The 115343-nt window shown below is 70.1% G+C and carries 84 protein-coding genes and 9 pseudogenes (1 of these 93 cut by a window edge); 44 read left to right on the top strand and 49 right to left on the bottom strand.

Annotation, left to right across the window (positions count from 1 at the left end; translation table 11 throughout):
* Positions 1-1134: the 5' end (the start) of an AAA family ATPase gene (locus OG747_RS33770; RefSeq protein WP_405883144.1), read on the bottom strand. It extends 1179 nt beyond the left edge of the window; 1134 of the gene's 2313 nt are visible here — the first part of the coding sequence; the start codon lies at positions 1132-1134; the stop codon falls past the left edge of the window.
* A gap of 365 nt (positions 1135-1499) precedes the next feature.
* On the opposite strand from OG747_RS33770, the gene OG747_RS33765 reads away from it, so the two are divergent.
* Both OG747_RS33765 and OG747_RS33760 read left to right on the top strand, forming a co-directional pair.
* The gene (locus OG747_RS33765) at positions 1500-2225 is read left to right on the top strand and encodes a response regulator transcription factor (RefSeq protein ID WP_405883143.1); all 726 of its coding nucleotides are present in this window, start codon (positions 1500-1502) and stop codon (positions 2223-2225) included.
* Positions 2226-2451: 226 nt separating this feature from the next.
* Complete coding sequence (locus OG747_RS33760) at positions 2452-2796, top strand: YbaB/EbfC family nucleoid-associated protein (RefSeq protein ID WP_405883142.1); 345 nt, start codon at positions 2452-2454, stop codon at positions 2794-2796.
* A 99-nt stretch (positions 2797-2895) separates the two neighbouring features.
* Here the strand turns inward: OG747_RS33760 and eccCa are convergent, their stop codons facing one another.
* From eccCa to OG747_RS33735, 5 genes are all read right to left on the bottom strand, one after another.
* Positions 2896-7008, bottom strand: coding sequence for a type VII secretion protein EccCa (eccCa, locus tag OG747_RS33755; protein WP_405883141.1), 4113 nt, complete (start codon positions 7006-7008; stop codon positions 2896-2898).
* 61 nt (positions 7009-7069) lie between these two features.
* A complete protein-coding gene (locus OG747_RS33750) occupies positions 7070-9796 on the bottom strand; it encodes a right-handed parallel beta-helix repeat-containing protein (RefSeq protein ID WP_405883140.1) in 2727 nt (908 codons plus the stop codon).
* A 58-nt stretch (positions 9797-9854) separates the two neighbouring features.
* Entirely contained in the window at positions 9855-11231 is a 1377-nt protein-coding gene (locus tag OG747_RS33745; protein WP_405883139.1) for an EsaB/YukD family protein, read from the bottom strand.
* 281 nt (positions 11232-11512) lie between these two features.
* Complete coding sequence (locus OG747_RS33740; RefSeq protein WP_405883138.1) at positions 11513-25174, bottom strand: hypothetical protein; 13662 nt, start codon at positions 25172-25174, stop codon at positions 11513-11515.
* Between the two features lie 12 nt (positions 25175-25186).
* Positions 25187-25645: a WXG100 family type VII secretion target gene (locus OG747_RS33735; protein WP_405883137.1), complete on the bottom strand. Its 459-nt coding sequence runs from the start codon at positions 25643-25645 to the stop codon at positions 25187-25189.
* 321 nt (positions 25646-25966) lie between these two features.
* Here OG747_RS33735 and OG747_RS33730 point away from each other — a divergent pair, with 321 nt between their 5' ends.
* Entirely contained in the window at positions 25967-26506 is a 540-nt protein-coding gene (locus tag OG747_RS33730) for a hypothetical protein (protein WP_405883136.1), read from the top strand.
* A gap of 57 nt (positions 26507-26563) precedes the next feature.
* Here OG747_RS33730 and OG747_RS33725 read toward each other — a convergent pair whose 3' ends face one another.
* Positions 26564-27076 (bottom strand): WXG100 family type VII secretion target, encoded by a 513-nt coding sequence (locus OG747_RS33725; RefSeq protein WP_405883135.1) that lies wholly within the window; start codon positions 27074-27076, stop codon positions 26564-26566.
* A gap of 335 nt (positions 27077-27411) precedes the next feature.
* Here OG747_RS33725 and OG747_RS33720 point away from each other — a divergent pair, with 335 nt between their 5' ends.
* Complete coding sequence (locus OG747_RS33720; RefSeq protein WP_405883134.1) at positions 27412-28272, top strand: ricin-type beta-trefoil lectin domain protein; 861 nt, start codon at positions 27412-27414, stop codon at positions 28270-28272.
* On the opposite strand, the gene OG747_RS33715 is transcribed toward OG747_RS33720, so the two are convergent.
* Both OG747_RS33715 and OG747_RS33710 read right to left on the bottom strand, forming a co-directional pair.
* Complete coding sequence (locus tag OG747_RS33715; protein ID WP_405883133.1) at positions 28263-28439, bottom strand: GTP cyclohydrolase I; 177 nt, start codon at positions 28437-28439, stop codon at positions 28263-28265. The genes OG747_RS33720 and OG747_RS33715 overlap by 10 nt on opposite strands.
* Positions 28440-29726: 1287 nt before the next feature.
* A pseudogene (locus OG747_RS33710) lies at positions 29727-30834 on the bottom strand (IS701 family transposase); the annotation flags it as partial.
* Positions 30835-30976: 142 nt separating this feature from the next.
* Here OG747_RS33710 and OG747_RS33705 point away from each other — a divergent pair.
* Positions 30977-31980: pseudogene (locus tag OG747_RS33705) on the top strand (IS5 family transposase).
* A 19-nt stretch (positions 31981-31999) separates the two neighbouring features.
* On the opposite strand, the gene OG747_RS33700 reads toward OG747_RS33705, so the two are convergent.
* Together OG747_RS33700 and OG747_RS33695 are read right to left on the bottom strand one after the other, a co-directional pair.
* Positions 32000-32311, bottom strand: coding sequence for a WXG100 family type VII secretion target (locus OG747_RS33700; RefSeq protein ID WP_405883132.1), 312 nt, complete (start codon positions 32309-32311; stop codon positions 32000-32002).
* 59 nt (positions 32312-32370) lie between these two features.
* Positions 32371-32697: a WXG100 family type VII secretion target gene (locus OG747_RS33695; RefSeq protein ID WP_405883131.1), complete on the bottom strand. Its 327-nt coding sequence runs from the start codon at positions 32695-32697 to the stop codon at positions 32371-32373.
* A 781-nt stretch (positions 32698-33478) separates the two neighbouring features.
* On the opposite strand from OG747_RS33695, the gene OG747_RS33690 reads away from it, so the two are divergent.
* Positions 33479-33742 carry an IS3 family transposase gene (locus OG747_RS33690; protein ID WP_405883130.1) on the top strand — a complete coding sequence of 88 codons (264 nt, stop codon included), beginning with the start codon at positions 33479-33481 and terminating at the stop codon, positions 33740-33742.
* A gap of 220 nt (positions 33743-33962) precedes the next feature.
* Here OG747_RS33690 and OG747_RS33685 read toward each other — a convergent pair whose 3' ends face one another.
* Complete coding sequence (locus tag OG747_RS33685; protein ID WP_405883129.1) at positions 33963-35429, bottom strand: aldehyde dehydrogenase family protein; 1467 nt, start codon at positions 35427-35429, stop codon at positions 33963-33965.
* A gap of 61 nt (positions 35430-35490) precedes the next feature.
* A pseudogene (locus OG747_RS33680) lies at positions 35491-35661 on the bottom strand (ester cyclase); the annotation flags it as partial.
* Positions 35662-36320: 659 nt separating this feature from the next.
* On the opposite strand from OG747_RS33680, the gene OG747_RS33675 reads away from it, so the two are divergent.
* Positions 36321-37142 carry an alpha/beta fold hydrolase gene (locus OG747_RS33675; protein WP_405883128.1) on the top strand — a complete coding sequence of 274 codons (822 nt, stop codon included), beginning with the start codon at positions 36321-36323 and terminating at the stop codon, positions 37140-37142.
* 102 nt (positions 37143-37244) lie between these two features.
* On the opposite strand, the gene OG747_RS33670 is transcribed toward OG747_RS33675, so the two are convergent.
* Positions 37245-37514 carry a hypothetical protein gene (locus OG747_RS33670; protein ID WP_405883127.1) on the bottom strand — a complete coding sequence of 90 codons (270 nt, stop codon included), beginning with the start codon at positions 37512-37514 and terminating at the stop codon, positions 37245-37247.
* Positions 37515-37873: 359 nt separating this feature from the next.
* Between OG747_RS33670 and OG747_RS33665 the strand changes: the two genes are divergently transcribed.
* Complete coding sequence (locus OG747_RS33665; protein WP_405883126.1) at positions 37874-38149, top strand: hypothetical protein; 276 nt, start codon at positions 37874-37876, stop codon at positions 38147-38149.
* Between the two features lie 126 nt (positions 38150-38275).
* Here the strand turns inward: OG747_RS33665 and OG747_RS33660 are convergent, their stop codons facing one another.
* The gene (locus OG747_RS33660; RefSeq protein ID WP_405883125.1) at positions 38276-39241 is read right to left on the bottom strand and encodes an NADP-dependent oxidoreductase; all 966 of its coding nucleotides are present in this window, start codon (positions 39239-39241) and stop codon (positions 38276-38278) included.
* Between the two features lie 859 nt (positions 39242-40100).
* Between OG747_RS33660 and OG747_RS33655 the strand changes: the two genes are divergently transcribed.
* The 6 genes and pseudogenes from OG747_RS33655 to OG747_RS33630 all read left to right on the top strand — a co-directional run.
* Complete coding sequence (locus OG747_RS33655) at positions 40101-40508, top strand: nuclear transport factor 2 family protein (RefSeq protein ID WP_405883124.1); 408 nt, start codon at positions 40101-40103, stop codon at positions 40506-40508.
* Between the two features lie 91 nt (positions 40509-40599).
* Positions 40600-41934 carry an NAD(P)/FAD-dependent oxidoreductase gene (locus tag OG747_RS33650; protein ID WP_405883123.1) on the top strand — a complete coding sequence of 445 codons (1335 nt, stop codon included), beginning with the start codon at positions 40600-40602 and terminating at the stop codon, positions 41932-41934.
* A gap of 243 nt (positions 41935-42177) precedes the next feature.
* Positions 42178-43413 carry an IS256 family transposase gene (locus OG747_RS33645; protein ID WP_405883122.1) on the top strand — a complete coding sequence of 412 codons (1236 nt, stop codon included), beginning with the start codon at positions 42178-42180 and terminating at the stop codon, positions 43411-43413.
* Between the two features lie 35 nt (positions 43414-43448).
* Complete coding sequence (locus OG747_RS33640) at positions 43449-43880, top strand: carboxymuconolactone decarboxylase family protein (protein WP_405883120.1); 432 nt, start codon at positions 43449-43451, stop codon at positions 43878-43880.
* 294 nt (positions 43881-44174) lie between these two features.
* Complete coding sequence (locus tag OG747_RS33635; RefSeq protein ID WP_405883119.1) at positions 44175-44762, top strand: NADPH-dependent FMN reductase; 588 nt, start codon at positions 44175-44177, stop codon at positions 44760-44762.
* A gap of 515 nt (positions 44763-45277) precedes the next feature.
* Positions 45278-45466 (top strand): annotated as a pseudogene (locus tag OG747_RS33630) (hypothetical protein); the annotation flags it as partial.
* Positions 45467-45642: 176 nt separating this feature from the next.
* On the opposite strand, the pseudogene OG747_RS33625 reads toward OG747_RS33630, so the two are convergent.
* The 3 genes and pseudogenes from OG747_RS33625 to OG747_RS33615 all read right to left on the bottom strand — a co-directional run.
* Positions 45643-46026 (bottom strand): annotated as a pseudogene (locus OG747_RS33625) (transposase); the annotation flags it as partial.
* A gap of 263 nt (positions 46027-46289) precedes the next feature.
* Positions 46290-49004: an aconitate hydratase AcnA gene (gene acnA, locus OG747_RS33620; protein WP_405883117.1), complete on the bottom strand. Its 2715-nt coding sequence runs from the start codon at positions 49002-49004 to the stop codon at positions 46290-46292.
* A gap of 265 nt (positions 49005-49269) precedes the next feature.
* The gene (locus tag OG747_RS33615; protein WP_405883116.1) at positions 49270-49977 is read right to left on the bottom strand and encodes an SDR family NAD(P)-dependent oxidoreductase; all 708 of its coding nucleotides are present in this window, start codon (positions 49975-49977) and stop codon (positions 49270-49272) included.
* Positions 49978-50078: 101 nt separating this feature from the next.
* Between OG747_RS33615 and OG747_RS33610 the strand changes: the two genes are divergently transcribed.
* Both OG747_RS33610 and OG747_RS33605 read left to right on the top strand, forming a co-directional pair.
* A complete protein-coding gene (locus OG747_RS33610) occupies positions 50079-50966 on the top strand; it encodes a helix-turn-helix transcriptional regulator (RefSeq protein ID WP_405883115.1) in 888 nt (295 codons plus the stop codon).
* Positions 50967-51199: 233 nt separating this feature from the next.
* Entirely contained in the window at positions 51200-52729 is a 1530-nt protein-coding gene (locus tag OG747_RS33605) for a helix-turn-helix domain-containing protein (protein ID WP_405883114.1), read from the top strand.
* Positions 52730-52780: 51 nt separating this feature from the next.
* Here the strand turns inward: OG747_RS33605 and OG747_RS33600 are convergent, their stop codons facing one another.
* On the bottom strand, positions 52781-53227 hold the full coding sequence (locus OG747_RS33600) for a DUF6299 family protein (protein WP_405883113.1): 447 nt from the start codon (positions 53225-53227) through the stop codon (positions 52781-52783).
* A 257-nt stretch (positions 53228-53484) separates the two neighbouring features.
* Here OG747_RS33600 and OG747_RS33595 point away from each other — a divergent pair, with 257 nt between their 5' ends.
* Positions 53485-53679: a DUF5999 family protein gene (locus tag OG747_RS33595; RefSeq protein ID WP_405883112.1), complete on the top strand. Its 195-nt coding sequence runs from the start codon at positions 53485-53487 to the stop codon at positions 53677-53679.
* 55 nt (positions 53680-53734) lie between these two features.
* Here the strand turns inward: OG747_RS33595 and OG747_RS33590 are convergent, their stop codons facing one another.
* Entirely contained in the window at positions 53735-54133 is a 399-nt protein-coding gene (locus OG747_RS33590; protein WP_405883111.1) for a RidA family protein, read from the bottom strand.
* 25 nt (positions 54134-54158) lie between these two features.
* On the bottom strand, positions 54159-55397 hold the full coding sequence (locus OG747_RS33585) for an acyl-CoA dehydrogenase family protein (protein ID WP_405883110.1): 1239 nt from the start codon (positions 55395-55397) through the stop codon (positions 54159-54161).
* A gap of 161 nt (positions 55398-55558) precedes the next feature.
* Here OG747_RS33585 and OG747_RS33580 point away from each other — a divergent pair, with 161 nt between their 5' ends.
* The 3 genes and pseudogenes from OG747_RS33580 to OG747_RS33570 all read left to right on the top strand — a co-directional run.
* A complete protein-coding gene (locus OG747_RS33580; RefSeq protein WP_405883109.1) occupies positions 55559-57244 on the top strand; it encodes an AMP-binding protein in 1686 nt (561 codons plus the stop codon).
* Positions 57245-57259: 15 nt separating this feature from the next.
* Positions 57260-58081 carry a PaaX family transcriptional regulator C-terminal domain-containing protein gene (locus tag OG747_RS33575; RefSeq protein ID WP_405883108.1) on the top strand — a complete coding sequence of 274 codons (822 nt, stop codon included), beginning with the start codon at positions 57260-57262 and terminating at the stop codon, positions 58079-58081.
* 60 nt (positions 58082-58141) lie between these two features.
* Positions 58142-58466 (top strand): annotated as a pseudogene (locus tag OG747_RS33570) (elongation factor 1-alpha C-terminal domain-related protein); the annotation flags it as partial.
* A gap of 69 nt (positions 58467-58535) precedes the next feature.
* Here OG747_RS33570 and OG747_RS33565 read toward each other — a convergent pair.
* On the bottom strand, positions 58536-60809 hold the full coding sequence (locus OG747_RS33565) for a bifunctional salicylyl-CoA 5-hydroxylase/oxidoreductase (RefSeq protein WP_405883107.1): 2274 nt from the start codon (positions 60807-60809) through the stop codon (positions 58536-58538).
* Positions 60810-60823: 14 nt separating this feature from the next.
* Positions 60824-61651 (bottom strand): enoyl-CoA hydratase family protein, encoded by an 828-nt coding sequence (locus OG747_RS33560; protein ID WP_405883106.1) that lies wholly within the window; start codon positions 61649-61651, stop codon positions 60824-60826.
* Positions 61652-61994: 343 nt separating this feature from the next.
* Between OG747_RS33560 and OG747_RS33555 the strand changes: the two genes are divergently transcribed.
* Positions 61995-62447 (top strand): ATP-binding protein, encoded by a 453-nt coding sequence (locus tag OG747_RS33555; protein ID WP_405883105.1) that lies wholly within the window; start codon positions 61995-61997, stop codon positions 62445-62447.
* Positions 62448-62610: 163 nt separating this feature from the next.
* Here the strand turns inward: OG747_RS33555 and argF are convergent, their stop codons facing one another.
* From argF to OG747_RS33535, 4 genes are all read right to left on the bottom strand, one after another.
* The gene (gene argF, locus OG747_RS33550) at positions 62611-63618 is read right to left on the bottom strand and encodes an ornithine carbamoyltransferase (protein WP_405883104.1); all 1008 of its coding nucleotides are present in this window, start codon (positions 63616-63618) and stop codon (positions 62611-62613) included.
* A 100-nt stretch (positions 63619-63718) separates the two neighbouring features.
* Positions 63719-64948 carry an arginine deiminase gene (locus tag OG747_RS33545; RefSeq protein ID WP_405883103.1) on the bottom strand — a complete coding sequence of 410 codons (1230 nt, stop codon included), beginning with the start codon at positions 64946-64948 and terminating at the stop codon, positions 63719-63721.
* 265 nt (positions 64949-65213) lie between these two features.
* Entirely contained in the window at positions 65214-67763 is a 2550-nt protein-coding gene (locus OG747_RS33540) for a polynucleotide kinase-phosphatase (protein ID WP_405883102.1), read from the bottom strand.
* On the bottom strand, positions 67760-69235 hold the full coding sequence (locus OG747_RS33535; protein WP_405883101.1) for a 3' terminal RNA ribose 2'-O-methyltransferase Hen1: 1476 nt from the start codon (positions 69233-69235) through the stop codon (positions 67760-67762). The genes OG747_RS33540 and OG747_RS33535 overlap by 4 nt, the downstream gene beginning before the upstream one ends.
* Positions 69236-69550: 315 nt before the next feature.
* Here OG747_RS33535 and OG747_RS33530 point away from each other — a divergent pair, with 315 nt between their 5' ends.
* Positions 69551-70051, top strand: coding sequence for a GNAT family N-acetyltransferase (locus OG747_RS33530; protein WP_405883100.1), 501 nt, complete (start codon positions 69551-69553; stop codon positions 70049-70051).
* Between the two features lie 254 nt (positions 70052-70305).
* Here OG747_RS33530 and OG747_RS33525 read toward each other — a convergent pair whose 3' ends face one another.
* Complete coding sequence (locus tag OG747_RS33525) at positions 70306-71172, bottom strand: helix-turn-helix transcriptional regulator (RefSeq protein ID WP_405883099.1); 867 nt, start codon at positions 71170-71172, stop codon at positions 70306-70308.
* A 178-nt stretch (positions 71173-71350) separates the two neighbouring features.
* Between OG747_RS33525 and OG747_RS33520 the strand changes: the two genes are divergently transcribed.
* The 4 genes from OG747_RS33520 to OG747_RS33505 all read left to right on the top strand — a co-directional run bounded on the left by OG747_RS33520 (position 71351) and on the right by OG747_RS33505 (position 74047).
* Entirely contained in the window at positions 71351-71566 is a 216-nt protein-coding gene (locus OG747_RS33520; protein ID WP_405883098.1) for a 4-oxalocrotonate tautomerase family protein, read from the top strand.
* An 80-nt stretch (positions 71567-71646) separates the two neighbouring features.
* Positions 71647-72570, top strand: coding sequence for an LLM class F420-dependent oxidoreductase (locus tag OG747_RS33515; protein ID WP_405883097.1), 924 nt, complete (start codon positions 71647-71649; stop codon positions 72568-72570).
* Positions 72571-72856: 286 nt separating this feature from the next.
* Positions 72857-73159, top strand: a complete 303-nt coding sequence (locus OG747_RS33510; RefSeq protein WP_405883096.1) for a hypothetical protein — start codon at positions 72857-72859, stop codon at positions 73157-73159.
* A 258-nt stretch (positions 73160-73417) separates the two neighbouring features.
* The gene (locus OG747_RS33505; RefSeq protein ID WP_405883095.1) at positions 73418-74047 is read left to right on the top strand and encodes a class I SAM-dependent methyltransferase; all 630 of its coding nucleotides are present in this window, start codon (positions 73418-73420) and stop codon (positions 74045-74047) included.
* Positions 74048-74139: 92 nt separating this feature from the next.
* Here OG747_RS33505 and OG747_RS33500 read toward each other — a convergent pair whose 3' ends face one another.
* Together OG747_RS33500 and OG747_RS33495 are read right to left on the bottom strand one after the other, a co-directional pair.
* The gene (locus OG747_RS33500) at positions 74140-74991 is read right to left on the bottom strand and encodes a helix-turn-helix domain-containing protein (RefSeq protein ID WP_405883094.1); all 852 of its coding nucleotides are present in this window, start codon (positions 74989-74991) and stop codon (positions 74140-74142) included.
* Between the two features lie 19 nt (positions 74992-75010).
* Positions 75011-75754, bottom strand: coding sequence for a DUF6879 family protein (locus tag OG747_RS33495; protein ID WP_405883093.1), 744 nt, complete (start codon positions 75752-75754; stop codon positions 75011-75013).
* 176 nt (positions 75755-75930) lie between these two features.
* Here OG747_RS33495 and OG747_RS33490 point away from each other — a divergent pair, with 176 nt between their 5' ends.
* Positions 75931-76134: a hypothetical protein gene (locus OG747_RS33490; RefSeq protein WP_405883092.1), complete on the top strand. Its 204-nt coding sequence runs from the start codon at positions 75931-75933 to the stop codon at positions 76132-76134.
* A 419-nt stretch (positions 76135-76553) separates the two neighbouring features.
* On the opposite strand, the gene OG747_RS33485 is transcribed toward OG747_RS33490, so the two are convergent.
* The 4 genes from OG747_RS33485 to OG747_RS33470 form a co-directional block, all read right to left on the bottom strand.
* Positions 76554-77030, bottom strand: a complete 477-nt coding sequence (locus tag OG747_RS33485; protein ID WP_405883091.1) for a DUF6099 family protein — start codon at positions 77028-77030, stop codon at positions 76554-76556.
* 214 nt (positions 77031-77244) lie between these two features.
* Positions 77245-77583, bottom strand: a complete 339-nt coding sequence (locus OG747_RS33480) for a nucleotide pyrophosphohydrolase (protein ID WP_405883090.1) — start codon at positions 77581-77583, stop codon at positions 77245-77247.
* Positions 77580-78749 carry an AAA family ATPase gene (locus tag OG747_RS33475; protein ID WP_405883089.1) on the bottom strand — a complete coding sequence of 390 codons (1170 nt, stop codon included), beginning with the start codon at positions 78747-78749 and terminating at the stop codon, positions 77580-77582. Before OG747_RS33475 ends, OG747_RS33480 begins: the two co-directional genes overlap by 4 nt.
* Positions 78750-78918: 169 nt before the next feature.
* Complete coding sequence (locus OG747_RS33470) at positions 78919-79308, bottom strand: cell division protein SepF (RefSeq protein WP_405883088.1); 390 nt, start codon at positions 79306-79308, stop codon at positions 78919-78921.
* 193 nt (positions 79309-79501) lie between these two features.
* Between OG747_RS33470 and OG747_RS33465 the strand changes: the two genes are divergently transcribed.
* The 4 genes from OG747_RS33465 (at position 79502) to OG747_RS33450 (ending at position 88369) form a co-directional block, all read left to right on the top strand.
* The gene (locus tag OG747_RS33465; RefSeq protein ID WP_405883087.1) at positions 79502-83575 is read left to right on the top strand and encodes a molybdopterin-dependent oxidoreductase; all 4074 of its coding nucleotides are present in this window, start codon (positions 79502-79504) and stop codon (positions 83573-83575) included.
* 112 nt (positions 83576-83687) lie between these two features.
* Complete coding sequence (locus tag OG747_RS33460; RefSeq protein WP_405883086.1) at positions 83688-84107, top strand: molybdopterin-binding protein; 420 nt, start codon at positions 83688-83690, stop codon at positions 84105-84107.
* Positions 84108-84255: 148 nt separating this feature from the next.
* Positions 84256-85968: a hypothetical protein gene (locus OG747_RS33455; RefSeq protein WP_405885824.1), complete on the top strand. Its 1713-nt coding sequence runs from the start codon at positions 84256-84258 to the stop codon at positions 85966-85968.
* Positions 85969-86155: 187 nt separating this feature from the next.
* Positions 86156-88369, top strand: coding sequence for an MMPL family transporter (locus OG747_RS33450; RefSeq protein ID WP_405883085.1), 2214 nt, complete (start codon positions 86156-86158; stop codon positions 88367-88369).
* A 236-nt stretch (positions 88370-88605) separates the two neighbouring features.
* On the opposite strand, the pseudogene OG747_RS33445 reads toward OG747_RS33450, so the two are convergent.
* Positions 88606-88833: pseudogene (locus tag OG747_RS33445) on the bottom strand (hypothetical protein); the annotation flags it as partial.
* 111 nt (positions 88834-88944) lie between these two features.
* Between OG747_RS33445 and OG747_RS33440 the strand changes: the two are divergent.
* Positions 88945-90321 carry a diacylglycerol/lipid kinase family protein gene (locus OG747_RS33440; RefSeq protein ID WP_405883084.1) on the top strand — a complete coding sequence of 459 codons (1377 nt, stop codon included), beginning with the start codon at positions 88945-88947 and terminating at the stop codon, positions 90319-90321.
* A gap of 252 nt (positions 90322-90573) precedes the next feature.
* Here OG747_RS33440 and OG747_RS33435 read toward each other — a convergent pair whose 3' ends face one another.
* The 3 genes from OG747_RS33435 to OG747_RS33425 all read right to left on the bottom strand — a co-directional run bounded on the left by OG747_RS33435 (position 90574) and on the right by OG747_RS33425 (position 92689).
* Positions 90574-91047, bottom strand: a complete 474-nt coding sequence (locus OG747_RS33435) for a DsrE/DsrF/DrsH-like family protein (protein ID WP_326719085.1) — start codon at positions 91045-91047, stop codon at positions 90574-90576.
* 64 nt (positions 91048-91111) lie between these two features.
* Complete coding sequence (locus OG747_RS33430; protein WP_405883083.1) at positions 91112-91429, bottom strand: TusE/DsrC/DsvC family sulfur relay protein; 318 nt, start codon at positions 91427-91429, stop codon at positions 91112-91114.
* 18 nt (positions 91430-91447) lie between these two features.
* Entirely contained in the window at positions 91448-92689 is a 1242-nt protein-coding gene (locus OG747_RS33425; protein ID WP_405883082.1) for an NAD(P)/FAD-dependent oxidoreductase, read from the bottom strand.
* Positions 92690-92965: 276 nt separating this feature from the next.
* On the opposite strand from OG747_RS33425, the gene OG747_RS33420 reads away from it, so the two are divergent.
* On the top strand, positions 92966-93418 hold the full coding sequence (locus OG747_RS33420) for an OsmC family protein (RefSeq protein WP_405883081.1): 453 nt from the start codon (positions 92966-92968) through the stop codon (positions 93416-93418).
* Positions 93419-93595: 177 nt separating this feature from the next.
* On the opposite strand, the pseudogene OG747_RS33415 reads toward OG747_RS33420, so the two are convergent.
* Positions 93596-93724 (bottom strand): annotated as a pseudogene (locus tag OG747_RS33415) (transcriptional regulator); the annotation flags it as partial.
* A 221-nt stretch (positions 93725-93945) separates the two neighbouring features.
* Here OG747_RS33415 and OG747_RS33410 point away from each other — a divergent pair.
* The 8 genes from OG747_RS33410 to OG747_RS33375 all read left to right on the top strand — a co-directional run bounded on the left by OG747_RS33410 (position 93946) and on the right by OG747_RS33375 (position 103446).
* Positions 93946-94965 (top strand): AraC family transcriptional regulator ligand-binding domain-containing protein, encoded by a 1020-nt coding sequence (locus OG747_RS33410; RefSeq protein ID WP_405883079.1) that lies wholly within the window; start codon positions 93946-93948, stop codon positions 94963-94965.
* Between the two features lie 346 nt (positions 94966-95311).
* Positions 95312-96364 carry a 3-keto-5-aminohexanoate cleavage protein gene (locus tag OG747_RS33405; protein ID WP_405883078.1) on the top strand — a complete coding sequence of 351 codons (1053 nt, stop codon included), beginning with the start codon at positions 95312-95314 and terminating at the stop codon, positions 96362-96364.
* Between the two features lie 168 nt (positions 96365-96532).
* A complete protein-coding gene (locus OG747_RS33400) occupies positions 96533-97507 on the top strand; it encodes a quinone oxidoreductase family protein (RefSeq protein WP_405883077.1) in 975 nt (324 codons plus the stop codon).
* A gap of 49 nt (positions 97508-97556) precedes the next feature.
* Complete coding sequence (locus OG747_RS33395; RefSeq protein WP_405883076.1) at positions 97557-98471, top strand: TauD/TfdA dioxygenase family protein; 915 nt, start codon at positions 97557-97559, stop codon at positions 98469-98471.
* Positions 98472-98504: 33 nt separating this feature from the next.
* Positions 98505-99854, top strand: a complete 1350-nt coding sequence (locus OG747_RS33390; protein ID WP_405883075.1) for an MFS transporter — start codon at positions 98505-98507, stop codon at positions 99852-99854.
* Positions 99851-100441 (top strand): RBBP9/YdeN family alpha/beta hydrolase, encoded by a 591-nt coding sequence (locus tag OG747_RS33385; protein WP_405883074.1) that lies wholly within the window; start codon positions 99851-99853, stop codon positions 100439-100441. Before OG747_RS33390 ends, OG747_RS33385 begins: the two co-directional genes overlap by 4 nt.
* A gap of 35 nt (positions 100442-100476) precedes the next feature.
* On the top strand, positions 100477-102465 hold the full coding sequence (locus tag OG747_RS33380; protein WP_405883073.1) for an acetoacetate--CoA ligase: 1989 nt from the start codon (positions 100477-100479) through the stop codon (positions 102463-102465).
* A 441-nt stretch (positions 102466-102906) separates the two neighbouring features.
* Positions 102907-103446, top strand: a complete 540-nt coding sequence (locus OG747_RS33375) for a transposase (protein WP_405885822.1) — start codon at positions 102907-102909, stop codon at positions 103444-103446.
* Between the two features lie 439 nt (positions 103447-103885).
* Here OG747_RS33375 and OG747_RS33370 read toward each other — a convergent pair whose 3' ends face one another.
* Together OG747_RS33370 and OG747_RS33365 are read right to left on the bottom strand one after the other, a co-directional pair.
* Positions 103886-105235, bottom strand: coding sequence for an ISL3 family transposase (locus OG747_RS33370; protein ID WP_405883072.1), 1350 nt, complete (start codon positions 105233-105235; stop codon positions 103886-103888).
* A 257-nt stretch (positions 105236-105492) separates the two neighbouring features.
* Positions 105493-105819, bottom strand: coding sequence for a hypothetical protein (locus tag OG747_RS33365; RefSeq protein ID WP_405883071.1), 327 nt, complete (start codon positions 105817-105819; stop codon positions 105493-105495).
* Between the two features lie 187 nt (positions 105820-106006).
* Here OG747_RS33365 and OG747_RS33360 point away from each other — a divergent pair, with 187 nt between their 5' ends.
* Positions 106007-107395, top strand: coding sequence for an IS1380 family transposase (locus OG747_RS33360; RefSeq protein ID WP_331743605.1), 1389 nt, complete (start codon positions 106007-106009; stop codon positions 107393-107395).
* Between the two features lie 364 nt (positions 107396-107759).
* Here the strand turns inward: OG747_RS33360 and OG747_RS33355 are convergent, their stop codons facing one another.
* The 7 genes from OG747_RS33355 to OG747_RS33325 form a co-directional block, all read right to left on the bottom strand.
* Positions 107760-107993: a hypothetical protein gene (locus OG747_RS33355; RefSeq protein WP_405883070.1), complete on the bottom strand. Its 234-nt coding sequence runs from the start codon at positions 107991-107993 to the stop codon at positions 107760-107762.
* Positions 107994-108170: 177 nt separating this feature from the next.
* Positions 108171-108641 (bottom strand): DUF5959 family protein, encoded by a 471-nt coding sequence (locus OG747_RS33350; protein WP_405883069.1) that lies wholly within the window; start codon positions 108639-108641, stop codon positions 108171-108173.
* Positions 108642-108732: 91 nt separating this feature from the next.
* Positions 108733-109248: a transposase gene (locus OG747_RS33345; protein WP_405885820.1), complete on the bottom strand. Its 516-nt coding sequence runs from the start codon at positions 109246-109248 to the stop codon at positions 108733-108735.
* Positions 109249-109289: 41 nt separating this feature from the next.
* On the bottom strand, positions 109290-109784 hold the full coding sequence (locus OG747_RS33340; RefSeq protein ID WP_405883068.1) for a winged helix-turn-helix domain-containing protein: 495 nt from the start codon (positions 109782-109784) through the stop codon (positions 109290-109292).
* A 139-nt stretch (positions 109785-109923) separates the two neighbouring features.
* A complete protein-coding gene (locus tag OG747_RS33335; RefSeq protein WP_405883067.1) occupies positions 109924-110211 on the bottom strand; it encodes a hypothetical protein in 288 nt (95 codons plus the stop codon).
* Positions 110204-110542, bottom strand: coding sequence for a hypothetical protein (locus OG747_RS33330; protein ID WP_405885818.1), 339 nt, complete (start codon positions 110540-110542; stop codon positions 110204-110206). The genes OG747_RS33335 and OG747_RS33330 overlap by 8 nt, the downstream gene beginning before the upstream one ends.
* 157 nt (positions 110543-110699) lie before the next feature.
* The gene (locus tag OG747_RS33325; protein WP_405883066.1) at positions 110700-111947 is read right to left on the bottom strand and encodes a helix-turn-helix domain-containing protein; all 1248 of its coding nucleotides are present in this window, start codon (positions 111945-111947) and stop codon (positions 110700-110702) included.
* Positions 111948-112613: 666 nt separating this feature from the next.
* Here OG747_RS33325 and OG747_RS33320 point away from each other — a divergent pair.
* Together OG747_RS33320 and OG747_RS33315 are read left to right on the top strand one after the other, a co-directional pair.
* Positions 112614-112763, top strand: a pseudogene (locus tag OG747_RS33320) (helix-turn-helix domain-containing protein); the annotation flags it as partial.
* 199 nt (positions 112764-112962) lie between these two features.
* The gene (locus OG747_RS33315; protein ID WP_405883065.1) at positions 112963-114006 is read left to right on the top strand and encodes an IS110 family transposase; all 1044 of its coding nucleotides are present in this window, start codon (positions 112963-112965) and stop codon (positions 114004-114006) included.
* Between the two features lie 490 nt (positions 114007-114496).
* On the opposite strand, the gene OG747_RS33310 is transcribed toward OG747_RS33315, so the two are convergent.
* Complete coding sequence (locus tag OG747_RS33310) at positions 114497-114883, bottom strand: DUF5958 family protein (protein ID WP_405883064.1); 387 nt, start codon at positions 114881-114883, stop codon at positions 114497-114499.
* Positions 114884-115343: the final 460 nt, after the last annotated feature.

Below are 115343 nucleotides of genomic sequence, written 5' to 3'. Positions count from 1 at the left end.
CGCGCCCCGGGCCAGCAGGTCGCCAGTGGTCGCGTCCAGGAGATCCGCCGCCTCGCCGTTGGGACCGCTCTCGGCCTGTGCCCGGTGCCAGGCGCGCCGGTAAGGATCCGCCAGGACATCCGCGAGGGCCCGGTGCGCGCACTGCCGTCGCGCCGGCGACTCGCCTCGAAGGAGCCCAGAACGCACCAACGGATGAGTGAACTCCACCCAGGTGTCCAACACACGCAGCAGCCGCCCTTCCACTGCGCTCGTCAGGACCGACTCGTCGACCTCACGGCCGATCAGGCGGGCGGCCGCGTCCAGAACCTCCCGCAGATCGCCGGAATCGTCCACTGCCGCCACCAGCAGGATGTCTCGTACGGGCCTGGGCAGGTCGGCCGCCACAAGGCCGAACATCCCCTCCAGCCTCGACACGGGCGAGTCGTCTCCCCGGTCCGCGGGCATGGGTTGCCGTGAGGAGAGTTCCAGCAACGCCAGCGGGTGGCCGGCTGCCTCGCGAAGCAGGGTGCGACGCCGCGCCGAGGACAGCGTGGGCGCGTGCTGCCGAAGGAGCCGTTCCGCGTCGTGCGCCGACAGCCGCCCCACCGTGATCTCCGGCCAGCGGCCCCGCTCAAGGGGGCGCGGATACCTGGTGCCCATGGCACACACCAGATCCACCGGTAGCTCCCGCGCCCGCTCGGCGATGAAGGCAACGGCCTCCAGCGTCTGTGCATCCAGCCATTGGGCGTCGTCCACCACAAGCAACACCCGGCGCTGCCTGCTCGCTCGGCTCAGCAGCCTTGCGACACTGCGGTGGACCAATGCCTGCTCCGGGAAGGAGCGCGCCAGCTCGAACGCTGACAGCAGCGCCCTCCTTTCAGGCGGGTCAAGCCCCGGCAGGCCCTGCAAGAGCGGCCGTAGCAGTTCCTCCAGACAGGCGAAGGGCGGCCGAGCGGCAACCTCCACTCCACCCGTGCGGAGCACCAAAGCGCCGTAGGCCCGGGCCAGGCGCTCTGCCACGGAGAGCAGCGCTGTCTTCCCTGTTCCCGGCTCCCCACGGACGGCGAGGACCTGCCCGGGAGGTCCGTCACCAGCCCATATACGGGCCAACACCCGCACTTCATCGTCTCGTCCGTAGAGATTCACCGAAACCATCCGTGGTCCATGTGCGGGTGGGCACGCCACCGACCCGCCAGATGCTATGCAGCGGACTGCGCATCCGCTTGAGTCAACCGACTGTCATGGCTGCCAAATCCCACGGAACCGCTGTCGGCCACCGACCGGCGGCTGCTCGCCTTGCTGGTGGCCGGGTGACCGACAAGGCGATCGCGACCCAGGGGGGCCTGAGCCGACTCAAGCACCCCCGGGAACCCGGACAGCCTTTTCCCGAAGGGAGGTTGAACTACTCAAGCGCGGAGGGCAGTTGAATGACTCAAGCGCGCAGGACGAGGGCAGATCTACGTTCGGTTCGAGCGCTGGGCAGCATACGGTCGGCCGGGCGCGGAACCATGGAGGTGAGTGTGCAATCCGTCGCGTCGCATCAGCGTCCTGTCCACGCAGAGGCTCATCAGGTCCATGCTGGGCAACCAAGGCGGCACCCCGAGGAGAGGGATCCGGCGGCCCGGGAGCAGACCGAGACGGCCCCGCTCGACCTCGCGATCCTGGCGGACGACCACATCACCGAGCAGAGTGTCGCCGCGTATCTGCGTAACTGCCCACGTATCCGCCTGCGCTCGCGGGACTTGGCCGCCGCCTGCGACGTGTTGCTCATCCTGACCGACGAGATCGACGCAACGGCGCTCGAAACGCTGCATGCGGCCCGTGAGGAAGGCTACAAGGCCGCCACACGTGTCGTGGTCGTCACCGATCGGGTGAACCTGTCGGTCCTGCCGAGCGCCCTGGACCTGGGCGTCGTCACCGTCCTTCTGCGCCGGGAGAGCGACATGGAGCAGGTGGTGAAGGCGGTGCTGGAGCCCGACGCCGGTCAACCGAGGCTGCCCAGTTCGGTGGTGCGCTCGCTGGTGGACCGCCTGAGAGCGATGCAGCCCTCCGTCGAAGTCCCCGGCAGCAGGGAGATCGAGGTCCTCAGGCTGCTGGCCGAGGGGCTGGACACGGCGGAGATCGCCACCGAACTCCACTACTCGGAGCGGACCATCAAGCACATAGTGCAGACGATGTGCAAGCGCCTGGGGCTGCGCAACCGGGCCCACGCCGTGGCGTACGGATTCCGGTCCGGCCTGCTGTGAGCGCACCGCCGGCCGCCCGGTCCGTACCGCTTTCTCGGCGTCTGCGGCGCCGAGGAAGCGGCGCACGAGGTGCGGGTTCCGGGACGACCGGACCCGCCGGCGATCGCGGGGACGAGCGCGGACCCGACTGCCGGACCGTGTCCGACAAATGGCGTCTCCGCCCGCGGGGCAGGCCGCATTTGTCGGACACGGTCCGACACCGACACCGACATGAGGAGACATGGACGTGACCGACAACAGCCCGACGGACCTGACCGGGCTGATCCAGCGCGCACGCGAGATGCAGAGCAACCTCACCCTCGCCAAGGGAGACCTGCTGGCCACCGAGGCCAAGGGAAGCAGCGGCAACGGCGCGGTGGAAGCGACCGTGTCCGGTGAGGGGCTGCTGACCGATCTGGTCATCGACCCCTCGATCATCGACCCCGGGGACGCCCACGGCTTGGCCCAGTTGATTCTGCAGGCGGTCAACGAGGCCAATCGGGAACTCGGGGCGCAGCGTACAGCCGTGCTGTCAGCGATCACCGGAGGCTTCCAGGAGATGCTCGCCAACATCCGGCGCCCGCAGGGGTGAGGCCCCACTCACCGCGGGTGCGACCCGGCCACAAGAGGGCCGGGGCCGCACCCGTTCATCGGGGCCGCACCCGCATGCGGGGGGCGACCGGCCCGGCGGTCACCCGGCGCTCCGGTCACCGTCCGCGTCGTCCGGTTCCTCGTCGCTCACGGCGACCTGAATCAGGGTCTCGCCCGCCCGGCGCTGCACCAGGACACCGCGCCCGGGCGGGAGTTCGGCCGCGCGGCGGGTTCCCATGATGACTCCCTCGCGCGGGTCCGAGGACAGAATCAGCCCCGCCGCGCCCAACTCCTTGACACGGGCGACCAGGGGGTCACTCACCAGTGCCCTGCTGATCGCTCCGGACCTGCGGGCGAGCACGATGTGGAAGCCGATCTCCCGGCTCTGCACGGCGAGGTCGAGCAGCGGTTGGAGCGGGGTGGTGCGCCCGCCCCCGACCAGGTCGTGGTCGTCCACCACGAGATACAGGTCGGGGCCGGTCCACCAGTCGCGCCGCCGCAACCGCCGCGCGTCGATGTCGGGTCCCGGCAGCCGCTCGGTGAGGACCTCCGCCAGTTGCGCCGCGTAGGCCTCCGTCTGGCGGGCCTCGGCAGCGTACGCGCCCATGTACGCGGCGGGGACGACGCCCGCCAGCGCACGGCGGTAGTCCACGACCATGAAACGCAGCTCCTCCGGAGGACGGTGGGCGGCCATCTGACGCATCCAGGTCCGCAGGAAGGTCGACTTGCCCGAGCCCGCGTCGCCGACCACCAGCAGGTGCTGGTCGCCGCCTGCCAGGTCCAGGTGAACCGGCTCCAGGTCAGCAGCGTCCAGCCCGATCACGGCGCCGGGTGCCGGGCCGTCGCCGGCCGGTTCCGGCAGCTCGCCGACGCGGATCAGGTCGGGCAGCGTGCGCACCCGCGGCGCGGGGCGGCCCTTCCACGCGGCCGCCACCTTGGCGATCATCTTCTCCTGGGCCTCGGCCAGGCCGTCGGCGCTCTCCCGTCCGTCCATGCGGGGCAGGGCCGCCTGGAAGAAGTGTCCCGGTGCCACGGCGCCACGTCCCGGCACGCCGGCCGGAACGAGCTTGGAGAGCCGACGGTCCACCTCGGACTCAGCGCTGTCGTTGAGACGCAGTTCGAGACGGGCGCTGATGGAGTCACGCAGGTTCATGCGCACGTCGCCCCACCGGTTGGCGGTGATCAGCAGGTGCACTCCGGCGCCCGGTCCTCGCCCCGCGATATCCAGGACCAGGGCGTCGGCATTGTCGATCTCGCCGCGCACGGCTCCCCAGTTGTCGATGACGACGATCAAGTCGGCGGTGCGCAGCGCCGCATCGAAGTCGCCCTTGCGGCTCCTGGCCCGGAACTCGGCGACAGAACCGACGGCGTGCTCGCGGATGAAGTGCTCCCGCTCGCCGATGAGCCGACGGGCGTCGTCGAGGACGCGTCGCACCATCGCCGGTTCGTGCCGACCGGCGACCGCGGAGACGTGGGGTGCGCCGGCCAGGGCGTAAAGGGAGCCGCCGCCGAAGTCCACACAGGCGAACTGGAGCTCATCGGGGGTGTGGGTGAGCATCGCGCTGAGCAGTGTGGTGCGCAGCAGGGTGCTCTTGCCCGACTGCGGCGCGCCGACGAGCGCCAGGTGCGGGTGACGCTGCCCGAAGTCGAGCACCAACGGTTCCTGGCGCTGGGAGAGCGGCACGTCGACGACCCCGACGGGAACCCGCAGGCTGCCCGAATCGGGCCACAGCACGGCCTGACGGCCCCGGCCGACCTGTACGGCGGTAGCACCGATCAGTGCGTCGAGCGGGACGGCCGGTGGCAGGGGCGGCAGCCAGATCTGGTGCACCGCGTTCCCGAATTGGCGCAGCCGTCCGACGACGACCTCCATCTGGGTGGGTCCGGGCAGGCCCTTGGGGGTCGCCTCGCGGCCGGTCGTCCGGTCGGGCTCGGGCGTGGCGAGGGGGACGGGGGCCCGGCGAAGGGTGGCGAGTTCGACCGGTACGGCCTTCTGGAGCTCCTCCCCAGGGCCGTCAGCGGGGTTCTCATAGGGCGCCGACACGTGGGCCACCCGGAAGCGGGTGTAGACGGACTCGCCCACCTTCAGGTAGGCGGAGCCGGGGATGGACGGCAGGTGATAGGCGTCGGTGGTGCCGATCACCGCCCGGGACTCCGCGGCGGAGAAGGTGCGCAGGCAGATCCGGTACGACAGGTGGGACTCCAGCCCTCGCAGCCGGCCCTCCTCCAGGCGCTGGGTGGCCAGCAGCAGGTGCATGCCGAGGCTGCGGCCGACCCGGCCGATCTGCACGAAGAGGTTGATGAAGTCAGCCCGTGCGGAAAGGAGTTCACCGAACTCGTCGACGACTACCAGCAGGTAGGGCAGCGGCTGGAGGGGACGGCCGTGGATGTCGGTGCCGCCCGCGGCCTGGCGGATGTGGTACTCCCGCAGCGAGTCCACGTTGCCCGCGTCGCGCAGCATCTGCTGGCGCCGCTGCTGCTCACCGATGAGGGCGTCGCGGACCCGGTCGACCAGTCCGAGGTCGTCGGCCAGGTTGGTGATCAGGCCCGCGACGTGGGGCAGTTGGGTGAAGCCCGCGAAGCTGGCGCCGCCCTTGAAGTCGACAAGTACGAAGCTGAGGTGCTCCGGTGAGTGGGTGGTGGTGAGGCCGGTGACGAGGGTGCGCAGCAGCTCCGACTTGCCCGATCCGGTCGCCCCGACAACCAGGCCGTGCGGCCCCATGCCGTTCTGGGCGGCCTCCTTGAGGTCGAGGACGAGGTCGTGCCCGCCGGCGTCGGTGCCCAGGGGCACCCGCAGCATCGCCTCGTCGCTGGGCTCCGCCCACAGGCCGGTGGGGTCGAGCCCGGCGAGGTCCGTGATGCCGAGGAGTTCGCTGAGCGGCACGGTGCGCGCGAGGACCTGCTGTTCGTCCTCGGTGAGGAGCAGGGGCGTCAGGGCGCGCGCGGTGGCCTCGCTGAGGGCCGGGTCGGGCTGGTCCGCGACGGCGTCGTCCACGTCCGTGGTCAGGGCCGAGTCACGGGACTCCAGGGTGAGGGAGCCCGAGCCGTCGATGTGTACCCGTACGTCGACGCGGGACGGTTCGTCCGCTTCTCGGGCCACGAGGGCGACGAGGGTGATGCCCAGCGCCGGACCGGCGCTCTCCACGAGTTGGCGGCCGAGTGCGCTGCGGCCCCAGGCGGAGGCGGGGTCGTATCCGTCGATCACGAGGAGGAGACGGCGGGAGGGGCCGGTGCCGCGGCCGGGGCCCGTCAGGGCGGTGGGGCGTGCGGCGGTCTCGGTACGGGCCCTGGCCAGTTCCCGCTCCAGGACGTCGGCAAGGCCGTCGAAGGAGTCTGCGACGAGGGGAGCGGGTTCGCCGTCCTCGGCCTCCGGCTGCTCCGGCTCGGCGCCGGCCGATCCCGTTGCGGTGCTGTCACGGGTGTGGGGCAGCCACGCGGTCCAGGCCCACTGCGCGCTCTGGCCCGATGTGCAGACGGCGAGCGTCACGTCCTCGGGGGCGTGCAGTACGGCGAGCTGGGTGACGAGGGCGCGGGCGGCGGCCCGGGCCCGGTCCGCGGGGCCGAGAATGCTCACCACCCCGGCCCGGCCCACGTCGACCAGCGCCGGCTGGTGCGCGACGGTGCCAAGGGCGGAGCGGACCCGTTCGGCGGCCGCCATGGACGTGGGCTCGTACTCGACCGTGGGATCGGTGCGGGCGGACATCTGAAGCGGCGTCACCAAGGCGCCCCGGCCCGTGCCGAGGCGCAGGCGGAGGAAGTCCGGGTCCCCGGGGCGGCGTTCCCAGACGCGGCGGCGGCGGGCCGCGATCGCCCACAGCCGCTCCGGACCGGGGTGCTGCCACAGGGACACCTCCCGCTGCATCGCAGCCACCTCGCGACCGGCCTCCTTGACCTCGGCCAGGTGCTCCAGGTAACGCCCGCGGTGCTTGTCCAGGGTGCGCTGCTGGTGGGCGCGGGCCTGCTGCCGAGCGCCCACGACGAGGACCACCGACAGCACCACGATGACGATGGCGAGGACGGTGGTGAGAGTGTGCCGGTAGGTCACCATGTAGGCCGCGATGCTGATGCTGGAGAGCAGCGGCAGGAGCAGCGTCATCCAGGTCGACATCGACGAGGAGTTCTGCACCTGCGGCGGGGCGGCGAGGGTGAGCCTGCTGTCGGGGAGCTGCGGGGGGTGGACCCGGGCGGGCCGGTGCCAGGCGATCCGACTCATGGACTTCGGCCTTGTCTGGAAGGTGGTGGGCAGGTGGTGGGCAGGGGTGTGCCGCGGGTCACTACGCCGGGGCGGCGGGAACGTCCTGCGGCAGGACGGTGACGAGGTCGTGGGTCGAGGGCGACTCCAGATCCGAGACGCGCCGCCCCTGGCTTTCCGTCATGGACTGGAAGACCTGGCGGGCGGTACGGCCGTTGCCGAAGCCCTCTCCCCGCGCGATGGCACGGAAGTAGTGCAGCAGCGCGGTGCGGGTGGCGTCCTGCAGGGTGTACTCGTGCTGGGCCGATTGCTGGTCGACGATCCGTACGAGTTCGTCCGCGCTGTAGTCCTGGAAGGTGAGGGTGCGGGTGAAGCGTGAGGCGAGACCAGGGTTGGCGGCCACGAAGCGCGCCATGTCACCGGGGTAGCCGGCGACGATGACGACAACCTCGTCCCGGTGGTCCTCCATGAGTTTGACGAGGGTGGCGATGGCCTCCTGGCCGAAGTCGTTGCCCTGTCCGTGAGGTACCAGGGCGTACGCCTCGTCGATGAAGAGCACCCCCCCGAGCGCGCGGCGGAACACCGCGGTGGTCTTGGGCGCGGTGTGGCCGACGTACTCGCCGACGAGGTCACCGCGGCCGGTCTCCACGAGGTGGCCACGGGCGAGCAGTCCGAGTGCCGCGAGGAGACGCCCGTAGAGGCGGGCGACGGTCGTCTTGCCGGTTCCGGGGTTGCCCGCGAAGACGAGGTGACGGTTGAGGGGCGGAGCGGCCAGGCCCGCCTCCTTGCGCCGCTGCACCGTCTGCATGAGCTTGACGAGGGAGCCGACGTCCTCCTTGACGCCGTCGAGGCCGATCAGACTGTCCAGCTTCCCGCGCAGGGACTCCAGGGTCTCCCCCTCGTCCGCGGCGGCGGCCCCGGACGCCGTACGGGGCCGCGGCTCGACGGCTTTTCCGGTGGCTCCGGTGGCCACCGCGCGTCGTCCGCCGCTTCCCGCGGGCAGCGTGGACTCCTTGACGTCCGCGGTCTCGCACTCCTCGAAGACGGGTGCGGCGGTGGGTACGAGGCTGAGGTCCTCGTCGGTGTCGTGCACGAGGCAGCGCCGGAACACGGGGGCGGCGTCGGCACCCACGTGCAGGGCCGGATAGGCAGCCTGCGAGATGTCGCAGTCCTCGAAGACTCCGGTGCCTCCGTCGCCGACGAAGACGGCGTTCTTGGCGCTGCCGTGGACAGCGGTGGCCCGCACGGCGGGCTGGGCGCCGCGCCACACCACGATGCCGCTTCCCCCGGTGTCGGCCACGGTGCAGCCGTGCAGCACCGCGCTGCTGCGCGCGTCGAGGAAGATACCCGCGGTGCCCGTACCGTGGACGTGCGTGTCCTCGATGAGGGCCTGAGCGTCCTCCCCGATCTCGATGCCGGTGCGCTTACTGCCGGTGACCTCGCAGCGGTACAGGCGCGGGCGGTGCGCGGAGCCGGCGAGGGCGATGCCGATGTCGTTCCCGCTGACGCGGCAGTCGGTCAACTCCGCGTCGCCGTGCTCGTCGACGGTCAGCCCGGCCAGGTCGGTGGTGTGCACGGCGGTGTGCCGCGCGGTGAGTACCGCGTGACCGGTGACGCGTATGCCGTACTCGGGGGTGCCGTGCACCTCGCAGGCACTCAGCACCACGCGGGAGGTACCGGTCAGGTGGACGGCGGTATACCCGCTGCCGGTGATCCGGGTCTCGTCCAGACGCAGGTACGCCTCCTCGGCGGCGTAGACGCCGTTGGCGGTGGACCGGGTCAGCTCGCCGCCGGTCACCGTGGCCTTGGCGGCGCCGAAGACGGCGAGGGCGGTCGCCGCGGTGTCGAGGACGCTGGTCCCCTCCATGGCCAGTTCGGCCTGGCCCGAGGCGACGACTCCGGCCGCGCGTGCCTCGGTGACCCGGCAGTCGCGCAGCACCGCCCGGGAGCCACCGGCGGCACTCAGGCCCGCTCCCCCGGTTCGGAAGACCTCGCACCGCTCCAGCAGCACGGTGCCGTCGCGGTCGTGGCCCGCGGCCGCCGAGTCGTCGGCGGCGGTCCCGCGGGGCCTCCGCCCCGCCCGGTCGCCGTCGGCCGGTGCCACGGTGACCGCGCTGATCAGTCGCACCCCGTCCGCCCCGGTGTCGTACACGCGGCAGTCGCGCAGGACGGGAGCGGCGACGCCTTCGACAAGCACCCCCGCGCGGCCCGTGGTGGACAGGTCGCAGTGCTCGAAGGTTCCGCGCGCCTCGCCGCGGAGGGCGCAGCCGTGCCCGCTCAGGCGCCGTGCCGTCAGTCCGGTCACGGTGGGCCGGGCGGCGCCCTCGACGGCGAGTCCGTCGCCCTCGACGTCCCGCACCGTCAGGTTCCGCAGAACGGGGGTGCTGCGCCCGCTCACCCGTACGCCGACGACGGAGGTCTGGGAGACCACGCAGCTGAGGAGGGTCGGGGCCGCGTCCCCCGACACCTCGACGTGGCCACCGGAGATCTCCAGCGCCTCCAGAACAGGCGCGCCTGCGTTGACGACGAGCGCTGCCTCACCACGGTGTGCGCGCAGCGTCAGTCCCCGCACGGTGGCCGAGGGGGCGAGCAGCGTGAGGGCGGCCCCGTGGGCGGAGACCACCTCCACGGTCCCGCCACCGGGCGTGGCGACCAGGGTCACCTCTCGGTCGATGACGAGGCTCTCACGGTAGACGCCGGGCTGCACCGTCACCGTCGCCCCGTCCGCGGCGGCCCGCAAGGCACCGGTGATGGTGCGGTGCGTGCCCCATCCCCGGGCTGCGACCCGCTCCACGATGTGCGTGCTCATGAGCTCCCTTCCTGGGACGCGCCGGGTGCGGAGACCGGGCACGGCCCTGACGGCCGTGTCACAGGTGGGCGAGGTGGGTGTAGACCCCGAACGCGCCGACGGCGAGAGCCAGGGCGGCGGTGGAGCAGAGGAATTCCAGGGTTCCGTGCCAGGCCGGCCGGGTCCGGTCGGGCAGCGGGCCGCGGGCGGTGCCGCCGAGGCCGCCCAGCAGCAGGACGAGTCCGGTCAGCGCCGTCGCCAGCAGACCGCACCACCAGGGGGTGTGCAGGCGTGCGGGGAGTTCGAAGAGCAGGGTGAACAGTCCGGTGCCCGCGGCCGTCACCGCCGGGAGTGCCTCCGTGACCAGGCGGAACCCGCCTGCGCGCAGCAGCAGGGCGACGGAGACGCAGCTGCTGAGGCCGAGGGCGTACGGGTCCTGCGCGCGGCCGAGCACGACGAGGCAGCCGACTGTCAGCGCGCACAGGAACGCGCTCGCCCCAAGCGTCAGGCGGTGCGAGCGGCGCACCAGGAACTCCACGGTGGAGGCGTCGGCGCTCTCCAGCCGCGACCTGCTCGTGGAGTGGACGACCACGCGGTCGGCGGCCCATGGGGTGATGAGGTACAGCGCGAGGCAGAGCACGGCCACGAAGCCCGCGGCGCGCACCGCGTCGGCGTGCAGCGCGCGGAGGACGGCGGTGGTGAGGAACGCCAGGGTCCCGGTGGCGCAGAGCGCGCCGGTGGTCAGGCCGGGGAGGGCGAGGAAGACCAGGACGCCGCCCGCCGCAGCCCCGAGTACGGCGTTCGGGAGGGCCGCCCCGGACTGGTGCTGGAGGCTGCCGAGGCGTTCCCCCGCGACACACAGGGCCGGAACGGCCAGGAGGGCGCTGACGTGGCGGAGCGGCGAGGGCACGGGCCAGTCGCGCACCCGGGCGGCCCAGGCCAGGGCGATACCGATGAGGGCCACTGCGGCGGCCAGGGCGCACACCGGTACGGAGTCGCCCAAGGGGGCGGCGACTCCGCCCGCGATCAGCGCGGCGGTGAGCCAGGCAGCGCCGGTCACCGCGCCGGCCATGGCGCGGTGGCGGCGGTTCCAGGGACGGTCACTGAACCGGGCGGCGGCCGCGGCAACCTCTTCCTCAAGGTCGAGAACGACCGGTTCGTCGGCCTCGCCGGCCAGGACATCGCGCAGGTGGAGGACGGTCCCGTCGGCGACTCCGGCGTCCGCCAGGCTCTCCGACAACGGCAGCGGGCGCTGTCCGGCGATCGCCATCGACCAGGCGGGAGGCAGCAGTTCGTCCTCGCTCTCCCCGAGGAGGGCGCCTACCGCCGCCATGTACTCGGCAAGCGGGGTGCGCGCGGGGAGGGCCAGATCGGCCCTGCGGTGGCGGCCGACGACTGTGACCCGGCAGCGCAGGTCGCCGCCGACGAGGGCACGTGTGGCGTCGGTACTGGTCATTCAGGTCCGCTCCCTGGCAGGTATGCGAGAGGCCGCGACCGCCTCCGGTCTCGCCCGGCGGCGGGCAGGCGCGAGAACCGCCACCGGCCTGCATGGCGGGTCCTCCCGAAGTCGGCACGCACCCCTCATCGGAGTCGCGGCGAGGAGGCGTGCTTGTGGTCGTGCTGGTGTTGTGCCGCGGGGGCCCTCCCCCGGTCCGGCTGCCTCATGCTGACACGGCGGCAGGGGCGTCATCAGCGTCGACCGGGCTCCTTCGCGACGCAATGAACGAGCGGGCAGAATCAGAGGCCGTTCGGACACACCTGCAAGGGTTCCGTGCGGGGACTGAGAGTGAGAAGGACGCGGTGGCGCAGCGTGTCTGCGATCTTCTGGGTGAGCGCCGTCGCGGCGGGGACGAAGGCCAGGTCCCCTTCCAGCCCCATGACGATCGTCGCCTGCCTCAACTCCTCTTCACCGCCCACGCTTCGTGCCACTGTCTCGGCGGCGCCGCGGCCGACCGCCTCGAACTCCGCACCGGCAGCGCTCGCCTGAGCCGGGTCGCCGCTGACCCACGTGTTGTAGGTGTGCGTCAGCCGTGGCACGGCCTGATCGTCGCCGAGGGTCTCGCGGACGAGTTGCTCCAGCACGAAGCGCTGCTCGGCACCCGCGACGGGCGCGAAGGGCAGCAGGCCGACGGGGCGTAGGCCGAGGGCGGCTCGCGCACGCTTGTAGAGATCAAGCGCCAGACTCTCCAAGCGCCCGTATTCGGCTTCCAGGCCCTCCACGGTGAACACGCGCTCGCCATAGGTTCGAAGTTCCAGCAGGACGAGGCCAGGGTCGATCCTGGGGGTGCCGGACTGGTCCGGATTCCGGTCCAGGGACTGGTAGTGGGTCCGTACGCCCAGGGCGTCGTTCTGGGTCAGGGGGCGCGCGGGCGTCTCCATCAGCGCGTTGTCGAGGTAATCGCCGATCGTCGGTGCCCCCTGCCCGTCGTCGGCCGCCGACCGCCCCGGGACAAACCGGTCCAGGACTCCGCTGACCGATGTTTCTCCGATGTGGTCGCGGAAGCGTTCCGTGAACTGCCGCCGGATCGCGTGGGCGTTCGCGTCGAGGTAGGCACGGGCGGTGGGGCCGAGGTCCGCCCTGATGCCGCCCAGTGACATCCGGGAGGTCACGGCGGCGAAATTCTTCGTCAGGGCGATGTTGGACGCCGTGTACTGCGCCACGGCGGCGATCTGGGCATAGGTGAGGGCCATGAAGCCCTCCAGCGCGGTCCGCTCGTACTCGGTCGCGCGCGGTGCCGGTTGCGGGCGCGCCGCCGCCCACCGCGGAAGGTCGCTCGCGACCTCGCTGCCGAAGACGAGGGCGTCCCTCAGGTGTTCCGAGGACGCCTTCATAACGCCGCCGTGGGCGCGGGCGTGCTCCAGGACATGGGTGAGGAACTCCGTCAGTCCGCCAGTGGGCACACCAACGGTGTAGTGCAGGTTCATGCCTTTTGGCCGCATCATCGTGGTCTGCCGGCCGCCGAAGCGTACGTCCGGCTCCGCATCCGCGTGGACGGTGTATCCCGCCGTACTGGGAAAGAGCGCGGTGAGCGGGGCGTTGGGGCGCGCGGCGCCCAAGCGCGTGAGGACGTCCTCCAGGGCGGCGAAGACGGTGCTCCGATCGGCGCGCCCGTCGTAGGCGGAGCCCGGCAGCACCCGTATGGGGGAGCTCACGAACTCCAGGACCGGGTAGCCGGTCGAGTCGAGGCACAGTTCAAAGCCGTCGCCGGTGACCACGGTGCCGATGTCCTCTGATGTCATGCCCCTCGGGATGATCATGCCGTAGTCAGGCAGTTCGGCCTCGAAGCCGGCGGCCCCGGCGAACCCCTGCACGACAGGGGGCGTGGCGGGCCCCGGTAGCGGCCGCGCCAACCGTGCCGACACACTCGGCGCGGCCGACCGCGTGCGTTCCAGTTCGGAGCGGAGGCGCCGCTCCAGCCGTTGCACTTGCTCCCACCGCGCGCTCCGGCCGTTCTTCGACGCCTGCCAGGCGGCGATCGCGTCGAGGACCCGGGCCAGCCCGGCGCCGGAGTCGGGGCCGGCCGACAGTTCCTCGACCGCCTGGCCGACGGCTTGCAAGAGGGGGGAACGGCGGCGCGGACCCGAGGCCGATATCTCCCGCCAGAGGTCCTCGACGGACCAAACGCCGCCGTCGACGCGGCCCGCGACGGCCGCGGTCCGAAACCGCGTGGGCTCGGGCGCGGCCGTCGACACGGAAGCGGCCTCGGATCCGGCCGTCGCCTCAAAGGTCCCGGCACTCTGCCGCGGAGCCAGGTCCTCAGGACGCGGCTCGGGACCGAAATAGGCGGTACGGAGCTTCGGCGGGGCAGTCGGCCGTGGCCGGACGACCGTGGCGGCGGTCTCCGCAGAGGCTGCCGGACGGGCATCCAAGGTCTGCGGAGGCGTGGCTTTGAAGCCGGCGGCGGAAGGCACCGCGGCGCTGCTCTCCCGGTTGCGCAACCCTTCGGCCCGCTCGTGGGGCAGCGGAGGCTGCGGCAACTCCGGCTCCGCCGCCGCGGACCGGGCCTCGACCGGAGCATCCCCGGCCTCCGCCGACGCGTCCGCAGGGAGACCGAGCGCCGGAGCCCCGGCAACCAGCCCGCCGAAACGACCGCTCCACGCCTCCTCGAAGCGCAGGCGGTACGCGAGCGCCTCGTCCGGGTCGTAACCCCAGGCGTTCAACGTGACCCGGGCAGCCGCTTCCGCGTTCCCCGCCCGTTCAAGCGCCTCCTCGGCCACCCACCACGACGGGTCGGACAGCGACCCCGACGAGAACGACATCAACCGCGCAGCGGCCTGCGCGCTGTCAGCCCGCGCCCGCGCGAGCGCCACCTGCGCGTCCTGCCACAGCCCCCACGCCTGCTCCGCCGACACCGCGTCCCCCCGCGGCTCCGGCAACTTGCCCTGGACCACGCTGATGTCTTCGGCCCCGAACAGGCACCACCAAGCAGCCTCCTTCGCCTCCGGTCCCGGACTCGCCCCGTCCCAACCCGCCAACCACTGCGTGTACGTGGCGAACCTGACCGCGAACCCCTCCGCGGCCCCGCGACTCCCCTCACCGACCGCACCGGCCGGCTCGACCGTTGCGGCGAACCCGGCGCCGGTCAGACTTGGGTCGGACGAGGAGAAGTGATCGAGCGCGTCGTAGAACTCCTCCATACCCTCGTCCTCTTCGAGCGAGGAGAACGAGGTGGGACTCGAGAGCGAGGAGAAGTGATCGAGCGCGTCGTAGAACTCCTCCATACCCTCGTCCTCCCCCACCTCCGCGTCCCGCTCCGCGCCGTCGGCGAGCTGCCCCGTCTCTGAGCCGCCATGGGACTGGAGGTGGCCGAGGGACTCGGGGGCCGTGCCGCCGTCTTCGGCGCCCGCGGTGTCCTGGGCTGCGGTGTCTTCGGGCGCGCGCAGTGCCGCCTCGATGTCCAGGCCGACGGGCAGGCTGACAGTCATGGCGTGGGGTACGGGAACGACGAGGGTGTGGCCGGACCCCCGCATGGCGAGCACCAGCCGGCCGTCGACGGCGTACACCTGGTCTGTCCGCTCGGCGACGACGTTCGTCTCATCGGTGACCTTCACCTCGGAGGAGGACTTCCGCCCCTCGTCGGTGTCGGCACCCAGACCGATGTCGCCGAGGCCCCGGTCCCCGTCCAGGGTGCCCCCGCCGACAAGTCCGCCGCTGCGCTTGACGACGGACTTCCAGGTCTTCTCGTGCCTGGGCGCGGAGGACTCCTGAGCGTACTTGCGCTCCTTGACCTTCATCGTGGCGCCGGGAACCGGGCGGAGTCCGTCCACGTGGAAGTGCGCCAGGACCTCCTGGCCGGCGACGGGAACGGGGAGCGCGTCGCGCAGGAGGGCGTCCACACGGGGCAGCCACTGCGAAACTGAGGTCGCGGTCTCGTAGCGCAGCACGTCCTCGGGGCTCAGCACGACCCCGGAACCGGCCATGGGCTCACCCGCCTCCAGGGGTGCGCCCGGGACGGGGCCGCCCGCCGCCGCGACGAGCGCGTAGTCCCTGGCCAGGTGGGCCACCTTCATGTCCCAGGGCAGGAGTTCCTCCACGAGGTGCTCCCACGCCTCACCGGAGTGCCTCGGGAGCGGCGGCTCCCACTGGGGGTGGACCGGCGGCGCCTCGTCGGCCCGGGGCGGCGTGTCGGACAGGAACGCCTCGGGTACGAGGAGACGCACACGCAGGTTGGGCGCCGCCACCGCCTCGCCGCGACGGTCGTCCAGCGGTGCGCCCGGCAGGATCCGGTCGGCCCACGCCGTGGCACCGGCGGCCCCCGCCAACGCTCGTGCCGCCGCGGCTGCCGCCTCTCCCGTGCGCGCCACTGCTGTGTGCGCCACGGTCTCGATGTCGACGTGCACGGTGAGGGCGATCTCCTTGTCGAAGACCCACAGCGGCGAGGCGGGGTCCGCGCGCACGATGTCGAGCCGCTCGGCGGTCACGGCGTGGCTGGACCCTGCCTGACGCTCCCACTCGGCGCCGCCCGCCAGGCCGCCGTGACCCGAGTGGGTGCCGGCGTAGCCGTGGACACCGCCGCCGCCCGTACGGCCGGTTCCGTGGGAGACCTCCTCCTCGGCGCTGGTGACCGCCTGATTGCGGAACGTCGCTTTCATACGGGCGCGCGGGGCACCGGGCGGGTTGGCCCCGGGGTCCGTGACGACCGTGCCGGTCACGACCACCGTCACCCTCTTCGACCGCCCCCGCGCGTCCTCGGCGAGGAAGGTCAGCCTGAGCCGTTCCCCGCGCAGGAACGGGAAGCGTGTCAGCACGCCTTCGGCCGCGAACGAGGACTGCAGCGCAAGATAGAGGGAACTGGGGTGGTACCAGCGGGGCGCGTCCGGGGCGGCCGACAGCGGGATCGAGCGCAGCAGCGACGGGTCGGCCACGGCGATGGACCGCAGTACCTGGTCGAACAGCGCGTCGCCGCCGCGCAGGGACTCCACGTGCGCGGCACCGGGGAAGGCGGTCGCGTCGTAGTACTTCGTGGCCGGACGGGCCTCCCCCGAGACATCCGCGGCGGAGGTCAGGAACTCGCCGGCACGCTGCTCGGGTACGAGCAGCTGCACTCCGTCCTCGTAGCGCACTCGGAGCACCGACGGGGTGCGCACCTCCTCGCCCCGGGTGGCGGAGAGCCAGAACTCCAGGACCAGGTCGCCGATGTGGTGGTACGGCGTTCCCCGGTACGTGGCCCGGGTCATACGGATGCTGCCGACGCCCTGCGTCCGGCCGTGCCCGTGGGTGACGCCGCGGCCCACTTGAGCGTCAGCCGCCAGCCGGCCGATCGGGGCAGGGCGGTTGTGGCGGCCGAACTCCGGGCCGTCACCGCCCTCGGCCGCGAACTCCGGCCCGCGGGGGGCCAGCGGGCCGGCCTGGACGTCGGAGACCGCGCGTTCGGGTCCGGTGGTCCCCTGCGAGCGCTCGTACTCGTCCGGCCGCTGGTGCTCCGGGGTTTCCTTTCCGCCGCTGTGGGACGCGGCGCCCAGCCGTAGCTGGACCGCCGGCTTGAAACTCGCGGAGTAATTCGTCTCGCTGGCCTGCTGGCTGCTCAGCAGGTTCCGGGACGCGGCGTACTGCTCCAGTTCGACCTCGTCGGCGGTGCGCCCCAGGCCGTGGTCGCGCGGCAGGACTCGGGCACGCACCGTGAGGGACTGCTGCCAGCCGCCGACCGCCGGCAGGTGGACGGTGGTGCCGCCGGACCCGGTGAGCTGGGCGAACCGGGCGTTGAGGAACCGGTTGCTGAGCACGGTCCAGAACTGCTGCGGCCACAGTGCCTGATTGTCCGGCTCCGCCCACCGCGCATCGAGCCCGTTGAAGGCCCCGTAGTGGCCGGCCAGGACTGCGGGCAGGTCGGCGAAGGCGGCGAAGGCGGCGTAGACGCCACCGGAGCGCCCCTCTCCCAGGGGCAGCGAATCGGGCAGCCCGGCCGCCTCAGCCTCGGAGAGCACGGTGCCCCGCGCCGCCACCTCGCGCACGACGGGGCCCCGCTCGTGCGGCAGGTGGGCATGGGGCACGGCGAACTGGGCGCGCATGCCGTCTTCGGGCAGGAGGCGGTAATGGGCCATGGGGCGCAACGGCCCGTCCACCCGGGTGATGTCCACCGTCCACGTCGCGGCCCGGGTCACCACCGTCGCCTCGCCGTCGGTCTCAGTACGACGGTAGGCGGTGGCGGCACTGGTGCTGGTGAGTGACTGGACGCTCTCGCCACGGCGGGCGGCCTGGCCCAGCGCCTGGAAACGCAGCAGGTGCATCGGATCGAACCGCACACCGCCGCCCAGGCCCACCGCCGTCTCACTGCCGCGCTCCGCGGACGAGGCGGTCGCGTCGCTGGTCAGCGCGCGGTTGTTGACGGTCAGACTGGGCACCGATTCGGTATCCAGCGTCTCGCCGAGCTCCAGCGTGGCACGCACCCGGTACAGCCGCCCGCCGACACGGAGGTGCTCCACCAGGCCGACCAGGGCGCCGTCGTGCAGGGCTCCCGGCGAGAAGGTCAGGCTCAGCTGCCGCTCGACCGCCTGCCAGTCGACGGACGGGTCGGCGCGGTGAGCCTCCCACAAGCGCCCGAACACACTGCTCTCGATCAGCTCGGCGCCCGGAAACGCCGTCACCACGGCGAAGCCGAACCCGGACCGCGGTCGCGGGGTCGGGGCGCCCGAGTCGATCACGGGGCGCGGGCCGGGAATGGCCGGCTCTGTTCTGCGCGGGGAGTTCAGGTGGCGGATGAACGCCTCCGAGGTGCCGGGACGGTCCGGCATCCCGATCTCCAGCGGCGCGAGCGCCCGCACCTCGACCGGCTGCCCCCGGTCGGCGACGACCCGGACGGTGACCTCGGCCCGCGCGCTGAGCCGGAGATACCCGCCGGTCTCGTTCAGCACGGCATGGCCGAGGACCTGCTGCTGGTACTTGGCACCGTGGGCACCCTTGACCTCATACGATCCGGCAAGGCCGGGCGCCATACCGGTGACCATTTTGCCGAGGTGATGATGGCTGATCGCGTCCAGCGCCACGCCGACGAGATTGATCACCGTCCCGTACCTGCCGGAACTGGCGAACTTGGCTCCGAGCCCCTTGGCGGCCCCGCCACCGAGGTCCTGGCGGATCTTGGCGGTCTCTACCCGCGCCCGGCGGTGCACCGTGCCGGGCACCAGGCGGACCGTGACCCGCAGGTGGGCGCTGAGTCCGGGGACAGCGATGGTTCCGGAGACGTCGACGCCGTTCATCATCCACAGCGCGCGGTTGTCGAGGATCTTCGGTGTGAGCAGTTGCTGTTGGGCGGACTCCACGAACTCCTTGACGGCAGCCGCCGCCAACCCCCGCAGGAGCAGCGCGTGTTGCAGGCTCTCCACCACCTCGCCGATGTCGGCGGCGGTGACGACGAGCGGCAACTGGCGTACGGGGGCCGGTGTCGCCCCTTCCGCAAGCGGCGCGACGTCGGGTACGGGCACGGACTGCCCGAGCGTGCACGGCACGTGGAGGCGGATGTCCCGGTTGAGCCACAACATCTCGCCGCTCGCGCCGAGGCGCCGACCTCCGAACACCACCTCCACGCCCACGCCCACGCGGTAGCGCTCGGTGCCTTGGACGAACAGTTTCTGCCCGTAGATGACGGAGGCGCTCCACTTGTCGGTACGGCCCCAGCCCCTCTGCACGTCCAGCGCCCCGGGTGCGAACAGCATCGAGGCGTGCCCGGAGCCGGAGGCGATCGCGTTGCCGATGATGCCGAGGCCGCTGAGCCGGCCGCCGGACTTGCCGGTCGCCGAGAGCTCGCCCTCTCCGGTGGTCCCGGCGAACGAGACCGCGTAGCGGCTGGGCTGTCCCGGCACCTTGGGGGCTGGATCCGCCTGAAACCCGCGGAGCACGGGGCGCAGCCACACAAGGTCCCCGCCCACGACGAGCGTCAGTCCGCGGCCGAGGAAGGTGTCCCACTCCTTGCGCATCTCCTCCTCACGCTGTTCGCGGGCGCGGCGCGTCTCCGTCACGCCGCGGACCGGCTGGTGCGCCGTCAGCAGCCGGTGCAGCTCCTCCTCCACCGCGTCGGCGACGTCCTCGCCGTCCGCCCGCGCCTGAATGCCCGCCAACGCCTCGGTGGCGATGGACACGGTCTCCGCAGCGGCCCGGCGCAGCTGGGCGCCGGGCCCCGCGTACCGCTCCCGGTCCCTGTGTACGGCCCCGACCAGCCACCGGCGGTCCTGGGGCGACAGCACCCGTGCGGTGGGCGGCACGTCCTCGCGTGGCACCAGCTCGTCGAAGACCGACTCGCCATGGACGCCCGGGACGAGCCACAGGGCGTCCCGGTTGCCGACGGGCTCCGACAGTTCCCGCACGGCACGCGGTTCCAGGTGCTGGGCCTCGGCCGGGTGGGGACCGGCAGACAGGGCGGTGTCCTGCCGCCCCGTCTGCGCCGGGCCCTCGGGGTTCTCTCCGGTGCTGCGGGGCACGGCCTCCTCTGCGGAGCCGGCCTCCTCCGCCCGGTCCTCGCGACCGGCGTTCGCCAGGGCCTCGAAGTAGTCGACGAGTCGGCGCACCCTGGTGCCGCCGGTCGCGCCGGAGGGCCCGGTGTCGCTCGCGCTCGCCCCGGCCGGCTGCGTCGCCTGGTCCGCGGGCCGCGCAAGCCCGATCTCCAGGTCGGCCGGGGCCTGGTGCGCGCCGCCGGGCCGTCCGGTCCACGGCTGGGCTCCCCTGGCTTCGCCTAGCCGCTTCGCATGGCTGCGAGCCGCCTCCGCACCGGACCGCATGAGGACTTCCAGCACCGACGCCGCGTGCGCGTGATGCTCCGCGCGCGCCATGAGATCCTCGGGATCGCTGCCGATGACGACCGGGAAGTGGTCCCAGCGCTGCACCAGTTGGCGCGCCTGGTCCCATTGTTCGGCGGTGGCGAACGCGATGTCCGTGGCCGGGGGGAGGCTGGCGCTGAGGCCCGGTGAGCGCGTCGCACCTTCGAGGGCGCGCTCGGCGGACGAGGAGGCACCGGCTGCGGCTCCCTTCCGCCTCGGTACGCCGTCGTGCTGCGTGGTTCTCTCCTGCCGCAGCCCTGGCCCGTCGCTGCTCTGCGAGCCCTCGAGGCTCTGCCAGTCCGTCGCCGTTGCCAGCACGCTCGGGTGGTAGTAGGCCGCCGCTGCGTACACGACGGCCGCGCCGCGGACGTCCCCCGGGCTGCTGACGAGGTAGTGCGCGATCCGGGCAACCGCTTGATCGTTGAAACCCATGGCATCGAAGGAGCGCGAGAAAGACCCGCCGGGGCGCATCCTCGTCACCTCCGCGACGACCTGCCTGGCGGTGTCCACGGCCTGCTCGAAACCGGGGTCATGGCGCGCCTCCTCCCAGGAGAGCGCGAACCGGTGGGCGGGCTCCAGCGCGTCGGCGAGACGGCGGTGGGCGCCGGCACCGAGGCGTTCGGCGAAGTTCTGCGCCGCCTGCTCACCGTGGCTGTGCAGCTCGTAGGCCACGTGGACCTCGGCCAGTTTGCGGTAGTCCGCGAACAACCTGGTGAGGTGCCGCTGTTGCGGTGTCAGGGACGACCCGAGCACAGGGATGTGCGCGCCGGTGAGCACCAGCCCGCGAGCCTCGGACATGATGCCGGCCAGTTCCTGCGGCGGGAGTTGGCCTAGTATCTCCGCCTGCGCGTGCGCAAGGGGGTCCTGGCGCACCACTGTGTCCCATGTGACCTGGTGCGTCGGGCCCGTCTGCCCGCTCGCCCCCGCGTGGTCGACGCCGGGCTGCCCGGTGCTCAGCTCGATGATGTCGGTGTCGTCCTCGCCTGCGTGTGCGTCGGCCCCACCGTGCGTGGCGTGAGCGTCGGCCGTGCCGTCCACGACGTGCGCTTCCGTGACGCCGCCGACACCACCGACGCCGTGAGCGTCGGCCGTGCCGTCCACGTGTGTATCGGCCGTGCCGTCCAACCCATGCGCGCCCGTTGTGTCATCAACTCCCGTGTGTACGCCGGCGGTACGGGTCGGATCACCGCTCCCGCGCGACTGCGGCTCCCGATACTGCCGGGCACCGGACATCGTGCGGTCGAACTTCGGAACCGCAGAAGGCGGGGCGCTCTCCTGGAGCACCTGCCCACTGCCGGCGTCCTCCCGCGTGGCGCCCTCGCCGCGACCGCGGGGTGAGCCACCGTCCTGCCCGGCCAAGCCGTCATCGGAACGTCCGCCGGCATCGGTCGGCGCCGAGTCGGCAGGGGCATCCGTCCCCTCCGCCGTATCACGGCGACCGTCGGGCAGATACCCGGCGTCTTCCCGCCCGGGAGCCGGCCGCTCCAAGGGGCGGTCGCGCAGGGCTTCCGCCTTGGTCTCGAAATGCCGCTCGTGCTCTGCCTCGTGGTCCAGCCACGCTGCCGTGTCGTGGTCCGCGCGCTCCTCGTGCAGCAGCTCCCGGCGCGCCTCGACGGTCTCGGTGCGGTAGTCGGCACCCACCTTGCGCAGCGTGTCGGGGGCGACCTCGTAGTGGTGTGTGATGCTGTCCGGGTGGCCCACCACCCGGTGGAAGTCCTCTGCCGCTCCCCGCACCGCGTGGGCGAGGTCGGCCTCCAGGTCGAGACGTCCCGGCAGTGAGGACCGAAGCCCGTCCTCGTACCGTGCCCAGTCCCGAGGCGCCGTCGCCCCACCGGCCTCGGCGTCGGGGGAAAACTCACGGATCCCGCGGAACCCGAGACCGTGGTGCGTGTCCCAGTAGTCGTCGACGGCCCGCTCCACCGCCTTCTCCCAGTCCGCGGAGACGCGCTCCCGCGCCTCGGAGTCGAACACTGCGGTCGGGTCGTGGGCCTCGCGCCGATCGATCAGCTCCGTGAGCTGTTGCCGAGCGCGGCGTACCTGCGTGTCGCGGAACTCGGCATGGGCGAAACGGTCGTCCAGCGAGTCGAGCACCGAAGCGTAGTGAGAGTCCCAGCTGGAGGGCGCGGCGGCCGTCCCCTCGGTTCCGGGCTTCGGAAAGTGCTCCTCGTACGCGGTGCGGATGTCGTCCTGGAACTCCCTGCGCACCAGGGCGAGGCTCTCCCCGTCCAGGGCGATGTCGCGGCCACGGCCCGACGCGCCCGCGGACGAGTACGGCAGGTCGGACCAGGAGTCCCCCACGACATCATCAAAGTGGCGGGCGGCGTGGACGACTTGGCGCTCGCGGTCGTGGTAGTGGGCGAGGTGCTCGGGAAGTTGCTCACGGAAGGTCTGGACGGCGGAGTCGACGGCGGCGCGGCGGGTGGCCGCCGTCGACTCCGCCGTACTGTGCCAGGCTTCGCTCACGGCGTCCGTGAGCCGGTCCTGCTGCTCGTGGAAAAACCGGTCGAGGGGCGTCGCGTCGGGTGACAGGACTTCGCGGAAGATCCCGCTGGACGGGTCCTCCTCGAAGGTCGGCGTCCCACGCTCGCCGAGGTAGTTGCCGCGCAGGAGGTCCTGCTGCCGGAATGTCTCCAGGTCCCCGGGGAAGCGATCGCGGAAGGCGTTACTCTGGCGCATCTGCTCGCTCAGGTGGGCGAAGTCGTCGGCGAGCGCCGACTGGTGCTCGGGGCGCAGGCCCTCGTAGTGCCGGGACCAGCCACTCGCCCCGCTTTCGTCCCAGTGGGTGTCGAGGTCCGACTTCAGGCGTTCGCGGTAGTTCTCCGCGACATGCTCCCTCGCCCCGCTGACGTGCTCCAGGCGGGCGGCGCCGTCGGGGTCCCCTTCGGCGAACCGCTGCCAGCCGCGTTCGACGTCGATCTCCATGGCTGAGGCGTGCCGGTCGAGCGTCTCCTCCATCGGCAGCCGCTGGTGGTACCGATGGTCCCTGTCCCGCGTGAAGGCGTCCCAGTGTTCCTGGCGCGAGGGCTCCGGACGGGACGGCGGCAGGTGACCGGGGTCTCGGTCTCCACCGTGTCCTTCGCCGGGGCCGGCATGACGGTCCGCGCCCTCCCGCTGCTCCTGCGACAACGGCACGTCGTCGTGGGAGCCGTGCCCCGCACCGCCGGCCTCGTCGGGACGGCCGACGCCGAGGCGGTCGAGTTCGGCCGGACGGGTACCACCGGACTCCGCCCCGGGGCCCGCGTGCGGAAGGTCGCTGGCGCTCAGTGGGCCGTGGTCGGAGGTCGGGCCGGAGTCACGGCTGTGGAGCGAAGCGTAGCCGTCGTCGGGGCCGGTGCCGTCGAGGTGGCTCTCGCCGTCCGTCCGGCGCGGCCAGGTGGTGGCGCGGTCCGGGGACGCGGGGCCCGCGGTACGGCGCCCCCGCGCCGGGTCGTCGGCACGGGGCAGTGGCTCCCGGCCCGCGGCGGGGTCGCCCGGAGGGGTGCGAGAGGTCTCGGGCACCGTACCGCGCTCCGGGCGGGGCGACGGTTCGCCGGCATGCGGGACACCCGTTGCCTCTCCGTCCGGCAGTCGACCGGCCTGCGGGGACCTCGACGGTTCCGGGGTGGCCAGGCGGGACCCGGAGGACATCCCCGCGCTCTCTTCGCTCCGCATCGGTCCGCCATGTCCCGACGGCTCCGCGACGTGCTGCGGCCGCCCGCTGCCAGGGAGGGCCTCGGCCGGATCCTCCCCGGCACGCGTGCCGCTCGCTCGGGAGACGGCCCCCGCATCCGCTCGGCCGTTTCCGCCGTCACTGCGCTCCGTCGGTGCGGTGGCATTCTCCTGGTGCGGGGTACGCGGCACCGGGTCGGCCGCGCCGGCTCCGGTGGAGCGGGACGGAGCGGGGCCGCCGTCCACGCCGACGGGACCGCCCGGTGAGGTCTCCACCGCATGGGTGTCCCCATATGCCGGGGTCGACGGGCGCGAGGTGGGCGGTTCGTGGCCGCCGTCCGCCACGCCCGCACGTCCCACTGGCCCCTCCGCCGTCCCCGGTGCCATCGGGCGCGAACCCGCCGGACCGACCTCGCCATCCACCACGCCCGCACGGCCCACCGAGCCGTCCGTCTGGGACTCGGGAACGGGGCGTCCGCCGCTGGTGGAAAAAGTAGAGGGACGGCTGCCCACGATGTCGGGACGACCGTCGAAGCTCCTTCCGGGCTGGCCGGCGCCGTCGGCCTCAGGAGTGCTGGACCGGCTGGTGCCCGTGTACGCGAACCCTGCGGACGGCTCGCTGTAGCCGCTGCTGTGGGAAACGTCCGAAACCGAAAGACTGTCTTTGTACTCCCAGCCGTCGGCCTTGCTGGACCCGTACCCGGAGTACTCGTGCGGGGTGTTGAAGTCGGCGTTCCCCAAGCCCGGGAAGTCGGGCAGCTTCACGTTCCCGTTCACGCCCGCGCCGGCAAAGCCGGGGTCACCGGACTTGGGCGGGTCGACCTTGGGGACGTTGCCGTGCCAGGCGTCGGGGATGATCCCCTTGAGGCCCTTCCCGATTCCCCCGAACGGGATGCTCTTCGCGCCGAAGCCCAGACCGAAGGCTCCGGCGACGCCGAGGTTGATGCCCTCCTGCCTCCAGTCCGTGTGGAAGGGGAGGTTCGCGATCTTGTCGGCGAAGTAGGTCGACAGCTCGTCGACGCCGAGCTGGAGTCCGGTCATGATGACCGGGTTGACCACGAAGTCCAGGATGAACTCAGTGACCGCCTCGCCCACGACGGCCACCACGCTCTCCAGCGAGTCGATGAGTGCGGTGAGACCGGCTCCGAGAACTCCCATGATCGGGAAGAGCAGGATCCCGAAGATGCTGGAGAAGATGCCCATGAGGGCCTGCGCGAGTTCGAACTTCCTGACCTTCTTCTCGTACTCCTCCGCCTGATCGGCGTAGTTCGAGAGGGCTTGGGCGATCTCCTGGGCAGGATCGACGAGCTTGTCCAGGATGCCGTGCACGGCTTCCCAGCCGGCGGAGAACTCGTTGTACCCGGCACCGCTCCATGCCACGCCGGAAGCCGCGCTCTCCATCTCGGCGAAGCCGCTGGACAGGGCGTCGGCCATGGCCTGCCACTGTGCTGCGAGGGCCCGGACCCCGGAGGCGTCGAATGCACCGGAGTGATCTGCCATGTCTGTCGCCCGTCAGAAGGTCTCGGTGATGGCCGTGACCACGTCGTCAGGGCTCGCGTTGGTGACGGACGTAGGCGCAGCGTTCGTGGAGTCCGTCCCGCCGAGCACCTTGAATCCGCTGAAGATCTTGATGGCGAAGTCCTCGGCCGCCTCGTAGTTGGCCGTGGCGGTGGCCAGGCCCTTGACCACGCGCTGCAGCACACCGTCGGGCTTCTGCTTCGACCCGATCAGTTCCTCGGTCGCGCTGTGCCAGCGATCGATGAAGTCCTGTGCCTCCGTGGCCGAGTCGCCGGCCCATCCCGTGAGGTCCTTGACCTGCGTGAGCACATCCTCAAGCTTGTCGATCACGTCGGCGACGAGCCCGCCCGGCTCATAAGGGTCGCCGCCGATCAGCGCCTTGACGGCGTCGGAGACCACTGCGGGGTCCATCTTGATGTCGGCCGTGTCGTAGTTGGGGAGCACGGAGGCCATGACGAACCCGCCCTTTACGGATCGAAAACCGGACAAGCAAGGCCAACAGGCCGGGATAGCGACGGATAAGCGGTACGCCACCTGGGCGAACGGCCACGGCGTCGCGCGTCGGTCCCCACCCTGCCAGCTCGACCGGCGCGACGGGCCGCCGCGCTGCCGCGATGAACGTAAGGGCTGAACCACTGGCCCGCAGGACAAAATCTGCCGTGCGTCCTTCGGGCCGCCGCGGCCGAACGCATCATGGGATCCAATCCAGGCCGGGCGCGCCGCCGACCGGAGCCCGCGTACGACACCCACCCATCACACGAAAGGGAGTTTCAGGTGGCCGACTCCGCCCTTCCCGAACTCTCCATGTACTGGACCTCCCCCCCGAACTTCCTGCCGTTCAACAAGGGTTCCTCGCAGAGCGGCAGCACCCAGGACCCGCTGCCGCCGCACGGCGCGTTCCACATCGGTCTCGGTTCGCTGCGCGCGATGGAGGAGACCCTGATCACTTCGGCTTCCGCCATCGTCAACCAGTACACGACGCTCAAGACGCTCTTCCTCGCCGACAAGGACTGGGTGTACGGGCAGACGGCGACGGTGCAGGGTCCGACGAACGGTTCGGTCCCGGACCCCACCAGCAAGAACGGTTCGCCGCAGCTCCAGTACGGCACGTCCAATGACCCCATCCACGACGTGGCCATAGCGTTCGCGAACGGCGACGGCAGCCACCCAGGCATCAACGAGCTCCAGCAGCAGACCCTGCTGTCGATCGCCAACGGGATGGGCATGCTGGGGGAGTTCATCGCCGCCGTCAACAACGCCGGCCAGGCCTATGCGAGCGCCGACTTCAACTCCATCGTCCCAGGCCCGAAGTGAGCGCTCGGGGGGTGGCTCCGGTGGACGGCCGTCCACCGGAGCCACCCCCCGACTTCTTCACTCGGGCTTCGTCGGCGTGACCGCCCCCGACTCGAGTCCGCCCGCCACGGCCGCCTTCTGGGCGACGAGACCGCCCGCGCCGGCGTGGCCCGTCCCCGTCTTGGTGGCCTTCCCAGCGCTGTGCTGAGCGCCGCCATGCCCGCCGCCGCCGTGGCCGCCGAACTGATGGCCGCCTCCATGCTGCGAACTGTCCAGGGCGGTACGCACGCGGATGTGGTTGTCCCTGTTCTTGTGCTCGGACTCGGCGTAGTTGTGGTACGTGTCCCGCAGCCGCACCACCAGGTCCTCCAGCACCTTCACCAAGTCGTCCGTGGCTTTCCGGAGCGCCTTCTCGAGCTCGGCGAAGGTCTCACCGGCCGGGCTCTGCCACACTCCCCCGACGGTGCTGAACTGGGCGTGGATACTGGCCAGATCGGACCTGATCGTATCGGCGTCCGACGCCACGGCCGTCGTGGCGCGGGAGAACTGCTGGAGATCGACCCGGTACTTGTCCCCGGAATGGCCGGGCATGACTGCTCCTCTCCCCGGCCGCAGCGCGGGCGCTGTCGGCCTTCTGTCCTGTCGTGCGATCGTGCAGGCGAGCTGCTGACGCCGCGCCCAGGTGGCACACCCGACCGATCGAGCGGGCCGGGGGAGCATGCGGGGCAGCGCCCTTGTTCCATGGGGCCATCCGCGGTCCGTCGCGGTCACCACATCCTCCTGGTGGCGGCACGTTGGGGCAGTACTCCTGCCCCAACAGCCCAGAAGTGCATTCCTGCCCCCAGGGAACCGGGGGCCCGCCCAGGCGTCGGGCACCATGAAGCCGTCGGCACCCGCCGCCATCAGGATCGGGATGGAAGCAGTACATGGCAGAGCAACCTGACGAGACTCCGACGACCCGGTTCCGGTCCGTGCGCCAGGACTTCCTGCACGCGATGGGCGGAGGGACCGACCGGCCGGAGGGCCACCCGAAGTGGCGCACCCGGCTCGTGACCGCGCTGGCCTTCGTGGTGGTGGCCTCCGGGGCGGCCATCGGTATCGGCGCCCTCGCCCATAAGAAATCGGGCCCGGCGAAGGGGCTTACGGACGCCGCCGCCAGCGCGTCCCAGAGCCCGGGCCACGGAGCGACGTCCGCAGCCCCCAGCACCGGTCCGCGCCATAGGGACGCATCCACCCAGGCCGCTCCGGCACCCGCTGCCACGGGGGCGAGGTCCGGCGGCACTTCTTGGACGACGAACGCCCCCCACAGCACGACGACGACCGCCCCCGCGGCCAGAGCTGCCCGGCAGACCACCATCGACTCCACCGCACGCAGGGCGCAGCCCACGCCCGCGCCGGGCGGCCGGGAGATCAAGCAGATCGCCTCGAAGCTGTGTGTGCAGCCCACCGGTGGATCGGGAGCGCGCCTGGCACTGGCCCAGTGCACCAGCTCAGTTTCCCAGCTGTGGACCTACCCGAGCGACGGTACGGTGCGCGTCAACGGACTGTGCATGGATGCGGCCGGCTCGTCGGTCGGCTCCGCCGTCGTCGTACGCGACTGCAGCGGCTCGCGCAGCCAGCACTTCGTGCTGGACAACTCCGGCTCCCACGATCTGACCGCAAACGGCCTGCAGAGCATCATGTGCGTACAAGTCTCGTCAGGCGGCGACCAGGTCGGTGACACTCTCAGTGTCCACTGGTGCAGCGGTGCCATCGTGCAGAAGTGGGAGAAGGGCCCTTACACCTGACCGGCGGATTCATCCCGGCCGCTGGCGACGGTCTCGAACACCATGTCCACGTCGTCGGCGTGGTAGCCGACGAACTCCCGCCACCGCTGGGCGTGGCGGCGGGGAGTGTCGACCAGTCCTTCGCGGTCGGGGTCCTCGCCGATCGCGATCAGCAGGTGGCGTGCCAACGCCGCCAGAGGGTCGCCGGTCTGCGGGTGTCCCCGTTCGGGGTCCGGTCAGCGGCGTCGACCGGACCCCGCGGACCAAGCCCATTTCTCGCATACGCGCTCGCCGATGTCCGGCGTCACTCGGAGCGGACTCCAACACCGAGTTGACCCATGCGCCTCGCCCGGAGGAGAGCCTTTCCTCCTGCGCCGTACGGGCGATGCAGGCACTGCGGCTCGTTCCTTGTGGATGTCCGCGACCTGGATGTCCTCGTCCAGCGCCCCCGCCCGGACGTTCCCCGCGTTGTTGACTAGCACATCGAGCCCGCCCAGCGCCTTGACCGCCTGCTCGACCACCCGCTCCGGCCCCCCTCCACGCCCAGATCGGCCGTGACGACGTGCGCCGCGCCGGATCCTTTTCCGCCGTGATTTCACCGCGCACCTTGGCGCGCTCCAGCGCTGTCGCGATGGTCGATTCGACGAGCCGGAGAGTGGTCGAGACTTGTTCCCCAGTGCCCGGGGTGGCAGCTCACTCCGTGGCGGCCTTGACCAGCATGCAGCCTCGTTCGGGGTCGCACAGATCGGATTCGGCCGTAGCGGTCAGGGTTACTCGCAAGCGGGGCGCACTTCGTCGGCCAACTCCAGCAGCTGTCGGCAAACGAGTCCGGGCCGCCGGAGTGGACCCTTGACGCCCTGGCCGCCGAGGCCAGGCAACTGGGCATCGAGATTGGCCGCAGCCAGGTCCGCCGGATCCTGCTGGCCGAGGGAGTGCGCTGGCGCCGCACCTGGTCCTGGAGCCGGTCGAGAGGCGCGGACTTTGGGGGAAAAGGACCAGGATCATCGAGCTCTACACTTGCCCGCCCGAGGGCGCGACAGTCGTCCTCGCCGACGAGCTCGGACCGGTGATCCCCCGCACGTTCCCGCCGGCGCCGGGCTGGTCGCCGGGACAGCCGCCGCATCAAGTCCGAGGTCGACTCCGGTCGCGGGCCGGAGAAGACCTGGGTCTACGGCGCTCTGCGGGTGCGGGACGGACACGAGGACACCATGACCGCGTCCTCCCGCAACAGCGCCTTCTACAGCCGTTTCTTCAGAAGCTCGAGGCAGCCGCACCACCAACTCGCTTACTCCGGCGCCGATATGTGTACACCGTTTGAGGAATCCAGGGGAAGCACACGGCGTCCTGCCAGATGTGTAGCTGCTGGCAGAGTGGCCCGCCGGTGACAGCAAGCCGACCCGGTTCTGGCTGTCCGACCTGTCCAACGACATCCCGATCGCCGACCTGGTCCGCCTGGCAAAGATCCGCTGACACATCTCGATCCGCCAGCGGAGCTTGGCCAGCCGCACGAGCGTGGCCAGCGGGGTGTCGTCGGGCAGGTTGGAGAGCCAGAACTGCACCGGCTCCGCCTCGGTGGCGGGCCACTCGGCCAGCAGCCAGCACGCGGGCAGTTCCGGGCCGTCGACGGCCTTGCGGATCTCGCGTCCAGCGGGCCGGATCCGCAGCGCCACGAACCGCGAGTACATGCGCTTGAACCCGCTGCGGCCGGTGCTCGGGCGGGAGCCCTCCCGCCACTGCACGGGCCGTGCCGCCTGCTTCCCGGCGGCGATGACCAGCTCCTTCACGCTCTTCGCCGCCTCGGGGTAAGCAGGCTGGGGCGGGCGGCCGCGGCCGCTGTGGGGCAGGGTGTGCGGCGTCGCGTCGTGCGGGTGGGCAGTGAGGGTGGTCGAGCTGCCCACGACGTAGTGCAGCCCGCGTGTCTCCAGGCCGAGCCGGAAGGCCGCGGTGTCTCCGTAACCGCCGTCGGCCACGGCGAGGGGGACATCGAGGCCCCAGGACCGGGTCTCGTCGATCATGTCCAGGGCCAGTTGCCACTTCTCGACATGGCCCACGTCCGGCGGGATGCCGCAGCGTTCGCGGCAGAGCCACCTTGGCGGGCTCGGCCTGCGGCGAGGCGGGATCCCAGCTCCTGGGGAGGAACAAGCGCCAGTCGATCGCCGCCGAGGCGGTGTCCGAAGCCAGGTGCAAGAACACGCCCGCCTGGCAGTTGGTCACCTTGCCGGCGGCGCCGGTGTACTGCCGCGACACACACGCCGACGCATCGCCGTCCTTGAGGAAGCCCGTGTCATCGATGATCAGCACGGTCGGCTTGATCGCCGCGGCCATCTTCCATGCCAGCCGGGCCCTCGCATGCGCCGGATCCCACGGGCTGGTGGTGATGAAATGGGCCAGGGCCTGGCGGTTGCCGTCCTCACCCAGCCGGGCGGCCATCGGCTCCACCGACTTGCGCCGCCCGTCCAGCAGCAGTCCCCGCAGGTACACCCCGCCCCACCGACGCTGATCCGCCCGCGCGAACGGCTCGAACACATCCGCCGCGAAGTCCTCCAGACGGCACCGGACCTCATCCAACTCCCCAGGTGTCACACACCGGTCAACGACACAGCCCCTCAACCGCACACGCCACCAGCGAATGCACCTGACCAAGCCCTACTAGGGCGCGTATCTGGTTTCGATCAATCTGCCGGATCTGGCCCCGTGGTGGGGTGGATCCGGTAGATCGTCGTGTATGACGCGTGCGCAACTGACTGATGCCGAGTGGGCGTTGATCGAGCCGTACCTGCCGGTCGGCGAGCGCGGTCCGTACCCGGAGCGGCTGCGGCAGCAGTTCGAGGGAGTGATCTGGCGGTTCAGGGCGGGTGCGCAGTGGCGTGAGGTGCCGAGTGAGTTCGGCGCCTGGACGACTGTGTCCAACCGGTTCCGGCAGTGGCGGGACGCCGGGGTCTTCGAGGCGCTTCTGGAGGGGATGATCGCGGAGGCCGCGAAGCGGGGTGAGGTGGACTTGTCCCTGGTCAGTGTGGATTCCACCACCGCCCGGGCTCACCACGACGCTGCCGGGATGCACCTCGGCCAAGAGGTCATGGCCGCCCTGGAGAAGGCGGCCGCCGAGGAGGAGAATGCCCGCCAAAAGGGGGCAGTCCGGAAGGACAAGACGGGCAGGGTGCTTTAGCTGATCCCGAGCGGGAGGAACGGCGACGTATCCGGCGCCGGCACAAGGCCCGCCTGAAAGCAGCCCTGCTCGGACGCTCGAGGGGCGGGCAGACCAGCAAGATCCACGTCGCCGCCGACCGCAAGTGCCGCCCGCTGGTCTTCGTCCTGACCGCCGGCCAGGCGGCGGACAGCCCGCAGTTCATCCCGGTACTCAAGAAAGTCCGGGTGCCCGGGCCGGTCGGCCGCCCCCGGACCCGGCCCGACGCTGCTGCCGGCGACAAGGCCTACTCGTCCCGCGGCAATCGCTCCTACCTGCGCAAACGACGCATCAAGGCGGTCATCCCGGAGAAGAAGGACCAGGCCGCCAACCGCAAGAAGAAGGGCAGCCGGGGCGGCCGGCCCGTCAGCCACGACACCGCGCTCTACAAAGAGCGGAACACAGTCGAGCGTCTGATCAACAAGCTCAAGGCGTGGAGAGGCATCGCCACCCGCTACGACAAGACACCCAAGAGCTACCTCGCCGGAGTCCACCTGCGCGGCTCGATGATCTGGATCAAGGAGCTCGCGCGGGCCACCCCTTGATCAAAACCAGATACGCGCCCTAGTGCTTCCATGTCGCGGAGTTGGCGGCCTCGGAATCGGCGTAGTTGCCCCAGGTGACATGCATGGCCGACGCGATCTGCCCCAGCACGCCCTCCGGCGCGAACAGACCCGCAGCGGCCGTGTTCCATTCCTGCTGCAGTCCGTCGTAGTACGCGTGGGCCTGGCCCATCCAGGTCGCTTCGAGAGGCTGCAGCTTGCTCCAGAGCGCATGCAGCTCTTCGGTGATCGTCTGCGCCTTCGCGTTGATCGTGGCGCCTGCAGCCTCAAGATCAAGCGGCACCTTGATCGGCGTTCCCTCGATTCCGGACATGTCCCTCTCCTCTGCGCGATGTGTCGGTGAAGCAGCGGTTGCGGTCGTTGGGTGACCAGTCACCGGAAATGAGCGCCCGGGATCGTGCCGTGCACGCTGGTGAGGCCCCTGATGTTTGCGTCCTCGGCATCGGTGTAGTTGACGTAGTTGCCGCGCAGGCCGCTGCCGATGTCGCGGAGCGCGTTCTCAAGCATGGTCGAGAAGATGTCGTAGTCAGTCATGAGGGCCGCGAAGGTCTGGGAGGCGATGCCATTCCACTCGGCCTCCAGCCCCTGTACGTAGGACTTGAGTTCCTGAAGCTGCGCCTGGACCTCGTTGGCGGTGGCGTCGCAGGAGGTCGCGGCGTCCTGGACATCCTGCGGGAGTACTCGGAAGTCGTCTGCCATCGTCTTTCCCCCAGGGGATGTAGGAATGCCGGGCAGGATGCCTCCTGCCGCGTCGGCTGGTGCGCTCCCCGGAGGGCGTGGGTCGCCGCCTGGTCTCCGACAGAGCGTCCCGGCAGTCTCACAGAAAGCGGCGCCGAGCCTCCTCGGTGCTGCCTAACCAGGGCCGATCGGCCGGGCTCCGTGTCCCTTGGGACATCCGAACGGCTCCCCTTCGGGCACCCGCCGGCCCTGCCCAAGCTCCGGCCCCGCCTCGCCGGATGCGACTTCTTCGTCGCCGAGATCACCTGGGCGGCGGTAGGCGGAAGCTGAGCACCCTCGTCGCCATCACCGGAGTCCTGACGTTGGTTGTCTACGCCATCCCGGGCGTGGTGCTGGTATCGCTGCGCGATCACCTGACCGGCTATTCCCGCCTGCGGCGCGACGTCCAGCCTCCCGGCGCTGTCCGGCTCGGCCACATCCAGTCAGACGAACCGAGCGCTTCCCGTCTTGACCAGCGCGTCGATCCCGGGCGACGAACCACCATGCGTACCGCATCCACTGCTTCTTGTGCTTGCGTTCGTGGCGTATGCGGCTCCGGGACGTGTAGCGGTTGCTACTGGTGAAGTATGTGGTGCCGAGCGTGGTGCCGCCTCGTGCGTGGAGGCCGATGCCTCCGGTGCAGACACGCGTACCGTAGCGGTAGCGGCATCTGTAGCTCAGGTAGCGGGTCCCGATCTGCACGAGCCCGAGCTCACCTGGTCCAGGGCGCAAGCCCCGCCGACCGCCGCGGCCGGGTCGTGCCGTGCACACCGAGTCGGACGGCACCTACGGAGTCCCGCGCATCACCGCCGAACTCCGCGAGGACGGCGAGCGCGTGAACCACAAGCGCGTCGCCCGCGTCATGCGGACCATCGGGCTCGTCGGCCTGCGCCTGCGCAAGAAGCACCGCACCACGATCCCGGACCCGGCCGCCAGCTCCGAAGCGGTGATCCACATCGCCTCGATCGACAACCTCACCAAGCGCATAACGGACGAGACCACACCCACCTGGCGAGGCACCAACTAGGATGTAAAGGGCAATCCGCCTAGATCAAACGCCCTCTGAGAGTCGGTGACGGCCGTGGTCAGGGGGCGGCTCCTTGCCCTCCAGCCATTCGGCTGAAGCCGGTGCCGACGGCCCCGAAGCACCCACGACCGCCGGAGCGGGGAACGGCGGGACCGAGCGGGACGGCCGGTGGGCACCTTCGGCTTCACCGCCGTCCCGCCGACCTCGCTCCGGGCGGCGTTCAGAACACCAACGGACGCGGCTTGTGCTGGATGCTGATCCAGTGGTGGGTGGTGAAGTCATCGGCGACCCATCTGCCGCCGAAGCGACCGACACCCGACGCTTTCTCGCCTCCGAAGGCGGCGTGTACGTCGTCATGGACGGTGGTGTCGTTGATATGGGTCATTCCCGCCTCCACCTGCTGGGCGAACCGCATGCCGCGTTCCACGTCGCGCGTGAAGACGCCGCTGGACAGGCCGTATTCCGTGTCGTTGGCGATGCGCAGGGCGTCCGCCTCGCCGTCCGCGCGGATCAGCGTAGCCACGGGTCCGAAGACCTCCCGGGCAGCAGTGGCGACGTAATTGTCACCCAGAAGTACATGGGGCGGCAGAACACGACCGGTCGGGCCCGTCGGTTCGCCGGACAGCAGCAGCCGCGCCCCGCCCGCCACCGCCTCGGCCACCTTGTCGCGGATGCCGTTGAGCTGCTTGTCATTGATGACCGGGCCGAGCTGGGTGGCTGCCTCCCGCGGGTCGCCGGTCCGTAGCGCGCGGGCGAGCTCGACGAAACGATCTACGAAATCGCTGTACACGGATGTGTCCACGATGACCCTGTTCGTGGCCATGCAGATCTGTCCCTGGTGGTAGTAGCTGCCGAACACCGCGCACTCCGCCGCCCGTTCGAGGTCCGCGTCGTCCAACACCACGAGCGGTCCGTTGCCACCGAGCTCCAACGCGAGCTTCTTCACTCCCGCCTTGGCGGCGATGCCCCGGCCGACGGGGGTGGAGCCGGTGAACGAGACGACCCTGGGAATCTCGTGCTGCACCATGTAGTCGCCGACATCATGGCCCTTGCCGATGACGACATTGAGGAGGCCCGAGGGTAGCCCGGCCTCCTCGTACACTTTGGCGAGCAGCAGGCCTCCCGTCACCGGGGAATCCTCGGCCGGTTTGAGTACGACGGCGTTGCCCAGCGCCAGAGCGGGGGCGACGGAACGATTGGACAGGTACATCGGGAAGTTCCAGGGACTGATGACCGTGACCACCCCGGCGGGCTTGCGGTAGACCCGGTTCTCCTTGTCGGGGACATCCGTACCGACTGTGTCGACGACGTCGGCAGTGTGTCCGACCGCGGCGGCGGTGACGGCTGCCACGATGGCGACCTCCACGGCGGCCCGGTCGCGGGTGGCTCCGATCTCGCGGGTCAGCCAGTCCGCGAGCTCGTCGGCACGCTTCATGACAATGTCCGCCGCCCGCTGGAAGACCGCTGCCCGCTGTTCGGGGGCGGTGCGCGCCCAGGCCCGCTGTGCCTCCCGTGCGGCGTCGTAGGCGAGATCCACATCGCCGGTACCCGCCAGCGGGATCTCGGTGAGCACTTCTCCGCTGTAGGGATCGCTGTCGGTGAGTAGGCGACCGGCGCTGCCGGGGCGCCATTGGCCGGCCAGCGGCATCAGATCGAATCCGGTGTAGGGGTCGGTGATGTCGGACATGGCAGTTCCTCCTGGTGAGGTCGCTCAGGGAAGGGAGGGCCGGGTTGAGCCACAGGACCTCTCACCGCTTGGCGGCGGGGACCTGGGCGGGGAGTAGATGGGACGGCAGGGCGCCGAGTTGCTGGAACTGCCCGAACTGGTCGATCACGATCCAGTTCTCGACCACCTTGCCGTCGCGGAAGTGGAAGAGGGCCAGGGCCTGGACAACTACTCGCCTGTCCGCGGGCGGAACGCTGCTGTATCGCGATCCCGACGCGACGAGCGTACGTACGTCCCGGGGGCGTGGCTTGAGTCATGCGACTGCCGCCCTCGGCAGGTCGTTCGACATCAGCCTCGCGAACCTGACGGCCTACGTCGTCACCCTGCCGGCGGCTCGTGGTCGCCGCGGGCCCTGGGAGACCGCTATGACGGGGCGGATCCTCCTGATCGGCCGTCGTCTGGTTCGCGGTGGCTTCCACACTCTGCGCCGTTGTGCCTGGCCCGGACGCCTCACCTTGGCACGCGTGTTGCGCGGGAACGGATGCGTGCCGCCACTATGATCCGCAATCCCCCGCGCCGCTGGGGCAACGGATCAGCACGCGCGGCTGCACCGCGCGAAAGACGCTCCGCCGTCGTCCGGGGTCCTGCACCATCCGCCGCACGCCGCCGGCATCACCGAATCCTGAATCCCACAACTCGCGGGTCCGCGTCGCGCTGATGGGACGAATTTCCGTACACGGCGGAGGAGGGGACAGTCACATGACGGAAGTCCGTGATACGCCGCCCCACTTACCGTCTGGGTATCGGCGCGATGAATTCGCCGCTGTTCCGGCCCAGTTGTGCAAGTGGGCTCCTCACTCCGGGAAAGGGAAAGCCATGCCCGTTCGCCTTCGCCCCCTCAGGCGACGCTGGATGTACCCCGTTCTGACCTTCAGCGCGGCCCTCACCGTGTTCCTGCCGAACGCGGTCGGCGCGGCTGCCACCGAGGGCAGCATCTCCGAGAACACCACCAAGCCCACGATCGTCTTCGTGCACGGGGCTTTCGCCGACTCCAGCGGGTGGAACACCGACATCGCGGATCTGCAGCGCCTCGGCTACCCGGTTGTCGCGGCGCCGAACCCGCTGCGCGGTCTCACCAGCGACGCCGACTACGTGCGCTCGATTCTGCGGACGATCAGCGGACCGATCGTGCTGGTCGGGCACTCCTACGGCGGCGCGGTCATCACCAACGCGGCCCGTGGAGTCGACAACGTGAAGGCACTGGTGTATGTGGGGGCATTCGTACCCGACAAGGGGGAGAGCCTTGCGACCGTACTCGATCCGCACCAGTACCCCGGTTCCCTGCTCGGTCCCGACACGACCCTCACGCGCCCTGCTCCGAACCCGTCCGCACCGGCCGGCCAAGACGCGGACATCTACATCAAGCCCGAGGACTTCCGGAAGGTGTTCGCCGCCGACGTGTCCGCCACCGAGTCCTCGGTGATGGCCGCCACGCAGCGGCCGCTGTCCTACACCGCGGAAACCGAGATGTCCGGCGATCCGGCGTGGAAGACCATCCCGTCCTGGGACCTCGTCACGCTGAACGACAAGGCCATTCCGCCCGCAGGTCAGCAGTTCATGGCCGAGCGCGCGCATGCCCACGTCGAGTACGTGGACTCCTCGCACGCCGTCATGGTGTCCCACCCGCAGGCGGTCCTGCGTATCGTGCTCGACGCCGTACGCCACGACGGCTGACGCCGCTTCCCTCCCCGGGCGGTGTCGCCGCGGCACGAGTAGGCAAGAAGGTGCACAAGACGGCCGTGGGGCCACCGGGTTGCCGGCGGCCCCACGGCCGTCTCATGCGCCTGTAGTCGTTGGCGTCAGCATGATCGCGTCGGCCCACTCCAGGTCGTCGAGAATCGCGACGGGCACGTGCTGGGTGGCGGCCTGGTGGTCGGACCAGCCCTGACTGGCGGCGATGGCTCCCGCCGGCGCCAGTTCCTCGACCTTGCGCAGCCGCACCTCGGCCCCCGCCTTTTCCGCGGCTGTCGCCGCGGCCTTGGCGAGTTCGAAGACGGTTCCGGTGGATGAGTAGTAGATGACGGCCACGTTTACCGCATAGTCCATGACGACTCCGTGGGGCTCGGACCAATTCGAGGTCGAGAACAGCCTCGCGGTTTCCGAATCTCCGGGCATCGGTCATCCGACTGAGGTCGCGCTTCGACGCGGCGTACCGGCGGCGCGGCAGCTGCGCGGTGAGTTCGTCCGTCGCGGGGCAGAAGCCGGCTGTGACGTTCTCCAAAAGGTCGCCTCCGGGTCCGGACCCGGTATCTCACCGGAATTCACGTGAATGTGCAGTCGTTTGACGGAAGCCTGGGGCGACGCGAAGGCGGTGCGATGGCGGGAGTTCCGGTACCCGGCAACGGGCACCCGGTGCGCCCCTCTCGAACAGGCGATGTCCTTCAGGTGCCGTGGAAGGAATGCTCATGACCGTCCAGGAGAACCGCACAACACGACAGGGAACCCAGTGCTGCTCGTGCGTGCCGGACGTCGCGTGCGCCTGCGCCGGCTTCATCGAATGCCACGCGATCGGTGACCTGGTCACTCTTCTGAACCGTGCCGCTACCCAGAGCGGGCTGGCTCCGCAGGATCTGCTGGAGAACATAGGCGACGAGGCGCTCGCCGCTCTGTATCTCAGTTGCGCAGTGGATGTCCGCGCACGCGCCGCGACGGCGCTGCGCAACGTGCCTGGCGCTCGGTGACGGATGTGCCGACCCGGCCGTGGACCCTCCGCTGGTGTGGCACGGGCACACGCGGCCCTGACCGCCGTGACGGGCACAACGAAACGGTCACCGGGGCTGCCGACCCGGTGACCGACGACCTTCCGATCAGCCGATGCCGTTGTCCCCGTTCACACGGATCACGACTTTCCCGCGGGGATGCTGCGTCTGCAGGGCCTCATAAGCGGTACGCGTCTCGGACAGGGGGACGACACGGTCCACGACCGGAGTGAGGCGGCCGTCGTCGATCAGCCGGGCGACGGCCTCCAGAGCGGTGCGGTCCGGTTCGACGACGAAGAACACCCCGCGTGCTCCGTGCGAGCCGGCGTCGTCCGGATCGGGGGGCTGCACGATGCTGACCAAGGTCCCGCCAGGCCGCAGCACCGCCCACGAGCGGGCCTGTGTGTCGCCGCCGACCGTGTCCAGCACGACGTCGGCCCCGCTCACGTGGTCCTCGAAGCGGTCGTCGGCGTAGTCGAAGACCTGGTCCGCGCCGAGCCGTGCGACGAATTCCAGGTCTCGTGCGGAAGCGGTTGCCGTGACTCGCGCGCCGAGCGCTGCGGCGATCTGCACGGCGAAGGAGCCGACGCCTCCGGCCCCGCCATGGACCAGGACGTGCTGTCCGGCTGCCACCGAGCCATGGCCGACCAGCGCCTGCCAGGCCGTGAGCGCCGCCAGCGGGACGGCCGCCGCGTCGGCGTGGTCCAGCCGGGACGGCTTCGCTGCCAGTGCCTCCGCGGGAACGGTGACGTACTCGGCAGCGGCTCCGTCACGTGTGAACGGGATCAACCCGTACACCTCGTCTCCGACAGCGAGGCCCGTCACCGTCGAACCGAGCTCGGCCACGACCCCGCTGACCTCGTGGGAGGGGACGACCGGTGTCCGGTCACGGCCGGTCCCGTCGAAGCTGTCGGTCCAGGTGGCGTCCCAGGAGAGCTCCCCGGTGGTGATGGAGGCGGCGTGGACGGCGACGAGTACCTCGCCCGCACCTGGTTCGGGACGCGGCGCGGTCTCGTACACCAGTTGCTCCGAACCGCCCCGCTTGTGGGCTCGAACAGCACGCATGGTGCTCATCAGTCAATCACTCCTTGCGCTGAGGGCGGTGTTGCGACCGGCCCTGGCCCCGAGTCAACGGCTGGACTCGCTGCGGGCGTATCGTTCCTGTTCAGGATGCGGATGGTCAGGAAAAGCCGTCTCCGTCATATGACTGAAACCCCCGGCGGTGGCCTGCGCATGATCGCCTCGCGGGTCGCCTCGGGCAGTCCGCCCGGATGCCTTACCGTTCCCGATGGGTCAGCGCGTACCGTCGGCAAGAGCCCCGCACAGATTGTCGTCGATGCGTCCGATGTGGTCTCCGCCCCCGTTGATCGCAGGGCCGAGGGCTTTGGACGGCACAGGAACGAAGTCCGGCAGCTCTGTCCCTGTCGTCGAATCGGGGGTTCCGGACAGCATCCCTCCCGTCAGGGAGGAGGCGGCTGGCACGGAACCCGCCAGGGCCGCTCTCGTCAGGAACATACGGCGCGCTGTTGTCCCGCACCACGCGTGCATGGAGTTGGTCACGGCGTTCCCCTCTGGAGTGGACGCCCCCCGGAAGCGGCTGCGGTCCGTGGTGCCTCCCGTGCGCGCCAAGTGATTGCCTCAGACAGGGCCTCCGGGCAGCGGAGCTGCATGAGCCATCCAACTGCGCCCCGAGGCGGGGCATTCGGGCCGATGGGCAGGCCATCGCTACCACAGCAGTGTCACAGAACCAGTGCCCTGGGTGCCCTGGTTCGGTGCACGGTCATGTGCCGCTGAAGGTGTCCGCGCCTCATGCGGCCCCAGTTCAACGGCGCGTCCCGCATCGCCCGTCGCAGTCAGATGACTGAAGCGAGGACGCCCGTCGCGCACGGACTCTGTGTACAGCAGTGCCGACACCGGCTGAAGGAGCCCTTCCGTGGCCGAGCCTCTGACCGACGAGTCGCAGGACGACCTCGCCGTGGTCCGTGCCGTTTACGACTTCATCAACGGGACGAACCCGGACGGAGCTTCCCTGGCGGACCCGGACATCACCGTCTACCAGACGGAGGAGCTGCCGTGGGGCGGCTCGTACACCGGTCTCGCCGGATTCCAGAAGTTCTACCAAGCCGTATCGAACGCCATCCACAGTGAGGTCGAGACCGAGGCGCTCTACCAGGCAGGGGACCGGGTCGTCCAGACCGGCCGGACCCGTGGCGCCGCCCGCGCCACCGGCAAGCCTTTCGATGCCAGGGAGGTGCACATCTGGCAGGTGCGCAACGGCCGCATCGTGAGTCTCGAAATCTATGTGGACACATCCGTCCTGCTGGAAGCCGTCAAGCCGTAGTCGTTCGCCCACATATGACCGAAGCAGGCAGCCGTGTCACCACGACGGTGGTTGGCGCCGAAATACGTCCTGGCAGGAGATGGTGGAGGAAATGGGTCAGCCGACTCGCGTCGTGATCGTCGGCGGCGGGTTCGCCGGATATCAGGCGGCTCGTTCGCTGGTACGTGCGTTGCCAAAGCGTGGCAGCGACATCGAGATCGTCCTGTTGAACCGGACGGATTATTTTCTCTACCTCCCGCTGTTGCCCGAGGTGGCCGCGGCCGCGGTGGACCCGCGGCGCGTGACCGTATCGCTGCCGGCGACGTTGCCCGGGGTCCGCCTGGTGCTCGGCACCGTGGATTCCGTGTCGCTGGAGCAGCGGCAGGTCCTCTACACGGACCCCGAAGGCGCCAGGCGGACTCTCGGATACGACCGGCTGATCCTCGCGGTCGGCAGCGTGAACAAGCTGCTCCCCGTTCCCGGCGTCGCGGAGTACGCCCACGGCTTTCGTGGCGTCGCCGAAGCCCTCTACCTGCGGGACCACGTCATCAGGCAGATGGAACTCGCCGCCGCCAGCAGCGACGTCGCCGAACGCGATGCCCGATGCACCTTCGTCGTGGTCGGTGCCGGGTACACCGGTACCGAAATCGCCGCCCAGGGACCACTGTTTACCCGAGCGATCGCCGTTCGGCAGCGCGAACTGAGGGGCCAGAAGGTCCGCTGGATACTCCTGGACCTGGCACCGAAGGTGCTGCCCGAACTGGATCCGCGCCTGTCCCGGGCGGCGGACCGGGTACTGCGGCGTCGCGGTGTCGAGGTGCGCATGCACACCTCCGTGCGGGAGGCCACTCCTGAGGGCGTTCACCTGACCGACGGGGAGTTCGTTCCGACGAAGTCGATCGTCTGGTGTGTGGGCGTCCGTCCCGACCCCCTCCTGCAGGGAACCGGTCTTCAGGTGAACAGGGGCAGGCTCGTGGTGAGCCCGACCCTCGAGGTGCCCGGTCACCCCGAGGTGTTTGCCTGCGGTGATGCCGCCGCCGTGCCTGATCTGACCCGCCCTGGTGAGGTGACAGGGATGACAGCGCAGCATGCCAGTCGTCAGGGGGTGCTCGCCGGGCGCAATGTCGCGGCATCGCTCGGTTACGGACGCCGGCGCCCGTACAAGCACCACGATCTCGGCTTCGTGGTCGACCTCGGTGGCGCGCAGGCGGCGGCCAACCCGTTCCACATCCCGTTGTCCGGATGGCCTGCGAAGGCCGTCACCCGCGCCTACCACCTGATGGCGATGCCGGGCAACCGACTCCGCACGGCAACCGACTGGTTCCTCGACGCGATCCTGGGCCGCCAGACCGTACAACTCGGCCTGGTGCGCTCCGCCGCCGTCCCCCTGGACACCGCAGCGCCCGACCAGCACGTTCCGCCGATCGGTGAAGGCGCACGCAAGTGAGGTGCGCCGTCGGGAAGCCGGGCAGCGCGCAGAGTTCGAAGCCGAATGTGAATCAGTCGACGGAGGTCGAACATCATGGGTGAGCGGATGAAGTTGATGGTGTCCCGCTGGTTGGTGCAGCCGATCTTGGTCAGGGCGTGCGCCCGGGGGCGCATGCGCGCGTAGGCTCCGCTCCCTGCTCATCAGACGGGCCACCGTGCAATTCTCCCTGGTAAACGGCGTGTTCAGCCCGGGAGGTGCACGATGGCCCTGACCCAGCATGACTTACTCCGCCTGCTTGAGTCACTACGTTCAGCGGACGGCCTCGAACTGGTCCGCTCAGTGGCCGAGCGGATGCTGCAGGAGCTGATCGAGGCCGAGGCGAGTGCGAAGATCGGCGCGGAGTGGAACGAGCACGCCGATACCCGCACCGCCTACCGCAGTGGCCACCGCGAGCGGACGCTGACCAGCCAGGCCGGCGACCTGGACCTGGCCATCCCCAAGCTGCGGTCGGGCAGCTTCTTCCCGAGCCTGCTGGAGCGGCGGCGCCGGATCGACCAGGCCCTGTACGCGGTCATCATGGAGGCGTACGTGCACGGCGTGTCCACCCGGTCGGTCGACGACCTGGTCAAGGCCCTCGGCGCGGACACCGGGATCTCCAAGAGCGAGGTCTCCCGGATCTGCGGCGACCTGGACGTCCAGCTGACCGCGTTCCGCAACCGGCCTCTGGACCACGTGCGCTTCCCGTACATGTACCTGGACGCGACCTACTGCAAGGCCAGGGTCGAGCACCAGATCGTGTCCCGGGCCGTGGTGATCGCCACCGGGATCACCGAGGACGGCGGCCGCGAGGTGCTGGGGGTGATGGTCGGCGACAGCGAGACCGAGGTGTTCTGGACCCAGTTCCTGCGTTCCCTGCGCGAACGCGGCCTGAGCGGGGTCCGGCTCGTGATCGGCGACCATCATTCGGGACTGGTCAAGGCCATCCGGAAGGTCATGCTCGGGGCCGCCTACCAGCGTTGTCGTGTTCACTTCCTGCGCAATGTCTTCGGCGTGATCAGCAAGGAGTCGGCCGAGATGGTCGCCGCGACGATCCGCACGATCTTCGCCCAGCCCACCGGCGAGACGGTCCGTGCCCAACTCGACACCGTTGCCGACATGCTCGGCGGCCAGTTCCCCAAGGTCAAGGCGATGCTCCTGGAAGCGAAGGAGGACCTGACCGCGTTCGCGGTCTTCCCCGAACGCCACTGGAAGAAGATTCAGTCCACCAATCCACTGGAGCGGGTCAACCGCGAGGTCAAGCGCCGCGTCGACGTCGTCCAGGTCTTCCCCAACGACGACGCGCTCCTGCGACTGGTCACCGCCGTCCTGTTCAAACTGCACGACGAATGGATCGCCTTCCCCCGCCGCTACCTGCCCGAGGGAAGCATGGATCAGCTTTACCCCGCCGAGCTCCCCGACAGCGCCCCCGCGCTACCGAACACCACCAACACGCCCTGACCAAGATCGGCTGCACCAACCAGCGGGACGCCATCATGAAGTTGGGACAGGTGGCGCGTGAGGGCTACCGGACAGTGCTGGAAATGGAGCGGTACGTCCGGTCGAATGTCGACAACAAGCTGCTGTTCCTGATCCAACTGCGAGCGTCGGTCCTGAACGGGTGCGCGTACTGTGTCGACTCACACAGCCACGACCTGTTCGAAGCGGGAGAGAACGTTCAGCGCGTCCTGGGAGTGACGGTATGGCCTGAGTTCCCGTATTTCACGCCGCAGGAACGGGCCGCTCTCGCCCTGACCGACGCCGTGACACGGCTGGACGAGGACGGTGTGCCGGACGAGGTGTGGGCCGGTGCAGAGGAGTTCTTCACGGAGAAGGAGATCGCCGACCTCATCCTGGCCATCGGCACGATCAACGTGTGGAACCGTATCGGCGTCAGTACGAGAATGCGCCCCCCGCTGAGGAAGTGACGAGCGACCGGCGGGCCGCTCGCCGTACACACCGGACGCCGCTTCCGTGCCCCTCGAGTGGACTGGCCCGCCGTGGATTTGGAGCCACTCATTCTGCTCCGCGATCACCCGCACCCCCGTCAGGGGCCGCATCGGTGTTCGCGTCTCAACAGCCTTGCCGCCGCCCTCGAACCCTACGTCCACCGATGCCGAGAGTGGCGCCGGCCTGGTGAACTCGCTCGTCCAAGGCGGCGGTGGCACGCGCCGAGGCATTCCGGAAAGACATGGACGCACGCCAACCAAGGAGGCGTACGGATGACCAACCTCAAGATCATCGTGGCCAGCACCCGGCCGGGCCGGGTGGGGCTGTCCGTCGGACTCTGGGTCGAAACGGAGGCCACGGCGCACGGTGGCTTCTCGACGGTCGAGTTGATCGATCTCCGAGAGGTCAACCTCCCTTTCATGAACGAGCCCAACCATCCCCGACTTGGCCAGTACACGCATCAGCACACTCGTAACTGGAGCGCCAAAGTGGATGACGGTGACGCCTTTGTGTTCGTGATGCCCGAATACAATCACGGGTACAACGCGGAATTGAAGAACGCGATCGACTATCTGTACCGGGAATGGCGATACAAGCCGGTCGGCCTCGCCAGTTACGGCGGTGTCGCGGCAGGCACCCGGGCAGCCCAAATGGTCAAGCAGGTCGTCACGGCGCTCAAGATGGCCCCGGTTGCTGAGGCGGTCGCTCTGCCGTTCGTCGGCCAGTTCCTCGATGAGGACGGCAACGTCGCACCCAGTGACGCGATGACCGCCTCGGCCAAGAACATGTTCGACGAGCTGATCCGAGTGAGCCAGGCTCTGGAACCGCTACGCGCGGCCCGGCCGACGCCGCACGGCTGACCGTCGGCGGCCGCCGACGGCGCTGGAAACCGACCAGCGAGGTCACCCACCGCACCCAGCGGTCCCTGCGCGCCGCCGAACTGGCCGTCGAACGCGCCCGCTACCAAGCCGACCGTGCCGAACGCGCCCATTCCATCTGCGAGCCGGAGAACCGCCTGGTCGCCCGCACCCTGGAGAGCCGCTGGGAGACGCGCCTGGCCGAACTGGCCGAGGCCGAGCAGGCTCTGGCTGAACTCCGCGCCGCCCAACCCGAGCTGCCCGAACCCGCCGCACTGAAACAACTCCTCGGTGACGTCCAGACCCTGTGGCACGCATCGACCACCACCGACCGCGACCGCAAACGCCTGCTGCGGACCCTGATCGCCGACGTCACCGTGCTGCCCGAGTCCGACCCGCAGTGCATCCGGATCGGCGTGCGGTGGCACACCGGCGCCACCGACGAGTTCACCGTCGCGACCCGCGAACCGCGCACTGAACTACCCGCAGTGCAGATCATCCGCGAGCACGGCACCCGCATGCCGGACACGGAGCTGGTCGCCCTGCTCAACAGCCGTGGCCTGACCACGGCCCGCGGCAAGCCCTTCACCATCGCCTCGATGCGCTGGACCCGACAGAACCACCACCTCCCCGCGCCCAGCACCCCACGCCCGGACGAGCTCACCGTGTCGCAAGCAGCACGACGACTCGGCATCAACGCCAGCGCGGTCTACCGCTGGATCATCCGCGGCAAGCTCGCCGCCCGCCATACCCCCGTCGGACGCCTCTGCGTCCCCTGGGACCTGCAGACCGAGGCCGCCTGCCGATCTCTGATCGCAGCATCAGCGCAGATCAAGTCCAAGCCATCGCCTATCACTTCAGGAGGGGGGTATGAAGGCAGCATCTCGGTGCGGCCAGCGGTTCCGGAGTACTGCCGTTGCACGCCGGCCGAACGGATGCCCTTCTTCAGAAACCCGGTGTCATCGACGATCAGGACGGCATCCCGGTCTCCGAGGTGTTCCACCACGTAGTCGCGTACGTCGTCCAGGACCTCGTCGGCGTCCCACTCGATCCGGTTCAGCAACCGGTGGATGCGGTCCGGCCCGGCATGGCCGGCCTCCTCCGCCAGTGTCCCGCCGTTCTTCCGCTCCAGCGGCGCAACCAGCCCCCTCATATAGGCCAGCGCCGACTGACGCGGCTCCTCGCGGTTGAACCGGTGCACGAACCGCTCATGCAGTACGCCCAGCTCTCCGGCCCACAACCTGACTTCAGCAAGGTCCCCACCCATAACCACACCAACGAACGAGCTGGCCAGCAGTCACGGCAAGCACCGTTGCAGTACTAGCGGCGCTCGTTCGCCACACGCTCGCAAGGACAGAAGAACCCCGCACCTGGTGCCAGGTGCGGGGTTCTTCGTCGTCGTAGGATGCGCAGCTCCGCTCCGGGAACAGATCGCGTGCGATCATGGTGGCAGGCGCGTCTTCCGCCCCGTCGAGCGCGAGTGCCCCGCTCCCCGCGAGATGCAGGGGCAGGGCGCTCATTCACGTCAGGTCAAGAACCGACAAGTTGGCGAAGCACGTACTGCATGATGCCGCCGTTGCGGTAGTAGTCCGCCTCGCCGGGGGTGTCGATGCGGACGACCGCGTCGAACTCGACGCCGGTGTCGGTGGTGACCTTCACTGTGCGCGGGGTGGTGCCGTTGTTGAGCTCCTCGACGCCGGTGAAGGAGAAGGTCTCCTCGCCGGTGAGGCCGAGGGACTCGGCGGTGGCGCCCTCCGGGAACTGGAGCGGCAGGACGCCCATGCCGATGAGGTTCGAGCGGTGGATGCGCTCGTAGGACTCGGCGATGACGGCCTTGACACCGAGCAGCGCGGTGCCCTTGGCGGCCCAGTCGCGGGAGGAGCCGGAGCCGTACTCCTTGCCGGCCAGGATGACCAGCGGGACGCCCTGCTCGATGTAGTTGCGCGAGGCGTCGTAGATGAACGCGACAGGCGCGCCCTCGACGGTGAAGTCGCGGGTGAAGCCGCCCTCGGTGCCCGGCGCGATCTGGTTGCGCAGGCGGATGTTGGCGAACGTGCCGCGGATCATGACCTCGTGGTTGCCTCGGCGCGAGCCGTAGGAGTTGAAGTCACGACGCTCCACACCGTGCTCGGTGAGGTACTTGCCGGCCGGGGTGTCGGCCTTGATGGCGCCGGCCGGGGAGATGTGGTCGGTGGTGACCGAGTCGCCCAGCTTGGCGAGAACGCGGGCGCCCGCGATGTCCGAGACCGGGGACGGCTCGTGCGCCATGCCCTCGAAGTACGGGGGCTTGCGGACGTAGGTGGACTGAGGGTCCCACTCGAAGGTGTTGCCGGTCGGGATCGGCAGCGCCTGCCACTGGGCATCGCCCGCGAAGACGTCCTGGTAGGACTTGTTGAACATGTCCTCGCCGATGGCGTTCGCCACGACCTCGTTGACCTCGGCCTCGGAGGGCCAGATGTCGGCCAGGTAGACCGGCTTGCCGTCCTGGTCGGTGCCCAGCGCGTCCTTGGTGATGTCCACCTTCATGGAACCCGCGAGGGCGTACGCGACGACCAGCGGCGGGGAGGCCAGGTAGTTCATCTTGACGTCGGGGTTGATGCGGCCCTCGAAGTTCCGGTTGCCGGAGAGGACCGAGGTGACGGCGAGGTCGTGGTCGTTGACGGCCTTGGAGACCTCCTCCGGCAGCGGGCCGGAGTTGCCGATGCAGGTGGTGCAGCCGTAGCCGACGAGGTTGAAGCCGACCTTGTCGAGGTAGGGGGTAAGGCCCGCCTTGTCGAAGTAGTCGGTGACGACCTTGGAGCCCGGGGCGAGGGTGGTCTTGACCCACGGCTTGCGGGTCAGACCCTTCTCGACCGCCTTCTTGGCCACCAGCGCGGCGGCGACCATGACGTACGGGTTCGAGGTGTTGGTGCAGGAGGTGATGGCCGCGACCGTCACCGCGCCGTGGTCGATCTCGTAGGTCGAGCCGTCGGGGGCGGTGACTGTGGTCGGACGGGTCGGTACGCCGTTGGTGGTGGCCGGGGAGTCGGAGGCCGGGAAGGACTCCTTGCCCGCCTCGTCGTCCTCGTCGACGTAGTTGCGCACGTCCCGCGCGAACTGCTGCGCGGCGTTCGCGAGGACGATGCGGTCCTGCGGGCGCTTCGGGCCGGCGATCGAGGGGACGACCGTGGAGAGGTCGAGCTCCAGCTTCTCGGAGAAGTCGGGCTCGGCGGCCGGGTCGAGCCAGAGGCCCTGCTCCTTGGCGTACGCCTCGACGAGCGCGAGCTGCTGCGCGGAGCGGCCGGTCAGCTTCAGGTACTTGATGGTCTCGTCGTCGATCGGGAAGATCGCGGCGGTCGAGCCGAACTCCGGCGACATGTTGCCGATGGTGGCGCGGTTCGCGAGGGAGGTCGCGGCGACACCCTCGCCGTAGAACTCGACGAACTTGCCGACGACGCCGTGCTTGCGCAGCATCTCGGTGATCGTGAGCACCAGGTCGGTGGCGGTGGTGCCGGGCGTGAGCTCACCGGTGAGCTTGAAGCCGACGACGCGCGGGATGAGCATGGAGACCGGCTGGCCGAGCATGGCGGCCTCGGCCTCGATGCCGCCGACGCCCCAGCCGAGCACACCGAGGCCGTTGACCATGGTGGTGTGCGAGTCGGTGCCGACGAGGGTGTCGGGGTACGCCTGGCCACCCCGGACCATGACCGTGCGCGCCAGGTGCTCGATGTTCACCTGGTGGACGATGCCGGTGCCCGGCGGGACGACCTTGAACTCGTCGAAGGCGGTCTGGCCCCAGCGCAGGAACTGGTAGCGCTCCTTGTTGCGGCCGTACTCCAGCTCGACGTTCTGCGCGAACGCGTCGTTCGTGCCGAACTTGTCGGCGATGACGGAGTGGTCGATGACCAGCTCGGCCGGGGCCAGCGGGTTGATCTTCGCCGGGTCGCCGCCGAGCTCCTTGACGGCCTCACGCATGGTGGCGAGGTCGACGACACAGGGCACGCCGGTGAAGTCCTGCATGATCACGCGGGCGGGCGTGAACTGGATCTCCTGGCTGGGCTGCGCCTGGGAGTCCCAGTTGCCGATGGACCGGATGTGGTCGGCGGTGATGTTCGCGCCGTCCTCGGTACGGAGCAGGTTCTCCAGCAGCACCTTCAGGCTGTACGGAAGGCGAGCCGAGCCTTCCACCTTGTCCAGCCGGAAGATCTCGTACGACTCGTCGCCCACCTGCAGCGTGCTGCGGGCGTCGAAGCTGTTCGCCGACACGACAGTCTCCTTCATTGATGTGCGCGTTCCCACCGCATCCTGCCGCCACGACGTCTTGGCCGATCCACTAAGGTAAGGCTAAGTTAGGTAAACCTTACCGGGCTGGCGGCTGCGGTACGCCTCGGCAGATATCTCGATGTCGAGATAACTCTAGTACATGGGCGCGGGCTGGTCATGCCCGGCCCGCGGCGCGCTCTCATCCCATCAAGGCGTTCACTCGGCGAACCCGGTCGGTCGGCCTTCTGTTCGGCGGACCGGGCCGCGTTTACCAGGGGAGGGAGCCTTCGACGTCGAAGTAGCCGCCGGTCGGGCCGTCGGGGGCGACCTGGGCCATGCGCACGATGATCTCGGCACCCTGCTCGACGGTCTGGATGCCCGTGTTTCCGTTGAGGTCGGTGGCCGTGTAGCCGGGCTCGACCGCGTTGACGCGGATGCCGGGGAAGGCCTTCGCGTACTGCACGGTGATCATGTTGACCGCGGACTTCGACGCCGGATAGGCGACCCCCGGGTAGAAGTACGTCGGCGTGTCGGGGGTGGTGACCCGGGTCAGCGAGGCCAGGCCGCTGCTCACGTTCACCACGACCGGGGCGGCGGACCGCCGCAGCAGGGGCAGGAAGGCATGGGTGACGCGGACCAGGCCGAAGACGTTCGTCTCGAACGTCGAGCGCATCAGGTCGGCGGTCACATCCGCGGCGCCGATGACGCTGTTGCCTTCCCCGCGCTCCTCGACCCCGGCGTTGTTGATCAGCACGTCCAGTCCGCCATCGGCCTCGATGGTCTTCGCCGCGGCGGCCACGGACGCGTCGTCGGTGACGTCGATGACGACGGACCGCGCCCCCAGCCGCCCGGCGGCGAGCCGCCCGCGCTCCGGGTCCCGGCTGCCGACGTAGACGGTGTGGCCCGCCGCGACGAGTCGGCGGGCGGTCTCGAAGCCGAGACCCTTGTTCGCTCCGGTGATCAGTGTGGTTGTCATGCCTCCAGGATCCGGCCGGACGACGCGCTCAGCCAGGAGTCCCGTCTTCCTGGGACTGCCAGTACCAGGCAGGTCGGCGCGCGGAGATGCACAGTGGTCGCATGGCGAGTACGGAGTTCGGGCGTACGGTACGGCGTTGGCGCGACCGGGTCTCCCCGGAAGCCGCCGGGCTGCCCGCGGGCGGCCACCGGCGGGCGGCCGGGCTGCGCCGCGAGGAGCTGGCGCTGCTGGCCGGGATCTCGGTCGACTACGTCACCCGGCTCGAACAGGGACGGGCGGCCAACCCTTCGGAGCAGGTCGTCGAGGCCCTCGGCCGGGCCCTGCGGCTGTCCGGCACCGAGCGTGAACATCTCTTCCGTCTCGCCGGGCTGGTCCCGCCGGGGCGCGGCACGGTACCCGCCTACATCACGCCGAGCGTCCAGCGGCTGCTGGACCGGCTGACCGGGACGCCCGTCGCGGTCTACGACGCGGCGTGGACGCTGCTGTTGGCCAACCCGATGCACGCGGCGCTGCTGGGTGACCCGTCCGGCCGGCGCGGCAATGAACGCAACGGGGTGTGGCGCAACCTCGTGGGCCCGGGCAGCCGTGTCCGCCACACCCCCGAGGCCCGGCGCGAGTTCGAGGCCGCACTGGTGGCCGACCTGCGTGCGACCGCGAGCCGCTATCCGGCGGACCAGCGGCTGCGGCGCCTGGTCGCCGAGCTGCGCGCGAGCAGTGACCGGTTCGCCGAGCTGTGGGACTCCGGAGCCGTGGGCCACCACGAGGCCTCGCGCAAGACCGTCGACCATCCCCAGGTGGGCCCCCTGACGCTGGACTGCGACGTGCTCAGCGTCGCGGGCAGCGACCTGCGCATCATGGTCTACACGGCCGAGCCCGGCACGCAGGACGCCGAACGGCTCGCGCTCCTCGGCGTACTCGGCACACAGACGCTCACGGAGCACGGGGCGCAGGAATCGCAGGGGGCACGCCGGGCAGCCGAACAAGGCTGAACGCTCGGGGAGTTCGCGGACAGCCACCGCCCGCTACGGGGTACGGGAACGGGAACGGGACTGGAACGGGATGCGACGCGACCGACGCCCTAAACCGGAAGAAAGAGTCGCGAACTGCCACAAGGGGACCACCGGACGCCCGAACTCCCCTATGTGGGCCCTGTGCTGAGCCTCACTACCCGGATGGGTGCACTCCGTTTTCCTTTATCTCACAACAGATATACGGTCGCGCCATGGCAGACGACTACCTCGTACGCATCGGCAAGCTCATCCGTGACGCCCGGCAGCACCGGGGCTGGACACAGTCGCAGCTTGCCGAGGCACTCGGCACCAGTCAGAGTGCCGTCAATCGGATCGAGCGCGGCAACCAAAACATCAGCCTTGAGATGATCGCCCGAATCGGTGAAGCCCTGGACAGCGAAATCGTCTCTCTGGGCTACGCGGGTCCGATGCATCTGCGCGTGGTCGGCGGACGTCGTCTGTCCGGCTCGATCGACGTCAAGACCAGTAAGAACGCGTGTGTCGCGCTGCTGTGCGCGACGCTCCTGAACAAGGGGCGCACGGTGCTGCGCCGGGTGGCCCGGATCGAAGAGGTCTACCGCCTCCTGGAGGTGCTCGGTTCGATCGGCGTCCGCACCCGGTGGATCAACGACGGGGTCGACCTGGAGATCGTGCCCCCGAGCGAGCTGGACATGGAGGCGATCGACGCCGAGGCCGCCCGCCGGACGCGGTCCATCATCATGTTCCTCGGCCCGCTGCTGCACCGCATGGACACCTTCAAGCTGCCGTACGCGGGCGGTTGCGACCTGGGCACCAGGACCATCGAGCCGCACATGATCGCGCTGCGCCGCTTCGGGCTCGAGATCGCCGCCACCGAGGGCCTCTACCACGCCCAGGTGAACCGCTCGGTCTCCCCCGGCCGCCCGATCGTCCTGACCGAACGCGGCGACACGGTGACCGAGAACGCGCTGCTCGCCGCCGCCCGCCACGACGGTGTGACCGTCATCCGCAACGCCTCCTCCAACTACATGGTCCAGGACCTGTGCTTCTTCCTGGAGGCGCTCGGCGTACAGGTGGAGGGCATCGGCACGACCACGCTCGCCGTGCACGGCGTGCCGAACATCGACGTCGACGTGGACTACTCGCCCTCCGAGGACCCGGTCGAGGCGATGAGCCTGCTGGCCGCCGCCGTGGTCACCGAGTCGGAGCTGACGGTGCGCCGGGTGCCGATCGAGTTCCTGGAGATCGAGCTCGCGGTCCTGGAGGAGATGGGCCTCGACCACGACCGCACGCCCGAGTACTTCGCCGACAACGGCCGTACGCGGCTGGTGGACCTGACCGTGCGGCCCTCCAAACTGGAGGCGCCGATCGACAAGATCCACCCGATGCCGTTCCCGGGCCTGAACATCGACAACGTGCCGTTCTTCGCGGCCATCGCGGCCTCCGCACAGGGCAAGACCCTCATCCACGACTGGGTCTACGACAACCGGGCGATCTACCTCACCGACCTCAACCGGCTCGGTGGGCGGCTGCAACTCCTCGACCCGCACCGGGTGCTCGTCGAGGGCCCGACCCGCTGGCGCGCCGCCGAGATGATGTGCCCGCCCGCGCTGCGGCCCGCCGTGGTCGTCCTGCTGGCGATGATGGCGGCCGAGGGCACGTCCGTGCTGCGCAATGTGTACGTCATCAACCGCGGGTACGAGGATCTGGCCGAGCGGCTCAACTCGATCGGGGCGCAGATCGAGACGTTCCGGGACATCTAGACAGGTGGGGGGGGTGGCGGGGCGAGCCCCGCCACCCCCCACCTGTCCGTCTCAGCCCGCCATAAGGGTGATGTCCTGCTGCCGCATCGCATGGAACAGCGGCAGCGGCAGCCCGCCCGCGCCGGGGCTCAGCTCCATCAGGGTGGCTTCGACATTCGCGCCGCCCGGCGCGAGGGTGCCGGACGCGCGCTTCTCCGAGTTGGTCCAGCGGTGCTCGGCGCCGTCGCAGACCGCCGCGGTGCCGCCGATGCCGTAGCGGATCCGGGTGTCGCCCTGCGACACCGACGAAGACACCAGCACCGGCCCCCTGCTGCTCAGACAGCGGTAGGTGCCGGAGAGGGTGATGGTTCCGTCGGCCGCCACGTGACCGGTCGGGTCGACGGAGACCGCGTCGTACGACTCCGACAGGGCACCGGTGGACACGGCGACGGCGGTCGGGGCGACCAGCAGCAGGAGCGCGGCGCCGGTGGTGGCGCCGATGACCTGGCGCAAGGACATGGAAGTACCTCCTGGAACGTGGGGGTTCCACAGGTACCGGGCGCACGCGCCCGCGACGGTGATCGTCACCCTTTGGTGGCGAGTCCGCTCGGTGGCGAGCCCGTTCCGTGCGTCATGGGACCGTTCGAGAGTTGTCCGCGTGTTGTCACGCTTCTCGACCGGCGGTTCCGATGAGTTCGCCACGGGAGCATGGTCTTAGCCATGCGAGGTGGCGACAGCGCCGCCGGCACTCATCGCGTCCGACGTGGAGGTGCGTCATGTGTTCCCACCGACCTCTGTGCCCGTCCGCGGACTCCAACGCTCCGCACATCGTTTCGGCCCACCCCGAGCAGGGCTGGACCCTGCTGTGCAACGGCGCGATCGTCTTCGACGACAGCGGCGAACTGCTCCCCGACGGCAGCGTGGTCGCTCCGCACCGGGTGTTCGCCCAACAGCTGGCCGTCGCCGCCTAGTCCCTCCGGGGGTTCCGGGGGTTCCGGCGGTTCCGGGGGTTCCAGGAACAGGTTTCTACGGCAGTACCGCGAAGCCGTCGAGTTCGACCAGGGCCTGTTCGTCCCAGAGGCGGGCGGCGCCGATGACGGCCATCGCGGGGTAGTCGCGGCCCGCCAACCGTCGCCAGATGCGCCCGAGTTCGGGGGCGTGGCGGCGATAGTCGGCGACGTCCGTGGCGTAGACCGTGACCCGTGCGAGGTCGGCCGGGGCTCCCCCCGCGGCCCGCAGCGCGCTCAGCAGATTCGTCAGCGCCTTCCCGAACTGCTCCGGGAGGGTCTCGCCGACCACCTTCCCGTCCGTGTCCAGCGCGGTCTGGCCCGCCAGGAACACGACGCGGGTGCCGGTGGCCACGACGGCGTGCGAGAAGCCGGTGGGCGGGGAGAGCCCGGGCGGATTGACGCGCTCGGTGCTCATTGGAGGACCTCCATGGTCTCGGTGCTCACGGGGCCTCCACCGACGCGTACAGCTCCTTGGCGATGACGGCCCGTTGGACCTCGCTCGCGCCCTCGTAGATACGGGGCGCGCGGACCTCCCGGTAGAGGTGTTCGAGGAGATGGCCGCGGCGCAGGGCGCGGGCGCCGTGCAGCTGGACCGCCGCGTCGACCACGTACTGGGCCGTCTCGGTCGCCAGCAGCTTCGCCATCGCCGCGCGCCGGGGCACGTCCGGGGCCCCCGCGTCGTACGCCGCCGCTGCCGCGTAGACCATCAGGCGGGCCGCCTCCGTGCGCAGCGCCATCTCGGCGACCTGGTGGGCCACCGTCTGCAGGTCCTTCAATGTGCCGCCGAACGCCTCCCGCCCGGCCGTGTGCGCGAGCGTCGCCGCCAGCGCCGCCTGCGCCATGCCGACCGCGAAGGCGCCCACGCTCGGGCGGAAGAGGTTGAGGGTGTGCATCGCGACCCGGAAACCGCGGTCGGGTTCGCCGAGCACGTCGTCCGCCGTCACCGGTACGGCGTCGAAGTCGAGGGCGCCGATGGGGTGCGGCGAGAGCATGTCGAGCGGGGTGCCGGTGAGGCCCGGCCGGTCGGCGGGGACGAGGAAGGCGGTGACGCCACGGGCTCCGGCGCCGGGGGTGGTCCGCGCGAAGACGGTGTAGAAGTCGGCCTCGGGGGCGTTGGAGATCCAGCACTTCTCGCCGGTGAGCCGCCAGCGGCCGGAGCCGTCGGCCTCGGCGACGGACGAGGCCTGCGACCCGATGCCGGACGGAGCCTGTGACTCGACGCCGGGCGGGGCGCTGGGCCCCGCGGGCGAGGAACCGTCGGCCTGCGGGCCGTCCCGTTCGGCGCGCAGCGCCAGCGCCGCCGCGTCGGAGCCCGCGCCCGGCTCGCTGAGCGCGAAGGCGGCCACCGCGGTGCCGTCCGAGACCCGGGGCAGCCAGTGCTCGCGCTGGGCCCGGGTGCCGTAGGCGTGCACCGGATGCGCGCCGAGGCCCTGCAGGGCGAGCGCCGTCTCGGCCTCCGTGCAGCCGTGCGCCAGGGACTCCCGCATCAGGCACAGGTCGAGCGCGCCGGAGGTGAACAGCCGGGCGAGCAGCCCGAGCCGGCCCAGCTCGGCCACGAGGGGACGGTTGACGTGGCCGGGCTCGCCCTTCTCCGCCAGCGGGCGCAGCCGCTCCACGGCCAGGGTGCGCAGCTCGGCACACCAGGCGGTCTGTGCCGGATCGAGCGAGAATGCGGTCATTGCCGGTTCCCTCTCCGCCGTCGGGCTGCGGAACCCCAGGTTATCGCGAGACATTGACTGCCGTCACTAACACGATACGCTCCTTGTGCGAGACGTGAGACGCGAGCTGAGAGCCACCAGCCGCGCGCTGCGAGCCCACCACGACAAGGGGGCGAACCTCCATGGACCCCGGCGACACCCCGGAGCCGAAGACCTCGGCCCACGTCGACACCTTCGCCCGCGACCATCTCCCGCCCCCCGAGCAGTGGCCCGAACTCCCCTTCGACCTGCCCGAGCTGCGCTACCCCGAACGGCTGAACTGCGCCGCCGAACTCCTCGGCGACAAGCCTCCGCAGCGCCCCGCCTTCCGTACGCCGTCCGGCGACCTGTGGACGTACGGGCAGCTCCTCGACCGGGTGGACCGGATCGCCCACGTGCTGACCGCCGAGCTGGACGTCGTGCCCGGCAACCGGGTGCTGCTGCGCGGGCCCACCACGCCCTGGCTGGCCGCGTGCTGGCTGGCGGTCCTGAAGGCGGGCGCGGTCGCCGTCACCGTGCTCGCCCAGCAGCGCCCGTACGAACTGGCCACGATGGGCAAGATCGCCCAGGTGACGCACGCCCTGTGCGATGTGCGGTCGGTCGAGGACCTGGCCAGGGCGGAGCTCCCGGGACTGCGGATCACGACGTACGGCGGGGACGCGCCCGACGACCTGCTGCTGCGGATCACGGGCGCGCCCGACGAGCCGTTCACGGCCGTCGACACGGCCGCCGACGATGTCGCGCTGATCGCGTTCACCTCCGGCACCACCGGCCGGCCCAAGGGCTGTGTGCACTTCCACCGCGATGTGCTGGCGATAGCGGACACCTTCTCCAGGCATGTGCTGCGCCCGCACGAGGACGACGTCTTCACCGGCAGTCCCCCGCTGGGCTTCACGTTCGGGCTCGGCGGGCTCGTCGTCTTCCCGATGCGGGCCGGCGCCTGCTCCCTCCTGCTCGAACAGGCCGGCCCGCGGCAGCTGCTGCCCGCGATCGCCGAGCACCGGGTCTCCGTACTGTTCACCGCGCCGACCGCGTACCGCGCGATGCTGGCGGAGCTGGACGGACACGACACGACCTCGCTGCGGCGCTGCGTCTCCGCGGGCGAGAACCTGCCCGCCGCGACCTGGCGGGCCTGGCACACCCGCACCGGGCTGCGCATCATCAACGGCATCGGCGCCACCGAACTGCTGCACATCTTCATCTCCGCCGCCGACGAGCACATCCGCCCCGGCACCACGGGCATCCCCGTACCGGGGTGGCACGCGCGCGTGGTCGACGCCGACGGGGCGCCGGTGCCGGACGGCGAGCCCGGACTGCTCGCCGTGCGCGGCCCGGTCGGCTGCCGCTATCTCGCCGACCCACGGCAGCGGGAGTACGTGCGCGGCGGCTGGAACCTGACCGGCGACACCTACGTACGCGACCCCGACGGCTACTTCCGTTACGTCGCCCGCGCCGACGACATGATCGTCTCGGCGGGGTACAACATCGCGGGGCCCGAGGTCGAGGACGCCCTGCTGCGCCACCCGGACGTGGTCGAGACGGCGGTCGTGGGGCGGGCCGACGAGACGCGCGGGCAGGTCGTGGTGGCGTACGCGGTCCTCAAGGCGGGCGCGCCCAGGGACGCGGAGGCGCTGCGTGTCTTCCTCAAGGCCGAGCTGGCACCGTACAAATGCCCCCGCGAGTTCGTCTTCCTGGACGCGCTGCCGCGCACGGCGACGGGGAAGCTGCAACGCTTCCGGCTGCGCACGGACGCCCCGCCGTCGAGTATGGACACCCCGCCGTCACCTGCGCCGAAGGGTGACTCGTCCACCGGCGGCGGCCCTAAGTGATCTTCGAGCACTAGAGTGATCAACGTGTCAGAGCAGCACGCCCCACGGTCCCTCATCGTCACGTTCTACGGCGCGTACGGCCGCTTCATGCCCGGCCCCGTGCCGATCGCCGAGCTGATCCGGCTCCTCGCCGCGGTCGGCGTCGACGCGCCCTCCGTGCGCTCGTCGGTGTCCCGGCTCAAGCGCCGCGGGCTGCTCGAACCGGCCCGTACGGCGGCGGGTGCCGCGGGGTACGCGCTGTCGCCCGACGCGCGCCAGTTGCTGGAGGACGGCGACCGGCGGGTGTACGCGACGGCGCCCGCCGAGGACGACGGCTGGGTGCTCGCCGTCTTCTCCGTGCCGGAGTCCGAGCGGCAGAAGCGGCACGTCCTGCGCTCACGCCTCGCCGGCCTCGGCTTCGGGACGGCGGCCCCCGGAGTGTGGCTCGCCCCGGCGCGGCTCTACGAGGAGACCCGGCACACCCTGGCGCGGCTGCGGCTCGACCCGTACGTGGAGCTGTTCCGCGGGGAGCACCTGGGCTTCGCGGCGACGGCGGACGCGGTCGCGCGCTGGTGGGACCTGGCCGCGATCGCCAAGCAGCACGAGGCGTTCCTCGACCGGCACGCGATCGTGCTGCGGGACTGGCAGCGGCGCGCGGACACCCCGCCCGAGGAGGCGTACCGCGACTATCTGCTCGCCTTGGACACCTGGCGCCACCTGCCGTACGCCGACCCGGGGCTGCCCGCCGCGCTGCTGCCCCAGGACTGGCCGGGCGCCCGCTCGGCGGCCGTGTTCCGGGCGCTGCACGAGCGGCTGCGGGACGCGGGAGCGAGCTTGACCGAGTCCACTGGCGTATGACGTAGGTCACATCGCGAGGCGCTAAGGGAACCCTCAGGCTCTTCCACCACCCCTCTCCTCATGATCACCGCCGGGCCGGACGTGCCCGCGCTCACCCAGGACGTCCGGGCGGCCGTCTGCCATCTGGCCGACCGGGCGCTGCGCGTCGGCGACCGGGTGCTGGTCAAGCACACGACGCGGACCGTGAAGGCGATCGTCAAGGATCTGGGCGGCGCCGGGGAGCTGACCGCGAACGACCTCGGCCGGATCACCCTGCGCACCGCCGAGCCGCTGGCGCTCGACGACTACGCCGACTCCCGCCTCCCGCCGCACCGGAGCGTTCCTGCTCGTCGACCCGGCGGACGGCTCGACGCTGACGGCGGGCATGGCCGACCTCTCCGCCTAGCGCCACCGCCTGCCGGCGCCGCTACCTTCCAGCACCGCTACCTTCCAGCACCCATACCTTTCGGCGCCCTCAAGTCCCCAGTGAAAGCCGGGGTTTGGGGGCGTCGATGCGTCCGGTCTGCGGGCGCCGGCTGCCCGCGCGGTAGGGCTTCGGCCAGGCGACGCCCGGACCCTCGTACCCCTGCTCGGCCGCCGCGTGCAGCGTCCAGTGCGGGTCGTAGAGGTGCGGCCGGGCGAGCGCGCACAGGTCCGCGCGCCCGGCCAGGATCAGCGAGTTGACGTCGTCCCAGGAGGAGATCGCGCCGACGGCGATCACGGGGAGGCCGGTCTCGTGGCGGATCCGGTCGGCGTACGGCGTCTGGTACGAGCGGCCGTACTCGGGGTGTTCGTCGGCGACCACCTGCCCGGTCGACACATCGATCGCGTCGGCGCCGTGCGCGGAAAAGGCCCGTGCGATCGCCACGCCCTCGTCCCCGGTGGTGCCGCCCTCCGCCCAGTCGGTGGCGGAGATACGGACGGTCATGGGACGTTCCTCCGGCCACACGGCGCGTACCGCGTCGAAGACTTCCAGCGGGAAGCGCAGCCTGCGCTCCAGCGAGCCGCCGTACGCGTCGGTGCGCCGGTTGGTGAGCGGCGAGAGGAAGCCGGAGAGCAGATAGCCGTGGGCGCAGTGCAGTTCGAGGAGGTCGAAGTCGCAGCGGGCGGCGCGCCAGGCGGCGGCCGCGAACTGTTCGCGGATGTCGGTGAGTTGGGCGCGGGACAGCTGTCGGGGTGTCTGGCTGCGCGGTCCGTACGGGATCGGGGACGCGGCCACGAGCGGCCAGTTGCCCTCCTCCAGCGGCTCGTCGATGCCCTCCCACATCAGCTTGGTGGAACCCTTGCGGCCGGAGTGGCCGAGCTGGACGCCGAGCGCGGTGCCGGGCGCCTGCGCGTGCACGAAGCGCGTGATCCGCCGCCAGGACTCGGCCTGTCGGTGCGAGTAGAGGCCCGCGCAGCCGGGCGTGATACGGCCCTCGGCGCTCACGCACACCATCTCGGTCATCACCAGGCCCGCGCCGCCGAGCGCCCGTGCGCCCAGGTGGACGAGGTGGAAGTCGCCGGGGACGCCGTCCACGGCCGAGTACATGTCCATGGGCGAGACGACGACCCGGTTGCGCAGGGTCAGGCCGCGCAGTCGCAGCGGGGTGAACATCGGCGGTGTGCCGGACGGGCAGCCGAACTCGCGCTCGACCGCCGCCGTGAAGCGCTCGTCGCGCAGCCGCAGGTTGCCGTGGGTGACGCGGCGGCTGCGGGTGAGGAGATTGAAGGCGAACTGGCGGGCGGGCTGGCCGAGATACAGTCCCAGGTTCTCGAACCACTCCAGACTGGCGCGTGCCGCCCGCTGCGTGGACTCGACGACGGGGCGCCGCTCCTCCTCGTACGCGGTGAGGGCCTCTTCGAGTGTGGGCCGCTCCTCCAGACAGGCGGCCAGGGCGAGCGCGTCCTCGACGGCGAGTTTCGTGCCGGAGCCGATGGAGAAGTGGGCGGTGTGCGCGGCGTCGCCGAGGAGGACCAGATTGGCGCCCGACCAACGGTCGTTGACCACCGTCCGGAAGGTGGTCCACGCCGAGTTGTTGGACCGCAGCTGCCGTCCGCCGAGCGCGTCCGCGAAGATCTTGCCGCATCGCTCGACGGACTCCGGCTCGTCCAGGTCCGCGAAACCGGCCGCCCGCCACACCTCCTCGCGCATCTCGACGATGACGGTGGAGGCGTCGGCCGCATAGGGGTAGCCGTGCAGCTGCATCACGCCGTGTTCGGTCTCGGCGATCTCGAAGCGGAAGGAGTCGAAGGCGAAGTCGGCGGCGAGCCAGATGTAGCGGCACCGGTGTTCTTCGACGGACGGTCCGAACACCTCCGCGTACGCCTCCCGCGTGAGGCTGTGCACCCCGTCGGCGGCGACGACCAGGTCGTACGCCGCCATCAGTTCGGCGACCGGCGGGGCCTGGGCCCGGAAGCGCAGCTCGACGCCGAGCGAGCGGCAGCGCTCGTGCAGGATCTCCAGCAGCCGGCGCCGGCCGAGCGCCGCGAAGCCGTGGCCACCGGACGTGTGGCGCGCTCCCCGGTGCACGATCTCGATGTCGTCCCAGCGCACGAACTCGTTCTGGAGCGCCGCGTACACGACCGGGTCGGCGTGCTCGATCCCGCCGAGCGTCTCGTCGGAGAGCACGACACCGAAGCCGAACGTGTCGTCCGGGGCGTTGCGCTCCCAGACGGTGACCTCGCGGTCGGGGTCGAGACGCTTGAGCAGGGCAGCGGCGTAGAGCCCGCCGGGACCACCACCGATGACGGCGACACGGAGGGGCATGCGCGACCCCATGGCTAGCGCCCCCGCCACTTGGGCGTCCGCTTCTCCGTGAACGCCGCGTGGAACTCCGCGTAGTCCTCGCCGTGCATCAGGAGGGCCTGGGTCGAGGCGTCCAGTTCGACGGAGGCGGCGAGGGGCATGTCCAGCTCGGCGGTGAGCAGGGCCTTGGTCTGGGCGTACGCGAGGGCCGGGCCCTCGGCCAGGCGGCGGGCCAGTGCATGGGCGGCCTCGTCGACACGGCCCTCGTCGGTCAGCTCGCTGATCAGGCCGATCCGCTCGGCCTCGGGGGCGCGCACGGGTTCGCCGAGCATCAGCAGCCGGGTCGCGTGGCCGAGCCCGACCACCCGGGGCAGCAGATAGGCGGCACCCATGTCACCGCCGGACAGCCCGACGCGGGTGAAGAGGAAGGCGAAGCGGGCCGTGGGGTCCGCCACACGGAAGTCCGCCGCCAGCGCCAGCACCGCGCCGGCGCCCGCCGCCACCCCGTGCACGGCCGCGATCACCGGGAACGGACACTCCCGTACGGCCCGCACGACCTGCCCGGTCATCCGGTTGAAGTCGAGGAGCAGGCCGGTGTCCATGGACAGGGTCGCGCCGATGATCTCGTCGACGTCGCCGCCGGAGCAGAAGCCGCGCCCCTCCCCGGCCAGCACCAGCGCGCGCACGGACCGCTCGCGGGAGAGCTCGGCGAGCAGATCACGCAGGTCGGCGTAGGCGCCGAAGGTGAGCGCGTTGAGTTTCTCGGGGCGGGCCAGGGTGACCGTGGCCACCCCGTCGGCGACCGCGTACCTCAGATGCCGCCAGTCGCTGGTGCGGGCGGCGGAACCGGTGAAGGGACTCATGACGGGCGGCCTCCTCGGACGGGGGCGGCGGTCTGCCAGACGGGGGCCGTCTGCGCTACTCCATGAAGCTATCACCACTCTGTGACTGTCGTCACGTCCACGCGATAGCCCTGTCGTGAAGTGACCGTTTCCCGTCACCGCGTCACGGATCCTCGATAGCCCCGTAACGACGCGTAACGACCGGAGCTCCTCGCGAGAGGCGGAGCGTCGACCTGGGTACGCAGCCTCATGCCGAGCCGAACGTCCCGGGAGGGCGCCACCGAATGTCCCGAAGCGCCCGCCGGACGGCTCTGTCCGGCCGGGCCGTACCATTCCTCAAGTTGAAAGCAGGACAGCCTGCTCCATGAACGGACCCGCCTTGCACGACATCCCAGTCCCCGCCTCCTGGCGCATCGCGCTGCCGCACACCGCCGCGGCCGTGCCGGTCGCCCGCGCCCTGGTCCGCACCGCGCTGGCCGAGCTGAAGCACGCGGCCGACAGCGACACCGCGGAACTGCTCACCGCGGAGCTGGTCGCCAATGCCGTGGAGCACACGGCGGGGGACGGTCCCATAGAGCTGGTGGTGGAGCTGATGCCGACCGGCTGTCAGGTCGAGGTGCACGACCCGGACCCGGCGCCGCCCGGCAATCTCACGGTTCCCGAGCCGCACAGCGAGCCCGACCCCTGGCAGGAGCACGGGCGCGGCCTCCTCCTGATCCGCGCCCTCAGCTCCTCCTGCGGCCACCGCCCCACCGGCTCCGGCAAAGCGGTCTGGTTCAAACTGCCCGTGTTGCCCGCTCAGCGACGTCCGGCGTAGCGACGGCTCCGGCTCCGATTCCGGTTCCGGCCGAGGCCGCGGCCGCGGCCAGCCGGGAATTGCGGCGCCCGTAGAGCACGTACACCAGGTGTGGCTCCGGACCGCCGGTCAGAACAGGGCCTGCTGGGACGTCCGCCGGGCCGAGGCGAGACGGGAATCCGGGTCAGGCCAGGGTGGCGACCATGATCGCCTTGATGGTGTGCAGCCGGTTCTCGGCCTCGTCGAAGACGACCGAGTGCGCCGACTCGAAGACCTCGTCGGTGACCTCGAGCGAGTCGAGGCCGTGGGTCTCGTAGATCTCTCGGCCGACCTTGGTACCGAGGTCGTGGAAGGCCGGGAGGCAGTGCAGGAACTTCACGTCCGGGTTGCCGGTGGCGCGCAGGACGTCCATCGTCACGGCGTACGGGGACAGCGCGCCGATGCGCTCGTCCCACACATCCTTGGGCTCACCCATCGAGACCCAGACGTCGGTGGCGACGAAGTCGGCGCCGTGGACGCCCTCGACGAGCTGCTCGGTGAGGGTGATGCGGCCGCCGTTGTTCTCGGCGAGTTTGCGGGCCTGGGTGACGATCTCGTCGGCGGGCCAGTAGGCCCGCGGGGCGACGATCCGGACGTCCATGCCGAGCAGCGCACCGGTGACCAGGTAGGAGTTGCCCATGTTGAAACGGGCGTCACCCAGATAGGCGAAGGCGATCTCACCGAGCGGCTTGTCGCAGTGCTCGGTCATCGTGAGCACGTCGGCGAGCATCTGGGTGGGGTGCCAGTCGTCGGTCAGACCGTTGTAGACGGGCACTCCGGCATACGCGGCGAGCTCCTCGACGGATGCCTGGCTGTCGCCCCGGTACTCGATCGCGTCGAACATCCGGCCGAGGACGCGCGCGGTGTCCCTCACGGACTCCTTGTGGCCTATCTGCGAGCCGGACGGGTCCAGATACGTCGTCGAGGCGCCCTGGTCCGCGGCCGCGACCTCGAAGGCGCAGCGGGTACGGGTCGAGGTCTTCTCGAAGATCAGCGCGATGTTCTTGCCCCGCAGGTACGGCGTCTCCGTCCCGGCCTTCTTGGCCGCCTTGAGCTCGGCGGCGAGCTCGATCAGACCGCGGAACTCGTCTTCGGTGAAGTCCAGCTCCTTGAGGAAGTGGCGTCCGGCGAGGGCGGTCGAGACTGTCGCCATGGGGGCGCTCCAGAGGTACGGGGAGGGGGCGAACAAGGGGACGAATGGAAGTCTATACGATGCCTCACATTTCTATACGGAACCCCTTCCGCCCGGCACCTCACACCCCCACCGCACCCCTCTCCACGGGACAGCTCATACACCGAGGCCCACCCCGCCCCCGCCCCAGCTCACTCCCCGGAATCTCGATCACCTCGATACCCTGCTTCCGCAGATGCGTATTGGTGGTCACGTTGCGCTCGTACGCGACCACGACACCGGGCTCGACCGCGAGGACATTGCACCCGTCGTCCCACTGCTCCCGCTCCGCCGCGTGCACATCCTGCGTGGCGGTCAGCACACGAATCTCACTCAGCCCCAGCGCCGCGGCGATGGCCCGGTGCATGTGCTCCGGCGGGTGGTCGGTGACCTTCAGCTCCTTCTCCTCCGCGCCCGGTTCGATGGTGTACGAGCGGAGCATGCCGAGCCCCGCGTACTGGGTGAAGATGTCGCCGTCGACCATGGTCATCACGGTGTCGAGGTGCATCAGGGCCCGCCGCTTGGGCATGTCGAGCGCCACGATCGTACGGGCCGACCCGGCGGCGAACAGCTTGTGCGCGAGCATCTCGACGGCCTGGGGTGTCGTCCGCTCGCTCATGCCGATGAGCACCGCGCCGTTGCCGATGACGAGCACGTCACCGCCCTCGATGGTGGAGGGGTAGTCCACCTGCCCCTGCGACCAGAGGTTGAACGTCTCGTCACGGAAGAGGGGATGGTGCCGGTAGATCGCCTCGAAGTGAACGGTCTCGCGCTGCCGGGCCGGCCAGCGCATGGCGTTGATGGAGACGCCGTCATAGATCCAGGCGGAGGTGTCCCGCGTGAAGAGGTGATTGGGCAGCGGGCCGAGCAGGAAGTCGTCGAGGTCCATCACATGGAAGCGCACGGAGGTCGGCTCCGGATGTGCGTCCAGAAACTCCCGCTTGGTCATCCCGCCTATCAGCGTGGCCGCCAGCTCCGGGGCGGGCAGGGTCTCGAAGGCGGCCCGGAGGTGATCGGTGGCGAGCGGCCCGTACTCCTTCTCGTCGAAGACGCGGTCCAGGACGAGCGATCTTGCCGTCGGGATCTCCAGGGATTCGGTGAGCAGGTCTCCGAAGAGGTGGACGGTGACCCCGCGGTCACGCAACACGTCCGCGAACCCGTCGTGCTCCGCCCGGGCCCGGCGCACCCACAGCACGTCGTCGAAGAGCAGGGCGTCCTTGTTGCTGGGGGTGAGCCTCTTGAGCTCGAGATCCGGCCTGTGCAGGATGACGCGGCGCAGCCGCCCGGCCTCGGAGTCGACGTGGAATCCCATGCCTCCATCCTGACCATCCGGACGCCTGTTCACCCGCCGATCGGCCGGACCTGGACGAGTTGATTTCGTCCCCTTGACGATAAGCGGACACCTTCGTTATCGTCAACACGACGACAACAGGGGCGACTGGCAGCAGGCCGGACGCAATCCGGGGGTGCTGGTGCACCACCGCCGCGGTGCGGGTGGGGGTGGCGGGGGTTCCGTTGCGGTTGGTGAGCTGAGGCCTTCTCGCCGTGGGCGAAGAAACCCCCGACAAAGGAACCCCCTACAGACGTGGGTCCACCGGCTCCGACTCCAGCGCCAGGACCCCGAACACGGCCTCGTGCACCCGCCACAGCGGCTCGCCCTCCGCGAGCCGGTCGAGGGCTTCGAGCCCCAGCGCGTACTCCCGGATCGCGAGCGACCTCTTGTGGTTCAGGAACCGTCCCCGCAGCCGCGCGAGGTTCTCAGGACGCGTGTACTCCGGACCGTAGATGATCCGCAGGTACTCACGCCCCCGGCACTTGATGCCGGGCTGGACAAGACGCCCCTGCCCGCCACGCACCACCGCGCCCACCGGCTTGACGACCATCCCCTCACCCCCGCGCCCGGTCATCTCCAGCCACCAGTCGACCCCGGCCCGCACCGACTCCGCGTCCCCCGTGTCCACGAACAGCCGCCGGGTCGTCTGCAGCAGCCCACTCCCGTCGTGCTCGACCAGCCGGTCGATGAGCGCGAGCTGCTCGTCGTGCGGCACCGCGGCGAGACTGCGGCCCTGGGCGGCGAGGATCTGGAAGGGAGCGAGCCGCACCCCGTCCAGACCGTCCGTCGGCCAGCAGTACCGCCGGTACGCGTCCGCGAACGCCCCCGCGTCCGCCGCGCGTTCACGCTGCCGCGCCAGCAGCTCCCCTACGTCGACACCGCGCGCCGCGGCACCTTCGAGCGCGGCCAGCGCCCCCGGGAACACGGCCCCGGACGCGGCGCCCACCGCCGCGTACTGACTGCGCAGCAACCCGGACGCCTTCAGCGACCACGGCATCAGCTCGGCGTCGAGCAGCAGCCAGTCCGTGCGCAGTTCCTCCCACAGACCCGCCGCCCCCACGGCCTCCCGCAGCCGCCCGAGGATCTCCTCGGTGACGGCGGCGTCGTCGAAGAAGGGCCGGCCGGTACGGGTGTACAGCGACCCCGTGGGCCCCTCCCTCACGCCGAACCGCTCCCGCGCCACCCCCGCGTCCCGGCAGACCAGCGCCACCGCCCGCGACCCCATGTGCTTCTCCTCGCAGACGACCCGGGCGACCGCGTCCTCCTTGTACTGGGCGAAGGCCTCGGCGGGGTGCTCCAGATAGCCCTCCACCCGGGAAGTGGCCGTGGGCGCCATCGTCGGCGGGAGGTAGGGCAGCAGCCGCGGGTCGACCGCGAACCGGCTCATGACCTCCAGCGCCGCCGCCGCGTTCTCCTCGCGCACCGCCACCCGCCCGGCGTACCGGGTCTCCACGGCCCGCCGCCCGTGCACGTCCGCCAGATCCAGCGGACGTCCCTCGTGTCCGCCGGGTGCCTCGGAGGCCAGCGGCTTGGCCGGCTCGTACCAGACCCGCTCGGCCGGTACGTCGACGAGCTCGCGCTCCGGCCAGCGCAGCGCGGTGAGCTTGCCGCCGAAGACGGCACCGGTGTCCAGGCAGATGGTGTTGTTCAGCCAGGTGGCCGTCGGGACCGGGGTGTGACCGTAGACGACGGCCGCCCGGCCCCGGTAGTCCTCCGCCCACGGGTAGCGCACCGGCAGCCCGAACTCGTCCGTCTCCCCTGTCGTGTCCCCGTACAGCGCGTGCGAGCGCACCCGGCCCGAGGTACGGCCGTGGTACTTCTCCGGCAGACCGGCGTGGCAGACGACGAGCCGCCCGCCGTCGAGGACGTAATGACTGACGAGCCCGTCGACGAACTCCCGCACCTGCTTCCTGAACTCCTCGCTCTCCCCCTCCATCTGCTCGATCGTCTCGGCGAGGCCGTACGTGTGCTGGACCTTGCGGCCCTTGAGGTAACGCCCGTACTTGTTCTCGTGGTTGCCGGGCACGCACAGGGCGTTGCCGGACCCGACCATGGACATCACGCGGCGCAGCACGCCGGGCGTGTCCGGGCCGCGGTCGACGAGGTCGCCGACAAAGACAGCCGTACGGCCCTCCGGGTGCGCCCCGTCGACGTAACCGAGCTTGCCGAGCAGACTCTCCAGCTCCGAGGCGCAGCCATGGATGTCGCCGATGATGTCGAAGGGACCGGTGAGGTGGGTCAGGTCGTTGAAGCGCTTCTCCGTGCTGACCTCGGCGCTCTCGATCTCCGCCACGCCCCGCAGGACATGCACCTTCCGGAATCCCTCGCGCTCCAAATGCCGGAGCGAACGGCGGAGTTCACGGATGTGGCGCTGGATGACGCGGCGCGGCATGTCGGCGCGGTCGGTGCGGGAGGCGTTGCGCTCGGCGCACACCTCCTCCGGCACGTCCAGCACGATCGCGATGGGCAGCACGTCGTACTTCTTGGCGAGTTCGATCAGCTGACGGCGGCTCTCCTGCTGGACGTTGGTCGCGTCCACGACGGTTCGCCGACCGGCCGCGAGCCGCTTGCCCGCGATGTAGTGGAGGACGTCGAAGGCGTCGCCGCTGGCGCTCTGGTCGTTCTCGTCGTCGGCGACCAGACCGCGGCAGAAGTCGCTGGAGATGACCTCGGTCGGCTTGAAGTGCTTGCGGGCGAAGGTGGACTTGCCCGAGCCGGACGCGCCGATCAGAACCACGAGGGAGAGGTCGGTGACGGGCAGGACCCGTCCCTTGATGGTGTCGTTGCCGGTCATGCGGCTTTCTCCTCCTTCGCGGTCGGTGTGGCGGTGTTCATGGAAAAGACGGCCATCTGGGTCGGCGGCCCCACCTCGGGGTCGTCGGGCCCGACGGGCACGAACTCCACGTCGTATCCGTGCCGCCCGGCCACCTGGTCGGCCCACGCCCGGAACTCCTCACGGGTCCATTCGAAGCGGTGGTCGCCGTGCCGGGAGTGGCCGGCCGGGAGGGTCTCCCAGCGGACGTTGTACTCGACGTTCGGCGTCGTGACGAGGACGGTGCGGGGGCGGGCGGAGCCGAAGACGGCGTACTCCAGGGCGGGCAGCCGGGGCAGGTCGAGGTGCTCGATCACCTCGCTGAGCACGGCGGCGTCGTACCCCTTGAGGCGGCGGTCGGTGTAGGCGAGCGAGCCCTGGAAGAGCTGCACGCGCGCGGCCTGCCGCTCGCCCATCCGGTCCAGCTTGAGCCGCCGCGAGGCGATGGTGAGCGCCCGCATCGACACATCGACACCGACGATCTCGGTGAACCGCGTGTCCTTCAGCAAGGCCTGCACCAACTGCCCCTGCCCGCAGCCGAGATCGAGCACCCGTGCCGCACCGGACGCGTGCAGCGCGGCGAGGATCGCGTCCCGCCGCTGCAGGGCGAGCGGGACCGGCTTCTCCTCTGTGTCGGCCTCCTCGTCGACCGCGTTGTCGATCTCCTCGACCTCGGTGTCGTCGGACTCGGCGAGCCGTACGAGCTCCAGCCGCTCCAGCGCCTCCCGCGTCAGCGACCAGCGGCGCGAGAGGTACCGGCCGGCGATCAGCTTCTGCTCGGGGTGGGCCGGCAGCCAGCCCTCGCCCGCCCGCAGCAGCTTGTCGACCTCGTCGGACGACACCCAGTAGTGCTTGGCGTCGTCGAGCACGGGGAGCAGGACGTACAGGTGGCGCAGGGCTTCGGCGAGCGTCAGCCGCGACGAGTCCAGTACGAGGCGCACATACCGCGAGTCGCCCCACTCCGGGAACGCGCTGTCCAGCGCCACGGCCTCGACCGTCACCGTCCACCCCAGCGGCTCGAAGAGCTTTCGTACGAGGTCGGCGCCGCCCCGCGCGGGCAGCGCGGGCACCTCGACCCGCAGTGGCCTGGTCTGCTCCGGCAGCTCGGGCTTCGCGGCACACTGACCCTTCATCGCACTGGAGAACACGCTGCTCAGCGCCACGGCGAGCAGGGACGACGCGGCGTACGGGCGGTCGTTGACGTACTGCGCGAGCGCGGCGTCCGGTGCGCCGCCGCGACCCTTGCCCTTGCCGCGCCGCACCAGCGCCACCGCGTCGACCTGCAGCAACAGCGCGGCCGTGCACCGCTCGGCGGACGCGTCGGGATACAGGACGTGCGCCGTGCCGTAGGACAGCTTGGTTGCGAATGCTCGATCGGGATGCTTGTGGAGCAAGAACCCCAGGTCAGTAGCTGGGTGCTGCTCATTGCCGGTAGTGGAGATCGTCAGGAACACAGGTCGAGTATGTGTGTCGGCGGGCCCAAGACGGTACCGGATTACCTGGGGACAGCAGAGGACCCCCCGCCATGTCGGCAAGGGTCCTGAGGGGCTCAGAGGGATCTACCCGCCGTCCCGCGCCTTCCCTTTATTCGATAGCCAAATGAGGCTATGAATATGAATTCTTAAGGGAATCCGGCTAGGGCACCTGGCATCCGTAGGTGCAGCGACTAGTACTCCAGCCGTAGATCGTTTTGTGCCCTGGTTTTGGGGCTGTCTGCCGCTGGTGGAAACTCAGGTGGCCTCAGCGCACCATCTGGGTAGAGTCGGGCGGTGCCCGAGCTGAAGCGACTACATGCTGGCGATGCCCCGGCGGTCCTGGCCTTCGAGCTGGCGAACCGCGCCTACTTCGCTGCCTCGGTCTCCGACCGCGGCGACGGGTTCTTCGACCAGTTCACCGACCGGTACAGCGCCTTGCTGGCTGAGCAAGAGGCTGGCATCTGCGCCTTCTACGTGCTCGTCGCCGAGGATGGCTCGGTTCTGGGCCGGTTCAACCTGTACGACGTCGAGGACGGTGCTGCCGTGCTCGGCTACCGGGTTGCGCAGCATGTCGCCGGCCGCGGTGTGGCGACCGCGGCTGTCCGGGAGCTGTGCCGGCTGGCGGCGGCGTGGCACGGGCTGCGCATACTGCGGGCGGCCACCTCCCGCGACAATGTGGCGTCCCAGAGGGTGTTGGCCAAAGCCGGGTTCGTCCCGGTTGGCCCGGCTGACCCGGCCGACATCGGCGGTAAGCCTGGCACCTGGTATCAGCGTGACCTAGAAGTCCAGCCGTAGAGCGTGATCTTGCTGGGCCAGCGTACCGTGCGGCGCGACGCCGTGCACCACGGGTGCGCGGGCGCCGCATGCCGGTGCAACGCAGCGATGGGAGAGCGCGCCCGGGGATCACTGTTCCCGGCCTTTCGTCGGCGCGCCCGCACCAACGTATAGCGAACGTCCCTGGCAGACTCGGGAATTTTCGCTGGTGGTGAGGTGGAGCGGGCTGCGCTGGTGATGAGGTGGAGCGGGCCGCGGGTGCGGGTCCGGGTGCGTCAGTCGCGATCCCGGCTCAGCGGCCCGACGCTCATGTCCTGGGTGCCGATGACGGAGAGCAGTTCGAGCTGGGCGGCGCCCTCGGTGCCGGGCGGGGCGGTGAACCACAGCAGGCGCTGGCGTCCGTCCTCGCTGAACAGGCTGTGACAGTCCAGCTCGATGACGCCCAGCGCGGGGTGGACGATGCGCTTGTGGTCGGCCCGGCGCAGGGCGACGTCATGGGTGTCCCACAGGGCGGCGAACTCCTCGCTGCGCCGCCGCAGGGCTGCCACCATCCCGGCCACCTCGCTGTCGCGGCCGCGCCGGGCGGCCACCGCCTGAAGGTCGGCCACGAAGACCCGGGAATGGTGCGGATGATCGTCGGGCGGGTAGACCGCGCGAGCGGCGGGGTCGGTGAACCAGCGGTACACGAAGCTCGCCGCAAGGCCGCGTACCGCCGGGGGCCGGCCGACGAGCGCGGCGGCCGCCTCGTTCTGGACGAGGGTCTCGTGCAGGTCGGTGATGACCTGGGCGGGGGTCGTGGTCAGCCGGTCCAGCAGACCGAGCAGGGCCGGCTGAACGTGCGCGGTCGGGCCGTGCGCCGCGGGCGGGAGGGGCCGGTCGGCCAGGTGGAAGAGGTGATCGCGCTCGTCGCCGCCCAGGCGCAGCGCCCTGGCGAGGGCGGCCAGCGCCTGCTCCGAGGGCTGGGCACCGCGTCCGCGTTCCAGCTCCGTGTAGTAGTCCGCCGACAGGCCGGCGAGTTGTGCGACCTCCTCGCGCCGCAGGCCGGGCACCCGGCGCCGGGGACCGGTGGGCAGGCCCACGTCGGCCGGGCGGATCCGGTCGCGCCGGGATTTCAGGAACGCGGCGAGTTCGGGAAGGTTCACTCCCTCATCGTCGCCGACGGTCCTGCGTCGAGCGAGGTCGGAGCCAGGGGATGACAACCCCTGGGTGGACACAGCCCTGGCTGGGATCGGCGCGCGGGCTGATCGTGGACTCCAAGCACTCCGCCTACTCCAGGTGCTCCAAGTGCTCCAAGTGCTCCAGCAGAAAGAGAGAGCGACCATGCCCTTCGCGAACTTCAAGGTCCCGGCCGGCACCCTCACCGAGAAGCAGAAGGAACAGCTCATCACCCGCACCACCGACCTGTACGCCGAGATCTACGGCGAACGCGCCCGCGCCACCACCCTCGTCCTGGTCGAGGAGGTCACGGACGGCGGCTGGGGCATCGGCGGGAACGTCCTGACCCTCGCCAAGCTCCAGCAGACACCCGAGAGCTAACCCGGCGGCACAGCGGTCTGTTTCGGATGGGGCTGCGGTTCCGGATGGGGCGGTTGATGTGACCGGTGCATGATGGATGCATGGATCTCCGAGTCTTCACAGAACCGCAGCAAGGGGCGACCTACGAGACGCTGCTCCGCGTCGCCAAGGCCGCCGAAGACCTCAACTACGGAGCTTTCTTCCGCTCTGACCATTACATGCACATGGGCTCCGTCGACGGGCTCCCCGGGCCCACCGACGCCTGGATCACCCTGGCCGGCCTCGCGCGCGAGACGAACCGGATCCGTCTCGGCACGCTCATGACGGCCGGTACCTTCCGCCTCCCCGGCGTCCTGGCCATCCAGGTCGCACAGGTCGACCAGATGTCGGGCGGGCGGGTGGAACTCGGGCTGGGCACCGGCTGGTACGAGGCCGAGCACGAGGCGTACGGGATTCCGTTCCCCAAGGAGAAGTTCGGCCGGCTGGAGGAACAACTCGCCGTCGTCACCGGCCTGTGGGCGACGCCCGTCGGTGAACGGTTCGCCTACGAAGGGAAGTACTACCAGCTCAAGGACTCCCCCGCGCTGCCGAAGCCCGCGCAGCCGAAGGTGCCGATCCTGATCGGCGGGCAGGGCGCCAAGCGGACGCCGGCGCTGGCGGCGCGGTACGCCGATGAGTTCAACATGCCGTTCGCCTCCCTCGCCGACACGGAACTGCAGTTCCAGCGGGTGCGGGCGGCGGCCGAGGAGGCCGGACGCGAGGGTGACGACCTGGTGTACTCCAACGCGCTCGTCGCCTGTGTCGGCAAGACCGACGTCGAGGTGAAGCGTCGCGCGGACGCCATCGGGCGTGACGTCGAGGAGCTCAGGGCGAACGGCCTCGCGGGCTCCCCGGCGGAAGTCGTCGAGAAGATCGCCCAGTATCAGGCTGTCGGGTCACGGCGGATGTATCTGCAGATGCTCGACCTCGGCGACCTGGACCACCTGGAGCTGATCGCGGCGGAGGTCATGCCGCAGGTCGGCTGAGGTTGTGACGTGGGTGGGCCGCGGTTGCGGGGCGGGTGCGGGGCGGCCGGGGTTGTGGTGCCCGGCGGCTGAGGTTGTGGTGCCGGACGGCTGAGGGCGTGACCGTGACGTCGGGGGACCTGGGCCGTGCCGTGCGTCGTGCCGACTCTGCGGACTCCTCGAAGATGAGCGCATGACGAACGCCCGCGCCCTGACCGTCCGCCAGCCCTGGGCGGCCCTGATCGCCGCCTGACTGAAGCCGGTGGAGAACCGGTCGTGGGCACTGCCCGCAGGGTTCGCCGGGCCCTTGCTGATTCACGCCGGGACGAAGGACGACGCCGACGGATGGGCTTCGCCCGGCGTCCGCGAAGAGCTCACCGTGCACGAGATCACCTACGGGGCGATCATCGCCGTCGTCGAGCGGGTGACCTGCCACCGCTGCGTCTCGTGCTGCGCCGACCGCTGGGGCGAGCCCGGCGCTTGGCACTGGGTGCTCGAAGACGTCACGGCCCTACCGGAGCCGATCAGTGCGACCGGACGGCTCCGGCTGTGGCGGCCGGAGCCGGAAGCCGTGGTCGCGGCTCTGGCGGCGCCTCAGCGCCTCGGCTGACAACGTCGTACCGGGGAGCGGGTACGGAGCCGGGAAGCGCCAACCTCGATGCGGCTCGGACGTGTTGAGCGAGGGCCGCAGGCAGGAGGGGGCCCCGGGGCCCCTCCTCCACATAATTCCTCCGGCCGGACGTACTCGCCGGCACTACATCCAGGGCCTGTCCCGTGATCATGTGACGGGACAGGCAGTCTCTATGGCCGGGGGTCGGCACGGGCCCGGAGAAGCTGCGGACGTGTGCGGGTGTTAGCTTCCCTTCCCGTGATGGAATACCAGGACGAGACCAGGGCGGCTTACGACGGGGTCGTCGAGCTGTATGCGTCACTGTTCGCTGATCGGTTGGAGACGCACCCGTTCTCGCGGAACATGATCGGCACCTTCGCCGAGCTGGTGCGCGGGACGGGGAACCTGCGGACAGCCGACGTCGGGTGCGGGCCGGGACATCTGACGGCCCTGCTGCACGACTTGGGGTTGGACGCCTTCGGGCTCGACCTCTCCCCGGGAATGGTCGACCATGCCCGGCGGGCCCATCCGGCGCTGCGGTTTGGCGAGGCGCGGATGGAAGCCCTGCCGGTCGAGGACGGCGCGCTCGGCGGCGTACTGGCCCACTACTCGATGATTCATACCCCGCCTGGGGAATTGCCTGCGCTGCTCGCCGAGCAGGTACGTGTCCTGGCACCAGGGGGCCTGCTCCTGGTCTCGTTCTTCGCGACCGACGGACCGGAGCCGGTCCGCTTCGACCACAAGGTGACGCCCGCCTATAGCTGGCCGATGGACCGGTTCGCCGAGTTGCTGGCCGGGGCCGGGCTCGTCACGTTCGCCCGGCTGCTCCACGATCCGGCCTCCGAGCGGGGCTTCCTCGACGCCCACTTGCTGGCCCGCCTTCACTAGAGCGTGCGCCCTAGTGGGGCCGCTCGGCCCCACTACCTGGACCCGCCCCGGGACGGGTCCTGCCTAGAGGCGTCTCGGGGCGTCTCGACCCGTCAGGTGACGTTGAGCTCCCGGCGCGCACGGCTGATCAGGTTCTGGGCATCGGTGCCGAACACGGCCGACTCCCGCAGCGTCCGCCAGGTGCGCAGGTACAGCGCGATCGAGTCGCTGTCGTCGATCCACAGCTCGGCGTGCCAGACCTCGACCATGACGAGTCGCTCGTCGTGCACCCAGAAGCCGCCGGTCGGCGGAATCTTCAGCGAGGCCGTGAAGGGGATGACTCCCAGCCGGACCGTGTCGAGGCCGATCAGTCCGGCGAGGCGGTCGAGCTGCGCGGCGAGCACCGAGGGCGGACAGATCAGCGACCGAAGGGCGGTCTCGCCGATCAGGATCTCGAAGCGCCTGTTCGCCTCGTAGAGAAGCTCTTGCCGCTTCAGACGGGCACGCACGGCCGCCTCGGTGTCGCGGGGCGAGCGCTGAAGCTCCGCGTACCGGTTGAACACGTGCCGGGCGTAGTCGGCCGTCTGGAGGATGCCGGGCACGGTCACGGACTCGAAGCCGTGCACGACGGCTGAGCCCTCGTACTCGGCGGCGATCGTCTGCTGGACCGGCTGATGCCCGGCGGCGAGCTGACGTCGCCACGAGCGGATGTGTGACTCGAACCCCCTTAGCCGGGCGAGGAGTTCGCTGTACGCTTCCGGCTGGCCGGTCGCGTCGGCCCAGGCCCGCAGATCTTCGGGGGTTGCCGTCTGCTTGCCGTTCTCCAGCTTCGAGATCCTGGGCTGTGGCCAGCCGAGAAGCTGCGCGAGGCGGGTACCGGTGAGACGTCCCTCGGGGGCAGACATGCGGAGTTCTCGCAGGCGCACTCCGAGCGCCTCGCGTGCCTGCTGGTAGTCCGTCGTCACCGGTACCCGGACCGCCCTTCTAGCTGGTGGCCGCTGCGAGTTGCTGGAACGGGACGGCGTGATGCCAGGCCGCATCCCGGAGCATCGCGTACCTGATCACCTCGGCCGGTTCGGTGATCAGCTCCACGTCGGTGAGCTCGTCGGCCTCCGTGAAGTTGAGCCGGGCGACCAAGCGCGAGTCGAAGATCCAGAAGTCTTCGCTGCCGAGCCGCAGCCGGTCGGCGTCCGCACGGCGCAGGGTGCGGATGTCCTCCCCGAGCTCGGTGTTCCGTTCGGCGTTGGCCATGAGGTAACGCTGACCGGTGGTCGCCGGGTCGTCGACCAGCCGGACACGGGCGACCGTCTTTCCCTCGCCGGTCTGGCGCCTGATCGTCTCGCAGTACCAGGAGCTCGTGTCCCAGTCGACACGGCCCTCTGCGAGGAACTGCGCGTAGGTCTCCGTCGACTCGTCGGACGCGTACCGGCGCCGGGTCTCCAGCCGCCAGGCGGTGTGCTCGAAGATCTCGAACAGCCGGTTGAAGGCGTCGAGATCGATGATGTTCGCCTGCCGGGTCGCGTCCTTGGGTGCCCAGTCGGTGATCAGCTCGCGCGGGACGACCTCGGCCACCTCGCCGGGGCCCAGGTGCTGGAGCTGAGCGACGTCCTCGGGGTCGGTCAGCGGCGGGCCGTGCACGATCACCTGGCCGGTGTCGACGTCCTCGTGGATCGACGGGCAGCCGGTGTCCCCGCTGCCTGTGCCGTTGAAGCGGATGTTGCGCGTCATGTGCCCCTCCCTCGTCGGGCCGTGCTCTGTGTTGATCAGCTTGTCGCCGGGCCGTCCAGCGCGGCTATGGCCTCCCTGACGCTGTGTGAGAATCCTCGGGTATAAGTCGTAGCACCACCAGAATAACGGCGAATATCTGCTGTCGCCCAGAACTCCCGCAGGCCAACGCTGAGTTCATGACCACTGCACAGAAGTCGGGCACGACCGAACCCGTCGATGCGGTCGAGGTGCTGCGTGGAGCGCTGACGGCGGCGGGGATCGTCCTGCCGTCCCTGGGAGCCGACACGGCCTCCCCAGACCTGAACCTGATCAACCTGGGGCGAGTGCGCTCGGACGTCGCGCTCAGGCTCGCCGACGTCCTCCGGCGGGGGTGCTCATGAGTACGACCACCGACGAGGTGACCTGTCGGCCGAATGCACGCTGGCGCAGCGGCCGGGCTACGAAGACCTGCATCACGAGTGCAGGCAGATCACGGACGTGCCGCTGCCGCACTCGAACGGCCTGCTCCTGATCAAGCGATGCGGCTGTGGCTGTCACCAGTCCGGCGGTGCGTCATGAGCGCCCGTGTCTGCCGCGCCTGCGACGAGGTGATCAGCGACCCTGCGGACGGTGTAATCCGCTGATGCGGGTGCAAATCACTGCCCCGAGCTGGGAGTTCGTGGTGTTCGTCGTATCAAATAATACGCCCTGAGCCTCAAGACGGACCTGTCCCGACTGGACGCGGATCTTGCGGGCTCCCGGACCGGCCCCACGGACGAGCCCGACCCCACCTGACAAGGGTTCCTCGCCCCCGCCGCCCCTACCCCGTCGCCCACCTCCGCTCCACCACCCCCTGATCCCCCGCCGCCAGTCGTCTCAGCATCTCCAGGACCCGGTCCCGGGACTCGTCCGCCGCGTCGATCGCCTCCATGCACTGCCAGTACGTCCCCTGCTCGTGCGCCGCGCAGGCGATACCGACGAGAGCGATCCCCACCTCCCCGAGGAGACCGTCGAGGCACAGCAACGCCTCGCGGGCGTCGCCCAACTCGGTGAGCTGGGCCGCCCGTAAGTCACTGACGTCGAGCGCGGGCGTGTCCAGGACACCGCAGCCCCGGCCCGCCAACTCGGTCAGCCCGAGCGCCTCGCCCCGCAGCTCAGGCGGCCCCGAGACGGCGAACCGACTCCCTATCGCCTGGGCCAGGGCCTGCGCCTGCCACGCCTCCGTCATCACCTCGGCCGTGTCCCTGCCCCCCGCCAGGGCACACCTGCTCGTCACGATGAGCCGCACCGCGTCCATGCGCTGCCCCCGTCTGTCCCGACGCGCTCGTCGCACGTCCGCCCGAACTCCCCTGTCCACTACCCAGAGTGAGTCCACGTGGGACGAAAAGCCAGAGGAAGCCCGAAATCTGTGGACAGAGAATTGAATGTGGACAACTCAACAACTCCGGAGAGTGACAATCGGACCCGAGGCTTCCTCGGAGCGTCCCCGAGGCTTCCTCGGGCGCCCTCCACTACCTCCCCTCCCCCGCCGGAAACCTCCGCTCGTTCCGGTCGATCTTCGCGTCGAGCGCCGCCAGCGCGTCGATACCGAGCACCTCGCACAGCTGCAGCAGATACGCCAGGACATCCGCCACCTCGTCCGTGACGCGATGCGCGGAATCCGCGTCGTCCATGACCCGCGCCGACTCCTCAGGGGTCAGCCACTGGAAGATCTCCACCAGTTCGGACGCCTCCACGCTCAGCGCGGCGACCAGGTTCTTGGGGGTGTGGTACTGCTGCCAGTTCCGCGCGGCCGCGAACTCGGCCAGCCTGCGCTGCAACTTCGCCACGTCCAGTTCACTTTCACTCACGGCGTCAGGTCTACCACCGTGACCCCGGCCACCCCGCACGCCCGCACGGCATCGCTCACCGCACCCACCAGCCGGATGTGCCCCCGCTCGCACATCCGCGCCGCCAGCCGCACCAACTCCCCGGCCTGCCGCACGTCCAGCCCGCGGTCGAGGCCGTCGGCCAGCACCGTCAGCGTCTGCAACGCGGCCGGGACCTCGCCCGCCGGGTCGACCTCCAGCACCCCGGGCCCGGTGAGCAGCACCAGGGCCAGCGCCAGATACCTCAGCTCACCGTCCCCGAGCAGCCCCAGATGCGTACGGACGCCGTCCCCGCGGTCGAGCAGCGCGCGGACCGTGCCGTCGCCGAGCGGCTCGGCCAGTACGTCCGCGACGGGGCCCGCGCATCCGGCCCGTACCGCCGCGACCAGGTGCGCGTACCGGTGGCCGCACTCCGAGCGGGTGCGCCACAGCACATCGGCGAGGTTGTCGCAGCCCCGCAGCAGCCGTCCCGCGCCGAGCGGCGCGGCGGCGCGCATCCGCCGGGGGCTCGGGTCGCAGGCGTACACGGACCGCAGGGCGACCACCATCTGTTCGGCGGCGGCGAGGACCTGGCGCTCGCCGTCCGTTCTGCCCGCGACGCGCAGGGGCAGGAGCGCGGTGCCGAGGCGTTGGTCGGGGAGCGGGCCCCGGGTCACCGCGGACGAGCCCGCCGTGTGCCAGGCCGCCTGGACGACGCGGCGCCCCGGATCACGTAGCGCGGTCTCGAGGAGGGTCAGCCCGCCCGCGGTCAGCCGCTCGCCGACGATGCGCAGTTCGGGCTCGGCCTGTACGGCGACATCGAGCCGTACGGGTCCTTCGGGGCCGTCCACCGTGCAGCCGATACGGAATCCGCGCCGGCGCTGGGCGTCGGGCCGGGCCCGCTCGGGCACGCACGCGACCGGGTCCGGGAACACCTCCCCCAGCTCGGCGCCGCCGCCGAGCCGCGCCAGCGCCTCGTACGCCCGCAGGGCGCCGGTCTTGCCGCTGCCGCTGGGCCCCGTGAAGAGGGTGAGGGGTCCGAGCGGGAACCGGACGCGCCGGTGCGCGGCGAAGGCGGCGAGCCGCAGCTCGGTGGCGCCGGGCCGGTCGGGGTGTGCCTCGGCCTGGGCTGGGGCCGCCGCGGGGGCCGCCACATCTGACACTGTCATATGTGGACGGTAGGGCCCGGTCCGGCAGGCGAACCGTTACGCCCGGATGGCCTTCCTACGAACGAGGGATCGGAGCACCGATCGACGGCTCCGCGAGCGCCCGCACACGCACCCTTACGTGTCGGACCCCTTACGTGTCGGACCCGCTACGTGTCAGACCCTCTACGTGTCAAGCCCCCGGAACCCCCACCCCCTCCATCAGCCCCCGTACCTCGGTCCCCCGCGGTGTCAGCAGGAACACGTTCCGGTCGACCCGGTGCATTCCGCTCGCCAGGCCGAAGACGACTCCCGTGCTGAAGTCCAGCACCCGCTTGGCGACCTCGGTCTCCGCGCTGGTCAGGTCGAGCAGGACGGGGATGCCCGACATCAGTGTCTCGGCGACGTCGCGGGCGTCCGCGAACACATTGACCCGCAGGACCACGAAGCGGCGCCGCGCCTCGGTCACGGCCTCGGGTATCGACCGGTGGCCGACTGCCGAGGGCCAGGCGTCCCGGCCCCGCAGCGGAACGACCTGGGCGAGCCCTTCCCACTGCTCGTCGGTGACGTCGTGGCTGTTCACTGGCCCACCCCGTCCTGGCTCGCACTCATTGTCTGCACCGGCCAATTCTTACGCATGGTCACCCGTTCGGCCCAATAGCGACACGGTCCGCGACGCCCTCACATCGCCCGCCGGACGGTTGTGCAGCGGGCGTAACCCCTCAAGATCACATCATGTGACATCCGCGTAACGGGCAATTCGTACTGTCATCGGCATGACCACGACCCCCCGACCCGAGCAGGTCCGAACCGTCTGCTCGTACTGCGGTGTGGGCTGCGGCATGGTCCTCGACATCGGCGGCGGACCCGATGGACGGCGTACGGTCCTGAAGGCGTCCGGCGACAAGGCGCACCCCGCGAACTCGGGCCGGCTGTGCACCAAGGGCGCGACCACGGCCGACATGCTCGTCGCGCCCGGCCGGCTGACCACCGCGCTCGTGCGGGACGATCGCGGCGAGGAGCCGAGGCCCGTCCCCGTCGACACGGCCCTCGCCGAGACCGCCCGGCGCCTTCGCGCGGTCATCGACGAGCACGGCCCGGACGCCGTCGCCTTCTACGTCTCCGGACAGATGACCCTCGAAGCGCAGTACCTGGCCAACAAACTGGCCAAGGGCTTCGTACGGACGAACCAGATCGAGTCGAACTCGCGGCTGTGCATGGCGAGCGCGGGCACGGGCTACAAGCTGTCGCTCGGCGCCGACGGGCCGCCGGGGTCGTACGACGATCTCGACCGCGCGGACGTGTTCCTCGTGATCGGCTCGAACATGGCCGACTGTCATCCGATCCTCTTCCTGCGGCTCATGGATCGCGTGAAGGCCGGCGCCAAGCTGATCGTCGTCGATCCGCGCCGCACCGCGACGGCGGTGAAGGCCGATCTGTTTCTGCAGATCAGGCCGGGTACCGACCTCGCGCTGCTCAACGGCCTGCTGCACCTGCTGCACGAAGGCGGGTACACGGACCCGGACTTCATCGCCCGGCACACCGAGGGCTGGGAGGCGATGCCCGCGTTCCTCGCCGACTACCCGCCCGCCGCCGTCGCCGAGATCACCGGCATCCCGGAGGACGACATCCGGACGGCGGCGCGGCTGATCGGCGAGGCCGGGGAGTGGACGAGCTGCTGGACCATGGGCCTGAACCAGTCCACGCACGGCACCTGGAACACCAACGCGCTCGTCAATCTGCATCTCGCGACGGGTGCCATCTGCCGGCCGGGCAGCGGTCCGTTCTCCCTCACCGGGCAGCCCAACGCCATGGGCGGGCGCGAGATGGGGTACATGGGGCCCGGGCTGCCCGGGCAGCGGTCGGTGCTGGTGGACGAGGAACGCGCCTTCGTCGAGGAGCTGTGGGGGCTGCCGGGCGGGAGCATCCGCAAGGACGGGGTGGGACAGGGCACCGTCGAGATGTTCCGGAAGATGGCCGAGGGGGACATAAAAGCCTGCTGGATCATCTGCACCAACCCCGTCGCCTCGGTGGCCAATCGCCGCACGGTCATCGAAGGGCTCGAAGCCGCCGAGTTCGTCGTCACCCAGGACGTCTTCGCCGAGACCGAGACCAACGCGTACGCCGATGTCGTGCTCCCCGGCGCGCTGTGGACGGAGGCCGAGGGCGTCCTCGTCAACAGCGAGCGGACGCTGACCCTGGCACGGCCCATCGTCGACCCGCCCGGGGAGGCGAGGGCGGACTGGCGGATCATCGCGGCCGTCGCCCGCGCCATGGGGTACGAGGAGGGGTTCTCGTACGACAGTGCCGAGCAGATCTTCGAGGAGATCAAGCGGGCGTGGAATCCGAAGACCGGGTGGGATCTGCGGGGTGCGTCGTACGAGCGGCTGCGGGGCGGGCCCGTGCAGTGGCCCGTCGCCCGGGAGGACGGGCCGGCGCGGAATCCGATCCGGTATGTGGGGGGAGAGGGGGAGCTGTCGTTTCCCACGGCGAGCGGACGGGCCGTGTTCCACGCGCGGCCGCATCTGCCGCCCGCCGAGATGCCCGACGACGACTTTCCCTTCGTCCTCAACACCGGAAGGCTGCAGCATCAGTGGCACACGCTGACCAAGACGGGGAAGGTGGCCAAGCTCAACAAGCTGAATCCCGGGCCGTTCGTGGAGCTGCATCCCGAGGACGCCGCCTCGCTCGGGGTCGCGGAGGGGGACTCGGTGGAGGTCGCCTCCCGGCGCGGGCGGGCCGTGTTGCCCGCGGTGGTGACGGACCGGGTGCGGCCGGGGTGCGTGTTCGCGCCCTTCCACTGGAACGACCTGTTCGGTGAGTACCTGAGCATCAACGCGGTGACGAGTGACGCGGTGGATCCGGTGTCGTTCCAGCCGGAGTTCAAGGTGTGCGCGGTGTCGCTGGCGAGGATCGCCGCCCCCGCCGCCCCTGCCACCGTCCCTGCCCGGTCCCGTCCCCTGGAGGCTGCGCCCCCAGACCCCCATATCGCGCTGACGCGCTCGTCCTCGAACGCCCGACAGGCTGAGATCCTCGGTCTGGACGCGGTGCCACCACCCGTTCTCTCCGCCGCCGAACGCCAGTACCTCACCGGCTTCCTCGCCGGGCTCTCCTCCGGCCTCCCCGGCGTGCCCGTCCTTCCCCCGGACGCCCCCTTCGACCCCGCTCACGCCCTCTGGGTGAACGGGGTGCTCGCCGGTATGTACTCCCGCTCCGCGCCCCCGGCCGCCCCCTCGCCCGAGGCGGCGGGTCGTGAAGTCGTGGTGCTGTGGGCCTCCCAGACCGGGAACGCGGAGGAGTTCGCGGTGGCCGCCACCGAGCGGATCGCCGCCACCGGGCACCGGGCGCGACTGGTCGGCATGGACGAGGCGGACGTCGGCACGCTCGCCCGCGGTGCCGATCTGCTCTTCATCACCAGCACCTTCGGGGACGGCGACGCGCCCGACAACGGGTCCGGCCTGTGGGACACCCTGTCCGGGCAGGAGGCCCCGCGCCTGGACGGCGCGCGCTATGCCGTACTGGCCTTCGGCGACTCCTCGTACGACGACTTCTGCGGGCACGGGCGCCGGCTGGACGCGCGGCTCGACGAGTTGGGCGCCGTACGCCTGGCTCCCCGTACGGACTGCGAACCGGACTACGAGCCGTCCGCGGACGCCTGGCTGGAGCAGGTCCTCACCGTGCTCGGCGGGCGAACGGACATCCCCAGGGCGCCCCGCGCGGCCAAGCCCGCGCCTGCCGCCGCCACCGCCCGGCTCACCGACAACCGGCTGCTCAGCCTGCCCGGCGCCGGCAAGGAGGTCCGCCGGTTCACCTTCGACACCCGGGAGAGCGAGGGCCCGCTGCCGTACGAGGCGGGGGACGCGCTCGGCGTACGGCCCGTCAACTCACGGGAACTGGTGGCCGAATGGCTGGACGTGGTCGGTGTCGACGGCGCGGCTCCCGTCGATGTCACAGGTGTGGGTGACGTTCCGTTCGCCGAGGCCCTGCTTCGGCATCTCGACATCACCCGGATCACCCCTGACCTGCTCCGCTTCGTCGGGGAACGGACGCGTGACGGGCGGGAGTTGCGGAAGCTGCTGCGCCCGGACAACAAGGGTGAACTGGCGCGCTGGTCGTGGGGGCGGCAGGCCGTGGACGTGGTGGCCGAGCATCCGGTGCGGGCGTCCGCGCACGAGTGGGCCGAGGTGTTCAAGCGGCTGCAGCCCCGGCTGTACTCGATCTCGTCGAGTCCGCTCGTCGACCCGCACCTCGTCTCGCTGACCGTCTCCGTCGTGCGGTACGAGAATCTGCGCGGGCGGCTGCGCGGCGGGGTGTGTTCGCCCTTCCTCGCCGATGCCGAGCGGGACGCGCGGGTGCCGGTCTTCGTACAGAGGTCGCCGCACTTCAGGCCTCCGGCGGACGGGACGACACCCATGGTGATGGTGGGTCCCGGTACCGGAGTGGCGCCGTTCGTCGGATTTCTTCAGGAGCGGCGGGCACTCGGGCACCGGGCGCCGAACTGGCTGTTCTTCGGCGAGCAGCACCGCGCCACCGACTTCTACTACGAGGACGAGCTGACCGCGCTGCTCGACGACGGCACGCTCACCCGGCTCGACACCGCGTTCTCGCGCGACCAGCGCGCCAAGGTCTACGTACAGGACCGGATGCGCGAGCACGGGCCCGAGCTGTGGCACTGGCTCCAGGACGGCGCCCGCTTCTATGTGTGCGGGGATGCCTCGCGCATGGCCAAGGACGTCGACCGGGCGCTGCGGGACATCGCCGTGGCGCACGGCGGTCTGGGCGAGGCGGAGGCCGCCGCGTACGTCAAGCAGCTGGCGGCGGACAAGCGGTACGTCCGGGATGTGTACTGAGGCCACGTGTACGGAGGCGACGTGCACCGAAGCGACGTGTACGGAGACGACGTCTGTCGAGACACGGGCTGTGGTGTGCGCCACGATGGCCACAAAGTGCACATAATTACCCATGAGCCTGAGCATCCGCAACCAGCTCCCCGGCACCGTCATGTCCGTCACCCGGGGCGAGGTGATGGCGGCGGTCAAGGTCCGTCTCGACGGCGGCGAGGAGCTCACCGCGGCCATCACCCTGGAGGCCGTCGAGGATCTGGGCCTCACCGCGGGCTCGACGGTCCGCGCCCTGGTCAAGGCGACGGAGGTCGCCCTGGCCACCGGCCCGGTCGACGGGGTGAGCATCCGCAACCGGCTCCCCGGCACGGTGACCGAGGTGTCCACGGGCGAGGCCATGGCCCAGGTCAAGGTCAATGTCGCGGGCGGCGAGCTGACCTCCGCGATCACCAAGGACGCGGTCACGGAACTCGGTCTGCGGGCGGGCGTACCGGTCGTGGCACTCATCAAGTCCACCGAGGTGTCTCTCTCCAACGCATGAGAGACGCGCCAACGCATGACTGACGCGCGAAACGCGGACACACAGGAAACAAACCAACTTCTTACCTTCCTCACACCGGAATCTTCACATCCGGCACCATGCCCTTCATCTGCGGGAATTACCGTCCGACCCCGTGTACTTGGCAGAAATGCGGCCGTCGACCGCCGGCCCACAGGCCCTCACGAAGGCGTCGTCCGACGAGGCGCCCGCGCAGTGGCACCGCGTCCTGACCCTGCTCGCGAACATCAGCCTCTTCATCGGTATGCGCCCGATGTGGACGTCGGCCGCGAGCCACCACCTCGCCGTCGCGGCGGTGATGTCGGTCTGCTACGCCTCGATCCTGGTGACCGGCGTCCTGACGCTGATCGCGCGCCGGACCCGTTCGCTGGCCCGCCTCGACCTCGTCGTCCTGGTGACGGCCGTGACGCTCGCGGTGTGCGGTTTCGTGATCTACCACGGCGGCGGTGACGAGTCGGTCCTCACCTCGCAGGCCGCCCGTGAGTTCGTCGCCGGGCACCAGGTCTACGACCAGCCCTGGCGCTGGCTCTTCGGGCAGCAGGGTGTCGCCCTCACACCGACGATGACCGGCGGCTACGACTACACGTACGGCTATCCGCCGCTGCCCCTGCTGCTCGCCGCGCCGTTCCTGTGGGTGGGGCACGGGGCGGCCCCGGCGGTGCTGACCAGCACGGGTGCCCTGATCGTGGCCACGATCGTGATGTGGCGGATGCTGCCGACGCAGTGGCGGTCCGCGGCCACAATGGTCTGCCTCGGCTTCGGCCTGCTGCCGTCGTACGCCCGGCTCGGCTATCCGGCGATCGTCGCCTGCGCCTTCCTCATCCCTGTGGTGGTGCGCTGGCCGCGGATGGGGCACGGCGGGCGGGGGGACTGGGCGCGGGCGGCGTGTCTGGGCGCGGCCTGCGCCTCCCAGCAGCTGCCGTGGTTCCTCACGCCGTTCCTGCTGGCCGGGGTCTACGCCCTGCGCCGCGGCGATCTCGGCCCGCGCGCCGCCGCGGTGGCGGTGGGCCGGATCGTGGGCGTGGCCGCCCTGACCTGGCTGCTGATCAACGCGTACTTCATCGTGAGCGAGCCGCGCAGCTGGCTCTCCGGGATCGCGCTCCCCCTCACCCAGAAGGCGACCCTGCACGGCCAGGGCCTGGTCGGTATCTCGCTCTACTTCACCGACGGCAGCGGCCGGCTGTCCTGGTACTCACACGCGAGCATGCTGCTGGCCGCGGGCCTGCTCGGGCTCTTCGTGTTCTTCGTGCGCCGGCTGGGGCCCGCGGCGACGGTCCTGCCGTGGTGCGCGTTCTTCCTGGCGACGCGCTCGCAGGACGGCTACTACCTGATGATGACGCCGTTGTGGCTGGCGGCGGCCGTCACCGCGCCGCCGGCGGCCTTCGCCACGGCGTGGCAGCCGCGGCCCGCCTTCCTGCGCGGCCCGCACCGGCAACGGGCGCGCATCGCCACGGGTCTGCTCCTGCTCGTCCCGTCCCTCGTCTCGGCGACCCTGGCGGTGACGGGCTCGCCGCCCCTGCAGATGCAGCTCGTCAGCGAGAGCCGGACCACCGCCGAAGCCGTGACCGCGCTCACCGTCCGTGTCACCAACCACGGCGACGCGGCCCTCACCCCGCACTTCACCCTGACCACGGGCCAGGGCATGGGCCGCTACTGGTCCATCAAGTCCGGCCCCGCCACGCTCGACGGGCACGCCTCGGCCCGCTACGAGCTGCTGCCGCCCTCCGGCACATTCACCGTGCCCCGCGCCGGGGTACGCATGCGGCTGCGGGCCGTCTCCGCAGCGCCGATGACGCTGTCCAGCACGGACCTCCATCTGAAGGCCGCGGCAAGCACCCGCTAGGACCGCCGGACGTACGCCGCCGGTCGTGTTTCCGCGCGGCCGGCGGTAGACGTCAGGAGGATGGTCGAGTACGGGCGTACTGCGTTCTCAGTAGTCGGAAATGTCGGCACGTGCACGACGACGGGAGGGGTCTTCCACGGGGAACCTGATGGGGTTCCCGAGATCGGACGAGTGGAGACCTCAGCCCGTGGCTACTTTCCTTTATCGACTGGGCCGTACGGCCTTCCGACGACGCTGGTACGTCGCCTTGATGTGGGTGGCGGTGCTCTGCGCTGTCGGCTTCGGTGCGGCCAAGGCTCCCGCAGCCCCTGATCCGGACAACTCCATGCCGGGGATCGAGTCCCAGAAGGCGTTCGACCTGATGGAGCAGCGGTTCCCCGGGACCACCGCCAACGGGGCCAGCGCCCGGATCGTCTTCGTCGCCCCCGACGGGCAGAAGATCACCGCCGCCGACAACAAGAAGACCATCGACAAGCTCGTCGCCGAGGCGTCCGACGGCTCGCAGGTCGCCGCCGCGGTCAGCCCGTTCCAGGCGAAGGCGATCAGCAAGGACGCCACGACGGCGTACGCGACCGTCACCTACAAGGTGAAGCCCGACGACCTCACCGACGCCAGCAAGAACGCGCTGAAGGACGCGATAGCGCAGGCCAAGGACTCCGGCCTGACGGTCGAGGTCGGCGGCACCGCGCTGGCCACCACGCCCGCCGCGGGCGGAGCGTCCGAGGGGATCGGCATCGCGATCGCCGCCGTCGTCCTGATCATCACCTTCGGTTCGCTGACCGCCGCCGGGCTCCCGCTGCTCACCGCGCTCCTCGGCGTCGGCGTCTCGATGGCCTCGATCATGGCCCTGTCCAGCGCGTTCGGCCTGTCCTCCACCACCGGCACACTCGCCACCATGCTCGGCCTCGCCTGCGGCATCGACTACGCCGTCTTCATCGTCTCCCGCTACCGCGAGGAGCGCGCCAAGGGCCACACCCCGCAGGAAGCCGCAGGCCTCGCCACCGGCACCGCCGGCTCCGCGGTCGTCTTCGCCGGCCTCACCGTCATCATCGCCCTCGCCGGCCTGTCCGTCGTCGGCATCCCCATGCTCACCAAGATGGGCCTCGCCGCCGCCGGCGCCGTCATGGCCGGCGTCTTCATCGCCCTCTCCCTGGTCCCGGCCCTGCTCGGCTTCTGGCCGGGCGCTGTACTCTCCCGCCGCGCCCGCAAGACCGGAGAGATCAAGGAAGGCGGCGAGAACAACGGCGGCAGCCGCTGGGCCCGCTTCGTCCTGCGCCGCCCCCTCCCGGTCCTCCTGCTGTCGGTCGTGGGCCTGGGCGCCCTCGCCGTCCCCGTCATGGACCTCCAGCTGGGCATGCCCGGAGACGAGGCCAAGCCCACCTCCACCACCGAACGCCGCGCCTACGACGACCTCGCCAAGGGCTTCGGCCCCGGCTTCAACGGCCCCCTGTCCATCGTCGTGGACGCCAAGGGCGCCCAGGACCCCAAGACCGCGGTCAAGACCATCGAGGAGAAGATCGGCAGCACCAAGGGAGTCGTCTCCGTCTCTCCCGCCCGGTTCAACCCCGCGGGCGACACCGCCGTCTTCTCCGCCGTCCCGTCCACCGCCCCCACCGACACGAAGACCCAGGACCTCGTCAAGACCATCCGCAACGAGCGCCCCGCCACCGAGGCCTCGACCAGGGGCGCGAGCTTCGAGGTCACCGGCACCACCGCGCTCAACATCGACGTGGCACAGAAGACCCAGAACGCGCTGATCCCCTACCTGATCGTCGTCGTGGGCCTGGCCATCCTGCTCCTGATGGTGGTCTTCCGCTCCGTCCTGGTCCCGATCAAGGCGGCCGTCGGCTTCCTCCTCTCGGTGCTCGCCGCCCTCGGCTCCGTCGTCGCGGTCTTCCAGTGGGGCTGGCTGGCCTCGCTCCTCGGCGTCGAGACGACCGGCCCGATCATGAGCCTGATGCCGATCTTCCTGGTGGGCATCGTCTTCGGACTCGCCATGGACTACGAGGTGTTCCTCGTCGCCCGCATGCGGGAGGCATACGTCCACGGCGACATCCCCCGTCAGGCGGTCGAGAGCGGCTTCCGGCACAGCGCCCGCGTGGTGGTGGCCGCCGCTCTGATCATGATGGCCGTGTTCTCCGGGTTCATCGGAGCGAGCGAGTCCATGATCAAGATGATCGGCTTCGGCCTCGCCATCGCCGTCCTGTTCGACGCGTTCGTCGTCCGCATGGCCTTCGTACCGGCCGTGCTGGCCCTGCTCGGCAAGGCCGCCTGGTGGATGCCGCGCCGGCTGGACCGGCTGCTGCCCAAGGTCGACGTCGAGGGTGAGGCGCTCACCCAGCACCCCGCCGTCGCCCCGGCGCACAACGACCCGGCCACATGGGAATCGGCCCGCGCCTGACCGTCCCTCATGACGGAGGGCCACCCGTGCCGAGCACGGGCGGCCCTCCGGGCCGTTGGTCGGCAACGTCGCCCGCCATGGTGACCGCATCCGACAGGAAATCCTCCCGATGATCACCAGCCGGCAGCGGTACGCCAAGGACCACCCCCGCGCCGCCGGCTCCCGGAGAGGTTGACGGGGTTTCAGGTTCGCTTGTTCGGCCGTCGCCCAGTCGGCTTGAGGAAGCCGAGCCGCTCCTGGATGCGGCACTGTTCCAGCCGGGTGTAGTAGTCGGTGCTGATCGCGGCGAGCTGGGCCACCTCCTCCCGCCGCAGCCCCGGCACCCGACCCGGCGCCCCGGCGTCGAGCAGCCCCACCGCACGGGGGCTCAACTCGGCCCGGCAGGCCTTGAGGAACTCCCCCAGCTCGTTGAGATGCGCGTTGCCTCCCCTTTCCCTCCCAGTTCCCTCCCAGTTGCCTCCCAGTTGCCGCGCGACGCCTGGCGACGAGACTGGTTGCACCACCGACCGGACGACGACCGCCACCGCCTTCGATCCGTACGTCATGGGAAGAACGCGTGGATCAGTGAGGAACACATGAGCGTGTCCGAGACCCCGCCGCCCCGGCGTGCGGAACGATGGGCGGCCAGAGCATCGCTGTTCGCGGCGACACTGGCGGTGCTGCTCCCGCTCGTCCACGGAGGCGTGGAAGGCGTACTGCTGCTCGCGGCCGCGGTCGCGGGCCTGGCCCTCACGGCGGCCGCGCTCTGGTGGGCGCTGACCCGCCGCGGCCCGGCGCGCTGGGCCGCGGCCCTGCTGGCGATCGCCACACCCGCCGCCGTCATCGTCCTGTTCGCCGTCACGCTGTGGTGGGCCCTCGTCCTGTCCCTGGCGCTGTGGGCCGCGGCCGTCTGGGCCGGCCGATACGCGCTACGGAGCACCCGCACACGGACAACACACCAGCGCGAGCACCGCACACGGCCCCCACTGCGCCCCTTCATCCTCATGAACCCCAGCTCCGGCGGCGGCAAAGTGGCGAGGTTCGGTCTGCGGGAGAAGGCCGAGAGGCTCGGCGCGCGGGTCGTCCTCCTCGACCCTGAGCAGCACCAGGACGTCACCGCGCTGGCCCGGGCGGCCGTGGCGGACGGCGCGGATCTGCTGGGCGTCGCGGGCGGCGACGGAACTCAGGCGCTGGTGGCGGCCGTTGCCGCCGCGCATGGACTGCCGTTTCTCGTCATCGCGGCCGGCACCCGCAACCACTTCGCCATGGACCTCGGCCTCGACCGCGCCGACCCGGCCGCCTGTCTCGACGCGCTCACCAATGGTGTCGAACTCCGCGTGGACCTCGGTTTCGCCGGAGGGCACGCCTTCGTCAACAACGCTTCCTTCGGCGCGTACGCGGCGGTCGTCCAGAGCCCCGCCTACCGCGACGACAAGATCGGCACCATCCTCGAACTCCTGCCCGAGCTGCTCACCCGCCAACGCGGGCCGCGCCTGACCGCCCACGCCGACGACACGACACTCGCCGCCCCGCAGGCCGTCCTGGTGAGCAACAACCCCTACCGCACCGGCGACCCCGCCGGTCTCGGCCGCCGCGAGCGGCTCGATTCCGGACGGCTCGGGGTCCTCGGCATCACGCTGGACAGCGCGGCCGAGGCCGCCGCACTGCTGCTGTCCCCGCAGCCGGACGGACTCGCGGTCCTGACCGCCCGCGACGTGGTCATCGACGCCGACCGCGCGGAGATCGAGGTGGGCCTCGACGGCGAGGCCCTGGTTCTGCCCACCCCGGTCCACTGCCGCATCGAACACGCCGCACTCCGCGTTCGCGTCCCCAAGAAGCGGCCCCGCGTCTCCGCGGCCCCACCACCCCTGGACTGGCACCGGTTGCGCGAGCTCGCGGCCACCGTGGGCCGAACGGCCGTCGTACGACACCCGCGTCGCCCCCAGGCCACCGGTGAGCGGCGCGAGCCGTAAGCACACCGACCCACAAAACGCGGGTCAGACGCCCTTGGCCGCGGGCTCCAGAATCGCCACGCGCTCCAGCTCGCCTCCCGCACCCGGGCAGCCGCGTGACAGAAATGCCGGAGACGACGCAGCGCCTTCTGCTCCCGGAGAAGCAGGGCCGGCAGTCCGCCCAGCCCGAACGACTCGTCGTCGGGATGGACGACCACCGCCACCAGCACGCGCCGCACTCCGTCCGGCAGGCCGTGCCCGGTACCAGTCATCTCAGGTGTAGATGATCTGGCCGCCGGCCGCGTGCTCGTAGAACTCGCCGACCGTGATGATGTCCTGGACCTGCTCCACAAGGTCGTCCTTGTCGAGTTCGAAGAGGTCCACAGACGCCTTGCAGGCGTAGATGCCCGCGCCGGTGTCGGCGATCATCTCGATGAACTCGGGGATCGGCGGGATGTCGAGCTTGTCCATCTTCCGTTCCATGTACCGGGTGACCAGGTCCGGTACGCCCGGCATACCGCCCAGCAGGGTCGGCAGGTGCAGGCCCGGGTTGCCGACGGTGGCCAGCTTGATGTGCTCCCAGCGCTTCTTCGTGATGGCGTCGAGTCCGAAGAAGGTGAAGAACAGGTCGGCCTCGATGCCCTCGGCGCGGGCGCCGTTGGCCATGATCAGGGCCGGGTAGATCCCTTCCAGGGACCCCTTGGAGACGATGATCGAGACCTTCTCGATCGTTGCGGTGTCGGCCATGACGACACGCTCCTCGATGGCAGAGACGGTGGCGGAGACGGTGGCGGAGACGGTGGCAGAGATGTCAGATGCAGCCGCGCGGCTTGGGAATTCCGGCGATCTTCGCGGCGGTCTTCGCCGGTCCCTTGGGGAAGAGCTGGTACAGCTCCTTGACACTCACGCCGGACGTCTTGCCGAGGACGCGGACAGTGGGGCCGGTGCCCTTGGCGGCGTATTCGGCGCGCATGAAGTGGATGACCGTCCAGTGCCGGTCGGTCAGCGCCTCGATGCCCGCCTCGTGGGCGATCTGCTCGGCCATGGGCTCGGTCCACTGCGCGGGGTCGGTGAAGAAGCCCTCGTCGTCGACGGGGACGGCGGTGTCGCCGTAGGTGGCGGTGGGCATGGCGGTGTTCTCCTTCGTTCAGGCGTGGACGTGGTGCTTGCCGTGCTCGGACATCGCCGAGTCGATGCCGGGCAGTTCACGGCCGGGCAGCAGGCTGTGCCAGTACAGCCACTCGAAGGCCAGCTTGCCGAGGTGGTTGGCGTGCGACTCCTTCAGCAGCGGCAGGCCAAGGGCAGCCGGGAAATGGCCGGGCAGCGGTTCGGTGTCGTAGTTGAAGTCGATCAGCAGCGCCTTGTGGAAGCCGGTCTCCACGAAGCAGTTGGTGTGCCCGTCGAAGGTGGCGTCCAGCGGCTGCCCGGTGAGGAAGCGGCCGATGTTGTGCGTGAGCGTCTCCCCCGCGAAGTGCGCCACCGAGCCGGCCTTGGACGCCGGCAGCCCGGCCGCGTCCCCGATCGCGAACACCTCGGGATGCTCGGGGTGTTGGAGGGTGTGCTGGTCGACGGGGATGAAGCCCAGTTCGTCGCCGAGGCCCGGGGAGCGGCCGACGTACTCGGCGCCTCCGTGCAGCGGCACGACCACCGCCAGTTCGAAGGGCACCTCGCGTTCGTCGTACGAGACCAGCCGGCCGCCTTCGCCGTCGACCTCGCCGAGCGTGAACTCGGTGACCAGCTCGATGCCCTTGTCCGCAAGCAGACCGCCCAGCGCCTTGGCGGCGACGGGCTTGGTGAAGGCGCCGTCCAGCGGGGTGACGTAGGTCAGTTGGACCTTGTCGCGGATGCCGCGCCGCTGGAAGTACCAGTCGGCGAGGAAGGCGAACTCCAGCGGCGCCACGGGGCACTTGACCGGCAGATCGGCCACGTTCACCACGACGCGCCCGCCTTCGAAGCGCTCAAGGGCTTGGTGCAGGCCGACGGCGCCGGGCAGGTCGTAGAAGGTGAACACCGACTCGCCCCAGCCGGGACCGGTCAGCCCCTCGGTCTCCTCCGGCAACAGCGTGGCTCCGGTGGCGACCACCAGGACGTCGTAGGTCAGCCGTATGCCGCCGCTGAGGTGCACCGTCCGTGCGTCCAGGTCGACCCGCTCGATCCGCGCCTGCTTGTAGTCGATGGCAGCGTGCAGCTGCCGCGGGCGGGACCGGACGAGGTGGTGCGGCTGGGCCGCCCCGAAAGGGACGAACAGCAGGCCGGGCTGGTAGACGTGGTCGTCGTCCTGGTCGACCACGGTGATCCGGCATTCGCCCTCGTCGTACATGCGGCGCAGCCGGTTGGCCGTCAGCGTGCCGGCCGTGCCGCCTCCGAGTATCACGATGTGTTTGCCCATGCCCCCACTGTCGTGCGGGAGACGAGGCCCGGGCATGGGCCACTGGTCCCTCACCCAGTACCCACCCGGGTATGTCTTCGCTCCACCCTCGCAGGCCCGATGCGCCGCCCGACCGCCACGAACCCCCTGAAAAAATACCTACCAGGGTATGCCGCCACGCCTGCCGACGCGAGGGCCGAACGACCCTCGTCGCACCCCATCGACCTCTCGATCAGCCGCGCCGTTCGCGGTCGACTGGAACTGGCAGCACTCGACGCCGACGAGAGAGGCCCGGCCATGACCGGCAGCGCACCGCAGACCCTCACCACGAACCAGCCGCAGGACGCGGAGGTGCACCGCTTCGAGGTGGCCCACGTCGACCGCGACATCTACACCGTGGACATCCGCGGCCACCGCATCCAGGTGGACCAGCCCATCGAGGCGGGCGGCACGGACATCGCACCCACCCCCACCGAACTGTTCGCCGCCTCCCTGGCCACCTGCGTAGCCTTCTACGCGGGCCGTTTCCTCCACCGCCACGGCCTGGACCAGGCCGGACTGCGCGTCCGCACGGAATTCGCCATGGCCACCGACCGACCCGCCCGCGTGGCCTCCGTACACGTCACGATCACCCCGCCGCCCGGACTGCCCGAGCAGCGCCGCGCGGCCCTGCTCGCCGTCGCCTCGCGCTGCACGGTCCACAACACACTGCACCAGCCACCCGAGATCGGCATCGAGCTGGCACCATGAGCACGCCCTTGGCTCCACCCGCGTCACCCCTCCCGGACCGCCTCCACCGCGGCCTCATCGGCACCGAGGCCCAGCCCTAGGGCAGCAGGCGGTCGCGCCGGTACTGCTCGGCGGCCTGCCGAGTCGGACGATGCTGCGAAGGCGACGGTCGCCCGCGTTCTGGCAGACCGAAGCTACTCAGCGCAGTACGGCCGCCAGCAGGTCGGCGCCCAGCGCCGTCAGATCGGGCAGATTGAGGCTGTAACGGACGTAACGACCCTGCCGCCGGGCCGCGAGCAGGCCCGCGCGGCGCAGGACAGCGAGGTAGGAGAGACGAGCCAGGCCGGTGTCCGGGCACACGTCGCGGGGGCTGACGACCGCCTCCCGTAACCGTCACGGCTTCACCGGCCCGGGGCGGTCGCCACGAACGGACCGGGCCGGTGAACGGGCGCCATGCTAGGTTGCCCACCCACGCCCATGCTTGTCCTGGTGTGACATGAGACTTGTCTTCTCGGGACACAGTGGCGACACAGCCTTGGAGCGTGCACATGAGGCCTCTGGTCCGCACCGCGGCCCTCAGCGGGTATGTCGAGCTGTGCCGCTCGCTCGGAATCGATCCGCAGACGCTGATGAAGCGCGTGGGGCTGGACACCGCCGCCCTCGCGGTCCAGGACCGGTGGATCTCCGGCGCGGCCGCGGTCCAGGTGCTGGAACTGTCGGCGGCCGCCTCGGGTCACGAGGACTTCGGAGTGCTCCTCGCGGGGTTCCGGCGTTTTTCCAATCTCGGCCCCATCAGCCTGGTCGTCCGCGAAGAACCCGACGTGCGGAGCGCTTTGGGGCTCTTGATGCGGCATGAACACATGTACAACGAGGTCCTGCACACCCGGCTGTCCGAGGGAAACGGGCTGGCCACGCTGAAGGTCGACCTGCGGCTCGGCGAGGTGATGGAAGCCCGGCAGGCGACGGAGCTGGCGGTCGCCGCCTACCACCGGGTCCTGTGCGGGTTCCTGCCCACCCGGTGGCAGCCACTCTCCGTATGGTTCCGGCACCCTTCTCCGTCGGAGGCCACGACGCACCGGCGCGTGTTCGGCCCCATCGTGGAGTTCGGCCGGGAGTTCGACGGCATCGTCTTCTACGCCGACGGCCTCGACGCGCCCAACGCGATGGCGGACCCACTTCTGCGGGAGTACGCCCGCCAGTACTTCGAGGCGATCGCAGTCCCGAGGGACACCACCGTCGCGGACCGGGTGCGAGAGCTGATCGAGGTGCTGCTGCCGACCGGGCGCTGCTCGATCGAGCAGGTCGCTCGCAGCCTCGGGGTCGACCGGCGCACCGTCCACCGGCACCTGGCCTCCTCGGGCGAGACGTTCTCCTCGCTCCTCAACGCCACCCGCAGGCATCTCGCCGAGCAGTTCGTGGCGAACCCGCGGCGCTCGCTGACGGAGATCTCCGACCTGCTGGGCTTCTCGTCGCTGAGCGCGTTCTCGCGCTGGTTCCGTGAGCAGTTCGGGTGCAGCCCGAGGGCGTGGCGCAGCCGTGGGAGCCGGCGGCCGACCGACCGGGACTGATACCGCGAGCGACGCCGACGGCGGGCCGTGCTGTGCCGGCTCATGCTGCACGACCAGGGGGCGATGTCCCCAAATGACAAGTCAACCGTCCCTGAGCGTCAAGCAGCGCCTGGTACTCGGCCCTACCTTGGCAGCACCGCAGACAGACGCGGTCGGCCGCCGGAGGAGAGCCGTGGTACTCCCCCTGTGCACGCTCCCTCCGGACCGGCCGAGCGTACCGGGGCTACCCATGCGCCCGCTGTTCCCCCGGTGACCCGCATCGATCCTCGCCGCACTTCCCAGGCCCTCGCATCGCACGCGGCGATGCCCCGGCGAGTGATCACCGATCCGACAAAGGAGACGGACCGTGCACTTCCACGACGACTCACTACTTCCGGAGAACCAGGAGAAGCTGGTGATCCAGGCCGCTCCCTACGGGCCGGAGTGGCTTCCCGGGGACGCCGACGACCTTCCCCTGACCATGGACGAGCACGTGCAGGCGGCCGTCGACTGCTACAACGCCGGCGCCACCGTGCTCCACATCCACGTGCGCGAGCTCGACGGCAAGGGCTCCAAGCGGATGTCCAAGTTCAACGAGCTCCTGGGGCTGCTGCGTGAGGCCGTGCCAGACATGGTCCTGCAGATCGGCGGCTCGATCTCGTTCGCCCCGGAGGACGAGGGCAGCGAGGCGAAGTGGCTGAGCTACGACACCCGTCACCTGCTGGCCGACCTCACCCCCGCGCCGGACCAGGTGACGATCGCGATCAACACCAGCCAGATGAACATCGTCGAGATCATGACCGACGACGACCTGGAGGGCACCTCGATCGCGAAGCCCGAGTACTACAGGGCCTACCGCGACATGGTCGTCGAGGCGGGCCCGGACTTCTACCTGGAGCACCTCAAGCGCCTGCATGCGAACGGCATCCAGCCGCACTTCCAGCTCGCCACGCTGGCCCAGCTCGAAACCGTGGAGCGGCTCATCCGGGCAGGCATCTACACCGGTCCGCTGATCCTCAACTACGTGGCCATCGGCGGCGGTTTCGCGGGCCGTCACCCGGCCGACCTGATCGAGTTCGTCCGCCGCGCCCCGGACGGCGCCGTCCTCACCATCGAGAGCTCCATGCGGGCCGTGGCGCCGATGAACGCGATCGGCATCGCGCTCGGCGTGCACGTGCGCGTGGGCAACGAGGACAACCTGTGGCGGCGCAAGGGCGAGCGCATGACCACCGTCGAGCAGGTCGAGCAGATGGTGCGGATCTCCAAGGCACTCGGCCGCGACATCGCGACCGGCGCCGAGGCCAAGAGGATCTACAAGCTCGGCGAGTACTACTCGGGCGCCGACGAGACGCTGGCCCGCCTCGGCATGGTGCCGAACCGCCGTCCCGGTCGGCGCGGCTTCATGCTGCGCGACGTCTGATCCGCGACGTCTGATCCGCGACGTCCGATCACGGCACGGGGTCACCGCGCCGCCGCGCATCCGCGCGCACCCACGGGGCCGCCGGGACCACACCCCCGGCACCGGCGGCCCCCTCCTCTCCTCCCACGAACTCTCCTCCTCACCTCCCACGAACAACGGAGCACACCCATGGCTCACGCCATTCGCTTCAAGGAGACCGGCGGACCCGACGTCCTGCGCTGGGAAGAGGTCGTCGTCGGCGACCCCGGCCCGGGCGAGGTACGGATCCGGCACGAAGCCGTCGGACTCAACTTCGCCGACACCTACTTCCGCAGCGGCCTGTATCCCGCGCCGCTGCCCGCCGGACTGGGCGTCGAGGCCGCGGGCGTGGTCGAGGCGGTGGGCGAGGGCGTCACCCACGTCGCCGAGGGCGACCGGGTCACGTACACCGGAAGCCCGCTCGGTGCCTACAGCACGGAACGGGTCATGCCCGCCGACTCCCTGATCCGGCTGCCGGACGGCATCGGCTGCGAGACCGCCGCCGCGATGACCATGCGCGGGCTCACCTCCGCCTACCTGTTGCGCAGGATCCATCCGCTGACGGCCGGGGACACGATCCTGCTGACCGCGGCGGCGGGCGGTGTCGGCCTCATCGTCTGCCAGTGGGCCAAGCTGCTCGGGCTGACCGTCATCGGCACCGTCTCCACCGAGGAGAAGGCCGAGCTCGCCCGCGCCCATGGCTGCGACCACGTCATCCACTACCAGCGCGAGAACGTGGCCGAGCGGGTACTCGAACTGACCGAAGGCGCCGGGGTCCCGGTCGCCTTCGACAGCGTCGGCAGGACCACCTACGCCGCCTCGCTGGCCTCGCTCCGGCGCCGCGGTCTGCTGGTCTGCTTCGGTACGGCCTCCGGACCGGTCCCTCCCATCGACGCCATGCAACTGGCCGTCAAGGGCTCCCTGTTCGTCACCCGGCCGGCGCTCGCCGACTACATCGCCGACCCCACGGAGCGGGCAGAGCTCGCGGGCGAGCTCTTCGGCCACGTCGCCTCCGGACGCATCGCCATCGAGATCAACCAGCGGTACGCGCTCGAGGACGCCGTACAGGCGCACCGCGAGCTGGAGGGGGGACGGACCACGGGATCGTCCGTCTTCGTCCTCTGAACCCCCTGCTGGATCACGCGCATCATCACCCTCTCCAGGAGGAAGCACCATGGACAAGACTCTCACTCCGCTGGAAGGCGCGCCCGCGTTGGTGCGCGCCCACTCCCGCGGCTCGATCAAGGTCGAACCGCTGACCTGCACCATCGGCGCCGAACTCGCCGGCGTGAACCTCGGCGACGCCTCGCGCGACGACGACCTGTTCGCCGAGATCAAGGCCCTGCTCCTGCAGTACAAGGTCCTGTTCCTGCGGGACCAGGACATCACGCGCGCCGAACACGTCGCCTTCGCCGAGCGCTTCGGCCCGCTGGAGGACCACCCGGTGGCCGGCAGCGACCCCGACCACCCCGGCCTGGTGCGGATCTACAAGGACCTGGACAGCGCGCCGGAGCACTACGAGAACGCGCTGCACACCGACGGCACCTGGCGTGAGAGCCCGGCCATGGGCGCCGTGCTGCGCTGCGTCGTGTCGCCCCCGGTGGGCGGCGACACGATCTGGGTCAACATGGCCGAGGCCCACCGCCGACTGCCGGAGCACATCAAGACCCTGATCCAGGGGCTGCGGGCGCGGCACAGTATCGAGGCCACCTTCGGCGCCGTCATGCCGCAGGAGAAGCGGCACGCACTGAAGGCACAGTTCCCCGACGCGGAGCACCCGGTGGTGCGCACCCACCCCGAGACCGGCGAGCAGATCCTCTTCGTCAACGCCTTCACCACGCACTTCGTCAATTACCACACGCCCGAGAACGTGCGCTTCGGGCAGGACTTCGCCCCCGGTGCGGGCCTCCTGCTGAACTACCTGATCAGCCAGGCGGCGATCCCCGAGTACCAGGTGCGCTGGCGCTGGACGCCGAACAGCGTCGCCATCTGGGACAACCGCTCCACCCAGCACTACGCCGTCCAGGACTACTGGCCCGCCGTCCGCCGTATGGAGCGCGCCGGGATCGTCGGCGACAGACCGTTCTGACCCTTTCTTCGAAAAGCGCGTGAGGTGATGACAATGGAGTTGCACACCACTGCGGAGTCCGTCCCGGAGGCTGAGACGACGGCCTCGTCCGGCTGGGCGGTGTCCCGACGCTATGCCTGGGTGGTCTTCGCCCTGAGTTTCGGCCTGCTGCTGTCCGACTACATGTCCAGGCAGGTCCTCAACGCCGTCTTCCCGATGCTGAAGGCCGAATGGCTGCTCTCCGACGCCCGGCTGGGCTCGCTCAGCGGCATCGTGGCCCTCATGGTCGGCCTGCTCACCTTCCCCATGTCGCTCATGGCCGACCGCTGGGGCAGAGTGCGGAGCCTGCTGCTCGCGGCGACGCTGTGGAGCGTGGCCACCCTCGGCTGCGCGGTGTCGGCGAGCTACGGCCAGATGTTCACCGGCCGCCTCTTCGTCGGCATCGGTGAGGCGGCATACGGCAGCGTCGGCATCGCCGTCGTCCTGAGCGTCTTCCCGCTCACCCTACGGGCCACTCTCTCCGGTGCCTTCATCGCAGGCGGGGCCTTCGGCTCGGTGCTGGGCGTGTCGGTCGGCGGTGCCCTGGCCCAGCAGTTCGGCTGGCGCTGGGCGTTCGGTGCCATGGGCGTCTTCGGCCTCGTGCTGGCCGCAGTCTACGGCTGCGTGGTCACGGAGAAGAGGCTGGCGCCGCAGGCGAGTTCCTCCGACGTCAAGAGCGACGCCGGCCGACGCCGCGGCCTGCGCACGCTCCTGCCGCAGTTGTTCTCCTCCGTCTCGGTGATCAGCGCCTACGTCGGCAGCGGACTCCAGCTGTTCATCGCCGCCGCGCTCATGGCCTGGCTGCCCAGCTACTTCAACCGCTACTACGACATGCCCACCGCGAAGGCCGGCGCGACCGCCGGAGTCTTCGTCCTGATCATCGGCATAGGCATGATTGCCGGCGGGATCGCCTCGGACCGGATCGCTCGGGTGTTCCCCATCCGGAAGTGGGCCGTCGCCATCGTCTGCAGCATCGGCTCGCTCGTCCTGCTCATGGCCGCGTTCCGCCTGCCGGCCGGCCCGCCGCAGTTGCTGGCGCTGGCGGCCGGAGCCCTGCTGTCGGCGGGGACGGCCGGTCCCGCCGCCGCCATGGTGGCCAATCTGACCCCCGCGTCCATCTCCGCGACGGCCTTCGCCACGCTCACTCTGGCCAACAGCCTGCTCGGACTGGCTCCCGGGCCCGCGGCCACCGGCGCGCTCGCGGACAGCATGGGCCTGCTCGGCGCGCTGCGGATCGTCCCGCTGACGGCGCTCGCGGCCACCGTGGCATTCCTGATCGGCCGCCACTACTACGACCGTGATCTGCGCCGCCTGACCGGACTCGCCCCCGTGGCGCAGTCCAAGGAACCGGAGCCGTCCTCATGAGCCGTACCACCGAGGCGGTCCTCGTGATCGTTCCCGGCCTGCGCGACCACGTCGCAACGCACTGGCAGACCCTGCTGGCCAACCGGCTCGCCGAGGGCGGGCGTCCCGTCCGCACAGTTCCCCCGCTGACGCAGGACCAGCTCAGCCGCGAGGCCCGGGTGGCCGCACTGGACAAGGTGATCACGGAAATCGCGGGGCCCGTCGTGCTGGTCGCCCACAGCGCCGGTGTGATCACCACCGTCCACTGGGCCCAGTGGCACGAAGCCCAGGTACAGGGGGCGCTGCTGGTGACGCCGCCGGACTTCGAGAAACCGCTGCCAGAGGGCTACCCCACTCCCGAGGTGCTCGACAAGCACGGCTGGACACCGGTGCCCCGCTCCCCGCTGTCCTTCCCCACCATCGTCGCGGCCAGCTCGAACGACCCCCTGGGCACCGTCGAGCGCGTCGCCGAGCTGGCCCGCAACTGGGGCGGACGCCTCGTGGAACTCGGCGAGGTCGGCCACCTCAACCCCGCCTCCGGCTACGGCCCCTGGCCGCGCGCGGACGAACTGCTCACCGAACTCGAAATCGAAATCGAGCTCGGCTGAGCCCCGCCCCCCATGCAGCCCCGCGAAAGGCAACGATGAACACCGACACCGACCTGCTGTGGTCTCCCGGCCGCCGCGAGCTGGAGGACTCCAACGTCGCATGCTTCATGGAATGGGTGAGCGAGGTGCGGGGGCTGCACTTCTCCGACTACGCCGAGCTGTGGCGGTGGAGCTCCACCGACCTGCCCGGCTTCTGGTCGGCGGTGTGGGAGTTCTACGGGCTGGACGCGGTCACTCAGTACGACGAGGTACTGGGCGATGCGTCGATGCCGGGTGCCAAGTGGTTTCCCGGCGCCCGGCTGAACTTCGCCGAGCGGTGCTTCGCCCAGGCCACTGACGCCCGCCCGGCGCTGGTCGGCGTGGCCGAGGGCGGCATGCCCGTGGAGACCTCGTGGCAGGAACTGCGCATCCAGGTCGGGGACGTCGCGGCGGCCCTGCGCCGGATGGGCGTGAGGCCCGGCGACTGCGTGGCCGGATACCTTCCCAACCTCCCGCAGGCCGTTGTCGCCCTGCTGGCCACGGCCGCCGTCGGCGCCGTGTGGACAGCGTGCTCCCCGGACTTCGGCACGCCCAGCGTGCTCGCCCGCCTGCGACAGGCGCGGCCGGCCGTCCTCGTGGCCGCGGACGGATACCGCTACGGCGGCAAGACGTACGACAGACGCCCAGAGGTCGCCGAGCTCGCGGACGGGCTTCCCACGCTCCGTCACATCCTCGCGGTCGACAACCTCTTCACGCCCCCGACCGAGCCGTGGTCGGCGCGGCCCAGGATCGAACAGCACGCCTGGTCCGCGCTGCCGGCCGCCGAATCGCCACTGGAATTCGCCGACGTGCCCTTCGACCACCCGTTGTGGATCCTGTGGTCATCGGGGACCACCGGGGTGCCCAAGGGGATCGTTCAAGGTCACGGCGGCATCGTGGTCGAACTGCTCAAGGCACTCGGCCTGGGCTCGGATCTGCGCGCCGACGACCGCTACCTCTTCCTCACCTCCACGAGCTGGATGGTCTGGAACTTTCTGGTCGGCGGCCTGCTGCACGGCAGCACGATCATCCTGTACGACGGCAGCCCCACCTTTCCGGACGTCAACGGGGCCTGGCGGATCGCCGAACAGACCGGCGCCACCATGGTCGGCGTGGGCGCGGCCTACCTCGCCGCCGCGGAGAAATCGGATACGCATCCCGCGGCCGAGTTCGGTCTCGAGCGGCTGCGCTCCATACTCCAGACCGGATCGTCCCTACCGCCCAGCACGTGGCGTTGGGTCTACGACCGGCTCGCACCGAACGTCTGGCTGCAATCGATCTGTGGCGGTACCGACGTCTGCTCGGTGCTCGCCGGCGGTTCTGCCCTGCTGCCCGTACGTGTGGGCCGTATCCCATGCCCCTCACTCGGCGTCGCGCTGGCCTCATGGGATCCCTACGGGCACCCCCTGACAGGTGAGCAGGGCGAGTTGGTGGTGACCGCGCCGCTGCCGTCCATGCCCCTCCACTTCGTCGGCGACCCCGACGGCGCCCGCTACCGGGCCAGCTACTTCGACACCTACCCCGGCATCTGGCGGCACGGCGACTGGGTCACCGTCGACGAAGACCTGTCGGTCGTCGTCGCCGGCCGCTCCGACTCCACCCTCAACCGCATGGGCGTACGGATGGGCTCCGCCGACATCTACGCCGTCGTCGAACAGCTCCCCGAAGTCGCCGACAGCCTCGTCATCGGCGTAGAACAGCCGGACGGCGGCTACTTCATGCCACTCTTCGTCGTGACCGCAGGCGGCATCGCCCTCGACGACACACTGTGCGAGCAAATCGCCACAGCCATCAAACGCCGATTGTCCCCGCGCCACGTGCCCGACGTGATCGTGCCTGTCCCCGCCGTCCCGCGCACGCTCACCGGCAAGAAGCTCGAAGTACCCGTCAAGCGCATCCTGCAGGGTTCCCCTGTCACCGACGTCAGCAGCGAAGGATCAGTCACCCACTCCGAGATGCTCGCCTGGTTCGCGGACTTCGCGGCCCGTTCGGCGCCGGACAGGTGAGCGCACTGGCACCCGCCGCAGCGATACCGGCTGCCTCACAACGCCGCCCCCGGCAGCCGCACCGAGCACCAGCCTTACAGACGTTCGGAGCTGCCGCCGATCGAGCGTCACTGGAGCGTCAGGAATCCTCAGCGATGTCCTGACCCTGTCGCCGGTACAGTCGTCGGCTTCCCATGAACCCGCAGGTGAGGCCTCCTCCGCGACCTCGCTGTCCGCTCGACCCGTTGCACAACCGAAAACAGCTCAAGCAGAGCGCAACTCTGCCAAAACCACAGGTCAACGGCTACTCTGAGCAGGCTCTAGCACCGCCACGCACTCGGGGGAACCTCAACCGCGCACGTGGGCCGACAGTGGCTGGGCTGGCTGGGCTGGCTGGGCAAGACAGACAACGGCGTCGTGACGGTGACCACGGTGTGGACCGACGGCCGTGTGTAATACCCGCTGCACGCACAGCCTTATACACTCGCTCATCACTTCGCCCGTCGCCGGTCCGATCCGGCCTTTCGGAGCAAGCCTCAGCTGGCCGCTTTTCTCGCAGCCCGGGGAAAGGAAGCGGGCTTCAGCTGCCGGGCGGTGGTCGCCGACTGCGCCTACTCCCTCAGCGACGACTGGTACCTCGCGCTGCGGGAGGCCGGGCTGGCCTACGTGGTGGCCCTCAAACCACTCAACGATACCTGGGCACCAGCCGACCAGCCGCACACACCCATCGATGCCGCACACACTCTTACCTGGTGTGATGCCGACCATCCCGGCGACTGGACACCCGTTGAGCGACATTTCCGCGACGGGCACACCGAGACCTGGTGGGCCGCTGATGCCCGCCTGGGCGGCTACGGCCCCCACTCCCCGTGCCGCCTGATCGTGGCCACCACCGATCCGGCCACCCTGCCGCCGAAGGCCACCTGGTACCTGGCGACCGACCTGCCCCACCCTGACGTATTTCACGCCGCCACCGCCCCACCCGTCGGCCGACCTCGCTGAAATCGTCCGTCTCTATGGACTACGGCCGTGGATCGAGCAGAGCTACAAACAGATCAAGGACGAACTCGGCTGGGCGGACTTCCAGGTCCGTTCCGACCGAGCCATCCGCCGCCACCGGACCCTGGTCAACTGCGCTTTCTCATTCTGCTGGGACCAGTGGTTCGCGCCACCCGGACTGGTGGATCCCTCCACGCCGGACCCGTGCCCCAACGAGGGGCCAGAGAGGGGGCTCTAACACACCCCACCAGCCCCAACCGCCCTGCTAGCCCCGGGCCTTACGCGCTATCCGTTCATGGCTCACCCCGGCCACCACCCTGAACCGCTGGTGGCGAGCCCGGACGGACAAAGATCCGCCCTCCGAGCTCCAGGCCCTGATCGACGCAGTCACCACAGGACACGGCATTGATCTCTACCGTCGGGTTTTAACGGGTCTTCGAATTTAGTGGGGGTGCGCCTCCCGTCGGCTCCGCCGAGTGGTTGCACAGCGTGAGCGCAGGCGTTGGTTCTCTCGGTTCCTGAAGCCGAAGGCGTTGCGCGCTTCGAGCTTGATGAGGCGGTTGTTGCCTTCGGAGGCGGCGTTGGTGATCCCGGTGGTCAGGTAGGTCTCGATGCCGTCCCACCACTGCTCGACGGTCTCGGCAAGGGTGACGAGTTCGGGCAGGTGGGCGTGGTCGGCGACGTGGGAGAGGAAGCGGTGGCGGGCGGCGGAGATCGCGGAGCGGTCGGGGGCGTGGTGGGTGCGGCTGACGGCCAGGTGGAGGAGGTCGCGCAGCAGTTCCTTGGCCTGCCAGGCCGCGTAGATCTGCCGGCCGTAGGTGCCCATGTGGTCCAACTCGGCCTTGAGTAGAGCGAGTTGGTTCTCGCTGAGGTCCTCTTTGTTGCGGCGCAGGAGTTTGCGGACGGTGTAGATGCCGTCGCCCTTGCGGGCTCGGCGGCCGTGTTGCTTCCAGGTGAGGCGTCGGCGCAGGTCGGCGAGGTGGCGCTGGGCGAGTTGCACGATGTGGAAGCAGTCCACGACCACGGTCGCGTGCGGCAGGGCACGCTGGACGGCGGCGCGGAAGGTGGAGCACAGGTCGATGGCGACGTAGCGGACCTGCTCGCGCCAGGTCGCGGGCTGGGAGGTGAGCCAGTCAGCGACCGACGCCGCGTTGCGGCCCTCGACCTGGCCGAACAGGCCGCGTCCGCCGATCGCGTCGACGAAGCCGATGTGCCAGGCGTCCGCGAGGAGTTCCCACTTCCCGCTGGCCGGGTTCTGCTTCCACGCCGGCTTGCCCCGCCGGGTCTCGTCGATCCCGATCGCCGAGGTCGCGGGCGGGGTCTCGGGCAGGGCTTTCGCAGCGTAGTTCTCGAAGCAGTGCTGCACGATCGGCCAGCTCAGGTGCAGGTCGCGGCCGGCCTGCACGACGGTGCGAGAGCCGTCGCAGACCGCGGCCCCCGCCGCCCGGCGCAGGGTTGTGGTGGTGCGCATCCCGGCGGGGACCGCGCGGATCGCCTCGGTGAACGAGCCGCGTGGGCAGGCGGGTTCGGTGCAGCGCCAGCGCGCTTTGCGCCACCGGATACTCACCGGGCGCCCACCACAGGGCAGGTGCCTGGGTCGGGTGGTGCGGTAATCCTTCAGCCGGGTGGCGAAGACCCCGCACGAGGGGCAGGCCCGGGCGGAGTCCTCGGCCGTGACGACGTACACCGTCGAACCACCCGATCCATCGTCCTTGACCTTGATCACACTCACCCCCTCCAGCCCCAGAAGTCGCGTGGCCGCCTCGTTGGTCCCGGTATCGTCGATGTTCAAGCCCGTGGGGTTTCATGATCGGTTGCGTAGAGAACAACCATGATCACGAAGACCCGCGGGCTCCTTGCGTCCGGGGTACCGCCACCCCAACTACCTCACGCAGAGTGACCGGCGAGCCCGCCCGTCACCGCCGCACCCCCATCAAGTTCGAAGACCCGTTTTAACGAACTACCGGTACCGCCGTCTGGACCGGGTCCTGTCACCCCTCGAACAGCCCCGGCCCGGGACCCAGACCCCCGGGCCGAAACCTCCGCCGATTACGATGCCTGCCGCAGCCCGCGCAGCCGCTCTGCGGAGAGATGCTTGACCCGCCTCGTTCGCCCGAATTGACTCAGTCGCTCCAGAACCTTCAACGAGGACGACCCTTCCGAAGCTCGACGTTGCAGCCAGTCGGACCATTCCGAAACCTCGTCGGATGTTGGAGCGTATTCCCCTCCCGCATCGCCGCTCACGGCGTCCAGAATCCGCAGTTCGCGTACGCGCAGGACGGCCACCGAACGCTTGTTTTCTACTGAGATCCTTTCGGCCCAGAAAATCCTCTCGGCCTCGGGAACCTGTTCCAGCATCTGCAAAATTACGGACATGGCGATCGACGGATCAGGTTCCAGCCCGACGATTTCCAGAAGCGAGCCCCATTCGGTCGGCTCATCCCGGATCCACCGGCTTGATGCCTGTGGATAGTTCTTCCGGAAACGAAGAAGTGCCCTGTGACCTGCGATGATGGGGTTTCTCTAGGACCACATCAGGCACGATCGACAAGGCACTTCCGAGATGCAATCCTCCCATGCCGCGGCGGCGGTCTCTTCCACGTTCGATGATCCGAACCTGGTCGCGTACGGCGGGCTGGAGCCGGTGGTGCGGCTGGCCGAACGGTGCGGTCTGCCCGCGCTGGCCGGGGAGCACATCAGGCTGCCGGTCTCGAAGGACGGCACCGGCGCCTTCCCCGCCGCGAAGCTGATGTCGCTGGTGGGCGGTATGGCCGCGGGCGCCGACAGCATCGAGGACATGGACCGGCTGCGGCACGGCGCGATGGGCCGCCTGTTCTCCGGAGTGCGGGCCCCGTCCACGCTGGGGTCGTTCCTGCGCTCCTTCACCCACGGGCATGTGAAGCAACTGCATGCCGTGGCCCGCCGGTTGTTGCCCGAACTGGCCCGTCACACCCCGTTGCTGCCCGGCGCGGACCAGGTGGCCTACGTGGACATCGACGACACCATCCGACGCACCTACGGTTACGCCAAACAGGGCGCCGGCTACGGATACAGCAAGGTCAAGGGCCTGAACGCACTGCTCGGCATCGTCTCCACACCCCTGGCCGCCCCCGTGATCGCCGCCACCAGGCTGCGTAAAGGGCCCTCGAACTCCGCGCGCGGGGCGGCAGCGTTCGTGGCCGAGACCATCCGCACCGCCCGCGCCTGCGGCGCGAGCGGCCTGCTGGTGATGCGGGCGGACTCCGCGTTCTACGGCGCCGACGTCATCAACACCTGCCGGGCGCTGGGCGCGCGCTTCTCCGTCACCGTGCGGATGAACGCCTCCGTCAAGGCCGCCATCGCCCACATCGACGAGACCGCCTGGACGCCGATCAAGTACCCCAAGGCTGTCTGGGACGAGGAGGGCCAGTGCTGGATCTCCGACGCCGAGATCGCCGAGGTCCCCTACACCGCGTTCACTTCCAAGCCGAAGAAGCAGCAGGTCACCGCCCGTCTGATCGTGCGCCGCGTCAAGCGCCTGAACCCTGACGCCGTCCCCGCCGGGCAGGGCACCCTCTTCGACACCTGGCGCCACCACGCCGCGTTCACCGACTCCCCGCTCGCCTTGAAGGACGCCGAGCGTGATCACCGCCGGCACGCTGTCGTCGAGCAGGTGATCGCCGATGTCAAGAACAGCGCCTTCGCCCACGCACCGTCCGGTCATTTCCAGGCCAATGCCGCATGGCTCGCCCTGGCGGCCCTGGCACACAACCTGACCCGCGCCGCCGGCGCCCTGGCCGGAACATTCCATGCCAGAGCAACCACCGCCACCATCCGTGACCACCTGATCAACGTGCCCGCCCGCCTGGCCCGATCCGCCCGCCGCCTCACCCTGCACCTGCCCGAACGCTGGCCCTGGAGCGAGGACTTCACCCAGCTCTTCAACACGGTGCATGCACCGCCAGTCCTCTGACTCCCTGACCGACCCGCCCGAAAGGGCCCGAGACCTGTGGAAAAAGTGGAAGAGCTGGGCAGACCAGCGGCCACCCCATGCCCGAATCCGCAACTCAGCCCCGACACGGCCTGCGCGACCCCGAAACGATCAACCGGGAATCAAGCCGGTGGATCCGGGCTCATCCATGGCCCGTTGGTAGACTTCCCAACGTGCGTGCCCACTGGACAGGTCGACGGTCTCGCTGCCGGCGCGACGAGCAACTTCCAGGACGACGGCCCCAAGATCCGAGAAACTAGCATTCATTTCTCCCAGCCAATCCATAAGCAGCCATGCTCTTCCTGATGGCCTTGCGAATGTCCCCCAGGTTGTTGTCAATGACGCGCTACTGATCCTTGGTCAGCTGAATATCGGGGTCGAGCGGATTACCGTTCTGCCCGATCTGTATACCGTCTCCCTTGATTCCCGGTCCGATCAAGTGCCCGTATGCAGGGCCGTGATCGTTGGAGTAGATCTGAAACCGGTACTTTCCATCCCGGAAGACCGTGCCGGAGAACGAGCCAGGATCGTCGCTCCCACCCGAATTATAAACGAGCACCGGCATGTCTCCGGCCAGCACATAGTACGTGTGCTACGCGGACCCGCTCTACCTGCTTCTTTGCAGGTCAGTGCCTGTTTCGGGTTCCGCTGGCGTCCGTGGTTGTGCGGGGAAATCCGTGGGTGTTGCCGTCGCTACTGAACTTGAACTCGTGATGTCGGCCTGGGTACGCGGGTGGCTGTGACGGTCAATGTGGCTTCAGCTACTGCGGTTCGGGCTCCACATGTAGACCATTGGCGCGGTTTCGGTGACCTCGCTCGGCCATGTCTGCCGGAACTCGGCGAGTCGGCGGCGATGTTCCTCGATCCAGTCCGGTGCCGGGCGTATCCACAGCATCGTGGTGAGTCGAGCAGGATCGTCAACGGCTACCGTCACCGAGTGGTCCTCATGCAGGTGGAAGCCCAGGCTCAGGCCACGGTCTCCTCCTATCGAGGCCTTGCCACCAAGTTCCAGGTGGTCGAGTTGGAGCTCCCAGGCTGCCAGATCGTGCTGGAACAGGTAGAGGTCAAGCCGGGCGTCGACAAAACTGGCGGATGCCAAGACGTCCGCGCACAGGATGTCGTGGCCGGTGAGGATGCCCGGCTGGAAGCGGCGGGTCACCCGAACGATGCAGCGGTTGCCCTCTGTATCTGACAGGTGAATCAGGTCGACCGGCTCCGGCTCTGACACTGCACCACGCCCCCTCGAAGGTTCAGATCGCCTGAATCATGCCCTACGACTCATCGCAGAGCGCTGGGGACCCGGGCCCGAGCCCGCTGCGTCACCAGTCCAAGACCAGTCCGGTGCCCGCGAGGCAGCCGTCGATCGCCTCCGGCCGGTACTGCAGCATCTTGAGCTTGCGCTTCACGGCGCGGGTGACCTGGCCGAGGTTGGCGGCGGCAAGATTGCCGATGTCGCGTTTGACCAGGGACCAGATGCCCTTCTGCGGGTTGAGGTCCGGGGCGTAGGTCGGTAGCTGGAACACGGTGAGCCAGGCGCCGTTGGCCTCGAAGAACTCCCGCAGGGGCGCGACCAGGTGCATACGGAGGTTGTCCCACACGAGCACGATCGGTCCGCCGAGCTGTGGATGGGCGCGGATGATCAGGTCTCGGTAGTCCTTCCAGCCGAAGCCCTTCGGCTCGTCCTTGCGGCCCTGGTACTCGCGGATCGCGTAGATCAGACGGGACCGCTCACCGGACTTGTAGCAGGTCATGCCTGCTATCGAGACGCGGCCCCGCACGCGCACGACCGGGGTGCTGCCCCGGCGTCCCCAGGTCCTGGCACGCGGCGGCGTCATCGACTGGCCGGCCTCGTCCTCGAAGACCACCCAGGCTCCGTTCACCGCCGCGGCGCTTTTACCTGCGGCCACACCTCCCGCTTCCACAGTTCCACGGCTTCGTCCTCGCGTTCGATCGCACGTCGGGCCGGCTGCTGCCACGACCACCCGGATCGACGAAGCAACCTCCAGGCGCCCTCCACCGTGTAGGAGATGCGGAACAGCCGACCGATCATCGTCTCCACCCGGGCCAGGATCCACCGCTGATCGGTCCACCCGTGTGTCAGCGGGCCACGCTCCAACTCCCGCTCCAGCCTGGCCATCTGTGCGTCAGACAGTCGAGGTCGACCAGGTGACCCCTTCGAGGCCACCCCTGCGTAGCCGTTCTCGCGCCACTGTCGCCGCCAACGTTCCACCGACCGCTCCGAGACCCGCAACGCGGCGGCGATCTCCCGGTTCTTCTCGCCAGCCTCGAAACGACTCACGGCCTGGCGCCGGACCCCCTCCCGTGCGACCCTCTCGGCATCCGTCAAGCCACCACCCTGCGGATATCTCACCGCACCAGGACTACCGAAGTCGCCTGCGTATTGTCCGGCGAACAGCCCGACATCACCCGATCAAGTTCAGTAGTACTGCCGTCAAGGGCTCGGGCCGCGCGGTCGCGTTGCCGCTGGCGTGGTGTCACCCCCGGGAACTTCACTGCCATGCGCCAGGCTCGGCACGGACGAGGGCGCGGACGGTCTGCTCGTACAGCTCGTGGCCGCTCTGGGCGCAGTGTCCGGCGATCCAGCGGGTCAGCTCGTCCGGGGTGTGCAGCGTGCCTGACGTGGCACCGCAGCTGCGCTCTTCGCCAGTGACGCAGACCGCCTCAATGGTCGGCAGCGCCAGAGGGTCGGGGACGGTGGTCACGCGGTACTCGCGGAAGCGGTAGCGCCCCCGAGAGGCATCGCGTACTGGTGCGCCGACGTTCGGAGAGTCAGGCATCCTCGGTCCCCTCTCCCTGATCCGGGATGCGCTGTCCGCGCGAGTCCGCAACCCTGAGCGCGTCTGCCAGGGCTTCTGTCAACCGGCAGGCCAGCCAGCGATACTCGGTCGCCGACAGGGTTTTCGCGCCGGGCGCCGTGGCCTCGCGGGCGTAGTCCAACAGTTCCTGGCCCATGCTGAGCTGTACCGTCTCGATGCTGTCGGCGAGCGTGGAGAGGTAGCCCCGGCCGTCGCTGCTCAGGTAGCAGGGTTTCCCTTCCGGGCTGGTCCACGGCAGTAAGCGGGGACCAGTCCCACCCGATGCGGCGTCGTACAAGTCTCTGCGACGCATACGGTCGGCATCGCTCCTGGGCTCGCTCACTGGGCACCCCCGGCCTGGGTCACTGGTTGTGGACACACAGACCGTAGGCCCTGACTAATCGTCACCCCAGGTGGGCGCCATGACAGTTCGCGACTCTTGGTTCTCGAACTGCCACGCTGCGTGGCGGCTACCCGACGACGCCCAGGTAGTCGGCCATTTCGCGCATCTCCGTCGTGAGGGTGCGCTTGCGCTTGCCCAGGATCTCCTGCATGGTCTCGGCCGCCCCGTTCTGGTGCCGCAGCCACTGCGGGGCGGCTTCCCTGGCACGGGTCAACTCGTCCATGGCGGCGGACAAGTCGCCGGTCCGGGTGTAGGCGCGCGCCACATCGAGGGTGAAGCGGTTCCCGTCGTTGGCGCTGGGCCTGCCCAAGCGCTTCCACGCCTTGGGCGACAACTCCTCCTGCTCGCCCGCCTTGCGCACCACCGCGCGGGCGTCACCGATGACCATGGAGTCTTCAAGTGCCTTGACCGCGACGGTGACCGGCCCGAAGACGGACCAGTGCCGGGAGACATTGCGATGCGCCGTCCCGACAGCGGTCGCCGCCACCCGGGCGGCTTGACGGTACGCCTTCGCCTCGTCGGGACGGTTGTTCCTCGCGGCTGCTGCGGCGGCCTCCATCGCCAGGCCGCCCCACACCGCGTAGTGGTCCGGCTCGGCCCCGGTGATCTTCGGCTCCACCGCGTCCATGCTCTGGGCGGCGACCTGTTCCGCCTCGTCCAACCGTCCCTGCCTCACCAGCAGCCAGCACATGCAACCGACACCAGAGCCCGCCGCAAGCATGTCTCCGGCCTGACGGGCATCCATGATGGCGCCGCGCACAGCGGCATACGCAATGTCGTACTGCCGCACCTGAGTGAGGTAGGTGCCGGCCAGACGCAGCGCCTCGGCGCGGGCCAACAGGGCCTGCCGGTACTCGTCCCCGCTGTCGTAGTAGGCGACGGCTTGTGCAGCATCACGCAGCAGGCCCGGCAGTTGAGCCGCGACGCTCTTGTAGCTGTCGGAGAAGTACAGCACCCGTGCGTCTTGCAGCGTCCGCCGGAAGGTGCGCAGGTTCGGTTCCTCGTCCACGGCTTCGGCGTCTTGGTCCACGAGCCCGACGGCTGGGGTGAGGACGGCGCGGAGCTGGATCAGGTTGACGCGGTTCGGCTCCTCGGTCTGCCCGACGGGCTCCGGGGCATCGGACGCCATCAAGGCGGCGGTGGTCACCCCCAGCGCTCGGGCGAGCGTGTGCAAGGTCTCCATGCGGAGAGTGCCGCCCTGCTCGGCCTTGCGTACCGTGCCCGGCGATACGCCTGCGGCGTGGGCCAGTTCCTCCTGACTCATCCCCGCGCGACGCCGGTACTTGCGGACGTTGTCGGCCAACTCCGTAATCATCAACTCACCACCTCCCACTCCACGGTACGCCCGGCCGGCGCATCAGCCGGGGGCGATCCAGCAGACACCCACCCACAGGGGTACCCCACCACGTGGCGAGCCGGAACTCCGGCAGGATCGGGGCCTGAGCGGGAGGGGTCCCTCGTCGGTCGGGCAGCTTCGCCGTGCCAGGGTTCCCCGGGGGCCGCCAAGGCTCACCCCGTGACGCTTGCGCTCGGCCTTGGCGGCCCCCGGGGGTTCCTGGTACGCCTCCGGTGACCGGGCGGCGAGGGACCCCTCCCGCGACCGCGAACCCTTAGCCACAACGAAGCCGCACCCGCACACGGGCCCCCTGCCCCTCGGAGGGAGGGCCGGGGTCTGGGGCAGAGCCCCAGGGGGCTTGCTGTGCTGGCTGTTGCGCGCCCGGACCGGCGGGGCCGCCGGCAAGCGGGGCGGAGACAGGAGCGGGCGGCGGCCCCGCAGGGCCGGAGCGCGCGCGGGCCGCGCCAGCGGGCCGCCATGATCAAGTAAAGAAACTCTGAACAGCTCAGCCACGGGCCGAGTTGTTCGGTCCCGGGTGATGCTTGACACTTCGGTCCCAGCTGATGGTTGACAGTGGCCGCGATCGGCTTTTCTGTGGGCGTCGTTGCGGCGTGTGCGGGGAGGCCGGGATTGGTGCTGGTGGAGTTGTCGGCTGTCGAGCAGAGATACCGGGCTGTGCTTGCGGTGCTGGCGGGTGCGACGGTGACGGAGGTCGCGGCTCGGCTGGGTGTGTCCAGGCAGACGGTGAGCGGGTGGAAGTCGCGGTATGCCGTGTCGGGTCTGGCGGACCGTTCCCGTGCGCGACGCAATCGACTTTCTCAGCAACGCCCTCCGCGGCCCCGCCAAGCCCGCCACCCGGCCCGACGACGCCGACGAACCGCCACTTCGTGCAGCATCCGTCCGCTGATGCGATGAAAGGAGCGGGGCCTCCCGCTCCTGCCGGGTGCGCGGGATGCTCGGCTCAGGCTGAAGTCCGAACTCGGGGAGGCCCTCAATGACGTCACCGTACGAAGGTGTGCAGTGGGTGGGAATGGACCTGCACCGATGCCGCTCCGTGCTCGTGCGCATGGCAGCGGACGGGCAGCGGCTGGGCAGGATGGTCCGCTTCACCAACAATCCGGCCCGGCTCAAGCGGGAGATCGCCAAGGCCGGGCCCGGGGCGAAGGTCGTGCCGGAGGCCACGCTCGGCTGGTACTGGGCCGCCGACGCACTCGCCGAGGCCGGCGCCGAGGTCCACCTGGCCCACCCCCTGGGGGTCAAGGCGTTCACCTACCGACGGGTGAAGAACGACGAGAGGGACGCCGCCGACCTGACCGACCTGCTGCGGCTCGGGCGCCTGCCGAAAGCCTGGCTGGCCCCACCCGAGACCCGCGAGCTGCGGGAAATGGTGCGCGGCCGGCACAAACTGGTCAACCTGCGCACCAGCTGCCGCAACCAGGCCCACGGCGTGGTGGCCAAGCACGGCATCGCGGTGCCGATGAGCGACCTGTTCGGCGTACAGGGGGCCGCGTTCCTGGACGAGCTGCCGCTGCCGGCCGGCTACACAGCGCGCCTGCACGCGCTGCGGGAGGTGATGAGCGCGTTCGACCGGCAACTGGCCCGGCTGGACCGGGAGATCGCCGCCCGGCTCGCCGCCGACCCGGGATACCGCGCGATCCAGACAATCGGCGGCATCGGCCCGGTCCTGGCCGCGGTCTTCGTCGCCGAGATCGGCGACGTGACGCGATTCCCGTCGCCCAAGCACCTGTGCTCGTGGGCCGGGCTCACCCCGCGCCACCGCGAGTCGGATCTGAAGGTGGTGCGCGGGCATCTCACCAAACAGGGCTCCAAGCTGGTGCGCTGGGCCGCCGTGGAAGCCGTCCAGCACGCCCCCGACGGCACCCCGATACGCGCCCACCGGGAGCGGATCGAGACACGTCGCGGCGCCGAGGCACGCAACATCGCCAAGACCGCCGCGGCCCGCAAACTGCTCACCCTGGTCTACTACGGGCTGCGCGACGACGAGATCCGCTGCCTGGCCCGCACGGACGAGACGTGAACAGCACCGAACCCACGTCCGACGCGCGATCGCCGCAACGTCTGGCCCCCGCAGCACGGCGAGGCCGCTCCGCTGATTGATCCCGTCGGCCGTGTGCCGAACCACACCATGCCGCACCGCAGCAGCCACGCGGGCGCGGCGAAGGGATGACCGGCAGCCCAGGCGCCGCCACCTCAGCATCACACCTGGTGCCCCGCACACGCCTACACCTCCCGCCCCCCCGGCGGGACCACAGCACCACCCTGGGAACGGGCACGGACCGTCCCCCTGCCCAAGCACGCCCTCAGCCCACGACGCAACAGGAAGAACCCGGACAAGCACCACACTTGACCGACCCCGCCCTTTCAGGGATGACGTTGCCGTCACCGTTGCCGTCAAATGCCCAGGAGCCCCCGCCGAGTAACGACTCGGCAGGGGCTCCCAATGTGCGTCCAAGCGAGCTCAGAAATCCCCGGCAACTCCCTCTACAACGCACCGGGGACGTCGGCGCCTACGACAGGTTGTGCCAAGCGTGGCTACAAGTTCCTCGGCACTCCGTTTCCCTTCGTCGCGTGTCAGCCACGGAGAACGTCGAGACCAGTACACGAAAGGCCTTCACGTTCTCAGAGTCCGGAAGATTGATGATTTTGGCCATCCTGTCGGGAAGCGGCTCTCGAACGATCATCACGGCTGGATTGGCTGTGGGCTTCACTCCTGATCTCGAAACCCCTTCACGGCCGTCCTCAACGGTCGCGTGAGCTTGCATTGAATAATTTACTACCTCGCGCAGCACGGCCTTCTGCTGGGCGGACTCAAGAGCGGAGAACCACCTAACCCCCTCGTCTAGCTGGATTAGCCCCTGAGCGATTTCATTGATAATCCGCTCCGATTCTTCCATCCGCCTCACTGCCCCCCCGGTAGGAATATGACGTGCGGCTTACTCGTGTCCAGTTCCGTATAGTACCGCGCGTTAGGGTTGTAGCTCTGATAGAAGTCACGGCCACGGCCGCTACCCTCTCCGGCCCCGGTTCCCCGGGGCAGAGAGTTCTGGACGCTATGACGGGATCGGGACGGGCCAGTCAGGATGTAGTCCCAGTCCGAGGTCGGATTGAGGTTCCCGTTCCCCGCTCGACTCCCTACGACAATAATCGGCTGCCCCTGCTTATCTGCAGCATTCTGGATGTGCTTCGCGTCGGATGGGCTTATGCCTGCCTCGGACCACGTCCTAAGACCGCAATTTGCATTGTGTACGAGAACAGGAGTCTCACCCGCCAGCAAGTAGCCCTTCCGGGGAATGCATCACGCCGGACGCGGCTTCGCAGTCCTGTTCTTCGCCGGTGACGCAGGCAGCTCAGGGG

The sequence above is a fragment of the Streptomyces sp. NBC_01384 genome, assembly GCF_045040035.1.
GTDB lineage: Bacteria > Actinomycetota > Actinomycetes > Streptomycetales > Streptomycetaceae > Streptomyces.
Note: the sequence above shows the minus strand (reverse complement) of the source record. Positions and strands in the feature narration are given on the sequence as shown.

What these genes read in the sequence shown, in the direction of transcription:
- OG747_RS33560 (WP_405883106.1), bottom strand. Translation starts at nt 61,651, where the DNA reads ATGAGTCCCTTCACCGGTTCCGCCGCCCGCACCAGCGACTGGCGGCAT.
- OG747_RS33495 (WP_405883093.1), bottom strand. Translation starts at nt 75,754, where the DNA reads ATGACGCGCAACATCCGCTTCAACGGCACAGGCAGCGGGGACACCGGC.
- OG747_RS33720 (WP_405883134.1), top strand. Translation starts at nt 27,412, where the DNA reads ATGGCAGAGCAACCTGACGAGACTCCGACGACCCGGTTCCGGTCCGTG.
- OG747_RS33740 (WP_405883138.1), bottom strand. Translation starts at nt 25,174, where the DNA reads ATGGCAGATCACTCCGGTGCATTCGACGCCTCCGGGGTCCGGGCCCTC.
- OG747_RS33390 (WP_405883075.1), top strand. Translation starts at nt 98,505, where the DNA reads ATGGAGTTGCACACCACTGCGGAGTCCGTCCCGGAGGCTGAGACGACG.
- OG747_RS33540 (WP_405883102.1), bottom strand. Translation starts at nt 67,763, where the DNA reads ATGACCGGCAACGACACCATCAAGGGACGGGTCCTGCCCGTCACCGAC.
- OG747_RS33315 (WP_405883065.1), top strand. Translation starts at nt 112,963, where the DNA reads ATGACGTCACCGTACGAAGGTGTGCAGTGGGTGGGAATGGACCTGCAC.
- OG747_RS33610 (WP_405883115.1), top strand. Translation starts at nt 50,079, where the DNA reads ATGGCGAGTACGGAGTTCGGGCGTACGGTACGGCGTTGGCGCGACCGG.
- OG747_RS33670 (WP_405883127.1), bottom strand. Translation starts at nt 37,514, where the DNA reads ATGGACTATGCGGTAAACGTGGCCGTCATCTACTACTCATCCACCGGA.
- OG747_RS33520 (WP_405883098.1), top strand. Translation starts at nt 71,351, where the DNA reads ATGCCCTTCGCGAACTTCAAGGTCCCGGCCGGCACCCTCACCGAGAAG.
- OG747_RS33490 (WP_405883092.1), top strand. Translation starts at nt 75,931, where the DNA reads ATGACCACTGCACAGAAGTCGGGCACGACCGAACCCGTCGATGCGGTC.
- OG747_RS33555 (WP_405883105.1), top strand. Translation starts at nt 61,995, where the DNA reads ATGAACGGACCCGCCTTGCACGACATCCCAGTCCCCGCCTCCTGGCGC.
- OG747_RS33420 (WP_405883081.1), top strand. Translation starts at nt 92,966, where the DNA reads ATGACCGGCAGCGCACCGCAGACCCTCACCACGAACCAGCCGCAGGAC.
- OG747_RS33605 (WP_405883114.1), top strand. Translation starts at nt 51,200, where the DNA reads ATGGCAGACGACTACCTCGTACGCATCGGCAAGCTCATCCGTGACGCC.
- OG747_RS33465 (WP_405883087.1), top strand. Translation starts at nt 79,502, where the DNA reads ATGACCACGACCCCCCGACCCGAGCAGGTCCGAACCGTCTGCTCGTAC.
- OG747_RS33325 (WP_405883066.1), bottom strand. Translation starts at nt 111,947, where the DNA reads ATGATTACGGAGTTGGCCGACAACGTCCGCAAGTACCGGCGTCGCGCG.
- OG747_RS33600 (WP_405883113.1), bottom strand. Translation starts at nt 53,227, where the DNA reads ATGTCCTTGCGCCAGGTCATCGGCGCCACCACCGGCGCCGCGCTCCTG.
- OG747_RS33460 (WP_405883086.1), top strand. Translation starts at nt 83,688, where the DNA reads ATGAGCCTGAGCATCCGCAACCAGCTCCCCGGCACCGTCATGTCCGTC.
- OG747_RS33750 (WP_405883140.1), bottom strand. Translation starts at nt 9,796, where the DNA reads ATGAGCACGCACATCGTGGAGCGGGTCGCAGCCCGGGGATGGGGCACG.
- OG747_RS33590 (WP_405883111.1), bottom strand. Translation starts at nt 54,133, where the DNA reads ATGAGCACCGAGCGCGTCAATCCGCCCGGGCTCTCCCCGCCCACCGGC.
- OG747_RS33330 (WP_405885818.1), bottom strand. Translation starts at nt 110,542, where the DNA reads ATGCGTCGCAGAGACTTGTACGACGCCGCATCGGGTGGGACTGGTCCC.
- OG747_RS33635 (WP_405883119.1), top strand. Translation starts at nt 44,175, where the DNA reads ATGACCAACCTCAAGATCATCGTGGCCAGCACCCGGCCGGGCCGGGTG.
- OG747_RS33595 (WP_405883112.1), top strand. Translation starts at nt 53,485, where the DNA reads ATGTGTTCCCACCGACCTCTGTGCCCGTCCGCGGACTCCAACGCTCCG.
- OG747_RS33310 (WP_405883064.1), bottom strand. Translation starts at nt 114,883, where the DNA reads ATGGAAGAATCGGAGCGGATTATCAATGAAATCGCTCAGGGGCTAATC.
- argF (WP_405883104.1), bottom strand. Translation starts at nt 63,618, where the DNA reads ATGGCGACAGTCTCGACCGCCCTCGCCGGACGCCACTTCCTCAAGGAG.
- OG747_RS33345 (WP_405885820.1), bottom strand. Translation starts at nt 109,248, where the DNA reads ATGACGCCGCCGCGTGCCAGGACCTGGGGACGCCGGGGCAGCACCCCG.
- OG747_RS33735 (WP_405883137.1), bottom strand. Translation starts at nt 25,645, where the DNA reads ATGGCCTCCGTGCTCCCCAACTACGACACGGCCGACATCAAGATGGAC.
- OG747_RS33665 (WP_405883126.1), top strand. Translation starts at nt 37,874, where the DNA reads ATGACCGTCCAGGAGAACCGCACAACACGACAGGGAACCCAGTGCTGC.
- OG747_RS33485 (WP_405883091.1), bottom strand. Translation starts at nt 77,030, where the DNA reads ATGGACGCGGTGCGGCTCATCGTGACGAGCAGGTGTGCCCTGGCGGGG.
- OG747_RS33430 (WP_405883083.1), bottom strand. Translation starts at nt 91,429, where the DNA reads ATGCCCACCGCCACCTACGGCGACACCGCCGTCCCCGTCGACGACGAG.
- OG747_RS33685 (WP_405883129.1), bottom strand. Translation starts at nt 35,429, where the DNA reads ATGTCCGACATCACCGACCCCTACACCGGATTCGATCTGATGCCGCTG.
- OG747_RS33725 (WP_405883135.1), bottom strand. Translation starts at nt 27,076, where the DNA reads ATGCCCGGCCATTCCGGGGACAAGTACCGGGTCGATCTCCAGCAGTTC.
- OG747_RS33660 (WP_405883125.1), bottom strand. Translation starts at nt 39,241, where the DNA reads ATGAGCACCATGCGTGCTGTTCGAGCCCACAAGCGGGGCGGTTCGGAG.
- OG747_RS33455 (WP_405885824.1), top strand. Translation starts at nt 84,256, where the DNA reads ATGCGGCCGTCGACCGCCGGCCCACAGGCCCTCACGAAGGCGTCGTCC.
- OG747_RS33695 (WP_405883131.1), bottom strand. Translation starts at nt 32,697, where the DNA reads ATGGCAGACGACTTCCGAGTACTCCCGCAGGATGTCCAGGACGCCGCG.
- OG747_RS33650 (WP_405883123.1), top strand. Translation starts at nt 40,600, where the DNA reads ATGGGTCAGCCGACTCGCGTCGTGATCGTCGGCGGCGGGTTCGCCGGA.
- OG747_RS33380 (WP_405883073.1), top strand. Translation starts at nt 100,477, where the DNA reads ATGAACACCGACACCGACCTGCTGTGGTCTCCCGGCCGCCGCGAGCTG.
- OG747_RS33435 (WP_326719085.1), bottom strand. Translation starts at nt 91,047, where the DNA reads ATGGCCGACACCGCAACGATCGAGAAGGTCTCGATCATCGTCTCCAAG.
- OG747_RS33545 (WP_405883103.1), bottom strand. Translation starts at nt 64,948, where the DNA reads ATGGGATTCCACGTCGACTCCGAGGCCGGGCGGCTGCGCCGCGTCATC.
- OG747_RS33565 (WP_405883107.1), bottom strand. Translation starts at nt 60,809, where the DNA reads ATGCCCCTCCGTGTCGCCGTCATCGGTGGTGGTCCCGGCGGGCTCTAC.
- OG747_RS33745 (WP_405883139.1), bottom strand. Translation starts at nt 11,231, where the DNA reads ATGACCAGTACCGACGCCACACGTGCCCTCGTCGGCGGCGACCTGCGC.
- OG747_RS33515 (WP_405883097.1), top strand. Translation starts at nt 71,647, where the DNA reads ATGGATCTCCGAGTCTTCACAGAACCGCAGCAAGGGGCGACCTACGAG.
- OG747_RS33335 (WP_405883067.1), bottom strand. Translation starts at nt 110,211, where the DNA reads ATGCCTGACTCTCCGAACGTCGGCGCACCAGTACGCGATGCCTCTCGG.
- OG747_RS33400 (WP_405883077.1), top strand. Translation starts at nt 96,533, where the DNA reads ATGGCTCACGCCATTCGCTTCAAGGAGACCGGCGGACCCGACGTCCTG.
- OG747_RS33640 (WP_405883120.1), top strand. Translation starts at nt 43,449, where the DNA reads ATGAAGTTGGGACAGGTGGCGCGTGAGGGCTACCGGACAGTGCTGGAA.
- OG747_RS33645 (WP_405883122.1), top strand. Translation starts at nt 42,178, where the DNA reads ATGGCCCTGACCCAGCATGACTTACTCCGCCTGCTTGAGTCACTACGT.
- OG747_RS33580 (WP_405883109.1), top strand. Translation starts at nt 55,559, where the DNA reads ATGGACCCCGGCGACACCCCGGAGCCGAAGACCTCGGCCCACGTCGAC.
- OG747_RS33425 (WP_405883082.1), bottom strand. Translation starts at nt 92,689, where the DNA reads ATGGGCAAACACATCGTGATACTCGGAGGCGGCACGGCCGGCACGCTG.
- OG747_RS33385 (WP_405883074.1), top strand. Translation starts at nt 99,851, where the DNA reads ATGAGCCGTACCACCGAGGCGGTCCTCGTGATCGTTCCCGGCCTGCGC.
- OG747_RS33395 (WP_405883076.1), top strand. Translation starts at nt 97,557, where the DNA reads ATGGACAAGACTCTCACTCCGCTGGAAGGCGCGCCCGCGTTGGTGCGC.
- OG747_RS33615 (WP_405883116.1), bottom strand. Translation starts at nt 49,977, where the DNA reads ATGACAACCACACTGATCACCGGAGCGAACAAGGGTCTCGGCTTCGAG.
- OG747_RS33365 (WP_405883071.1), bottom strand. Translation starts at nt 105,819, where the DNA reads ATGTCCGTAATTTTGCAGATGCTGGAACAGGTTCCCGAGGCCGAGAGG.
- OG747_RS33475 (WP_405883089.1), bottom strand. Translation starts at nt 78,749, where the DNA reads ATGACAGTGTCAGATGTGGCGGCCCCCGCGGCGGCCCCAGCCCAGGCC.
- eccCa (WP_405883141.1), bottom strand. Translation starts at nt 7,008, where the DNA reads ATGAGTCGGATCGCCTGGCACCGGCCCGCCCGGGTCCACCCCCCGCAG.
- OG747_RS33410 (WP_405883079.1), top strand. Translation starts at nt 93,946, where the DNA reads ATGAGGCCTCTGGTCCGCACCGCGGCCCTCAGCGGGTATGTCGAGCTG.
- OG747_RS33440 (WP_405883084.1), top strand. Translation starts at nt 88,945, where the DNA reads ATGAGCGTGTCCGAGACCCCGCCGCCCCGGCGTGCGGAACGATGGGCG.
- OG747_RS33700 (WP_405883132.1), bottom strand. Translation starts at nt 32,311, where the DNA reads ATGTCCGGAATCGAGGGAACGCCGATCAAGGTGCCGCTTGATCTTGAG.
- OG747_RS33675 (WP_405883128.1), top strand. Translation starts at nt 36,321, where the DNA reads ATGTACCCCGTTCTGACCTTCAGCGCGGCCCTCACCGTGTTCCTGCCG.
- OG747_RS33585 (WP_405883110.1), bottom strand. Translation starts at nt 55,397, where the DNA reads ATGACCGCATTCTCGCTCGATCCGGCACAGACCGCCTGGTGTGCCGAG.
- OG747_RS33360 (WP_331743605.1), top strand. Translation starts at nt 106,007, where the DNA reads ATGCAATCCTCCCATGCCGCGGCGGCGGTCTCTTCCACGTTCGATGAT.